This is a genomic window from Streptomyces sp. NBC_00377 (genome assembly GCF_036075115.1).
GTDB lineage: Bacteria > Actinomycetota > Actinomycetes > Streptomycetales > Streptomycetaceae > Streptomyces.
On the sequence record NZ_CP107958.1, the window covers coordinates 6,527,731 to 6,643,073 of the forward strand.

The following is a 115,343-nucleotide window of genomic DNA, read 5'->3' on the forward strand; positions in this document are numbered from 1 at the left end:
CGGGGTGCTTGAACCGCAGCGACCGTACGGCTGCCTCCAGCGCCGCGAAGCTCGGCCTGCCGCCCGCCGTACGGGGAGGCCGCCCGTTCCACGCGAGATTGGATCCGTCGATGACGAGCGGCGGCGCGACGGCATTGATACCGGCCGTATGGGGGCCGGAACGCGGCGGAGCGGGCTTTGCGGCGCCGTTGTTCCGGCTGCTGGCGCCTGCTTGCTGTGGATGGGTCGGGGCGGTCGCCGGGCGGGCGGTGGCCGGGGCGAGGGCGAGCAGCCGGTCGAGTTCCTTCTTCACCTCCGGCAACACGTTCCCGTCCCCGAACACCTTCACCTCGCCGTCGAGGACGACCTCACCGGTCTTCTGGAGGGTTGCCCTGACGGTCAGCAGACCTTCCTTGCTGTAGGTGTACTCCAGGTCGAAGACACCGTCCTCGGCCCTGCACCGCTCGGGGTAGGTCAGGACCAGGTCGGTCAGCTTGACGTTGTCCAGGTGGTCGACCTCACGATCGGGGTCGCCCTCCCACACCTCGACGGTCAGCTGGGAGATGTTGTCCTTCGTCGGCTCGTACGACTTCACGCGTTGCTGCGGCAGGCGCTGGTTGCGGTCGATGAGGGCGCTGAAGCTCCGCTTGCCCTCGCGGTCCTTGGTGATCGTGCCCAGGGCGTGCGTGTTGACCACCCGGATGATGCTCTTCAGCTCGCCGTCCATGGCGGCGGCACTGATCGCCGCTCCCTCTGCGACGGCGGTCATCGGGTCGCACAGGGAGGTGTCCACGAGTTCGCAGTCGAGTGCTTCGGAGACCGCGGCGCGCACCGCCGGAATCTGACTGCTGCCACCGATCATCAGCACCGCGGTGAGGTCCTGCGGGTCGATCCGAGCCTGCTCGAGGCATTCCTCCACCGGGTCGAGCGCACGGTTGATGAGATCCTGAATGGCCTCGGAGAACTCGTCCTGCCCGATCTCGACGGTGACGTCGTCGGGCGTCAGGACGCGGACCGACTCCTGATGGGAGAGCAGGATCTTGGCCCGCTCGATCTCCAGGGCGAACATCCGCTTCTCGGAATCGCTCCAACGGCCGCGCACCGGTGCCCGGTCGAGGACCATGCGGCGCAGCCGGGCGTCGATCTCCAGGCCGCCGAGCTGGTTGACGCCCCGACTCGCCTTCTCGTCGAAGAATCCGTCGTCGTGCAGCAGGAGGGTGGCGTCCATCGTGCCGCCGCCCCAGTCGAAGACCAGGAACTCGCCGTCGACCTCCATCTCGTGCGCGTAGGCGATCGCCGCCGCCGTCGGCTCGTTCAGCAGGGTGCGCACCGTGAGGCCCGCGGCGCGCGCGGCCTCACGGGTCCGGAAGCGGGCCGCCCCGGTCGCGTTGGCGGGCACGGTGATGACGGCCTCGCGGATCTCGGTCGCGGCCTCTTCCTCCGCCGCCCCCGCGATGGCGTGGAAGACACCGGCGGCGGCGGTGGTCGCAGCGAACCGCGCACCGCCCAGAGTGACGAAAGGTTCCTCGCGCAGCATCCGCTTGCACGCCTCGACGGCCTGCTCGGAGCGGAGTTTGGCCTCCCAGCCGAACAGGGTGCCCGGCCTCAGCGAACTCGTGCCGACGACCGAGGGGTAGAGCAGCTCGAAGCCCTCACGCCGCCAGTTGGCGTCCAGCCCCTGCCCGCCGATCTCCAGGACCTCGACGTACTCGCCGTTCCACTGGGCCGCGACCGAGTTGGTGGTCCCGAAGTCGATTCCGGCTGCCGTCATGCTTCCTCCCCCGCCTGCACACCCGCGGGTCCGGCGATGCGCCGCAGCTGTCCCGCGAGAATGACCTTTCCTGTCAACTCGTCCACATAGGCCGGACTCAGCAACTCGAAGACGTCTCCCTCGCCCTCGGTCACCACGAACCGGTCGCTCTCCTCGGGCTCCGTCACCCGTAGCAGCCGCAGCTCCCGCAAGTGCGCCGTCATCGCGCCCTCGACGGTCTCGCGGCGGTCTCCCGCACGGGACCAGAGCAGCGCGTCGATCTCGGCGACCCGCCCGGCGAACTGTGCGCGGGTGCGGAACTCGTCCAGGACCGCCCTGCGCACGGCCGCGGTGAGTGCGCCTGCGGGCGGCACATCGTCGGCCTTGGCAGCTTCCAATGCCTCCGGCACGCGGGCCGCGACCCCCTTGATGACCGTCATCGCGTCGATCGGATCGGGGGGTGAGGGAGCGTCGACGACGCCGGCCTCCGCGGCCGTCACCGGGGTGTCGGCCTGCCGTTCCCTGCGGCGCTTCAGACCTCCGGGCTTGTGCGGTGCTGACGAGCCCTGCGCGCCCGGTTGCGTCTGGCCGCACGCGGGACACGGGCGGTGTGCTCGCTCTCTCTTGGGCGTCTTTTTCTGGGAGGGCATCAGGCCTGCTCTGCTTCGTTCGGTCAGGGCGGTGGGGCGGTCGACGACGTCGGCTGGTTCAGTGGGTGGAAGTGTGGCGATCGACGCGCGGGACGGTGGTCCGGAATTCGTCGAGCAACTCGACGGCGGCACGGGCGCGGATGGCCTCCAGCTCGCCGCCGCTGGTGACTTGCGTCCGGCGAGGCAGCGCTTCCACGGGGGGCACCAACTGGCGCGGCACCTCGGAGGGCAGGTCGTATCGCGACCGGTCGAGCGGCAGCTGGTAGAAGACGCCCCAGCCCGCCTCGCCGCGCAGCGCGCCACGGATGCGTTCCTCGGCCATGTTCAGCTCCGACTGGGCCCTTGCGTCGCCCTCGCGTTCCCGGAATATGTCGCGGCAGCGCTCCTCCCACCCGCCGGCGCCGTGATCCAGGCCGATCTCCAGGAACGGATTGCTGAACGGACCGCGGTCGTTCCTCTTCGTCCCCCGCCAGGAACGAAGGAGCCGGACGTTGCGTTCGGCGACGGCCCCTCCCTGCGCGGCGGCCTTCTCGGCGTGCTCCTCGGCGGAGTCGAGCAGCCTGTCCCGTACCGCCGGCGAATCGAGCCGCTCGCTCTGACCGACGGCCGCGTACGCCGCGATGGCGTGGGCCTCCTGTACCAGGTCGGCGGGAACCTTGCGGTTGCCCACGCTGCTCCGGGTGAGGGAGTAGGCCTGCTGGGCCGCCGCGTCCAGGTCGCCGTCCTTCACGAGGTCGTAGGCGCGGTTCAGGGCGACGAGGGCGTAGAACGGACTCCGTCCGGCGTCGACGAGGTCCCTCGGGCGCCACAGGGCGGCCATCAGCGGCCAGAGCCCTCGGTCCTCGGTCATGCTCGGCGGCCACTGCCCTGACAGCGCGCCCGACTTGAGGTCGCGAAGCTCGATCTGCTGAGGCCGGGGCAGGGCGGCGTCGAGTGCGTCGATGGCCGTCACGTCGCCGGCCATGACGACGTCGTACAACAGGTCCCACACGTCGTCCGGTTCCTGGCGGACGAGGGTCTCACCGCGCAGGAAGGATCGTCGGCGGAGATAGGCCTCCCACGCGAGGCGCTCGGCCTGCTCGGCGGTCACCTTGGCGGGGGCGAGGCGTGCGCGCAGATAGAGGCCTTCCCGCTCGTCCCGGCTCGTCCAGGGAGCGTCCTCGGGCATGAGGCCACCGTGGTCGATCAGATCGTCGATGACGGACAGGGGCGCCCACGCGAGAAGCTCGTCGAGAAACCGGTTCGGCACCGGTATCGCGCCGCGTGTGGCCGCGGTCGCGAAGAGGCTGAAGGCGGGTCCGCCCGAGAGCGCGTGGGAGCGCTTGCTCATCAGGTCCAGGCTGGGCGCCGTCGAGCACAACACCCTGCACCGCTCCAGGCCCGCCTCGTTGAGCCATCGAACACCGCCGGCCCAGAGGCTCCGCAGATGGCCGAGGACCGACTCCGGCGGCAGGAGACGTAGTGCCGTTTGCACCGCGGGCAACAGGGTCTCGCGGTCAGGATCACCTTCGAGGGCCTGCGTGAGGACCGCCCGGTCCGCCTCGGGTACCCCGGCGGCGGCCACCGTCTCCGTGAGCATGGCAAGCACGGCTTCGACCGCCTCGCCGCCCCCGACGCCGAGCCAACGCCACTTGCGCTGGACGAAACCGCTCACGGCTGAGGAGCCTTGGCTCTCCCGGCGTTCACGCGCACGTCTCAAGCGCTCTTGTTCAGCGGCCTTCGCTGCCCGACGAGCGGCGGCCGGGTCCGTCATGTCGTACACGCCGACAGGTTATCCATGGGATCTGACAATCCATATGGCCTCATACATATCGTGACCATGGGCGATGCGCGGATCCAGGCCACGCGGTCCGGATCCTGGTGCCACGCGAGGAGACGTGAACGGCGGTCAATGGGCTCGTGGCCTACTCGGCATCCTGGGGCGTGGCCCCTGACCCACTCGGCTCCGTGGATCTCGTGTCAGTGCTCTCGTCTCTTCTGGCCCGCTTCGATGGGGACGTGGCCCCGCCGTTGAAGTTCGTCGCGTTCCACGTCAGGGATCGCCATCGACTCGGCGAGCACGGCGGCGAGCGCGTCCACTTGAGCGTTCTCGATGTCGGAGTGGAAGAGCCACCGGATGTTCTCGTCGCGCGTGATGAGGTCGATGGCCAAGCGCGCGTTCTTGTCCTGGGTCGTCGCCGCTCGGACGTATCGCACGTGGTCGATCGGGATGACCTGACGGATCTCGCCTTGCTCGAGGAACGTGTTCGTCCTGGCCGTGATGACGCGGCGATCCGTGACGGCCACCAGTGTCTTCGCCGCGGTCTTGTCCCTCGCCGCCGCCAGCTTCTCCTTCGCCCCGCCGAGGATCGCGGAAATCGGACCGAGGGCGTCGAGCTGGTCGGGGAAGCCGAGGACACGCAGGGTCTCGCCGTCATCGAGGAACCATTGCAGGATGCGCAGATACGGCCCGGAATCCAGCGATGTGGGTGCGCAGACGACGCCCGGCGCCCCGAGTGGAGGAGCCGGCGGCCTGAGAACGTCGGCGAGTGGCTCAATCGCTTCCAGGAGACGGGCGGAGATGTCGCGGGCCGCCTTCACGTCCTTCCGCTTCCCTGGCAGCGGCCAAGTGTCGGGTCCTGGGAGCTCGGCGATGATCCGCAGTTCTCGCGTCAGCGCGCCGACGAGGTTCGTCGTCTCGGTGAGAGCGGAGTCGAACTCCGCCCGGGTGTCGCGCGCGATGACGTCGACGAGCCGCGCCTCGTCGGCGTCATCGCGTCCAGCGGCTCTCGCCCTTCCGGCGCGCAGCGCCTGATATCCGGTCCATGCCTTGACGGAGGACAGGAGGGCGTTGGCGTCGAAGACGATCGCCTCGGCGTTCGTCTGGAGGTACTCACGGCGGCGACTCGGGTCGGCCCCCTCGATCTCTCCGACGTGACCACGGACGTTCAGCCGGTACAGCTCAAGCTGCTTGCGCAGCGAGGCCTCACTGCCCGCGACGTTGTCCCACAAGGAGGCGGGGACCGATTCGATCTCCCGCGCGTGGTCGACCGCGCGATCGATGGTGGTGACGAGCCCCGTCAGCTCGGTCCACTGCTCATTGCGGATGGCCGCGAGTACCTGGCTGGTCAGCGCGATGTTGGTCCTGACAAGACCCGTGACCTCGCTCAGCTGCATCTGAAGGCCGACCATGGCCAGCGCCGGCCCGATCGAGGCCGCGTTCTGTGCCGTGCTCACCGCAGCTACGGGGAGAAGGCGGGCCTGAGCGACTATTTTTCCGCCGAAGAAAACTGCTCCGAGGTTCGCGCCGTCCTTCACGGCAAGCGTTGCGCCGGCATTCAGCCAGGCCTGCGTCCCGGCGCCGAGCCTGTAGAGCCCCTGCACGCTGGCGAATGCGTTTCCGAGGTTGCCGGCCACGGTCGCCGTGTTTCCGATCGCGGCGAGGAGCGTGGATATCTGCTTGCGGTCGACAGCCGGCACGATTCCGAAGTCGAGCAGATCGGCCCTCAGTTCCGCGGGAACCTCACCGCAGACGACAGCAACCCCTGGAAGTACCTCCACCAGAACCGTCGATACCGTCGTCGAGTCGATGTCGGAGTCAGGTGTCGGATCGTCCGCAGCAGGTGAGTCGGCGGTATCGCTTTGGCCGTTCTCCTCAGGCTCGGCGATCTCCATCGAGTCCGAAAGGTCCTGCATGCGATTCCTCCCCCAAGAGCGCGCAACGGCCGGACGGCGTCGGCGTTCGCTGCCGAAGTCTACGGCTCGACATGCCGCGGCCTAGCTCGAATCCATCAAGCTGATCCCGGACCTGGCTGGTGCCGGGCGTGGGTGCACCGGCGGCGCGGGACCGCTTCCGCGCCGCCCGAAGCCGCCTGGGAATCCTTCCTGCGGACGGGGTCCTAATGCCCCGCAGTTCCTTCTAAGTGGGGGTGACGGGACGTCGAGGGGCAGCCGGGTGGCCTGTTGTCTTCCCAGCTCGGCACCGGGGCGCGGGAACCCGTGACACGGTGGCCCGTGATGTCCTTCAAAGCCCTTGGGGAAACTACCGACCCCACCAAACCCGGCCTGGGCGGGCGCGAGTTGGGGTGCCACCCGTTCGAGTGACGAGGCCGTCAGGTGGTCGCGCGGGTGGGGTACGGTCGCCGCACACAACCACAGACAGAGAACGGCCCCCGGCAGGACGGCAATCCCGGCGAGGGCCTGACCACACAGGAAGAATCCCGCTTCCCAATGGCTGACCCGCAGTCTAACGCGGCTGTGTCCGCGTACCCGTTGCCCGAGCGGCACTCTCCGCCCGCGCCTCCGGAGCTCCCGCCGGACGCGCCCCGCGCCGGAGTCCTCCACGTACGGCACCGCCACACCGAGCGCTACACCGTCGTCGGCAACCACTTGGCCCAGCACCCTCGCCTCTCCGCCACGGCGATCGGCATCGGCGTGCACATCCAGTCCCTGCCGGACGGCGCTTCCGTGACCATCAAGGCGCTGAGCCTGCGCTTTCCGGAGGGCGAGGTGACGATCGGCAAGGCGCTGCGGGAACTGGAGGCGGCCGGGTATCTGGTCCGTCGCCGGGTGCCGCTCGGGGGTGGGCGTATCGCCACGCGTACGTTCTTTCTCGATCACCCGGGGGTGGGGGTAGCACGAGCCTCGGTGCGGGGCGGCGGTTCGGGGGCGGCTGTTGCTGCTGTCCCGACCTATGCGGTGGCCGGGGATGAGCGTGAGGTTCTGTCTGCACCGGGGCCGGGAGCTGTTCCGGCGGCAGCGGAGGTCTCGCGGTCGGACTCGGCGCAGGCTTCTTCTGGACGTACGAGGCGTGCGGCACCCGAACCCGTCGCGGCGTCCACCGGCCCGGCGGCCGACCTGCTCGCGCGGCTGCGGCTCGCCGATCCCCGGCTGCTGCTGTCCGAACGGGACGTCCAGCGGCTCGTGCCCGCTGTAGAGACCTGGCTCGCCCGTGCCGCGACGTCGGACCAGATCACCCGCACGCTCACCGCCGGCCTGCCGTCCGAGGCCGACCCCATCCGCCACCCGGCAAGCCTCCTCGAATACCGGCTGACCACCCTTCTCCCACCGCCATTGCCAGCGGCGCCTTCCTCTACGGCGACGGTGATGTCCCCACTGCGACCAGTCCCGCTGGTCAGCTGCGACGGTTGTGAACGCGCGATCCGCACGCATGACCCGCACGCACTCTGCCGGGAGTGCCACGAACGCAAAGGCCGTCGCAAGGTCGAAGTGACCCGACGCTCGGTCGCCTGAGCACTTGTTCTGGTGAACTTTCGAGGTTCGGCGATGTGGTGACCGTGTGCTTTCTAGCGTGGGCATCGGTCGGTACGGGCGGTGGAGGTGAGCGGACGGGTGAGTGAACTGGTGCGGGAGCCGGACGAAACCGCGGCTGTGGACAGGGGCTCGGACGTCGAGACGGAGGCGACGGGGTCGTCGGAACCAGGGTCGGGCATCCTCCGTGTCTTCGGGCGCCAGCTGAAACGGTTCCGGCTGCGGGCGGGTCTGGAACGCACCGAGTTCGGGTCGCGGACCGGGTACTCGGCGTCCACGATCGCGGCGTTCGAGCAGGGGAGGCGGGTGCCGTCGCCCCGGTTCATCGACGTGGCGGATGGGTTGCTGGACGCGGGTGGCGTCTTGCAGGAGATGAAGGAGGAGGTCGCGCGGGCGCAGTACCCGGCGTTCTTCCGGGATGCGGCTCGGTTGGAGGCGGAGGCGGTTGAGCTGTGGGTGTACGGAACTCTTGCGATCCCTGGCCTCCTTCAGACCGAGGAGTACATGCAGGCAGTGTTCGAGATGTGGCGCCCCCTGTTGGATGAAGTGACGGTCCAACAGCGGGTTGCTGCACGACTGGCCCGACAGCAGGTTTTCCAGCGGAAGCCGCCTCCGTTGGTGAGCTTCGTTATCGATGAGTCGGTTCTGCGGCGGCCGCTGGGAGGTGCCGCCGTCATGCGTGGACAGCTGGAGCAGCTGCTGCTCGTTGGCACCTACCGCAACGTGGAGATCCAGATCATGCCTTTGGACAGGGAAGACAACGCAGGAGTCGATGGGCCGTTCGTCGTTCTGCACAGAGACGGTGCAGACCAAGTCGCTTACCTGGAAGCCCAGGGACGGAGCACAATCGTGAGCGAGCGAACAGAGGTTCGCGGCATCGTGTCCCGTTATGGAATTATCCGAGCGCAAGCCCTCACTCCGCGTGAGTCCATGGCTTTCATCGCAAAGTCGCTGGGAGACGTATGAGCCTCGAAGAGACCGCCAACAGCTCTGACCAGCTCAACTGGTTCAAGAGCAGCTACAGCGGCGGAGCCGGTGGTGAGTGTGTGGAGGTGGCCTCCTGCACACACGGGATCCACGTGCGGGATTCCAAGGACACTGTTCGTACGGGACTGGTCGTCGGACCGGGGGCCTGGGCGACGTTCGTCGGGTACGCCGTCGGGGAGACCGGCTGAGTCAGCGGCTGCACCCTGCCGTTCGGGTTCACACCATCCGAATTGCTGCCTTGAGGTCGTCCATGAAGGTTTGCCAGGACGGTAGTTGGGACACCGGGCCGTAGGGGTCGAGGCGTTCGAGCAACTTGTGGCGATGGTGGGGGAAACGCTTCTGGAAGCCTGCCAAGCGCCGTCCGGTACAGCCGCTTGCGGCGGCCAGGGTGTCCTTGAGGAGCTTCTTGGGGTCGACGACCTTCTCGGCTGCCACTCCGGTGGGGAGATTCAGTTTCATCCGGCCGTTCGGATTTTCGGCGACCTGCCGGATGCTCGCCTCGTCGAGGAGCAGCCATGCCTCCAGCATCCGTACGGGAACGACCGCGATGTGGGGATGGCCGGGCCATTCGGCGGCGACCGCCTTGGCGACCTCTTCCCTGCGGTCGTCGCCGGATGTCCCGTCCGCGTCCCGGTGGACGATGATCAAGTCGTAGTCGTCGCCGAACTTACGCACCTTGCGCAACTTCTCCGGGACCGCGTGGCAGGACGTGAAGCCCAGCCGACCGAAGTCCGGAGACGTGATCGAGACCGCCTTGCCGGAAGAAGCGGCGACCGCCTCGATATGCGGGACAAGCCCGTCATCGCTGGTGCCTTCGCCGGTGAACAGGATCCGCAGGGTCACGCGGCACCCCAGTCGATGAGTGTGGTCTGCGCTCCTGGCGGAGTGGTGAGGTACGGGAGGATGTCGGCTTTGGTCACGTAGTCGCGCCGTCCTTCGGTGACCCGCCAAGTGTCGTGAAGCGGGCGCAGCCGTAGCGCGCGAGCTGTCGAGCTGTCCTCTAGCCGGTGTACGGCTGTCTCCGCGAAGAGCAGGTCTTCGGGTGACACGAGCTGGACGACACCGGGGGAGTGGGTGTTGATGAGTACCTGCCGGAACGGGTTGTCCGGGCCGGGCTCGGCTGTGGGATCGACGGCGAGATCTCTGACGAGGTCGACCATGGGGATGAGGTTCGCCGGATGGATGCCGTTCTCCGGTTCCTCCATGCACACCATGCCTCGAACGGTCGGGTCCTCCAGCAGGACGCACAGTGCGAGAAAGCGCAGAGTGCCCTCGGAGAGGCTGCGGGCCGGGAGCATCATGCCGTCCGGCTCACGTACGTGGACGGTGAGTAGCTGACGTACCTCGTCCTGGTCCACTCCCAGGTCCCGGACCTGGACGCCGGTCATGTCGGACAGACGTCCGGCGACCCGTGCGTACACCTGCTCGGGATCTCCGCTGGGCGTGGTGTGCGCGACGCGGTACAGAGCGGCCGGCAGGTGTGATCCGTCGACCCCCATCACCTGTGCGTCGATGAATCGGTCGGCGCTCCGCAGAGCTGACGGCTCAAGAGCCAGTCGTCGCCAGGACTCCATCTCACGGCGAGCGGCGAGAATCGTCGGGTCGTCGCTGGAGGTGATGGTGGACACCACGGTGGCGGGAGCGCGTGAAGCGGCGGCGGGTTTCGGCTGACCCCGGCTGCCACCGTCCTGGTGGATCTTGACGATGGATTCGCCCGATGTGGCATCCGTGTCGGTCGAGATGAAGGGTGCGCCGCTGCGATGACCGGCGATGACCGCGTTGCGGAATTGGCCTGCACTGTGCGGGAAACGCAGATGCTGCTTGGCTTCACCCTTTGTGATGTGGCGCAGGTTCTCGCGGAGAAGCGTGAGCCGACCGAACCGGTCCAAGCCTGAGGGTTCCTGGTAACCGATCTCCAGCTCGTAGCGGAGGAAGGACGTCGTTGGCTTGGCGGCTCGTCCGAAGTCGTCTTCGATCGCCAGCGGCACGATCATCTCGGCCGCGAACCGCATGCGGTGATGGCCGGAGGCGAAACCCTTCCAGAAGAGGTCACGTGGATCACCGTGACGTTCTCCGTGTACGCCACGAACCTCCTGGGCGGCCTCCATCATCGACTTGTCGGCGAGCAGGGAAAGGAACTGGATCGCGTCGAACACGTTCGACTTGCCGGTGCCGTTCTCGCCCGCGATACAGGTGAAGGGGCCGAAATCGATGGACAGTTCCAGCAGGTTCTTGAACCCGTGGACTTCCAGTCGGGTGAGCATCAGGCATCCACCTCCAGCGAGTCGTGTGTCGCGTCGCTGCTCAGCGTAGGTGTGGAAGCGGGTGCGGGCGGGGACCAGCGACCAGCGGCGATCTCGGCGTCCAGGCGCGCTTGGAAGTGCGCGTGAGCACCCCGCATCTCGGCTTCGCGGTCCGCCTTGTAGAAGGGCGGTTGGTATCCCTCGGGGGGCGGTGTGGTGTCCGGGCTTTCGAGATGAGCGAGGAGGGCGGGGTAGATGTCTTTGGTCTGGCCATGGCCATAGGCGTATGAGTCGCGGGCCACCCTGCGCCCATGCGCGTCGAAGTACATCTCGGCTTCACGTTCCGCGAGTACGGGGAAGCGCCCCTTGTAGATTGCGACGATCTGATTGACGGTGATGCCGAGCCATACGGAGACAAGGGCGTCCAGCTCGACTAGGGCTGCGCGGCGCGCGTACTCGGTGCGGAGAGGCGTGGCGTGGGTCCAAGTGGACGTGAGATGCCCTGAAAGAGGTGCGAGACCAGGCCACTCCCTGGCCCAGCCTTCGTACCCGGGCCAGGTGGCGCTAAACAGTTCCTGCCAGAGGGAAGCATAGATGCCGGTCAAGCAGTTCAGGCGGAGGGTACGAAGAAGGAGAGGGTGCGCTAGGGGATGGTCGGATGTGGGGGCGGGCATGTCCGGTGCGCCCCCGGCCTGAAGATCTGCTCGCCCAGTGATGCGCAGGAGGTAGTCCAATGGCAGGGCTGCCCAGAAACCTGCGCTCAGGGCAGTCAGGCGATTATTATCCAAGGCCATGGAATGGACGGCATTGACGTGCGCGGGTCCGGGTGGGAGAAGAGCTGCGAATAGGCTGCGCTCGCTATTGAAAGGGATCATCCGTCGCCAGGATAGGCGAAAATATTCTGTATATCGGCGGCCGTCCCAGGAGTCCTGGGCTTCCCTGTATCGATCTTGGTCGCATGCGCGCACGTAGTTCGTCTTGGGGACGAAACCGGGTTCAAGATCCGATAGATTCAGGGGAATCCAGTCGTTATTGCTCCGACAGGGAATCTTGGGCTCCTTGGCGAATGGAAGTGCGCCACCGAAGTGAGGACCCTGAAGCACAACGTCTTCCAGGGAAGTTACAGTCTTACTAGACCAGCGGATATAGCCTTGTTCTTTTCCTGTCTTTTCGTTGTAGCCGGAGCTGATCCGGGGCCTCAAGGTGCCTACTCGGCTTTGTGTCCGACCCAGAGCGTCGATGGCGCCTTCCTCAAGTGCCGTGACTGGGAACAGAAGCCGAGTTTGCGCGAGGGGTAGTTCGGTGTCTCCAGTCAGTCGCCGCCAGCTTCTCAATCTGTCCCTGTTCACGGAAATCAGGCGCGCACGGTGCGGCCGTAGATCCCATGCACCTCTATGTCGCACACCCGGAACTGGCCCCGCCCCGTCGTGCCCGAAAGAATCGAGAAGTGTTTCTGGTGCAAAAAGCCAGCTCGCATGCCTGAAGGAAATCCGCTGGCGATTCCCGTAGATATGCAGACCAAATAGCGCGTTGTCGCTGATCTCGCTGAAGAGCTTCATCTTGTTCATGAACTGTGCGTGCAGGCGCAAGTGGGCGTATGCGGAAGCCCTGAACTGTCTTTCCTTTTCTCCGCCGAAATGAGTATCGGGATGGATTAGACCCGCTGCTCCGGACGCGCCCAGGTTGTCCCATGCTCGACACATGAATGCCCGGTAGAGGTCGGGCCGAGTGCCAGACATCAGTGGGTAAGTTGCCATACTCCCGAGCATTGCGACTGTTCCCGTGTTGGCTGTAAGCTCACCGAGAAGATATTTGGTAGCCGTCGAGTCGACATCGGCGAGTATTTCACCCTTCCGCAATCTCCATGCTGTCGTGCTCGGCTTCTCTTCAAGTTTGAACCACGGTTCCAGCTCCGCCAGTACGGCATCTTCCAGCCAATCCGGTCGAACCCAAGGCGGATTCCCCACCTGCAAGTCATAGCCACCCCGCGCGAACACCTGCGCAAAGTCCAGTTCCCAGTGGAAGAACCCCTGCGCTCGCGCCACATCCCCCGCAGCCCCCGCCCAAGGGAACCGCAGCTCCAGCTGCTGGAAGTGCTCCATCCCCATCAGGTCCGGCAGCGCATCCTCATAAGGCTCAAGCTCCGCCAGTGACCCGAACTCCGCCACTAGCGAGTCAGCCGGGACATCCTCCGTGCCGACCAGCGACTCCGCGAACTCCAGCCAGTCGTCAAGCCCTGCCAGCGGAACCACCGCTCGCTTCCGCGCACCCCCGATGGCCTCCTTGCGGCGACCCGCACGCCGACGCTCCACCGAGGCCGCCGTCAGCTCACCGGCCCCCGTGACCTCGCCGAAGAGGTCGGTCGTCTCCCAGGACATCAGGACGCCGGACTCGTCGGCCGCCCGCAGGCCCTCCGCCGCAGCCCCCGACGGGAGTTCGTCCGCCGCCCGCTCGTACACCGCCGCCGTACCGTCCAGCAGACCAGCCTCCTGGACCGGCCAGAACCACAGCGCGCACCACGCGTCCATCAGGGTTTTGAGGCGCCAGTAGGGGGTGTCCGGTGCCGTCAGGTCGGCGACGACCTTCTCCCGCTGGACCGCGACCTCCGGCGACCGCAGCCAGCCGTCCTCCGCGCCCCAGACGTCGATCCGGCGCGAGATGTCCCGCTCGGAGATTTCCAGGCGTCGTACGACCAGCTCCCACAGGAACTCCACCCGCCGGGCCGCCGCCTGAAGTCGCTCGGCCTGCTTGGTAGTTGGGGTCCGTGTGATCATCTTGCGCCAGTTGCCCAGCGTCCGCGCCGCCTCCGGGGCCAGCGCCTTCGCCTCCTTCTCGGCGGCGACCGCGCCCCACTCCTTCGCGGGGAGGAGGAAGTGGTGGACGGCGTTCTCCTCGACCCGCTGCACCGACCCGCTCCGAGTCGTGCGCTCGGTCACCGTCAAGGGGAGCCCCTGGCCCGCCTCCGTCAGAGGGAAGCGTTCCGGGGTCGTGCCGAGCCAGGCCGCCTTCTTCAGTTTCTCCGGCGGGTAGACCTCACGCCGGCCGCCGATCAGTGAGTTGCCGCGTCGCAGGTGCAGGCCGAACCACGGGGCCTCCATGCCGGGGTGCATGGTGTTGAGCCACAGCGACACCTCCGCCAGCTCCACAGCCGTCTCGTTCAAGTCCACGCCGTAGGAGTTGTGCAGGGCGACGTACGCCTTGGCCTTCTGGAGTTCGACCGCGTACTTCTCCGTGTCGATCGGTGTGCCCAGCTCCTCCTGGCGGCGGCGCAGGTACTCCGCCGCGACCTGGTTGATGGCCTCGTTGAGGAACGCGCCCGAGCCGAGTGCCGGCTCGCAGATCTTCCAGTCGAGCAGCTCGCGTGCCTCGGTCGTCGTGCCGTCCTGGTCCAGGCGGTGCTGGAGGGCCAGTTGGACGGTGACCTTGGTGAGCGACTCGGGGGTGTAGTACGAGGCGGAGGTCTGGCGGTCGCGGCCCGAGAGGCGGTAGACGAATGAGCCGGGGGTGTAGGTGACGCGGACGTCCTCTCCGGTCTCCTCGTCGCGGCGGTACACGAACACGTCGCGCGGATAGTCGTCGATCTTCGACTTCGGGATCAGCCAGGAACCGTCCTTCGGGTCGCCGCCCTTCGCGACCTCGTACAGATCCTCGTTGTCGGCGGCGATGAAGCCGCTGTACGACATCAGGCCCTCGTACACGGCCCCGAGCTGGTTGATGCCGAGCTGGGCGTACGAGATGAAGCCGCCGCGCTCGCCCTTCTTGCCGCGCGTGATCATCAGCAGGCGCAGCACCTTGTAGAGGGTGGCGTTCCGCAGCCGGGTGTCCAGAACACGAGCACCGATGCCGCCGCCGTCGGTGTCGTCCTCGTCCTCGTCGGTGTCGTCGTGCGGGTGCGGGATCGCGCCCAGGCCGATCAGCCGGATCGAGTCCGCCTCGAACAGCTTGGAGTGCAGCGGCTCGAAGCGCAGGCCCACGTCCTCGCTGGCCTTGGCGTCCGCTTCGACGCCGTCCGTCTCCAGGGCCGAGGGGCCGTGCGTGCGGCGGGAACGGTAGCCCTCCTGCACCTTGCGGAAGAGCAGGTCCAGTGACTCGTACAGATACGTGCCCTGCCGGGACTTCTCGTCGACGAGGTCGCGTTCGGCGATCAGTTCGCCGAGGCGGCCGAGGCCGTAGCCCTGCTGGTACTCGGGATAGTCGGCGGGCAGGATGCCCAGCTCGGGGCGGGCCTCCGCGTAGAGCAGGAACAGGACGCGGTAGAGGTAGCGGAGCGACTCGCGGGTCAACTGCTTGCCGAGGTCGCCCAGTTCGCCGATGTCCTCGGGGCGTACGTCCTGGTCGCGCAGCCGGGCCAGGACCTCGCTCGCGATCAGCTCGACGCTCAGCCGTAGACCGTCGCGGAGTTCGCTGGAGACGCCCACCGCATGCTTGGTGGACTTGCCGACGAGTTCGGCGAGGGGGTTCTCGCCGCCCTCCTCCGGAGTGCGCAACGAGTCCGCGCCGAACAGGGCGGCGATCGTGTCGAGTTCGCCGCCCGCCTTGGTGTCGTTGCGTTGCAGGGCCGCGTCCAGGGAGACGGCGAGATAGCGGCCCTCGCCCCACACCGTCCGGTCCGCCAGGACGACGACCCCGCCGACCAGCAGCAGCACGTAACGGGGCGCGTCCTCGCAGGCGAAGAGGAACGAGGCGAGCTTCGAGCCCGTCGGTACGGTGTTGCGGCCCTCCAGCGGCACGGGGTCCAGCAGGCGGCCGGGGCCCTCCGGGTCGAGGGCGGCGTCCGGTTCGGCGGCCCAGCCGCAGTCGACCGCGACCAGGCCCTTCTCGGCGTGCGCCACCCGCACCTCGTACGGCTGGTCGGCGCGGGTGACCGTCATAGTGCGGGGCTTGGCGTCGTAGCCGAGCGCTCGCAGGACCTCGGCGTTCAGGGCGCGAACCCGCTCGGCCCAGGCGGGGGAGTCGTATGTCGCCGAGTCGTCCTCGGTGTCCTGGGCGGCCGCCGTGCCGTCCTCGTCCTCGGGGAGCGCGAAGGAGGAACGGGCCCGGAAGTAGCGCCGGCGCAGGTCACGCAGGCCTACGCGAGGGGTGACGGGCAGGACGTCGTCGGAGTCCGGATCCCCCGACACCGTTTCCGACGTTCCTCCGGCCGCCGCCGCGGCCGCCCGTTCGGCCTCCGCCCTCGCCTCGTCCTCGCGCTGCTTCCAGGTGGCGAGCAGGCCCGACTTGAGGTCCTTGGGCAGCACCTCGGCGAGGTAGTGCGCCGAGAAGTAGTCTCCTCGGTTGACCAGGGAGTCGTACGTCATGTCCGGTCTCTTCTCAGGGAATCTCAGGTCGGGGGAGCTGGCGGGCGGGGTCCGGGCCGTGGGCGGGCATCGGCTCAGGCCGTGGACGGCGCCGGCGCGGACGCCTCCGGGTCGGGGACCAGGACGGCGAGGACCCGCAGCAGCGGGCGGCCGGTGGTCAGCAGCGAGTCAGCCAGTGAGGCGAGCGACTTCTTCGTCCGCTCCCCGGCGAGGGTGGGCTGCTCCCAGTCGCCCAGCCGGGCCTTGTAGTCGTCGATCGGTTTGCGCAGCGGCTCGTCCCAGGCGTCGCGGTGCCGGTCGAGGAAACGCTCGGCGGCGGCCAGGGCATCGGGGATGCCGGCCTCCAGCGCGGTCGCCGGCTCGCTGTGACGCATCGGGTTGGCCATGGTCGGTCCGACCCCGGAGCGGCGCAGCAGCCCCACCATGTCGTCCTCGACCGTGCCACCTCGCGTGACGCCCATCCACTTGACGACGGTCGGCCGTCCCAGCGCGTTGGAGTAGACGCCCTGCACGAGGTACGTCGGCTCGGGCACGTCGGCCGTGATGATCAGAGCCTCCTGGCGGCCGAGACGGACCAGGACCTTGTCCGTCAGCCACTCCACGACCGGATGCAGATCCGTGAGCAGAGAGATCTCCGGCCAGCTGGACGTGGACGACTCGCGGGCCCGCTTCAGGGAATGGTCGGCCAGCCGGCGGTTGAAGGTCACCAACAGCCGCTCGCGCAGCCGCTGTTCGCGCACGTAGTCCAGCGGAAGCGCCTTGAGGCGGTGCACCAGGTCGGTGGGCGGGCGGAAGGACAGCAGGCCCGACTCGGTGTCCCGGTGCAGGTCCAGGCTGGTGGTCGCGTCGGGGAACACCTCACGCAGCGCCTCGTCCAGGAACTCGGCGGTCGACGTGAACAACCGGGGCACCGCCGCATTGCCCGTGCTCGCACTCGCCTCGCCCGGCGCCGACGCTCCGGCACCGTTCCCGTAGGCGTCTGGCGGGTCCGTGTCCTCCGCGCCCGGTTCTGCGTCGCCCACCGACCCGAAGAAGTCTGCGAGGAAGTCGTCCATGGCCGCGTCCGCCTCGGCCTCCGCCCGGCGCGCGTCCAGCGACTCGTCCACCGTACGGCCGCGCAGCAGATCCTGGATGAGGGACTTCTCCTCGGCCTCCGCCCGGTACAGGCCCGTCACGGCCTCGGCCGTGCCCAGCGCCCGGTGCGCCTGGTCCTCCCGCTCCAGCAGCCGCTCCGCCACCACCGTGTCGTCCTTCGCCCCCTCCACCTCACTGGTGAGGATCAGCGCGCGGAACTGCGGCTGGTGCGCCTGCCCGTAACGGTCGATACGGCCGTTGCGCTGCTCGATGCGGATCAGCGACCACGGCACGTCGTAGTGGACCAGCTGGTGGCACTGGCGGTGCAGGTTGACGCCCTCGGACGCCACATCTCCGGTCAGCAGAATGCGTACGGGTGCGTCCGCCAGGCCGAAGTCCTCCACGCACTGCATCTGCTGCTCGTCCGACAGGCCGCCGTGCATCACCCGCGTCGACTCCTCGGCCGAGCGGCCCCGGAAACCGAGTGCCGCCGGCAGGACCGTACGCAGCCACTCCAGGGTCTGCACCCGTTCCGAGAAGACCACCACCCGTGCGTCCGACTTCGGGCCGACACCGATCGCCTTCAGCTGTTCGACCAGCGCCGTGAACTTCGCGGAGTCAGCCTCCGTGAGCGGTGTCACCAGCTCCTGGAGCGTGCGCAGCGCGGCCAGTTCGGCGCGGGTCGCCGTCGGCTCGTTCTTCTTCTCGAGCGTCTTGATGCGTGCGGATACCGTCGCCTTCAGAGCCGCGTGCGAGGACAGGAACGACTTCAGCAGCGTGTAGGGGAAGAGGGGCACACCGCTCACCGACGTGCCGTTCTCGCCTGGTAGCCAGACCGCCGCCAGCTCCTCGAAGATCTTCTCCTCGGCAGGTGTGGCCTCACACCGAACGGACTGAGAGGGGCCGCGGTCCGCCCACTGGCCCTTCATCTGCTCGCGGACCTCGGGGCTGACCTTCGTACGGCGGATGAAGAGGTGCTCGATGTCCTCCGCGCGGTAGTGCTCCGGATCCCGGATCGCCGCCGGGTCGAGGAGGCTGATCAACTCCGCGAACGACTTGGCGTCACCGTTGTGCGGGGTCGCCGAGGCCAGGATCAGGGCGTCGGTGCGCGGGGCGAGGATCTGCGCGAGCTGGTTGCGCAGGGAGCCGCGGTTGATCAGGTTGTGCGACTCGTCGATGACGACCGCGTCCCAGTTGATGCGCTCCAGGTGGTGCTTGTACTGGTCGGTGTTCTTCAGGGTGTCGATCGAGACGATGACCCGCTTGAAGTACGTGAACGGGTTCCGGCCCGCCGGGATCTCCCGCTGGATGCGCTCGATGCCGACCGAGTCGAGTCGTACGAGCGGGATCGCGAACCGGGTCCACAGCTCGTGCTGGAACTGCTCCAGGACGTGCTGCGGGGTGACCACCAGGATTCGCTCGCCACGCCCCCGCCGGATCAGCTCGGCCAGCGTCAGACCGATCTCCAGGGTCTTGCCCAGACCGACCACGTCGGCGATCAGCAGCCGCGGGCGCAGGTTGCGGCCCGACAGGGCCAGCTCTGCGGGGCGGCGCTGGTAGGGGAGGGAATCGAGGAGGAACGAGTCGGCGAGGGCCAGCCGGCGCTCCGACTGCGGCAGCGCGGTCTTGCGCAGGACCGCCTCCAGGAAGAGACGGGAGCGGCGGAAGTTCGACGACTCGTCCCGGACCAGCTTCGTACGGCGGGGGTCGATCAGCTCGATCGTGTCCAGGCCGGTGAAGAACACGGCCTCCTGGTCCCGCACGAAGTCGGACACGCCGACCACGTCGACCTTCGCGCCGTCGTGCTCGGTGCGCACGGAGTTCCGCACGAGCCACACCTCGTCGCGCACGAAGACCTGCGCGCCTGCCGGAAACTGGTCCTCCCCGGAACCCACCGGTGCGGTGCTGCTCTGCTGGGCGGTCACCCGCTGCCTCCCGTGTCCGTCGTGCTGTGCTGTTGTCGCGGTCGCCGCCCGGCGCGGACCGACGTACCGCTCACGCTGTTGTACCGCTCCACTGTGCCGTATCGGCGGCAAAGCGCGTGAACCACCCTCACCGGGGCAGACCCGCAGGTCAAGGCGTCGCGGTGCGGGGAGGCCGCAGGTCGGGATTCGGCGAGGCGTGAAGGGGCGTCTCGGTGGCGCGCCTGCGCGCCGAGAGGGTCAGAACGCGGCACCCGCCGCGTAGGCCTCGCGCAGCTGCTGGGCCGTGCGCTTGGCCTGTGCGGAGTGGCGCAGGGAGCGGGCGGGGGGCCGACCGGTGCCATGCGCACGCCGAGGCCCGGCCTGCGCGCCACCTAGGTCCATCTCATCCTGCATGTCCCGTTTGTCGTGTGCGCTTCCCGGCAACAGAACCGTCGGGTCGGACGGGGCGGGCGGCGCGGCTGGAGATGTCTCGTGCGGCGACGTCAGCAACAGGGTGGGCTCGGCCCCCGAGGTGGGCTCGTCCGGGAACGCGGGCCGTGGCTCGTCACGGGGCAGTGTCACCGGATCGGGCGGAGCGAGGGTCGAAGGTACGACGCTGCCCGATACCGCTGCCGGCAGCAGCGTGGGAAATTCCTGCGGGGGCGCGGCGGTGTAGGTCGTGAGCCGTCGGCGAGCCTGGGCGAGTTTCATGCCCTGCGCCTCGACCAGGGCGCGGCACTGCTGGACGACCTCGGTGACCGTGGGCCGGGCTTGCGCCTGGTGGGACAGCATGGACGTCAGCAGAGGTACCAGCTCGGGCGGTGCACCGGTCAGATCGGGAACCGTCGCGGGATCGGTCACCATGTGGAAGAGGACATGGATGTTGTTCGCCCGATACGGCAGGTGCCCCGTCGCGGCGAACAGCAGCACTGTCCCGAGTGCGTACACGTCGACGGCGCTCGTCAGCGGCTTCTCACCGTTGGCCTGCTCGGGCGGCATGCAGGACGGGGTGCCGACGACGGTGTTGGCGGCGGTGAGGGAGGCGCTCGACTCGGCGAAGACAGCGAGACCGAAGTCGATGATCTTGGGGCCGTTCGGTCCGAGAAGAATGTTCGCGGGCTTCAGGTCACGGTGCAGCAGACCCTGCTTGTGTACGTAGCCCAGGCCCTCGGCGATGGTCGCGCCGAGCGAGAGGACGAGCAGCGCGGGCAGCGGGCCGTGCGTCATCACGTGCTTGCCGAGGTCCGGTCCCTCCACGTACTCGGTCGCCAGCCACGGCTGCTCCGCGTCCGCGTCCGCATCGAGGAGCTGAGCGATCCGCGCGCCCCAGACCGTCTTCAGGATGTCGATCTCCTGCGCGAAACGCAGTCGGGACGTCGAGTCGACGACCGACGGCTTGATGACCTTCACCGCGGCGGGCTCGCCACCGGGCGACTCACCGAGATACACCTGCCCCATCCCGCCCTGCCCGATCCGGCCCAACAGCTCGAAGCCGCCGATCTGTGCGGGATCCTCGGGGCTGAGCGGCGTCGTCTGCACTTCTGTCCTCGGGTCGGGTCCGGCCGGTGGAAGGCGGCGAATCGGGTGGATGACAAGCTAGCCGATCAGGCCGACCGACAGGCCGGAAACCTCCTGGCCGAACCCGTGGAACGCCCACGTCACCTGTTGTCGAGCTCCAGCGTCACCGGGACTGCGAGCAGCTGGTCTGCCAGCGGCCAGATACTCAGAGCCAGCGATGCGAGATGGGCGCCTCGTGCGTTGATGCGATGCTCGTTCCAGGCAGAGGCCCAGCCGTTGATCTCGGCGGTCGGCGGCGGATTGAGCAGTGTCCCGTGGGTGAGTCTAAGGAGGCTGTGCTCGCCGAGCCACTTCCGTTTGTCGTCCCAGGCCATGTTGCCCAGCGCGGGATTCAGACGGGCTGTGACCAGGGTCAGGTTGCCGAGGGTGTGAACCAGTTCGTCGCGGTCGGCGCCCTCGGAGGGATCGTCTTCGAGGGGAGGCCAGTTGTCGCGCCAGCTCTGCGGCATGACGTGCTCAATGGTCAGCTTCGCCCCGAGCTGCTCGCCGACAGGGACGGTGAGCTGCTCGGTGTGGTCCGTACGCAGCTCGTCCTCCAGCGCTTCGAGGAGGATGCGGACGCGGTGGCGGTAGAGGCGGGTGTAGATCGGGTCTTGTTCCAGTGCGGTACGGAACTCCGTGTCCGTGGGCCACTGGCGGTGATGGCCCTGCATGGCTGAGAGCGCCTTGATGATCACCTCGTCCGCGTGCTCGGGCTGCCGGGACGCGGCTGTGACGAGGTCACGGAAGACGTTGTTGTAGTCGCGGCTGCTCAGGTTGAGGATCGCCCGGCGGACGAGGTAGCTGTCGATCGCCCGGATGGCACGGTGCCGCCGCTCCGCCGGCAGTACGGCGTCGTCGAGGCCGTACAGGAAAAGGAGCAGGGGCATCGGGGTGGAGGTCTGCATGACCTTCATTCGGTAAAGGAAACGGCCCTCGACGCCGTGCAGTGGGTGCTGGTCGATCAGGTCGTAGATCTCGGCGTACCGCGCGAGTTCGGCGAAGACGTCCTCGCTGGGAGCGCTGGCCGAGTTCAGCCAGTGCTCGAACTCCTTGAACAGGGAGGAAGCGGTGAACTCGCGCCCTGTGCGCATCGTGAGCCAGTAGGTCAGGAAGACGTCGAGGCGGCTGCGTGTGATGCGGCCGGTCGTCTGCTCGGTGCGCCACTCGTCCTGGTCGAAGGGAGCCCAGTAGGCCTTGTAGAGCCGGTCGACGTCCGCTCCGGAGTGTTCGGCGTTGCGAAAGAGCAGGTTCTTGATCAGATCCGCATGTTCCAGAGGCGTACCGCGGCTGTTGAGCGTTTCGAAGACGACCTGCGCGTCGTCGTGCTCCTCCAGGTCGATGATGACCAGACGCAGTTGCTCCCGCATCATCTGTACGAGCGTTCCGAGGCGTTCGTGCGGCTCAGGGCATTCCGACAGCCACGCGTCGATCTCCTGCTGGAAATAGGCGACAGCCCCAGCGAGACGGCCGTCTCCTCCTTCTCCGAGCATCACGGAGCGGAACTCGTCGCGGTCGGCGTTGGTGGGCCACACTTTGTAGCGGTGGTCCGGATGCCGGCCGCTGTCGAACAGGTCCTCGTCGTTCTCCAGGAACTTGCTCAGCAGTCGCACCGACCTCTCGTGGTCGAGTGCCGTCGCCGACAGCCGGGCCGCGAACAGAAACAGCTGAAGTGTCGTGAGCCGCTGCTGGCCGTCGATGACCTGCCGGGTCTCCAGGTTCGACGAAAGGTAGGGCGTCTCGTCGAAGACCACCGCGCCCAGAAAATGCGGCGCCACCGTGTCCCCGGTCTGCGCGGCCCGTTCGACCCGCTCGACGGTGCGGCGAATGTCCTCCCACAGGGCTGCCCAGTTGTCGTCCCTGGTCCATACGTACGGCCGCTGGAACAAGGGCACCGTGTACCGGATATCCCTACCGAAGATGCGCCGCAGATCGACGGTGTCCGCTCTCATGGCCCCCCACATCACTCGCGTTCACACCACGGTATAGATCTCCAGGCCCGGTCTCAGGCCGATCGGTGAACCCGCCTCCCGCGAGCGGAGTGCGGCCGAATTCCATCGAACGCGCGCGGGTTTCCCGCAGGCGCATCCTGCGGGACGGACCGGACCGTTGTCCGCCTGGACCAGACGTCGGCCCGGACCGACAACGGTCCGGGCCGTCCCGCCCGAAATCGTCAGGGCAGGGGAACCGTGTCCTGCGCCCTGTTCCTCCCCGACACCCGCCCCCGTACCACCGCGAAGGCCACCACGGCGAGGGCCACCGCCGTCGACAGCACCACCTGGTCGCGGCCGCCGCCGTCTGCCGTGTCGGTGAGCATGTAGCCGAGGACGAAGGTGATGAGGGCGATGGTCGCCCAGGTCAGGTAGGGGTAGAGCCACATCCGGACGACCAGTTTCTCCGGCGACTCCCGTTGGATGATCTTGCGCATCCGCAGCTGGGAGAAGCAGATCACCAGCCAGACGAAGAGGGCGATCGCGCCGGAGGCGTTGAGGAGGAACTGGAAGACCGTGTCGGGCCAGAGGTAGTTGAAGGCGACGGCGACGAAGCCGAAGACGACCGAGGCGAGGATGGCGGCGCGGGGGACGCCGCGCCCGGTGGTCCGGCCGAAGGCGGCCGGGGCGTCGCCTCGGCGGCCGAGCGAGAAGGCCATGCGCGAGGCGGTGTACAGGCCGGAGTTGAGGCAGGACAGCACCGAGGTCAGCACGATGGTGTTCATGATCTGGGCCGCGTGCGGGATGCCGATGGAGCTCAGGGCGGCGACGTACGAACCGTCCTTGAGGATCGCCGGGTCGTCCCAGCGCAGCAGCGACACCACGACCAGGATCGAGCCCAGGTAGAACACCGCGATCCGCCAGATCACGCTGTTGGTGGCCTTGGTGACGGCGGCCCGCGGGTCGGCGGTCTCGCCCGCAGCCAGGGTGACGATCTCGCTGCCCATGAAGGAGAAGACGACCATCAGGACGCCGGTGAGGATCGCGCCGGGTCCGTTGGGCAGGAAGCCGCCGTGCGCGGTGAGGTTGGAGAAGCCGCTCGCCGGGTGGTCGGAGCCGGGCAGCAGCCCGAAGAGGGCGAGGCCGCCCAGCACGATGAACGCGGCGATGGCGACGACCTTGATGCCGGCGAACCAGAACTCGAACTCGCCGTAGGAGCTGACCGAGGCCAGGTTGGTCGCGGTGAGGACGATCATGACGATCAGGGCCCAGCCCCACTGGGGCACGGCCGGGATCCAGCCGGCCAGGATCTTGGCGCCGGCGGTCGCCTCGACGGCGAGCACCACGACCCAGAAGAACCAGTACAGCCAGCCGATGGTGAAGCCGGCCCAGCGGCCGAGCGCGCGGTCCGCGTAGGCGGAGAACGAGCCGGAGGTGGGGTTGGCCGCGGCCATCTCGCCGAGCATGCGCATCACGAGGACGACGAGGACGCCGACGAGCGCGTACGAGACGAGGATGCCGGGGCCGGCGGCGGCGATGCCGGAGCCGGAGCCGACGAACAGGCCGGCGCCGATGACGCCGCCGATCGCGATCATCGACAGGTGGCGGTTCTTGAGTCCGGCCTGAAGGCCGCCGGACCCGCCGGGCTCGCCGGATCCGCCGGACCTGCCCGGCTCGGTGGGAGGGGTTCTGGGGACGGTTGTGGTCATCTCGACATCCAGGGGAAGTGCGGACAGGGAGTAAGGACCAGGGGGGCGTCTGGAAATTAGTTCAGTACGATCCAAAAGAACAAGACTTGTTTAACTGTTCACCTTGCTCTATTTTTCGTGCAGCGCGGAACCCTCTCTTCCGGGAGCCCTCTGTGGACCACACCGTGACCCCGCTCGCCAGGCCGTTAAGGTGGCGCCGTGGTGAATGCACCGGGCAAGTTCGGCCCCTACAGCGGCTGGGACACGCGTGTCCTGGCCGGCCGGGGCCCCACGGGAGCGGAACTCGTCCGGTCCCGGATCGCCCTGCGGGTGCGGCTGCGGTCCGTGTCGCCGGGAGACCGGCTGCCGGACGCGGGGGTCCTCGCCGAAGAACTCGGGATCAGTGAGATCACCGTGCGCCGCGCGCTGGAGGTCATGTGCCAGGACGGCCTGCTCGACCGCCGTCGGGGCCGGGCGGGCGGGACCTTCGTCGCGGCGGACTGGGACGAGGTCGTCGCCGCGATGTACGACGCCGACGAGGCGGCCGCACTGGACTCCTTCCACCTGCTGCTCGAGTGCGGGCTCGTCGCCCACACCGCGGGCGAACTGCCGGACGGCGGGCTCGACGGGCTGCGGGCCATGGTCGAGGAGATGGACCTGGCCGACGACCCGGCCCGGCTGCTCGAACTGGAGACCCGCTTCCACCTCGACCTCGCGGAGACGCTCGGCGGCGCCGGCATCAGGGAGTTCGCCGCCGACCTCCTCGGCAAGCAGTGCCTGCTGGGGCCCGCGCCGGACCCCGCCGTCGTCCGGGCCCGCAACCGCTGCCACGCCGACCTGCTCGACGAACTCGGCCGCGGCGCGATGGACCCGGCGGTACGAGCGGTGAAGGCACACCGGCACGCCGAACCGAACTGACCCCCCGGAAGGGAGCTGTCGCCATGTCTGACCCCGGACCCGCCGGACCGTCGCCGACGCCGGGCCCCGCCGGCGGCACCCCGCAGCGGCTGCGCGGCGGCGTCCTCGGCATGGCGGACATCGCCGCCGCCACGATGGCCAACGTCGGCCCGGCCATGAGCTTCTTCTTCGGCTTCGCCTTCCTGGCCACCACCGCGGGCGTCGCCTCCCCGCTGACCATCGTGGCGGCGGGGGTGGCGGTCGCGCTGTTCGGCAACACGCTGGCCGAGTTCTCCCGGGCGCACCCCTCGGCGGGCAGCTTCACCACCTTCGTGGGCAAGACCTTCGGGCCGGTCAGCGCGGTGACCACGGCCCTGCTCGCCGGACTCGGCTACATCATCGCCATGGCCTCCGTGATCGCGATCTCGGGCGGGTTCATGCAGATCACCCTGCACCACTACACCGGCGTCGACCTGCCGTGGATCCTCTGGACGCTGCTGCTGACCGGGCTGGCGGTGGTGCTGATGCTGCGCGGGATCGTGGTGTCCACCAAGTGGGCCGGCTACTTCTTCGGCGTGGAGATGCTCGTGCTGGTCGTGGTCTCGGTCGCGGCGATCGTCGAGCACCGGGGCGACCTCTCCCTCGCTCCGTTCCTGCCCTCCCACCTCACCCACGGCGTCAAGGGCCTCGCGGCGGGCTTCCCGCTGGCGGTGTACCTGTTCATCGGCTGGGAGAACTCGGCCGCACTGGCCGAGGAGACGGAGAACCCGCGGCGCAACGTCGGCCGCGCCGTCTTCTCCTCCGTCGCGATCATGACGGTGAGCTACATCCTCTTCTCCTACGCCACCGTGACAGGCTTCGGCTACGACGTGCAGCGACTCGGCGACTCCCGGATCCCCTTCATCGACGTCGCCCAGCACACGCTGGGGGCGCTGGCGCTCCTCGCCTACCTCGGCGGCCTGACCTCCACCCTCGGCGTGCTGATCGCGGGCATCAACTCCCAGGCGAGGCTGGTGTTCAACGCCGGACGCGAAGGGCTGCTCCCGTCCTTCTTCGGGTACGTCCATCCCACCCGCCGTACGCCGAACAACGCGATCGTCACCTTCACCGCCACCGCGCTGCTGATCATCGCGGGATGGGGCCTGGGGCATCTGTTCGGGGACGGAGGTCAGATGAACCCGGTGGTCTTCTTCGCCGAGTCCTCCAGTCTGGGCGCGATCCTGATCCTGCTGGTCTATCTCGCGTCCAACATCGCGCTGCCGCTGTACTACCGCAGATACCGCCCGCAGGAGTTCCGGATCCTGCGGCACCTGGTGCTGCCGGCGGTCGGGGCCCTCGCCGTCCTGGTCCCGCTGTACTACCTCGCCAAGCCCGGACAGCCCGCCCCGTACAGCTGGTTCCCGTACGCGGCCGCGGCCACCCTCCTCGCGGCCGTCTGCTACGCGACGCTCCTGGTCCGACGCGACCCGGGCCTGGCCGACCGGGTGGGATCGGTCGTCGCCGACGCGGAGTGAGGACGGCGGTGACGGCCGCGGGTCGTCCCGCCGAGAGGGCGGGCGCGCGGTTCCGCGGTCAGGAGACCGCCGCCTCCAGGTACTGGCCGAGGTAGCGGAACCTGCCGCCGGTCACCTGGTAGTCGAACATCGCGTCGTCGTTGAAGCCGTGTCCCTGCCGGTACTTGACGGTGCGGGTGATCCCGGTGTGCGCGACCTCGCGGAGCCTGCGGGCGATCGCGCCGCGCTCTCGCACCGCCGAGCCGTTCTTGTTGCAGGCATCGGCCAGGAACATCACGGCGTCGTAGGCCTCCGCTGCGTACCAGCCGGGGGCCGCGCCGAAGCGGGCGCGGTAGGCAGCGGTGAAAGCCCGGGTGGAAGGGCGGGCCGCGGGGTCCACGAACGAGGTGGCGAAGACCCAGCCGGTCGCGGCGGCGCCTGCGGCGGTGAGGAAAGCCGGACCGAAGGCCTGCTCCGTCGCCATGCCGGTTCCGGTGAATCCGGCGGCCTTGAGGGCGGATGCGAGACCGGCGGTCCGCGCCGCGTCCCCCGTGCAGATGACCGAGTCCGCTCCCGCGGACATCACCGCCGCGGCCAGCGAGGCGTAGTCGATCTTCCCGGCGGGGACGCTTTTCAGGGTGGTGTCCCGGCCGGACTTCCGCAGCCCCTGCTGGGCCAGGTCGCACAGGGTCCAGGCGGTGTCGCCCTGCGCCCGGTCGTCCACCAGGAACACGTTCCGCGCGTCGACGTGGTTGCCGAGGTAGCCGATGCAGGGGGCGGCGAGCAGACTCCTCTCGACATGCAGCGCCGCATGGGAGCGGAACTGGTTGTAGCCGAACGACCTGCCCTCGAGATTGACGTCCACCGAGACGGACACCACCGGCATCGTCGCCTTCGTGTACGAGGCCTCCGTGCTGAGGAAGCAGGCGTCGGTGGTGGGCCCCAGCACCGCGAGGACGGCGGCGTCCTTCGTCAGCCGTCCGGCCAGGCTCCCGGCCCGGGTCGGGTCGCCGCCGTCGTCGTAGGGGATCAGCTTCAGGCGGAAGGGACGGCCGCTCTTGGCGTTGACCTGCTCGACGGCCAGCCGGGCACCGTTGAGCTGGGCGTTCCCGCTCTCCTTGTGGGCCCCGGTCAGATCACCCTGGAACGCCACGACCAGTTCCGGGCGTGGGCTCGCGCCCGACGGAGGCGCCGTCGGCGTCCCGGAGCGGGTGCTCCACCACCAGGCACCGCCGCCGCCGGCCGCAAGCACCCCGGCGGTGGAGCCGAGGCGCAGGAAGCTGCGGCGGCGGATGCCCGGCACGGCGGGCGGGGCGGCCGCGACGGCCGTCAGCGTCGCGGCTTCCGGTGACACGGGTGCTACCGGTGACACGGGGTTCGCGGGCGCGGACACCTGCGTCGGCTCGATGGCGCCGAGGGTGAGCACGGCGGCGGACCGGTCGTTGATCAGCCGCATGACCGGCTCGGGCAGCCAGCCGGGCGGCCCGGCGGGGCGGGCGTCCGGCCCTTCCGAGCCTTTTCCACCGGCCTCCGTCTCCCCGAGGGCCTCGCGGAGACGGGCGAGGGTGGGACGGCGCGGCGGATCCTTGTCCAGACAGGCCCTCAGCAGCGGAGCCAGGTCGTCCGGCAGCGCGGCGGGGTCGGGATCCTCGTAGACCGTGCGCAGCAGCATGCCGGCCGCCCCGCCGCCACCGAACGGCCGTACCCCCGTCGCGGCGAACGCCAGCACGCACCCCAGCGAGAACACGTCGCTGGGCGGGCCGATCTCCCCGCCGCGCGCCCGCGCCTGCTCGGGCGAGAGGAAGCCGGGCGAGCCGACGATCATGCCGCTGGAGGTGAGCGCCGTCGCCTCCGGGGCGCGGGCGATGCCGAAGTCGATGAGCCGTGGCCCGTCCGGGGCCAGCAGGACGTTGCCGGGCTTCACGTCGCGGTGCACGAGACCGGCCGCGTGCACCGCGTCGAGCGCCTCGGCGAGCCGGACGCCGAGCACCCGCACCGAGGCCGGGGCGAGCGGTCCGAACGTGTCCACCGTTTCGGAGAGCGACGGTCCCGGCACGAACGAGGTCGCCAGCCATGGAGTGTCGGCATCGGCGTCGGCGTCCAGCAGCGGGACCACCCAGGGGCTGTCCACCCGCCGGGCGACCTCCACCTCGCGGCGGAACCGGGCCCGGAAGCCCGGCTCGTCGGCGTACGAGGCACGGACCGTCTTGACCGCGGCGATCGCTCCGCCCGGCGCCCGCGCCAGGAAGACGACGCCCATCCCGCCCGCGCCAAGGCGCCGCAGCAGACGGTAGCGTCCGAGCCGGGAGGGGTCGCCGGCGCGCAGCGGCTCCATCAGACGGTGAGCGGCGCGGGGCCGCCGTACACGAAGTCACCCTGTTCGACCTGCCAGAGGAAACCCCCGGTGCCGTCGATGACCATCAGGCCGGTCCCGGCCATCTCGCCGGTCTGCTCGAAGGCGAACGCCTTCGTGATGCCTTCGTACTTCCCCGTCTGCACGGTCTTGAGCAGGTTCTCCCGGGTGCGCTTCTTCGCCGGCAGCCCGGACAGGGCCTTCAGCAGCATCCCGGTCACGTCGTACGCCTCCGCCGCGTACCGGGGTGGAGCCTCCCTGAAGCGCGCACGGTAGGAGGCGGCGAACTTCGCGGCCTCGGGCTTGCGGGTCGGGTCGACGACCGGAGCCACCATCACCCAGCCCTCGGCTGCCTCCTGAGCACCCGTCAGGAATCGTCCGTCGAGCAGGGCCGGCCCGGACACGCGCGCGCCCCGGAAGGCGCGTTGCCTCAGCGTCGCGGCGATCAGCGCGCCCCGGTCGGGCAGCCCGGCGAAGAACACGGAGTCGGCGCCCGCGGAGAGCACCGCGTCCACCGCGGTGCCGAAGTCGTGACGCATCGCGCTGACCACCTCCGGCACCGCCGGCTGCTGTGCGTTGCTCAACTGAGTACTGAGGGAAGTGCCGAGATCCGTCCCGTAATTGCCTGCCGGACGGTCGACGACAAGCCCGACCTTGCGCGAACGGGCCGTGCCACGCAGGTAGTTGCTCATGTACAGGGCGAGCACTGAGTCGGGCAGCCGTCCGAGCAGGAACGAGCGGAAGCCCTGGATGACGAGGCTGACACTGCCGGGGGACACCGCGACGACCGGCACGAGTCCGGCGTCGTACTTGGCGAGCGCCGCCTGGGCGGTCGCGTCGGTGGTCGGGCCGACCACGGCGAGGACCGCCGGGTCGTCCGCGAGCTCCGCGGCGAGCCGGGTCGAGGCCGCCGGATCGCCCTTGTCGTCGACGGCCCTGACCTTCACGGTGAACGGGGCGTCACCACGCGCGTTGAACTCGGCGACGGCGAGCCGCAGTCCGCGTTCCTGAGCCCTTCCCGACTCGCGCTGCGGGCCACTGAGGTCGCCGTGCAGCGCGAGGGTGTGCACGGGCCGTCGCGCGGCCGCGGGCTTGTCGTCCTTCGCGTCGTCGTCGCGGGTCGCCGCCCACCAGGCCGTTCCCGCACCCGCCGCGACCGCCACCGCCCCGCCTGCGAGCAGCAGGAAACGGCGTCTGCCGGTCGGTCGCGCGTCCTGCGGCCCGGACGGCGAAGCCTGGTCGGCCGAGGCCGAGGCCGAGGCCGGGTCAGGGGGCGTGTCCTGCACGTCGGAGGCGGTTTCCGGGAGGCCCCCCGCTGCCGTGCCCGGTCCCGCCGAGGCGGTGGCCGGGACCTGGGTGTGCTCGATGTCCGGCAGCGCGAGCGCGGCCGCCGACCGCTCGGCGATCAGACGGGTCACCGCCTCGGGCAGCCACCCCACCGCCTGTTGGTCCTGTGGACCGCCGTCGGCCGCCCGCGGGTCCTGTGGACCGCCGTCGGCCGCCCGCGGGTCCTGTGGACCGCCGTCGGCCGCCCGCGGGTCCTGTGGACCGCCGTCGGCCGCCTGCCGGTCCTGTGAACTGCCCCCGGCTGCCTGCTGGTTCGGCAGGCTGCCCTCGGTCGTCAAACGCCGCACCAGCTCCGCCGCGTCCGGACGCCGGGCCGGATCCTTCTCCAGGCAGGCCTCCACCACCTCGCGCAGCTCCGCCGGCACCCCGTCGAGGTCCGCCGGATCGTGCACGGCCCGGTAGAGCAGGGCGTCGACCGCTCCGCCGCCGAACGGCGCCCGGCCGGTCGCCGCGAACGCCAGCACACAGCCGAGGGAGAACACGTCGCTCGCCGGCCCGATGTCGTCGCCACCGGGTCCCGTGGCCTGCTCGGGCGAGAGATAGCCGGGGGTGCCGACCACCATTCCGGTCGCGGTGAGCGCCGTGTCCTCCGGCGCCCGGGCGATGCCGAAGTCGATGAGCCGCGGACCGTCATGGGCGATCAGTACATTGCCCGGCTTCAGGTCCCGGTGGACCAGCCCGGCCCGGTGCACCTCGCCCAGGGCCTGGGCCAGCCGGGTCCCGAGCAGCCGCACCCCGGGCTCCATCAGAGGTCCGTACGCGGCCACGGCCTCGCCCAGCGACGGGCCGGGTACGTACGCCGTCGCCAGCCAGGGCGCCTCGGCGTCTGCGTCGGCGTCCACCAGCGGCACCGCCCACGGGCTGTGGACCTGCCGGGCCACCTCGACCTCGCGGCGGAACCGCTCCTTGAAGCCCGGCTCCTCGGCGTACTCGGCCAGCAGCACCTTCAGCGCCACCAGGGCGCCGTTCGGGGTGCGCGCCAGGTACACGACGCCCATGCCGCCGGCGCCGAGCCGGCCGAGCAGGCGGTGGTCCGCGATACGCGCGGGGTCGGAAGAACGCAGCGGCTCCATCAGTTCTTCCCTCCGAGCTGGTTCTTCACGCGGTCGAGCATCTTGGTGGCGGCGGCCGACGCGTACTGGCCCAACTCGTCGTTGGTATAACCCTTGGCGCCCATCACCGACACCCCCACGGTGACCGTGCCGAGCCGGGTGACGAACCAGCGGTACGTCTGTGCGCTCGTCCCGGAGAGGTACTGGCCTATCTCCACCACCTGATCGTCGGCGTAGGTGTTGCCGCCCTGGCCGTAGGGACTGGCGGCCGACATGAGCCCGGCTATCCGCTCGTCGGTGCGGACCTGCTGGACCCGGCAGCGCAGCGCCTCCTCCAGGGTGGTGGACAACTGCTGGTCGGCCGCGGTGACGTCGGCGTGCACGGTCACCGCCGCGGTCACCTTCAGCGTTCCCCTGCCGCCCGAGCCCGGCAGTTCGCTGTAGCGGGACAGCGAGGCGAGCACACTCGAGGGAAGGGGCCGGCGCTGCCAGCGGCACTGTTGGTCGAGCACGGCGACGGTGCCGGGGGCGCTCGCGGCCGGCTGCTGGGCACGGAAACCCGCACCCCAGTCCGCCGGCCGCAGCGCGACCGCCTGCGCCACCGTCTCGGCCCGCCGCCTCGTCCGGGGCACCTCGGCGGGGGCCGCCTCGAACGGCGACAGCGACGCGGTGCCGCCGCCCGGCGAGGAGGCGGGCGAGGAGGGCGAGCCGGACGCGGACGGCGCCGGGGTCCGGGCGGACGCCGAAGGGCTCGGCTCTGCCGCCTTGTCGTCCCCCGCGCCGCAGCCGCCCAGCAGCACGGCTGCCGCGGCCGCCGACGCCGCGGCCCTCAAGGGCCACGTCGCCCCCAAGGGCCAAGTCGTCCTGCGTCTGCCTGTGTTGTCGCCCATGCCCGCCCCTCCGCCTCAGCGCCCCCGCTTCGCGTGCGGTGATCGTACAGAGGTACGCGAGAAGTGGACGGACGGTTCCGTGAACGGAGTTCGGTCTTCAGTGCGGCACGGCCCCCGTGGACGCGGTGGACAACTGCCGTGCGTGGCGCCGCGTCTCGCGACCGGCTGTGCCGGGGGAACGACGATGCCGTCCTCGCGGCCGCGGCGGGGCTCCCGTCTCCTCGGCCTTCCCGAGGTCAGGGCGCTGGTTCTTGCGTCGGCCGATCGTCCGCGCTCGCCAGGGATCGCCGCGCCACCCGTGCCAGATGCCGCGCGAAGACCGCCTCCGCCTCCGGCGTCAGGGTCCGCAGCGCCACCAGTGCCGTGATGACCACGTCGCACAGTTCGCCCTGGACGTCCTCCCACGAGTGGGTGACGCCCTTGCGGGGGTTCTGGCCGGTCGCCCCGATCACGGCCTGCGCGACCTCACCGACCTCCTCCGACAGTTTCAGCAGCCGCAGCAGCAGGCCCTCCCGGCCGCCGTGCGCCCGGTCGGCGTCCAGCCAGCTCGACAGCGCGTCGACGGTGGCCCAGAGACCGGCGGGGCCCACAGGGGCGTGGGGTCCGGTGGGCACGGACTGCGGGGGCTGCGGCTCGGTGCTCATGGACGAAGCGTGTCAGGCCCACGGACCCGCAGTCCCGGCGTCCAGGGATCACGGGCCCGTGCCCGGAGACGGCGTCCCGCGCGGCAGGCCACCGTCCCGTGTCCGGAGGCGCCGTCCCGCGCGGCAGGCCACCGTCCCGTGTCCGGGCGGCACGGTCTGGCTTTGCGGACCGGGCCGGAATGCGGCGTCCGAGCGGCGCGGTCCCGCTCCGCAGGCCGCAGCCCCGTTCTCGGGGTCGCGCAGTCCCGTTCCGGCGTCGCACAGTCCCGTTTTCGGGGTCGCGCAGCTCCGCTTCCCGCGCCGGGCCGAAGGCCGAGGTGCTGCATCCGGGGGCCGCAATCCCGCGCCGGAGGGCTGGTCGGGCCGGGCCGATTCGGCGTCCGGGGCAGCGTGGGCCGGGGGGCTCTTGTCGGGCGTCCGGGGCCGCGCGGGTCCGGTTACTCCTCGAACAGCGCTTCCTGTTCCCCCTGTTCCCGTCGGCGCAGCCGTTTGGCGCGCATGCCGATGACCGCGGCCGTCGCCGCCGCCGTCGCGCCCAGCGCCGCCGGGACCATCCAGCCGCGGTCGACCAGGTGGCCGAGGGCGTGGTCGAGGGAGAGGCGGCCCGGGCCCGTGATGGCGAGGCCCGCGGCGGCCAGGCCCAGGGAGGCCGCGTGCTCGTAGCCGCCGTTCTGCGCGAAGAAGCCGTTGGGGAGGTGTACCGCGGAGGCGCCCGCCATCGCGCCGGCCGCGGCCGCGCCCGCCGCCGGGGTGGCCAGGCCCAGCGCCAGCAGTGTGCCGCCGCCGGCCTCCGCCAGGCCGGCCGCCGTCGCGCTGGCCTTGCCTGGTGCGTAGCCGACGGACTCCATGAACTGGCCGGTCCCTTCCAGACCGTGCCCGCCGAACCAGCCGAACAGTTTTTGCGCGCCGTGCGCCGCCAGCACTCCGCCGGTGCCCAGTCGGAGCAGCAGCAATCCCAGATCACGTCGGTCGTAGCAGGTCACGGTGACTCCCTGAGCAGAAAAGCGCGGACGTGGAAGAACGGGAACGGAACAGACAAGACAGGAGCAGCCCCCTCCGCGTTTCCACCGTCGCACCACTCACACCCGTCCGGCCCGTCCTGGACGCCGTTCGGGTGGCGGGGCCCGGACAGCGGTGTGAGTGTGGCCCGTATGGCGATCCAGACCGACAGACTCAGCGACCCGGCCGTCCGTGCCTTCGTCGCCGCCGTCAACGCCCATGACGAGGAGGCCTTCCGCAGCCTGCTCACCCCCGACGCGACCATGGCGGACGACGGCTCCGATCGTGACCTCGCCCAGTGGGCCGACCGGGAGATCTTCTCCTCGCGCGGCCACATGGACGTCACGAAGGAGTCGGACGGCGGCCGTGCCCTCCTCGCCGACTACCGCAACGACACCTGGGGCGAGATGCGCACGAGATGGAGCTTCGTCGTCGAGGACGACGGCCGGATCTCCCGTTTCGAGACCGGTCAGGCGTAGGGCCTGTCGGCGACCGGTACTCGACGGTGAAGGGCCGTTCACCGCCGGGAAGGCGGTCAACGGCCCTTCGGGTCGGGGTGGTTCACCAGGAGCGGGCGGTGGCCGCCTGTTCCGTCAGGGTGAGCTGCCCCGCCTTGATGGTGGCCAGGCGCGGGGCCCGGCGGGCGATCGACGAGTCGTGGGTGACCATGATGAACGTCAGCCCGTACTCGTGCCACAGCCCTTCGAGCACCTCCATGATCTCGTCGCGCATGCCCTCGTCGAGGTTGCCGGTGGGCTCGTCGGCGAGCAGCACCTTGGGCTTCTTGACGAGCGCGCGGGCGATCGCGACGCGCTGCTGCTGACCGCCGGAGAGTTCCGCCGGGGCGTGGGTGCGGCGCTCGCCCAGGCCGACGGAGCGCAGTGCCTCCGCGGCGCGCTCGCGCCGTTCCGCGCCCTTCACCCCGAGCGGGACGAGCGCCGTCTCGACGTTCTCCTGCGCGGTCAGGGTCGGGATGAGGTTGAACGACTGGAAGATGATGCCGATCTTCTCGGCGCGCAGCCGGGTCAGCTTCGCCTCGCTGACGCGCGCGAGGTCGACGCCGTCCAGCTCGACGCTGCCCGCGGACGGGCGGTCGAGGCCGCCGATCATCTGGAGCAGCGTGGACTTGCCGCCGCCCGTGGGGCCCTGGATGACGAGCTGGTCGCCGTCCGCGATCGTGAGGTCGATGCCGCGCAGCGCCTCGATCGTCTCCTTGCCGCGCGTGTAGCGCTTGGTGACGCCGGTGAGGTTGTACATGGGGTCTCCGGGTTCTCCGTGTTCTCCGTCCTCCGCGGGGGAGTGACGGAGGATGTGACGACTGGTCGGGGCGCGGGTCAGGAGACGCTGCGCAGGGCGTCCGCCGGGCGCATCCGGGAGGCGCGCCAGCCGCCCATCGCGCCGGCGATCAGTCCGCCGGCGACCGCCAGGCCCACCGCGAGCGCGATCGTGGTGACGGAGACGGGGGCCGAGAGGGCGATCTCCATCGTGTTCGCCGCGGACCGCTGACCGGGGCCGCCGCCGTCCGGGCCGCCGCCCATGCCGCCACCGCCGCCGGTGCTGCCGAGCTCGGCGGTCAGCTTCGGGCTGACCGCGGTCACCGTGTAGGCGGCCGCGAGGCCCAGGCCGATGCCCAGGGCGCCGCCCAGGAGGCCGTTGACCATGGACTCGCCGACGACCTGCCGGGTCACCCGGCGGCTGGGCCAGCCGAGCGCCTTCAGGGTGCCGAACTCGCGCACCCGGCGGGACACGGCCGAGGAGGTGAGCAGCGCGGCCACCAGGAACGCGGCGACGAGGACGGCGACCGACAGCCACTTGCCGACGCTGGTCGCCAGGTTCGAGGCGGTGGAGAGGGAACCGGAGACGGTCTCGGCCAGGTCGGCGGAGGTGGTGACCGTCGTACCGGAGATGTTCTTCTGGATCGTCGCCTTGACGGTGTCGATCTGCTGGGAGTCGGTCGCCTTGACGTAGATCGTGGTGACCTGGTCCGCCGCGTCGGCGAGGGTCTGCGCCTGCTTCAGCGGCAGGAAGACGTCCGTGGCGGAGTCGCTGCTGTCGGGCGTGGCGATGCCGATGACCTTGTACTTGGTGCCGGAGATCGTCAGTGTCGAACCGACCTTGTACGACTTCTCCTTGGCGTACGACTTGCTGACGACGGCGACCTTGGCGTTCGTCTGCGCCGACGTGAACGTCACACCCGAGGTGATCTTGGAGGTCGCCAGCGGGCCGAGGTCCTGGCCGGTGACGTCGACTCCGGCCACGGAGTACGAGTTGACGTCGAAGGAGGCGCCGCCGCCCTGGACCTGTGGGGCCGCGGTGGACCCGCCGCCGTTGCCGCCGCCGGGGCCGCCCTGACCGCCGTTGCCGCCGCTCGTGCCGGTGGAACTCTGCGCCTTGCCCTGGGTGAAGGAGCCGTCGACCTTGGTGACGTTCAGGGTGAGGGCGCCGACCGCGGCCGCCACGCCCTTCTGGCCGGCGACCTGCGTGACGAGCGCGGCCTTCAGGGCCTGCCCGCCCTGCGTCATCACCCGGTCGGAGCTCTGTTCCGCGTCGTCGTCCTCGGACGAGGCGTCGAACTCGAATCTGGGGCCCCCGGAACTGTTGGCCGTGGGGGCCGTGCGGGCTTTGGTGACGGTCATGTCGGTGCCGAGGCCGTACAGCGACTGCAGGACCTTGTCCTGTGCCTGCGTCATGCCGGCCGACACCGAGTTGACGGTGATGACCAGCGCGATTCCGAGCGCCAGACCCAGTGCGATGACCAGGGCGGCCTTCTTGCGCCGGCCCAGTTCACGCTTGAGATAGATGCCAAACATCCCGTTCCTCTGAGGTTCTTGGCGCCCGCTGTGGGCGCGGCCACAACCTAGGGAGGAACCTTTGAGCCGTCCTGAGTAAAGGATGTGTGAGAACTGAGAATGCGGACGGCCGTATCAGAATTCCTTGAGACAGCTGATTCCTAGGCTGTGGAGGGGCTTTTCCCAGGTGGCAGGGGTTGAGTGGGGATTTCCTTCTACCCCGGACTCCCTTGTACGGTCCCGCAGTGCTCGCATTCCGCCGCCCGTCCCCGGGCTCGTCGCCGTGCCTGTCCCGGCGCTCCCTGCTGGCCCTCGCGGCCGCCGTGCCTCTGACCGCCGCGCCGTTCGCCGCGGGCCCGGCCGCCGCCGTGTCCGGCGCGGCGGTCGGCGGCGCGCGGCTCGTCGCCGACGGCGTCCAGGTGAACGGGGGCACCGCCCTGCCGGGGAAGCTGACCGCCCGGGCCTGGCTGCTCGCCGACCACGACAGCGGCGAGGTGCTCGCCTCCTGCCGCGCGCATCTGCGGCTCGCGCCCGCCTCCACGCTTAAGATGCTGTTCGCGGACACGCTGCTGGACCGGTTCGGGCGCACCGAGCGCTACTCGGTGACCGAAGCGGACCTGGCCGGCATCCCGTCCGGCTCCAGCCTCGTCGGCGTGAAGGCCGGGATCACGTACACCGTCGAGCAGTTGTGGCAGGGCGTGTTCCTGCGCTCCGGGAACGACGCCGTGCAGGTGCTCGCCCGTCTGAACGGCGGGGTGGCGAGGACGGTCGCCGAGATGCAGGCGAGGGCGGCCGACCTCCAGGCGCTCGACACCCATGTCGTCAGCCCCGACGGTTACGACCACGAGGGCCAGCTGTCGTCCGCCTACGACCTGGCCCTGTTCGCCCGGCACGGGCTGCGCAACGCCGACTTCCGCGCCTACTGCGGGACCAGGGCCGCCCGCTTCCCGGCCGGGGGCGGCGGGACCTTCCGGATCGAGAACACCGACCGGCTGCTGTCGGGCACCCACGGGGTGACTCCGTACCCGGGACTGATCGGGGTGAAGAACGGGTTCACCAGCAACGCCGGGAACACCTTCACCGGGGCCGCGACCCGGGCGGGACGCACCCTGGTCGTCAGCGTGCTGCATCCGAGGAGCGGTCACAACGCCGTCTACGAGGAGACGGCGGCGCTGCTCGACTGGGGCTTCGCGCAGGGGAGTTCGGTGCGGGCGGTGGGAACGCTGGTCGAGGCGTTGAGCGAGGGCGGGGCCAGGGCGAGCGGGCCGGGCGGGTCCGCCGGAGAGGCGCCGCATGGCGGTGCCCGGGCGTCGTCGGCGGGCGGTGGCCCGGACGGCTGGGGCGTGCTCGGCGGGGCGGCGGGAGCGGTGGCGCTGATGGGGGGCGGGACGTACGCGCTGCGCCGGCGCCGTGACGGTGGGGTGCGGCCGGTCCCGGGTGCGGTTCCTCCGGCCGACCGGGAGACACCGTCGGCCGGTTGACGGTGGGGCAGGCGTCCCACGGCGCCGGTGCGTACCTCGCGGTCCCGGCGAGGTCCACCCCCACCCGGCGCCATGGGACGCCTGCCCCTACCCCCCTGGAGATGGCTCGAGGTCGTCCCGTGCGGAACTGTCGTGCTTCAAGTGTGAAGTTCTTGTGCAGAAGAGTTGAGCATAGATCCGTCATCGGCCGCAATGGCGCGGACGGTCAAACTCCGCTTGTGCAGGTTGAGGAGTTGACTATCCGTGGGCGACCGGCGCGCCGCACACTCGCCGGCCGTTCCCTCAGCCACGCCCCACGTAGGGCATCGCCGTCGCCAGCACGGTCACGAACTGCACGTTCGCCTCCAGGGGAAGCTCCGCCATGTGCCGCACCGTGCGCGCCACGTCGGCGACGTCCATCACCGGTTCCGCGGCGGTCTCCCCGTTGGCCTGCAACGCGCCCGTCTGCATCCGTGCCGTCATGTCGGTGGCCGCGTTGCCGACGTCGATCTGCCCGACCGCGATGCCGTGGGCCCGGCCGTCCAGCGACAGGGACTTGGTCAGACCGGTGAGGGCGTGTTTGGTCGCCGTGTAGGGCGCCGAGAGCGGGCGGGGCGTGTGCGCGGAGACGGACCCGTTGTTGATGATCCGGCCGCCCCGGGGAACCTGGTCCTTCATCTGCCGGTACGCCCCCTGCGCGCACAGGAACGCCCCGTTGAGGTTGGTGTCCACCACGTGCCGCCAGGCGTCGTAGGGGAGTTCCTCGAACGGCACGCCGCCCGGTCCGAACGTGCCCGCGTTGTTGAACAGCAGGTCCAGCCGCCCGAAGCGCTCGCGCACGGCCCGGAAGAGGGCTGCCACCTCCTCCGGGCGTGAGACGTCCGTCCGTACGGCGAGACTCGCGCCCCCGGGGACCAGTGCGGCCGTCGCCTCCAGGGTCTCCGGGCGCCGCCCGGCGAGCGCCACCGACCAGCCCGCGCGCAGCAGTTCCACGGACACCGCGCGCCCGATCCCGGACCCGGCGCCCGTCACGAGCGCGACCCCGGCCGGGCCGGCGTTCCGATCGGTGCCGTCACTGACCTCGGTGTCCGCGCCGGCCTCGGCGTCCGCGCTGACCTCGGTGACCTGGATGGTCGTGATGTTCCCGGTGTTCCCGGTGGGCTCGGCATTCATGGGCCCGCAGCGTACGTGAGCCCCACCGCGCGCAGCCGGTAGGCGGAACGCGCGCCTCCGCCATCCGACTGTTGTGTACGCGCCAATCCGATGACTCCCCGGGGCCGTCCGCGGCCACTCCAATGCGTGGTGCAGCCATTCCCCAGGGGAGGACCGGAATGACACCCGCAGCACACCAGTCCCCGTACACCCCCGAACTCCGCGCCGCAGCACGTCACTTGGGGCGCCGCCGGTTCCTGACCGGCACCGCGGCCGCCGCCGCGCTCGCCTTCACGGTGAACCTGCCCGCCGCCGGCACCGCGGCCGCCGCCGAACTCGACCCGGCACGGCTCACCGACGACCCCTTCACCCTCGGCGTCGCCTCCGGCGACCCCGGGCCCGGCTCCGTCCTCCTGTGGACCCGCCTCGCGCCCGCCCCCTACCTGGCGGACGGCGGACTGCCCGCCAAGCGCGTCACCGTCCGCTGGGAACTGGCCCGCGACGCCGGGTTCCGGCGGACCGTCAGACGCGGCACCACGCTCGCGCACCCGGAGTTCGGCCACAGCGTGCACGTGCAGGTCGACGGCCTCGACGACGACCGCGCGTACTACTACCGCTTCAGGGCGGGCACCTGGATCAGCCGTACCGGCCGCACCCGCACCGCCCCGGGCCACGGCGCCTCGCCCGCCGCCCTCACCCTCGGGGTGGTCTCCTGCCAGCGCTACGACCAGGGTTACTTCACCGCGTACAAACACCTCGCCGAGGACGACGTGGACGTCGTCCTGCACCTCGGCGACTACCTCTACGAGTACGCCGTCAGCGGTGTGGGAGGCGCCCGCGCCTACCCGGCCGGGACCGTGCCCGCCGTCTACGGCCACGAGATGGTGACCCTGGACGACTACCGGCTCAGGTACGCGCTGTACAAGTCCGACCCCGACCTGCTGGCCGCCCACGCCGCCCACCCCTTCGTCGTCACCTGGGACGACCACGAGACCGAGAACAACTACGCGGGCGCGGTGTCGGAGAACGACGATCCCGCCGAGGAGTTCCTGATCCGCCGGGCCGCCGCCTACCGCGCCTACTGGGAGAACCAGCCCCTGCGCCGCCCGCAGCTCCCCGACGGCCCCGACCTGCGCCTCTACCGGCGCCTGCACTGGGGCCGGCTCGCCCAGCTCGACGTCCTCGACACCCGCCAGTACCGCTCCGACCAGGCGTACGGCGACGGCTGGCAGTTCCCCGGACCCGACTCCGAGGACCCGGCCCGCACCCTCACCGGCGACGCCCAGGAGCGGTGGCTGATCGACGGCTGGCACCGCTCGCGCGCCCGGTGGAACATCGTCCCGCAGCAGGTCACCTTCGCCCGGCGGTACAACTCCACCGCCGTGCCCTCCCAGGTCTCCATGGACTCCTGGGACGGCTACCCGGCCTCCCGGACACGGGTCCTGGCGGGCGCGCAGGCCGCCGGCGTCGAGAACCTGATGGTCCTCACCGGTGACGTGCATGTGCACTACGGCTTCGACATCAAGCGCGACTTCGCGGACCAGGCGTCGAAGACGCTCGGCACGGAGATCGTCACCTCGTCGGTCTCCAGCGGCGGCAACGGCTCGCAGAAGCCCGCCAACTGGGCCACGTTCATGGCCGCCAACCCGCACCTGAAGTTCTACAACGGCCTGCGCGGCTACGCGACCGTCTCCCTCGGCCGCGACCTCGCCCGGGCCGACTTCAAGACCGTCCCGTACGTGACCCGGCAGGGCGCCCCCCTCACCACGGCCGCGTCCTTCGTGACGGAGGTCGGCGACCAGGGGCTCAAGCCGGCCTGACAACCGCGCGGCCCACCGCCTTCACGGGGCCGGCGGCCACACGTCGCCCCAGTCCGCGTCCCGGGCCGCCCGGTACAGGTCCCCGTGCTTCTTCGTCACCGTCGTACGGCTCAGCCGCTCCTCGGCCTCGCACAGGTCGAGGAGCACCTGGCCCTTGCGGATCTGCGGCCGCCTGACCACCCGGGACGAAGCGGGGGAGACGGGGAGGCGGGCGGCCGCGACATAGCTGAACTTCTCGTCCTCGTAGGGCAGCGAGCCGCCCTTGACCTGACGGTGCAGCGAGGAGCGGCTCACCCGGGCCGAGAAGTGGCACCAGTCCGTGCCCGGCACGATCGGACAGGCCGCGCTGTGCGGACAGGGCGCGGCCACCCGGAACCCCGCGGCGATCAGCCGGTCGCGGGCCTCGATCACCCGGGCGTAGCCGTCGGGGGTGCCCGGCTCGACGATCACCACGGCCTGCGCTGCCGACGCGGCGGTGTCCACGAGCGTGGCCCGGTCGGGGGCGGCCAGCTCGTTCAGGACGTACGACACGGTGACCAGGTCGACGGGGTCCAGGGTCAGCGCCGTGCCGATGCGGGCGCGCTGCCAGCGGGTGTCGCGCAGCGCCGGGTTCGCGGCGGCGACCTCGCGGCCGAGGGCCAGGGCGGGTTCCGCCCAGTCGAGCACGGTCACCGGGCGCATCCCGGCCCAGGTGGAGCTCACCGCCCAGGTCGCCGCGCCCGTCCCGCCGCCGACGTCCGTATGACTGCGCGGCGCCCACTGCGGCACGGCGTCCGCGAACGCCTCCAGCGCCGACCGCACCGCCTCGAACGTCGCCGGCATCCGGTAGGCGGCGTACGCGGCCACGTCCGCGCGGTCACGCAGGATCGGGGCGTCGGTCGGGGTGGCGCCCCGGTAGTTGGCGATGAGCCGATCGACGGCCTGCCCGGCCTGCTTCGGCGGCAGACCGTCGAGCAGGTCCGTCAGGGCACCGCGGAGGGCCTCGGAAACGGATACGGAGACGTTCACCCCCGGATTTTCTCAGGTACCGGCCACTGCCCTCACCCCGCCACCCGCGCGTGCCCGTGCCACGGCCCGCACGGCGTTCATCGCACCGCCATCGCCATCCGCGTCCCGACCAGGGCCCGCGGCCCGCTGTCCGGCGCCCGTCGCCTCGGATGCACCGTGTTCGCCAGCAGCACCACGAACGTGTCCGTCGCCGGATCGAGCACCAGCGAGGTCCCCGTGAAGCCCGTGTGCCCGGCCGCGCCCTCGCCCGCCAGCTCGCCCATGAACCACGGCTGGTCCACCGCGAAGCCCAGCCCCGGCGGGGTCAGCAGCAGTTCCACGAAGTCGGGGCCCAGGATGCGGGCGGGACCGTACGAACCGCCCGAGAGCAGGGTGCGGCAGAACACCGCGAGGTCGCCACCCGTCGAGAACAGCCCCGCGTGTCCGGCCACCCCGCCCAGCGACCAGGCGTTCTCGTCGTGCACGACGCCCCGGAGCATCCCCCGGTCCGCCTTCGCCCACGGGCGCCGCTGGTCCTCGGTCGCCGCCGCGCCGGGGCACGGCCCGAAGTCGGTCGAGGTCATGCCCAGCGGACGGGTGATCCCCTCCCGTACCAGGACGTCCAGCGTGCGACCGGTCAGCCGCTCCAGGAGCCGCTGGAGGAGCAGCATGTTCAGGTCCGAGTACAGGTACGAGCCCGGTGCGCCGACCGGCGTCTGCGCGCGTAGCAGGTCCCAGCGCCGGGCGTCGTCCGCGCAGTCGTACAGGGGCAGCTCGGGGCGCAGCCCGGAGGTGTGGGTGAGGAGCTGGCGCACGGTGATGCCGTGGGCGGCCGCCGCGTGGAAGTCGGGCAGATAGGCACCCACCCGCGCGTCGATGCCGAGGGTGCCGCGCTCGATCTGCTGCACCGCCGCGACCGAGGTGAACAGTTTCGTGAGGGACGCCAGGTCGAAGGGGGTGTCGACGGTCATCGGGATCCGCGCCCCCGCCGCGAGCTCCACCCCCGCGTCGGCCGCCGGGTCGTAGGCGGAGTACCGCACCGCCCAGCCCGCCGCCTCCCGCACGGCGATCACCGGGCCGCGCCCGGCGACCACGACGGCGCCCGCCGCCCAGGGCCGGTCGCCGGTGGTGAGGTCCACGACGTCGCGGACGAGGAGCCGCGTCTCCTCGGGGTCGAGCCCGGCCCGCTCCGGTGTGTCGACGCGCAGTCTCGGTGCGCTCAGCTCCCTGCTCCCTCCGGTCCCGCCTTCGTCCAGGGACGGCACATTCCCATGAAGCAGGCCGAAGCCACCAGTGCGGCAGCCAACTGGACGACGGCCATCGGGACGGCGGTGTGCTCGCCGGCGATCCCGACGAGCGGCGAGGCGATCGCGCCGATGAGGAAGGAGGAGGTGCCGAGGAGCGCGGAGGCGGAACCGGCCGAGTGCCGGACCCGCGACAGGGCGAGGGTCTGCGCGTTCGGCAGGACGACGCCCATCGCGGACATCAGCACGAACAGCGCGGCGGCCACCGGGGCCAGCCCGGCCTCGCCGAAGACGCCCGTCGTCATCAGCAGCAGGGCGGTCGAGGCCAGCGCGACCGTCACGAGGCCTGCGGCCAGGACCCGGTCGAGCCGGACCCGCCCCACCAGCAGCCTGCCGTTGACCTGGCCGACCAGCACCAGCCCGATGGAGTTCGCGCCGAACAGCAGGCCGAACGTCTGCGGGGAGGCGCCGTAGATCTCCTGGACGACGAAGGGCGAGGCGCTGATGTACGCGAACAGCGCGGCGAAGGCGAAACCGCCCGTGAGCATGTAGCCGGTGAAGGGCAGATCGCCGAGCAGCCGGCGCATCGCACGCAGGGCCTCGCCGACCCCGCCCCCATGACGCTCGGCGGCGGGCAGCGTCTCCGGGAGCCTGGTCCACACCACCACGGCCAGCAGCAGCCCCACCCCGGTGAGGAGCAGGAACACGCCCCGCCAGTCCGTCCCACGCAGGATCTGCGCACCGATCAGCGGCGCCACGACCGGGGCCACCCCGGAGATCAGCATCAGGGTGGAGAAGAACCGTGCCATCGCCAAGCCGTCGTACAGATCGCGTACGACCGCCCGCGCGATCACGATCCCGGCCGCGCCCGCGAGCCCCTGCACCAGCCGGCAGGCGACCAGCAGCTCGACGGTCGGCGCGAGGGCGCACAGGGCCGTCGCCACGACGTAGACGGCGAGCCCGGCGAGCAGCGGGCGCCTGCGCCCCCACCGGTCGCTCATCGGGCCGACCACCAGCTGCCCGAGCGCCATACCGGCCAGACACGCGGTCAGCGTGAGCTGGACGGTCGCGGCGGGCGCGTGCAGCGAGCGGGTCACCTCCGGCAGCGCCGGGAGGTACATGTCCATCGAGAGCGGGGGAGTGGCGGTCAGACCGCCGAGGACGAGGGTGACCAGCAGGCCCGCCCGGCGCCGGGCGGACAGGCTCGGCGCGGCCTCCCCGCCGGTGTCCCTGTCACGGTCCGTCGCCGCCCGCCGCGCCGCGCCGGGCACGGCCCCACCCTCCGGCATCCGGCCGCCCCTCCCTCTCCGACATCTGTGCGACCTATGCTCTCAGCTCGAACACACTGCTGGGACGGCATGAGGGCGGGGCAGGGTATGACGACGGACACGGTGCGGTGGGGGATCCTGGCGACCGGCGGGATCGCCGCCGCGTTCACGGCGGATCTGATCGACCTGCCCGAGGCGGAGGTCGTGGCGGTCGCCTCGCGCTCCGAGGTCTCGGCGAAGGCGTTCGCCGACCGGTTCGGCATACCCAGGGCCTACGGCGACTGGGCCGCGCTCGCCGCCGACGAGGACATCGATGTCGTCTACGTCGCCACCCCGCACGCCGCCCACCGCACCGCCGCCGGACTCTGTCTGGAGGCCGGGCGCAACGTGCTCTGCGAGAAGGCGTTCACGCTGAACCTGCGCGAGGCCGAGGAACTCGTGGCGCTGGCCCGGGAACACGACCGCTTCCTCATGGAAGCCATGTGGATGTACTGCAACCCGGTCGTCCGCCGCCTCAAGGCCCTCGTGGACGACGGCGCGATCGGCGAGGTCCGCACCGTGCAGGCCGACTTCGGCCTCGAAGGGCCCTTCCCGCCTTCGCACCGGCTGCGCGACCCCGCGCAGGGCGGCGGCGCGCTCCTCGACCTCGGCGTGTACCCGGTCTCCTTCGCCCACCTGCTGCTCGGCGCGCCCTCGGGCATCGCCGCCCAGGCCGTCCTCTCCGCCGAGGGCGTCGACCTCCAGACGGCCCTGGCCCTGTCCTGGGACTCCGGCGCGCTCGCCACCCTGCACTGCTCCCTGGTCGGCGGCACGGGCACCACCGCCTCCCTCACCGGCTCGCGCGGCCGGATCGACATCCCGTCCGGGTTCTTCCACCCCGAGCGCCTCGTCCTGCACCGCGCCGGACGCGACCCCGAGGAGTTCACGGCCGACCCGGCCGACGGTCCCCGGACGACGCTGCGGCACGAAGCCCGCGAGGTCATGCGCGCGCTGCGGGCCGGTGAGACCGAGTCCCCGCTGGTCCCGCTGGACGGCACCCTCGCGGTCATGCGGACCCTCGACGCGGTCCGCGAGCGGATCGGGGTGCGCTACCCCGGCGAGAACGCGTAACCGTTCACGAGACGTCCCGTCTCATCCGCTTGGTACCGTCGACACATGGCCACACAGTCCGGAAAGCCGGCCCCCGACACCACCCGCCGCAGCGAACGGTCCCGGCGCGCCATCTACGACGCCGCCCTCGCCCTCGTCGCGGAGACCGGCTATCCGAAGACCACGATCGAGGGCATCGCCGCCCGCGCCGGCGTCGGCAAGCAGACCATCTACCGGTGGTGGGGGTCGAAGGCCGACGTCCTGCTGGAGGCGTTCCTCGACCTCGGCGAACAGGCGGCGCGCGACGCCGGGGCGTCCGACCGGGGGCTCTACGCCATCCCCGACACCGGGGACCTGGCCGCCGACATCAAGGCCGTCCTGCGGGCCACCGTCGACCAGCTCACCGACCCCCGGTTCGAGGCGCCCTCCCGGGCCCTGGCCGCCGAGGGCGTGGTAGACGAACAGGTCGGCCGCGAGTTCACGGCCAAGCTGATGGAACCGTCCATCCAGCTGTACGTCGACCGGCTGCGCTCCGCCCAGGAGGCCGGCCAGGTCCGCGCCGACCTCGACCCGCGCATCGCCCTGGAGTTCTTCATCTCCCCGCTCGCGCAGCGCTGGCTCCAGTACACGGGCCCGATCTCCTACGAGTACACCGACACCCTCGTCGACTACGCCCTCCACGGCCTCGCGCCCCGCTGAACATGCCGCACATGGGTCACTCTGGCCCCACCGGTCCCACCTGCCCCGATTCACGGCTACGGCCCCCCGATGCCCAGGATGGTGGGACCATGAGGCATGCTGTCCGCACCACAGCTAGACGAGGGGACAGATGAGCGCGGAGTTCGGCGGCCGGACCGGCCTGTGGGGCAAACTCTCGGAATGGCTGCGCAGCGGCCCGGCCGAAGCCGCCGACGAGGGCGGCCGTGAGGCCCTGCTGCTGGCCGCCGCCGGTGCGGGACTCCCGCTGGCGCCCGCCGCGCACCCGGCCCCCGGCTACGGATGCTCCTGCGACCGGGTCGGCTGTCCGACCCCGGCCCGGCACCCGGTGTCCTTCGGCTGGCAGACGCAGTCCACCACCGACCGCGCGCAGATCGAACACTGGGCCCGCCAGCAGCCGGAGGCCAACTTCATCACCGCCACCGGCATGACGCACGACGTGCTCGACGTGCCGCTGGAGGCGGGCCGGCAGGCGCTGGAGCGGCTCCTCGACTCCGGCGTCGAGGTCGGCCCGGTCGCCGAGAGCGACGACGGCCGGATGCTCTTCTTCACCCTCACCCGCGGCACCCCCGAGGACGAGGACGAGTGGTGGCCGTGCGAGCTGGACTGCCACCCGGAGACCATGGACGAGCACCCCGGCCTGCGCTGGCACTGCCGCGGCTCCTACGTCCTGGTACCGCCCGCCCGGCTGCCCGGCGACGACGGCCGGACCGTGCACTGGTTCCGCGGCCCCGAGCACCCGCTGCCCGACCCGCTGACCCTCCTCGAAACCCTCACGGACGCCTGCGCCCGCCACGCGGACCAAGAGCCCGACCACACCAACACCCCCTGGCCCTCCCACCACTGACCAGCGGCGCGAAGCCCCGCGCGGCATCGCGCCCCGCCAGGGCCACGGGAAACGACGCGCCCAGCCCCCACCGGACCCGCGGCCGAGAACGGACCCCTGTGCTCGCACGTCGCAGGGGTGCGGCACCGCGCCCTGCCAGGGCCACGGGGAACGGCGCGCCCAGCCCCCACCGGGCCTGCGGCCGAGAACGGACCCTTGTGCTCGCACGTCGCAGGGGTGCGGCACCGCGCCCTGCCAGGGCCACGGGGAACGGCGCGATCAGCCCCCACCGGGCCTGCGGCCGAGAACGGACCCTTGTGCTCGCACGTCGCAGGGGTGCGGCATCGCGCCCTGCCAGGGGCGCGGGGAACGGCGCGATCAGCCCCCACCGGGCCCGCGGCCGAACACAACCCCCAGCGCCCCCGGCAAAACCCGCCACACCCAGCGGAGCGCTTACGCGCCTTTGGCCCCCGTCAAGCCCTCCAGCCGGCTGAGCATCGTCACCTTGCCGTTTCCCGAGCCCTTCGGCGGCGTCAGGGCGATCTCGTTGGCGACGAACTCCATCGTCAGGGACTGCTTGATCTCACCGGTCGTCAGCGCGGCCACGTTCTTGTTCGGGGCGGGCACGGTGGCGCCCACGGCGGCCGTCTGCTTCATGTAGTGGTGGGTGGTGAAGAACACCAGCGCCCCGCCGTCCGCGGTGCGCAGCGCCAGCGGCGCGTAGTCGCCGCTGGTGAGCGGCTCGTCGATGTACTGCGTGGCCAGGCCCGGCTTGGTGGCGTTCTTCGCGCGGGCGGCGCGCAGCGTGTTGGTGTACGCGCCGTCCGCGAACGCGCCCCGGCCGCTCTGCAAGTACGCCGTGTAGTCCTTGCTCAGGTCCTTCGGGGCGACGGCCAATCCGGCGGAGTCGGCCGGCACGGCCTGGGCGACGCCGTTCCTGCCCCCGTGCCCGAACGCCGGCACCGAGCCCGGTGCCACCAGCGTCAGATAGGTGGCCTGCCACGGCTGGGAGCGCCCGGCCCGGGTGAAGACCATCAGCCAGCGCGCGTCGCCGCCCTTGTTGCCCTTCGCGTCGGCGACGAACCAGCGCGGCCAGCCCGCCTTCTCGACGATCGTGTACTTCACGTCCGACAGAACCAGCGGGGTGTGCTCCGCATTGCCGTTCGGGCTGTTGGCGCGGCCCGCCTTCAGCCGCGCCTCGTCGATGGTCCCGAGCGCGCCGGTGGTGTACGCCGCGTCCAGTGAACTGTCGTACGCCGCGTCGGCCTTGTTGTAGGCGGACGTGAACTGCTCGACCGCCTTGACGGCTTCCGCCTTCGTGGCCGCCGGGAGCAGCTCGAGCTCCCCGTGGACCACCACGCAGCCGCTCGCGGTGAGCGAGACGGCGGTGAGCGAAGCCGCTACGAGTGCGTACCGGTCACGCCCGCGGAGCCTTCGACTGCGCGGAATCCCGGTCGTCAGCCCGCGTTCGCGTTCCGTGCTCATCAGGTGACTTCACCTTCCCCTTCCCGGAGGCGAACCCTACCGGGGCGAGGAACAGCGCGAGTGTCGGCACCAGGTAGAGCAGCCACACCGTGACCTGGAGGACGGTCGGATCGGGCTGGAAGTTGAACACGCCCTTCAGCAGCGTGCCGTACCAGCTGTCCGGGGGGATCGTGCCGGTGATGTCGAAGGCGAGACGGTTCAACCCCGGGATCAGATCGGCCTCCTGGAGGTCGTGGACGCCGTACGCCAGCACGCCGGCGGCCACCACGACGAGCATGCCGCCCGTCCAGGTGAAGAACTTCGCCAGGTTGATCCGCAGCGCTCCGCGGTAGAACAGCCAGCCCAGCAGGACGGCTGTCGCCAGGCCCAGGGCCACACCGATCAGCGGCCGCGGGGTGCCGTCGCCGGCCGCGTGCACCGACGCCCACACGAACAGGGCCGTCTCCAGGCCCTCCCGGCCGACGGCGAGGAACGCGGTGGCCACCAGCGCGCCGGTGCCCATCGCGAGCGCCGCGTCCAGCTTGCCGTGCAGCTCCGACTTCAGGTGCCGGGCGGTGCGCCGCATCCAGAACACCATCCAGGTGACCAGGCCGACCGCGAGGATGGACAGGGAGCCGCCGAGCGCCTCCTGCGCCTGGAACGTCAGTTCCTGGGAGCCGAATTCGAGGACGCAGCCGAAACCCATCGCGATGAGCACCGCGATGCCGATACCGGCCCAGACCGGCTTGAGCGCGTCCCTGCGGTCCGTCTTCACCAGGTAGGCGATGAGGATGCAGACGACGAGACTGGCCTCGAGGCCCTCGCGCAGTCCGATCAGGTAGTTGGAGAACACGGGCTACGCCTCCTTGGAGAACAGCGTCCGGCCCCACCAGTCGTCCTTGTCGCGGACGCCCGGCGGGACGGCGAAGACGGCCGAACCCACGTGCTGGATGTACTCGTTGAGCGCATCGGTCGCGAGGTTGCGCTGCACGCGGATGAATCCCTCGCGCACGTCACGCTGGTAGGCGAGGAAGAACAGGCCCGCCTCGAGCCGCCCCAGACCGTCGGTGCCGTCGGTGAAGGAGTAGCCGCGGCGCAGGATCGTCGACCCGTGGTTGGAGTCGGGGTGCGCGAGCCGTACGTGCGCGTCGGGCTTCATCGCCTTCAGGAAGGGCTCGTCGCGCTCCTTCGCCTTGCCCACCGGAGCGCCCTCGCCCTTGTCGCGGCCGAAGATGTCCTCCTGCTCCTGGAGCGAGGTGCGGTCCCAGGTCTCGATGTGCATGCGGATCCGGCGGGCGACGAGATAGGAGCCGCCGACCATCCAGTCGGGACCGTCCTTCTCGCCGACCCACACGAACTTCTTCAGCCGGTCCGTCTCCGTGCCCGCGATGTTGCGGGTGCCGTCCTTGAAGCCCATGAGGTTGCGCGGGGTCTGCGCGTCGGGCGTCGTGGAGGAGGTCTTGCCGAAGCCGAGCTGCGACCAGCGGATGACGACCTTGCCCATGCCGATGCGGGCCAGGTTGCGGATGGCGTGTACGGCGACCTGCGGATCGTCCGCGCAGGCCTGGACGCACAGGTCGCCGTTGCTGCGGGCCGCGTCGAGCGCGTCCCCGGCGAACGTGGGCAGGTCGACGAGGGCGTCGGGCCGCCGGTCGGCGAGGTCGAACTTCTTGAACAGGGACGGCCCGAAGCCGACCGTCAGGGTCAGCCGGGACGGCTTGAGCCCCAGTGCCTCGCCGGTGTCGTCCGGCGGCGCCTCGGGGAGACCGCCGAACGCGCCCTCGCCGACCGCCTTCCCGGCCGTCATCCGGCGGGCCGCCTCGGTCCAGTCCTTCAGCAGCTGCACCAACTCGGCCCGGTCCGTGGTCGTCACGTCGAAGGCGGCGAAGTGCAGCCGGTCCTGCACGGGCGTGGCGATGCCCGCCTGGTACGTGCCGTGGAAGCCGATCGCGGCGCCCGTGTCGGCGCCTGCCGGCTGGACGTCGTCGCCGGCACGGGTCATCGCGACCGCGCCGCCGGCCGCGGCGGCGCCGAGCGCGAGGCCGGCACCGCCCCAGCCGATCAGCGACCGGCGGGAGGGACTGCTGCCCTGGGTCTCGGTCATGTCCTGGCCCTCCGGTTACTTCGCGACGGCGGCGGCGAGCTTCGACAGCGGCTCGGCGAGCGCGTTGACCGCGTCGGACAGTTCCTTGCGGCCGGCGGCGCCGACCTTGTCGTACGAGGTGAACGCGTACGAGGTCGTGTTCGGCCGGTACTTGTCCAGCAGCGTGTTCAGTGCGGCGAACTGCTTGTCCAGCTCGGTGACCAGGGCCGCGTCGTTCTCCGCGGCGACCGGCTTGAGCAGCTCGTACGACTTCTGGGCGCCCTCGACGTTGGCCTTGAAGTCGACGAGGTCGGTGTGCGAGTAGCGCTCCTCCTCGCCGGTGACCTTGCCGGTCGCGACCTCGTCGAGGAGTTCCTTGGCGCCGTTGGCCATCGAGGTCGGGGTGATCTCGGCCTTGCCGACCCGCTTCTGCCAGTCGGTCAGGTCGGTGGTGAGCTGGTCGGCGAGGGTCTTCTCCGCGGCGGTGATCTTCTTGTCCTGCCAGAGGGCCTTCTCCAGCCGGTGCCAGCCGGTCCAGGTCTGCCCGGCCTCCAGGCCGTCGGCGCGGACGTCCACCTTCGGGTCGATGTCACCGAAGGACTCGGCGACCGGCTCGGTGCGCTCCCAGCCGATGCGGGAGGGCGCGTAGGCCGCCTTGGCCGCCTCGACGTCACCCGCCTTGACGGCCTTCACGAAGGTCGCGACGAGCGGCAGCGTGGCGTCGGCCTGCTCCTGCGCGTACTCGCGGTAGGCGGCGACGGCCTTGTCCAGTCGGGGGTCACGCTTGGCGACCGAGCCGCCGGTGACCTTGAGGTCCTGGCGGATGCCGGTGCCCTTCATGCCGGGCTTGCAGGCGATCCGGTAGTCCCCGGCCTTCACCTCGGCGGTGACCCGCTGCTTGGTGCCGGGGCCGATGTTCTCCCGCTCGCTGACGATCCGGTCGTCCGGGAAGAGGATGTAGACCTCGGTGACCTTGGAGCCCTTGTTCTCGATGGCGAGCTCGAGGTGTCCGGCGGAGATCTCCTTCTTGGAGGTCTCGCACTTGGCGTCGGTGGCGGTCACGTTGATGACACGGTCGCCGCCCTTCGCATCGCTCTTGGAGGTGCAGCCGGTGACGGCGGTCAGGGCGGTCACGGCGGTGACGGCGGTGACGACGGACAGTCTGGCGGCTCGCATTCGGGCTCCCAGCGATGGCTGATTATTGACGTGACCCGGCTCATAGGGTTGGTGAGCCTCGCCTAACTTATCCAAGGCTTACCTGCGTAATACCCGTCCGCGCAGTGATTCACCTCTCATGGACGCCGTAAGAGCACGAGGCGATCACGGTGACTCAAACCGGACCCCAAGGAATGGTCAAAGGAGATTCAAAGATTCCGTTTCGTGGCCACCGGGTGACGCTCCGGGCCGCGACGGAGAAGGAGGGAGGGGGCGCGGTCCGCCCACCAGGGGCGCGGGGAACTGTGCGACCGGCGTGCGCGACCCGGGGGCGCGCGCCCGCCACCCCGCCGACGCTGCGGCGCGCGCACTCCGCACGAACCGAAGCCGCGGGCCGGGGCGGGTGGGGGTCCGGCGCGGCGCCCCGGGCGACGAGCGGTGCTTCAATTCCCCGGTGACTGATTACGACGTGCTCCGCGTCTTCTGCGCGCCGAACGGCGGCTACGGCAACGAACTGGGCGTGGTCCGCGAAGGCTCGGTGCTGCCGGACCGCGAGGACCGCCAGGACCTCGCCGCGAAACTCGGCTTCGGCGAGACGGTGTTCGTCGACGACCCCGAGCGCGGAATCATCGACGTCTACACGCCCACCCGGCGTCTCCCCTTCGCCGACCACTCGTGCGTGGGCGTCGCCTGGCTGCTCGACGTGCCCGAACTCGTCACGCCGGCCGGCGCCGTGGGCACCCGCCTGGACGGCGAGTTCACCTGGATCGAGGCGCGCGCGGAGTGGGCCCCGCCGTGCGTGTTCCGCCAGTACGCCACCGCCGCCGAGGTGGACGACCTGCCCCTGCCGACGCCCGGCGCGGCAAGCGCGGCCGAGTTCCCGTCGGGCGAGGTTCCCGGGACCCTCTACGCCTGGGCCTGGGAGGACGAGCCGGCCGGCCGGATCCGCGCCCGCGGCTTCCCCTCGCGCGAGGGTGTCGACGAGGACGAGGCGACGGGCGCGGCGGCGCTCCTGCTCACCGAGCGGCTCGGCCGCGCCCTGAACATCACCCAGGGCGCGGGCTCCCAGATCCTGACGGCGCCGCAGCCGTTCGGGTGGGTGGAGATCGGCGGCAGGGTGTTCCTGGAGCGCTGAGCCCTCCGGGCCAGGGCCTTTCCCCGGATCAGGTCGCTCGGAGCCGCGGCGCCTCGCAGCGGCCCCGGGCGGGGTCCGGTGCGTGCGGCTGCAAGGCGGAGGAGGGCGTCGACGCGAAGCGCCGGCAGCAGACGACGAGGCGGCTGGGGGTCGCCCCTTCCGGGGGGAGTGGGTGCCAGGGCCCGTGAGCCCTCGGCAAGATCCCAAAGAAAGGCGAAGGCTTGCGTCCGTACGGGTGGTGTGGCGTGTGCGCGAGGAGATGAGCGGGGACCTCTGGGCGTGACCACTGAGTCCCGTGAGAGGAACGCCATGCGTATCCGTTCAGTTCTGGCCGCAACCGTCCTGGGTATCGCCCTCGCCGCCACCGGGGCGACGACCGCCACCGCCGACGAGGGCCCCCGCCAGCACCACCACTCCGGTGGGGACGAGGGCGTCTGTAGCCCGTACATCGGCGCGATCGACACGGTCTCGGCCGACATCTTCTGGGCCGGCAAGCACTGCGACCGGTTCTGATCCGACGCCGGGCCCCCTCGCGGTGAGCGAGGGGGCCCGGTCCGTCCGCCCGCGAAGCCGGCTCACGCCGAGAGCGGGAACTCCGCGCCGAGCGCTCGGAACACGGCCGTGTTCAACGCGAAGGCGCGCCCCCGGGCGAACGGAAAGCCCGCCCTCAGAGGGGAGAGCGGGCTGAAGGCGGGGCGCCGACCGTGCGGTCGCCGGGGCTACGGCAGGGTGAGGACCTCCGCGCCCGTGTCGGTCACCACCAGCGTGTGCTCGAACTGGGCCGTCCGCTTACGGTCCTTGGTCAGCACCGTCCAGCCGTCGTCCCACATGTCGTACTCGTGTGTGCCGAGCGTCAGCATCGGCTCGATCGTGAACGTCATCCCCGGCTGCATGACGGTCGTCGCGTGCGGGCTGTCGTAGTGCGGGACGATCAGCCCGGAGTGGAACGACGAGTTGATCCCGTGCCCCGTGAAGTCCCGCACCACGCCGTACCCGAACCGCTTCGCGTACGACTCGATGACCCGCCCGATGATGTTGATCTGCCGGCCCGGCCTGACCGCCTTGATCGCCCGGTCGAGGGACTCCCGGGTCCGCTCGACCAGCAGCCGCGACTCCTCGTCGACGTCCCCGACCAGGTACGTGGCGTTGTTGTCGCCGTGCACCCCGCCGATGTACGCCGTCACGTCGAGGTTGACGATGTCGCCGTCGCGCAGGACGGTCGAGTCGGGGATGCCGTGGCAGATGACCTCGTTGACGCTCGTGCACAGCGACTTCGGGAACCCCCGGTAGCCCAGGGTCGACGGGTAGGCGCCGTGGTCGCACATGTACTCGTGCGCCACCCTGTCCAGTTCGTCGGTGGTGACCCCCGGCGAGATCAGCTTCGCGGCCTCCGCCATCGCCTGAGCGGCGATGCGGCCGGCCCGGCGCATCGCCTCGATCGTCTCGGGCGTCTGCACCTCCGGACCGGTGTACGGCGTCGGCGCGGGCTTGCCGACGTACTCGGGGCGGCGGATGTTTCCGGGCACCGGACGGAGGGGGGACAGCTCCCCCGGGACGAGCAGCGACTGGCCAGACATGCCAGTGAGTCTAACGAGCGGCCATGGGGGAACATGACGATGGCGAGAGGAGCCGTCATGCCCCTGTTCAAGAAGCGGACCGCCGGCAAAGCCGGCGAGTGGTACTACTGCCTGGAGCACAAGAAGGTCGAAGAGGGGCCGGAGTGTCCGGCCAAGGACCGGTTCGGCCCCTACACCACCCGGGCGGAGGCCGAGCACGCGATGGAGATCGCCCGCGAGCGCAACCTCCAATGGGAGAACGACCCCAAGTGGCACGACGCCCCGGCGGCAGGAACCACCGACGACTGACCCCGGACCGGTTTCCGAGTCCGACCCCGGGCCGGTCCCGACCCCGGGCCGGTCCCGATCCCGGGCCGGTTCCGGGTCCGGTTCGGGCTCCGGGTGTCGGCCCCACTGAGCAGCGCAGCAGCCCGATCCGGCGAGCCGGCCGCGCAGCTCGTCCGGGACCGTCCGGTTCCGCATCACCCCGCGGAAGATGCCGCCGACCCTGTCGAAGGCGCCCGCGAGGGCGGGGCGGAGCAGCACCGGCCGGATGTTCCCGGCCGGCCCGGCGACGGTGATCTCCCCGCCCCACGGCGCGGCCGACAGCACCACCGGCACCGCCCGTGCCGGTGCACCCGCGAGGTCACCACGGAGGAGGGGGCGGTGCGGTGAGGCGTTCCGCGAGGTGGGCCAGGCGGTCGCCGAGGCGGCGGCGCCCGCGCGGCGGCGGCAGTGTCTCCCCGGCGGCCGCGCTCACCAGGTGCTGCACGGTGTCCAGGTCCAGCTCGGAGCCGTCCGGCACGGCCAGCGTCTCGTGGGACAGGGCCGTCAGCTCCCCCTCGCCGGGACCGAGGCTCAGGATCAGGACGCCGGCCCGGCGGGCGGCCGACACCCGCTCAAGGAGCGGCGCGTCCCCCGACGGCGACGCCACCAGCAGCGTCTCGCCCCGCCGGGCAGCCTCGATCCGGCCCAGGCCGACCGCCAGATGCGCCGGGTCGCAAGGACGCGCGTCATGCCGTACGAGGGTGGGCGCCAGCTCCGGCGTACCCGACCACGCGGCCTCGTCCACCAGATGCGCCGCGAGATGCCAGGGCTCGTAGACAGCCGTCCCCACCAGCAGCAGCCCGCCGCCGTGCGACACGACCGACCCGCGCAGCACCCCGGCGAACCTTCGTGTCGCCCCCAGCCACTCGGTCCCGGCGAGCACCTCACGCAGCAGCGCGACCCGTACGGCGTCCATGCGGCCGCATCGTGCCGCAACCGGCCACCGCCCGCCCGGGGTTCGCCCCTCGTTCACCCGACATGACGAAGGGCCGCTCCGCACGCCGACGTAAAGTCGGCCCATGACCTCTACCGACAGTGCACAGAACGCCCCCTCGGCCACCCCGGCGAAGGCTCCCACCAAGGACCCGTGGGACCTCCCCGACGTCTCCGGACTGGTCGTCGGCGTGCTCGGCGGGACCGGCCCGCAGGGCAAGGGGCTCGCCTACCGGCTCGCCAAGGCCGGCCAGAAGGTGATCATCGGTTCGCGTGCCGCCGACCGCGCCCAGGCTGCCGCCGACGAGCTCGGGCACGGTGTCGAGGGCGCCGACAACGCCGAGACCGCCCGCCGCAGCGACATCGTGATCGTCGCCGTGCCGTGGGACGGCCACGGCAAGACCCTGGAGTCCCTGCGCGAGGAACTGGCCGGCAAGCTGGTCGTCGACTGCGTCAACCCGCTCGGCTTCGACAAGAAGGGCGCCTACGCGCTGAAGCCGGAGGAGGGCAGCGCCGCCGAGCAGGCCGCCGCCCTGCTGCCGGACTCGCGCGTCGCCGCCGCCTTCCACCACCTCTCGGCCGTCCTCCTCCAGGACCCGGAGATCGAGGAGATCGACACCGACGTGATGGTGCTGGGCGAGGAGCGGGCCGACGTCGAGATCGTGCAGGCGCTGGCCGGCCGGATCCCCGGCATGCGCGGCGTCTTCGCCGGCCGGCTGCGCAACGCCCACCAGGTGGAGTCGCTGGTCGCCAACCTGATCTCCGTCAACCGCCGCTACAAGGCCCACGCGGGGCTGCGCGTCACGGACGTATGAGCGCATGGGGGACACTGGTCGTAGCCGGCCCACGGAGCCGGCCCAGCAGTGTCCCCCCGACAGGAGAACCGGACCCATGTCCCCCGTGCCCCCGCCCAGCCAGAGCCGGCGACTCGCCCTCTACACCCTCGTCGTCTGCGTCCTCGCCGTGGCCGCGGCGGTCGTCTCCTTCGCCCGGGGCAGCTTCCTGGGCGTCGTATGGGTGCTGCTCGCGGGCCTGTCGTCCAACATGACCTGGTACTACGTGAAGCGGGACAAGCTGCGCAGGACGGCCGGGGCCGACGTCAGCGGCTGACCGCGCAGAAGTCGTTCGTGCCCTCCCAGAAGCGGTACAGCGACTGACCGCAGTACGTCTCGAAGTCGCCGATCCCGAGGCCGCGCAGCACGGCGTCGATCATGTCGAAGAACACGCCGTTGACCGCCGGCACCCACAGCAGCGCGAACACGAACAGCAGGCCGAACGGCGCGAACGGCTCCACCTGCCGCTTGACCCCGTACGACAGCCAGGGCTCGATGACCCCGTAGCCGTCCAGACCGGGCACCGGAAGGAAGTTCAGGATCGCCGCCGTGACCTGGAGCAGGGCGAGGAAGGCGAGCGCGAACCGGAAGTCGGCCGGCACTCCGTCCAGCGCGTCCAGCCAGAACGGCGCGGTGCACACCACCGCGAACAGCACGTTCGTCAGCGGACCGGCCGCCGAGATCAGACTGTGCCGCCACCGGCCCCTGATCCGCCCTCGCTCGATGAAGACGGCGCCGCCCGGCAGACCGATCCCGCCCATGATCACGAACAGCACCGGCAGCACGACGCTGAGCAGGGCGTGGGTGTACGCGAGAGGATTGAGGCTCAGGTAGCCCTTGGCTCCGACGGTGATGTCCCCCGAGTGCAGCGCGGTACGGGCGTGTGCGTACTCGTGCAGGCACAGGGACACGATCCAGGCGGCCGTCACGAACAGGAACACCGCCACGCCCGGCTGCTCGGCGAAGCCCGTCCAGGTCGCCCAGCCGGTGACCGCGGTCACGGCCAGGATGCCGAGGAAGACCGGACTGATCCTCCGCTCGGCACTGCGGGTGGTGGCGGTGGTCATGGGCCCCCCTGAGTTCGTACGCGCGTGTGGAGGCCCGACCGTACCCGGCCCGGGCGTACCGGGAAAACGTCTCGCGGCCTGCCCTCGGTTCCTGGAAGGTGGGGTTCCCCCGGAAACCCGGCCGAGCGACGACCACGGGAGGGGCCGGGGGACGGCCGAGCGGCGGTCGGGGAACGGACGGGGGACAGGCCAGGGACGGCCCATGGCCGGCCCGGGGACGGCCGGGACAGCCCGCCGGCCGACGGGGGCGGCCCAGGACGGACGGCAGTCCGCGGAGCGGGAGGACAACGGGCTCGCGCCACCCCGGAAGAACCCCGTGACCGCTCACGATCCCACCGGAGAGAATGGACCCCGTGCGCTACCGCATCCTCGGCACCACCCAGGCACTCCGTCCGGACGGCAACCCCGTCGCCGTCGGCGGAGCACGGCTGCGTGCCCTGCTGGCCGTGCTGGCGCTGCGGGCCGGCCGGAGCGTTCCCGCGGGGCTGCTGGTGGAGGAGGTGTGGGCGGGGGAACCGCCCGCCGACGCTCAGGGCGCGCTCCAGGCACTGGTCGGACGGCTGCGCCGGGCCCTCGGGGCCGACGCGATCGACTCCGCCGAGGGCGGCTACCGGCTGGCCGCGGCCCCGGACGACGTCGACCTGCACCGCTTCGAGCGGCTGACCGCCGACGGCATCCGCGCGCTCGCCGACGGCGACTCCGCCAAGGCGGCCGTCGTCCTCGACGACGCCCTCGCCCTGTGGCAGGGCCCGGCCCTCGCCGACCTGCCCGACGGGGCCGCCGAGGCGGCCCGCTGGGAGGCACGCCGCCTCGACGCGGTGCGCGCCCGGCACACCGCGGCGATCGCCCTGGGCCAGGCCGAGCGGTCGCTGCCCGAACTCACCGCGCTGTGCGACGCCCACCCGCTGGACGAGCCCCTCCAGGCCCTGCGGCTGCGCGCCCTGCGGGAAGCGGGCCGCACCGCTCAGGCGCTGGCCGCCTACGACGGGGTGCGCCGGATGCTGGCGGACCGCCTGGGCACCGACCCCGGGCCCGAACTGCGGACCCTGCACGCGGAGCTGCTCGGCCACGCCGACCGGGGTGACGCCGGGATGCCGCCCCGTCCCGTCCCGCCCGAGGCCCCGAGCGGGGCGCCCGCACCGGCTGCTCCCGCTCCGCCGCCCCCGCCCCTCGGCAACCTCCGGGCCCGCCTGACCTCCTTCGTCGGCCGGGAGAACGACATCGCGGCCATCCGGGCGGACCTCGAGACCGCCCGGCTCGTCACCCTGCTCGGGCCCGGCGGGGCGGGCAAGACCCGCCTCTCCCAGGAGGCGGCCGAGGCGGTCCGGGACGCGTCACGCGACGGCGGTCGGTACGCGTCCGGCGACGGCCGCCGGTACGCGGCGCGCGACGGTGCCGGGGGTGCCGTGGACGGCGGCGGCCGGCACGGGACACGCGGCGGTGTCGGGGACGCGTCCGGCGACGGCGGTCGGGACACGGCGCGCGACGGTTTCGGCGGCGCCGTGCCCGACGGCGGCCGGCACGGGACACGCGACCGTGCGGGGAGCGCCGCGCCGGACCGCGTCAGGGAGACGGCCGGCGACGGTGTCCCGGACACCGCGCGCGACGGCGTCTGGCTGGCCGAGCTGGCGCCCGTCGCCGACCCGGACGCCGTGCCGCAGGCCGTCCTCACCGCCGTGGGAGCCCGGGAGACCGTGCTGTACGGTGCCGGCGCCGAGGAGATACGGGTCGCGGCCGAGCGTCACGACGACCCCCTGGAGCGTTTGATCGAGCACTGCGCCCGACGCCGCATGCTGATCGTCCTCGACAACTGCGAGCACGTGGTCGGGGCAGCCGCCCGACTCGTCGAGGAGCTGCTCGCGCGGTGCCCGGAGGTGACCGTGCTCGCCACCAGCCGTGAGCCGCTCGGCGTGCCCGGGGAGGTGCTGCGCCCGCTGGATCCGCTGCCGGAGCCCGTCGCGCTGCGGCTGCTCGCCGACCGGGGCGCGGCAGCCCGCCCCGGCTTCCGGACCGACGCCGACGGCGAGACGGCGGCGGCCTGCGCGGAGATCTGCCGTCGTCTCGACGGCCTGCCCCTCGCCATCGAGCTGGCCGCCGCCCGGCTACGGATGCTGACCCCTCGCCAGATCGCCGACCGGCTCGACGACCGGTTCCGGCTCCTGACCTCGGGCAGCCGCACGGTCCTGCCCCGCCAGCAGACCCTGCGGGCCGTCGTGGACTGGTCCTGGGACCTGCTCGACGAGGACGAACGCGACGTCCTGGCCCGGCTGTCGGTCTTCGCCCGCGGCTGCGACCTCGACGCCGTCGAAGCGGTGTGCGGCCCGGCCGCCCCCGACTCCCGAGCGGGCCGCGACCCCCTCGCGCCGCTCGACCTGCTCGCCTCGCTCGTCGACAAGTCGCTCGTCGTCGCCGCCCCGGACCACCGTGGCGACATGCGCTACCGGCTGCTGGAGACCGTCGCCGAGTACGCGGGCGAGCGGCTGGACGAGTCCGGGAGGCGGGCGGCGGCCGAGCGTGCGCATCTGACGTACTACCGCGAACTCGCCCGCACCACCGAGCCGTTGCTGCGCGGCCCCGGCCAGCGGGACGCCATCGACCGCTTCCAGCTGGAGTACGAGAACCTGCGCACCGCGCTGGGCCGCGCCGTCGCGGCACGTGACGAGCAGGAGGCGCTCTGCCTGGCCCTGTCCCTCGTCTGGTACTGGCAGATGCGCGACCTGCGGATCGAGGCTCGCGGCTGGTGCCTCGAGGTGATGGCGCTGGGCCCCGACCCGTTCGCCGAACCCCTGCGCCCGGCCGCCCCGGTGTGGAAATCGTGCATCGACGCCCCGCCACCGATGGCGGGCGAGATCCTCGCGGAGGCCCGGCGCGGCGTCCACCTGGCCCATCTGGCCTGCATGGACACCGAGATGGAGGCCTGGCAGACCGCGACATCGCAGAACAAGCTCCGCCGGATCGCCGAAACCTACGAGCCCGGCCAGCCGCAGACCTGCCGCGCGCCCGGCCTGCTCTGGTTCTTCGCCGTGATGATGACGGGTGCCCCCGACCGTATCCGCGCCATCATCGACGCCAGCGTCGACACCTGCCGCAGGACCCCGGGCTACGAGTGGGAGCTCGCCTCCTGCCTTCAGATGCGCGCCAACATCCTCGCCAACCGGGCCGACTGGGCCGGGAGCGCGTTCCGCGACGCGGCGGAGGCCCTGGAGATCTTCCGGCGCCTGGGCGACGCGTGGGGCACGGCCGAGGCCCTCTCCGCCCGCGCCGAGGCCCATGAACGCCTGGGCGCCTACCGCGAGGCCGCCGCCGACTACGAGGGCGCCATCGAGCAGGCCGAACGGCTCGGCGCCCGCTCCCAGTCGGCGGTCCTCGCCGCCCGGCTGGGCAGCGCGCTGCTGGAGGGAGGCGAGGAGGAGCGGGGCGAGCGCGTGCTGCGCGAGGTGATCAGCGGCGAGGAACGCGCGGTCAACGAGGCCATGCACATCGCCCGGCTCTTCCTCGCCGGCTGGCTGGGCGCCACCGGACGTCACGCCGAGTCCCGCGAGCAACTGCGTCTGCTGCGCGAGGAGTTCACGTTCGGTCACTTCGCGGTCTTCGACTGCTTCATCCTCGGGGCGGAAGCATGGCTGGACGCGGTCGACGGCCGGTACACGCAGTCCCTGACGGGCATCCGGTCCGCCCTGGAACGGGCCACGGACCCACTGGCCATGGCCATGGCCCCGCAGATGCGCTCCTTCTATCTCTTCATCGCGGCGACGTCCCTGTCCCGTGTGGACGGCAGTGTCCGCGCAGCCGACGCCGCCCGCTGCCTGGGCGCCGCCGAGACCCTGCTGCCGCAGTGCCATGTGCCCCAGCGGGTGGAACGCGAGGCCCGCGACCTGGCCACGGTCTGGACGCGCGCCGCGCTCGGCGACAAGGAGTTCGAGCGCGCGTACGCCGAGGGCGGTGGCCTCTCCTACGAAGAGGCCACCGCCCTGGTATGACGCGCCCGGTCACTGTCCGTCGAGCCGCGCCTCGTCCGGCGCGCCGGCTCAGGTCTTCGTGCGGAACTTGTGGATCGCGACCGGCGCCATCACCGCGGTGAGCCCTATCGACCAGGCCAGCGTCACCCACAGGCCGTGGGCGACCGGGCCGCCCACCATCAGTCCGCGTGCCGCGTCCGCGAGCGAGGACAACGGGTTGTACTCGGTGAAGTTCTGGAGCCAGCCGGGCATCGACCGGGTCGGTGCGAAGATCGACGAGCCGAACTGGAGCGGCATCAGCACCAGGAAGCCCATCGCCTGCACGGACTGCGCGCTCTTCATCATCACGCCGAGGGTGAGGAACACCCACATCAGCGCCGAGCCGAACACCGTGGCCAGCCCGACGGCGGCGAAGAGGCCGGGCCAGTGGGTGATGTCGAAGCCCACCAGCACGGCCACCACCACGAGGATCACGCAGGCGACCAGCATGCGCATCAGCTCGACGACGATCTTGGCGAAGAGCACCGAGCCGCGTCCGATGGGCAGCGACCGGAAGCGGTCCATGACCCCGGAGTTGAAGTCCGTGTTGAAGCCGGTGCCCACGCCCTGCGCCATGTTCATCCCCATCATGGCCAGCAGCCCGGGGATGACGTACTGCACGTACGCCTCCTGCCCGCCGCCCAGCGACTGCCCGATCGAGCCGCCGAAGACGTACACGAACAGCAGGGTGAAGATCACCGGGAAGAGGACCGCGTCGAACATCGACTCCGGGTCCTGCCGGATCCACAGCAGGTTGCGGCGGATCAGCGCGCCGGTGTGCCGGAGATGGGCGCGCACCGGGATACGCGCGTCGGCGGCCGTGCTGATCTCGATCGTGGCCGCGCTCATACGGCGACCTCCTCGCGGGTCTCGGTGGGGCGGGCGTCCTGCGGGGCACTCGCGCGGTGGCCGGTGAGGGACAGGAACACCTCGTCCAGGCTGGGCAGTTCGGTGGTGATGGAGGCCAGCGTGATGCCACGCGCGGTGACCGCGCCGACCACGGCGGTCAGCTGCTCGTCGCTGAGGACCGGCACGAGGACGGAGCCGCGCTCGGCGTCCACGCTGGTGGTGGCGAGTCCGGTGATGCCCAGCTCGTCGATCCATCCGGCGAGCGAGCGCAGGTGCGCCGGATCGGCCGGGCGGACCCGCAGCGCACGGCCGCCGACCCTCGCCTTCAGCTCCTCGATGGCGCCGTTCGCGATGACCTTGCCACGGTCCACGACCGTCAGCTCGGAGGCGAGCTGCTCGGCCTCCTCCATGTACTGCGTGGTGAGCAGCACGGTGACGCCGTCCCCGACCATCGCCTTGACCTCGGCCCACACCTCGTTGCGGGTGCGCGGGTCGAGGCCGGTGGTCGGCTCGTCGAGGAACAGCACCTGCGGACGGCCGATCATCGACGCGGCGAGGTCGAGCCGCCGGCGCATGCCACCGGAGTAGGTGCTCGCGGGGCGCTTGGCGGCGTCCGTCAGCGAGAACCGCTCCAGCAGCTCGTCGGCCCGGGCCCGGGCGTCCTTGCGGGGGAGGTCGAGCAGCCGCCCGATGAGGTAGAGGTTCTCCCACCCGGGGAGCTTCTCGTCCACCGAGGCGTACTGCCCGGTGAGCCCGATCACCCGGCGCAGCTGCCGGGGCTGGCGCAGGACGTCGTAGCCGACGACGGTGGCCCGTCCGCTGTCGGGGGCGAGCAGGGTGGACAGGATCCGTACGAGGGTGGTCTTCCCGGCGCCGTTCGGCCCGAGCACCCCCATGACGGTGCCCTCCCGTACGTCCAGGTCGACTCCGTCCAGTGCCTTGGTCTCGCCGTAGTGCTTGACCAACCCCCGAACGGTCACGGCGCTTCCCGCGCCGCTGGGGTTCTTGTCGATTCGCGTCATGCCGGAACAGTCGCAACCCCCACCGACAAACCACCGACAGCCCGCCGACAGCAACCGTCTCCGCCCACAGCCCGCCTACAGCCCGCCTACAAGGTGCCTACAGCTCGCCGCCGGTGGGTCGGCGGCGGGTCTCGGGCCCACTGCACGGCGGCCCGCGACCCGGACGCGCGGCAGCCCGCCGACGGGGGAAGATCGGCGGGCTGCTCCGGTGCGGTGTCGGCTCTGTGTGTCTAGTGGACGGAGTGCTCGTCCAGCGGGAACGTGCCGCCCACGACGTCCTCGGCGAACGCCTTCGCCGCGTTGCCCATGACCTCACGCAGGTTCGCGTACTGCTTGACGAACTTCGGCACCCGGCCCCCGGTCAGCCCGAGCATGTCGGTCCACACCAGTACCTGGGCGTCCGTCTCGGGTCCGGCGCCGATGCCGACGGTCGGGATGTGGAGCACCCGGGTGACCTCGGCCGCCAGCTCCGCCGGGACCAGCTCGAGCACCACGGCGAACGCGCCCGCGTCCTGCACGGACTTCGCGTCCCGCAGCAGCTGCTGGGCGGCCTCCTCGCCGCGCCCCTGCACGCGGTATCCCATCGCGTTCACGGACTGCGGGGTGAGACCGATGTGGGCCATCACCGGGATGCCGGACTCCACCAGGAGCTCGATCTGCCGGTGCGAGCGCTCGCCGCCCTCCAGCTTCACGGCGCCGACGCCGGCCTCCTTCACCAGACGGGTCGCCGAGCGCAGTGCCTGCACCGGCCCTTCCTGGTAGGAGCCGAAGGGCAGGTCGCCGACGATCAGCGCACGGCTGGTGCCCCGAACGACCGCCGCCGACAGCATGGTCATCTCGTCGAGGGTGACGGGTACGGTCGTCTCGTACCCGAGGTGGCAGTTGCCCGCCGAGTCGCCCACGAGCATGACCGGGATCCCGGCCTCGTCGAAGACGGACGCGGTCATCGCGTCGTAGGCGGTGAGCATGGGCCACTTCTCGCCGCGCTCCTTGGCGAGGGCGAGGTCGCGGACGGTGATACGGCGTGTGCCCTTGCCTCCGTACAGCGCCTTGCTGCCGTCGGAGGTCTTGGAGTGGGCAGCCGAAAGCTGCGTCATTGCACCGGCTCCTTACGTCATCTCGAGGCGCCCTCACGGCGTCCCCGGACCACCACCCATGGTGGCACTTCGTGCCGGGGAGAGCCAGAGCGCCCCCTGTGGGCAAAGCCTCAGTCCGCCCGGCCACCCCGGCCCGCCCTGCGGATCCGGCAGTTTCAGACCCGGAAGACCCGGTGGACCCGGTCGGCCGCGCGGGTGAAGTCCGCGCGGCCTCCTCGCGCCTGCGGGTAAAGGCTCAGTAAGAAAAGCGGCGCCGGAATCGATACGAGACGGTCTCGTATCGAAAATGTCCTAGGCTCGTCGCCATGACTACTCCTGCCGTCCCCGCGGCTCCGCGCATACCGGAAGCGGTGCACCGGCGTCGATGGGCGATCCTCGGTGTGCTGATGCTGAGCCTGCTGATCGTGGTGCTCGACAACTCGATCCTGAACGTCGCGATCAAGACGATCTCGACGCCCGCCCCGACCGGCCTCGGCGCCACCCAGAGCGAGCTGGAGTGGGCGATCAACTCCTACACGCTCGTCTTCGCGGGACTGCTGTTCTCCGCCGGTCTCCTCGGTGACCGGATCGGCCGCAAGAAGGTCCTGCTCGGCGGTCTCGCCGTCTTCGGCATCGGCTCCGCGCTCGCCGCGGAATCCGGCTCGCCCGCCCAGCTCATCGCCTTCCGTGCGCTGATGGCCCTCGGCGCCGCCTTCGTGATGCCCGCGACCCTCGCCGTCCTGATGAACGTCTTCGAGCGCGAGGAGCAGCCCAAGGCGATCGGCATCTGGGCGGGCGGCGTCGGACTCGCCATCGCCATCGGCCCCATCACCGGCGGTCTGCTCCTCGACCACTTCTGGTGGGGCTCCGTCTTCCTCATCAACGTGCCGATCGTGCTGCTCGCGTTCGGACTGATGCTGTGGCTGGTGCCCGAGTCCCGCGACCCGAACCCCGGCCGCATCGACCTCGTGGGCGTCGTCCTGTCGGTCATCGGACTGGTCCTGCTGGTCTACGGCATCATCAAGGGCGGCGAACTGGCCGACTTCACGGCCCCGACCGTGCTGGCGCCCATCGCGGGCGGCCTGGTCGTCCTCGTCGCGTTCGTGCTGTTCGAGAAGCGCAGCGACCATCCGTCCGTCGACATGAACTACTTCAAGAACAAGGTGTTCTCGGCCGCGATCGCCGTCATCGCGCTGGTCTTCTTCGCGCTGATGGGCGTCACCTTCTTCTCGGTCTTCTACACCCAGAGCGTGCGCGGGTACTCGCCGCTCCAGACCGGTCTGCTGATGCTGCCGCTGGCCGCCGCGCAGCTGATCTTCGCGCCCCGGGCCCGGCTGGTCGTCGACCGCATAGGGATCAGGGCCACGACCACGGCGGCGATGGCCGTCCTCGCGGCGACGCTCGCCGCGTTCGCCACGCTCGACGCGGACACCCCGATCTGGCTGCTCGAGGTCGTGTTCTTCTTCATGGGCGCCGGGATGGCCCACATCATGACCCCGACGAGCGTCGTCATCATGCAGGCCCTGCCCCGGGAGAAGGCCGGTTCCGCATCGGCGCTGAGCAACACCTTCCGTCAGCTCGGTGGCGCGCTCGGCATCGCCGTCCTCGGCTCCGTGCTGTCCACGTCCTACCGCGACGGCATCGAGGGTCACCTCGGCACGCTGCCGGTGGGCCTGCGCGACACGGCGGGCGAGTCCATCGAGGCGACGCTCGGGGTCGCCGCGAAACTCGGTGAGCGGGGCAAGGTGCTGGTCGCACCCGCCAACGACGCCTTCCTGCACGCCATGCACGTCACCGCCCTGTGCGGGGCCGTCGTGGCGGTCGCGGGCGCCGTCGTGGTGGCCGTCTTCCTGCCGGGCCGGCCGAAGCCCGTGCAGGAGGACGCGGCGGAGGAGGAGTTGGCGCGGGCGAAGCCGTGACGGCCCCGGGCGGGCGGGGGGCGGCACTGCCCCCCCCCGCCCGCCCGGGCCGCCGGCGGACGCCGTCGGACGACAATGTCCCCAGCGCGACGAAAGGACCGAGCAACGTGAGCCTCGCCGACAGGGGGACCACCGAAGGGCGGGCCGCCGACCGCGGAACCGCCGGCCGGGTGCCTGCGGGCAGGGGGGCCGCCGGTACCGGGACCGCCGTGGAGCAGCCCCTCCGGGGACGGCCGCGCAGCGAGGCCGTGGAACGGGCCATCATCGAGGGCACCATGAAGCTGCTGGAGGAGGGCGTCCCGCTCGCCGAGATCTCCATCGAGCGCATCGCCCGTACCGCCGGCGTCGGCAAGGCCGCCATCTACCGTCGCTGGAGCGGCAAGGAAGCACTCTTCGTCGACGTGCTGCGCGCCGCCGAACCCCAGGATCCCGAACTCCCGGGCACCTCCATGCGCGACGACCTGATCGTGCTCCTGGAGGCACTGCGGCGAAGGGGCCTCGCCAACCGGTCCTCGGCGATCCTGCACAACGTGCACGCCCAGATGAAGAGCAGCCCGAAGATCTGGGCGGCGTACCACAACACGGCGATAGAACCCCGGCGCCGGATGGGCGTCGAGGTCCTGCGCCGGGGGCAGCAGAACGGCGAACTGCGGGCCGACCTGGACGTGGAACTGGTGAACGACATCTTCGTCGGCCCCATGCTCGTCCGCGCGGTACTGCGCCCCGACACCGACCTCCCGGAGGAACTCCCGGAGCGCATCGTCGACACGCTGCTGGCCGGGCTACGGCCCGTCAGTTCCCCCACCGGGTAGCCCGAATGTGCGCGTTTCGTCACAGACCGGGTCACCCGCCCCAGGTCCGGAACCCCTGAGACCGCCCCGGTCGTCCTCGTGCCCGTACGGCCGTCACGGGACGGCGAGATCAAAGCCGATCATCCCCTAGGTTGGTACCCGGGGGACGGACGGTGTGCAAGGCAGGCAGTGAGGCGACGGTATGGCGCAGCAGGCGTACATGACGGAGACGGACGGCAACGGAGGCTCGGGTCACGAGCCTCGGGGAGTCCGGCTTCGACGCCTGATCGGCACTCTGTTCGGCCGCGTCCTCGCGGGCTGGCGCGGCGATCCGCGCATCTGGCGGCGCGGCCTGGTGCTCACCGGCTTCGCCCTGGCGTTCTCCCTGGTGATGCTGGTGCACTCGCGCATCCCCAACCGCTACGGCAACCTCGGCAGTCTCACCGAGACCTTCCTGCCCTGGATCGGCGTGTTCGTGCCGGTGCTGCTGGTGCTGGCGCTGGTGCGCAGGTCGGCGACCGCGCTGATCGCCGTCGTCCTCCCGGCCGTGGTCTGGACGAACCTCTTCGGCGGGCTGCTCAGTGACAAGACGGGCAGCGGCGGCGACCTGACCGTCGTCACCCACAACGTCAACGCCGACAACCCGGACCCCGCCGGCACCGCCCGTGACGTGGCCGCGTCCGAGGCCGACGTGCTGGCGCTGGAGGAGCTGACGGCCGCGGCGGTGCCGGTGTACGAGAAGGCGCTGGCGGCGACGTACAAGTACCACTCGGTGCAGGGCACGGTCGGCCTGTGGAGCAGGTACCCGCTCAGCGGTGTGAAGCCCGTGGACATCAAGCTGGGATGGACCCGCGCGATGCGGGCGGCGGTCGCGACGCCCGAGGGCGAGGTCGCCGTCTACGTCGCCCATCTCCCCTCGGTGCGGGTGAAGCTCCAGGCCGGTTTCACCGCCCGGCAGCGCGACAAGAGCGCGGACGCCCTCGGTGAGGCGATCGCCGACGAGAAGCTGACACGGGTGGTCCTGCTCGGGGATCTCAACGGCACCATGAACGACCGCTCGCTCAACGCCGTCACCTCCCAGATGCGCTCCACGCAGGGCGCGGCGGGCAGCGGCTTCGGCTTCAGCTGGCCCGCGTCGTTCCCGATGGCCCGGATCGACCAGATCATGGTGAGGGATGTGGAGCCGGTCACCTCGTGGACGCTGCCGCAGACGGGCAGCGACCATCTGCCGGTGGCGGCGCGTGTGAAGGTCACCACACCTTAACCAGGGGGTCACCCGCTGGAATAGCGGGCCGAGGAGACTTTGTTCCGTACTTGAACATACGAACCGTATGATGAACGGAACCCACTCTCCCTGAAAGGCAAGTTCTCCATGCCCCTGGCCCTGCTCGCCCTGGCCGTGGGTGCCTTCGGAATCGGCACCACGGAGTTCGTGATGATGGGCCTGCTGCCCGACGTCGCGGACGACCTGCATGTCTCGATCCCGACAGCCGGACACCTGGTCTCGGCGTACGCGCTCGGCGTCGTCATCGGCGCGCCCCTGCTGGCCGCGGTGACGGCACGGATGTCCCGCCGGACCGTCCTGATCTCCCTGATGGGCCTGTTCGTCGCGGGCAACGCCCTGTCGGCCTTCGCGCCCGGCTACGACTCCCTGCTGGCCGCCCGCTTCGTCAGCGGTCTCCCGCACGGCGCCTTCTTCGGTGTGGGCGCGGTGGTGGCCACCAACATGGTCGCCCCGGAGCGCAAGGCCCGCTCGGTGTCGCTGATGTTCCTCGGGCTGACCGTCGCCAACATCGCGGGCGTCCCCGTCGCCACCCTCGTGGGCCAGCACCTCGGCTGGCGGGCGACCTTCCTCGGCGTCAGCGTCATCGGCCTCGCGGCGATAGCCTCCCTGGCCCTGCTGATCCCGCGCGACCACGATCAGGCGCCCGCCGTCGGACTGCGGCGTGAACTGGCCGCCCTGCGCTCGCTGCCGGTCTGGCTGGCGCTCGGCACCACGGTGGCCGGCTTCGGCGCCCTGTTCTCCGCGTACAGCTACATCACCCCCATGCTCACGGACTCCGCCGGCTACGCCGACTCCAGCGTGACGCTGCTGCTCGCCCTGTTCGGCGTCGGCGCGACCATCGGCAACCTGGTCGGCGGCCGCCTCGCCGACCACGCGATGCGCCCGACCCTGTTCGCCGGTCTGACGTCACTGGCCGTGGTCCTGGCCCTGTTCCCGCTGCTGATGACGACGGCGTGGGGCGGAGCGCTGGCCGTGGTCCTGCTGGGAGTGGCGGCGTTCGTGACGGGTTCGCCGCTGAACCTGATGGTGATGGAGAAGGCGGCCGGGGGCCCCTCCCTCGCCTCCTCCGCCAACCAGGCGGCCTTCAACATGGCCAATGCCGGCGGCGCCTGGATCGGCGGCCTGGCCCTCGCGGCCGGGTTCGGCGCCACCTCGCCCGCGCTGGCGGGTGCGGTCCTGGCGGCCCTGGGTCTGATCGTCGCGGGCATCGCCTACGCCCTCGACCGCCGCCGGGCCCCGCAGCCGGCCTCCCGCGACCGTATCGTCGCGACCCATGTGCCGCGGGCCGCCGCCGAGGCGGGCGCCCGTCACTGACGTGGTCCTGTCGGCGGACGCCGACGCGACCCCTCCGCCGGGAGCTGCGCTCCCACGGCGGGGGCGTCGTCCTTCTGAGCGGAGGACGGCGGGCGTGCCACTGGCCGACGATTGGCTCTCGACCCGGAACGGCCCTGCCTGAAGACTGGCGATTCGCCGCCGTGTCCGAGGAGTTGCGATGCAGGTAGCCGTGGTCACCTTCGACGGGTTCAACGAACTCGACAGCTTCGTCGCGTCAGCGCTGATCAACCGGTGCCGCAAGGACGGCCTGGAGGCGTTCGTCACGACGCCGACACCGGTGGTCACGTCGATGAACGGCGTGGAGGTCACCGGGCAGCGACCGATGGAGTTCGCGGCCGAAGCCGACGTCGTGCTGATCGGCAGCGGGGTCAGGACGCGGGACGTGGTCGCCGACGACCGGCTGATCTCCAGGCTGCCGCTCGACCCCGCGCGCCAGCTGATCGGCGCCCAGTGCTCCGGTGCGCTGGTACTCGCCCGGCTCGGCCTGCTGGACGGCATGCCCGTCTGCACGGACCTGAAGACCCGCCCCTTCGTCGAGGCCGCCGGTTTCACCGTGCTGGACGCGCCGTTCCACGCCGAGGGCGACATCGCCACGGCGGGCGGCTGTCTCGCCTCGCAGTACCTCGCCACGTGGGTGATCACCCGGACGCTCGGGGAGGACGCGGCGCGCGGCGTGCTCGACTACGTGGCGCCGGTCGGCGAGAACCAGGAAACCGTCGAGCGCGCCCTGCGTGCCGTCCACGCGGGCGAGACCGCTTCCCGCGCCGGCGTCCGACGCTGACGGGCCGCCGGCCTCCCGCGCCGACCTCCGGCGCTGGCGTCCCGCGCCGACCTCCGGCGCTGGCGTCCCGCGCCGACCTCCGGCGCTGGCGTCCCGCGCCGACCTCCGGCGCTGGCGTCCCGCGCCGACCTCCGGCGCTGGCGTCCCGCGCCGACCTCCGGCGCTGGCGTCCCGCGCCGACCTCCGGCGCTGGCGTCCCGCGCCGACCTCCGGCGCTGGCGTCCCGCGCCGACCTCCGGCGCTGACGTCCCGCGCCGACCTCCGGCGCTGACGTCCCGCGCCGGTGTCCGGCGTCCGGGTCCCGCGTCGGCGCCCGGCGATCAGACGCCGACGTCCGACGCGGTCGGCCTCGCCGGGCGGGCCGGTCCGGCTCCCTTGCCGAAAGGGCTGACCGGGCCGCGGTCAGGTAACTGTAAAGAACCTTGACAGTTAACTGGTCTAGTCCAAACATGGTCACTGCTCACCCCGCGGTGCAGCCCTTCCGCTGTCCCCGCATGCCCTTTTCCCCATGGGAGCGTCAGTGAGACGACCTGGTCACCTTCGCGCACTGCTGTCCTGTCTGAGCGTCGGCGCTCTGTCCACCGGGCTCCTCGCGCTCGGGGGAGGAAGCGCGCTCGCCGCGCCGCACCCGATCCCGGCCGCCCCCGGCAAGCCGATGCCGAACCATGTGGTGGCCCCCTACTTCGAGGCGTGGACCGGTGAGAGCCCGGCCGCCCTGGCCGCCGCCTCCGGCAACAAGTACCTCACCCTGGCCTTCCTCCAGACCGCCGCCGCGGGCTCGTGCACCGCGTACTGGAACGGCGCGGCCGACCAGCCGGTCTCCAAGGCGGCCTTCGGCCGCGACATCGCCGCGATGCAGGCACGCGGCGGCAACGTCGTCCCGTCCTTCGGCGGCTGGTCCGCGGACACCACCGGGACCGAACTGGCGGACAGCTGCACCAGCGTCGACGCCATCGCCAAGGTGTACGAGAGCCTCGTCACGACCTACGGCGTCACCCGGATCGACCTCGACGTCGAGGGCGACTCCATCGACAACGCGGCCGGGATCGACCGCCGCAACAAGGCCATGGCCCAGGTCCAGCGCTGGGCCGGACGCACCGGCCGCGAGGTGCAGTTCTCCTACACCCTGCCGACCTCCACCACCGGCCTCGAGGCCAATGGCCTGGCCCTGCTGAAGAACGCCGTCGCCAACGGCGCGCGCGTGGACGTCGTCAACCTCATGACCTTCGACTACTACGACGGCGCAGGCCACGACATGGCGGCTGACACCGGGACGGCCGCGCAGGGGCTGCACGACCAACTGGCCGCGCTCCACCCGAAGACGAGTTCCGCGAAGCTGTGGAGCATGATCGGCGTCATCGAGATGCCCGGCATCGACGACTACGGCCCCGAGGAGACCTTCACCACGAAGGACGCGGTCACGGTGGAGAAGTGGGCCGAGACCAAGAAGATCAACACGCTCTCCTTCTGGGCGCTCCAGCGCGACAACGGCGGCTGCCCCGGCACCGGCGGCTCCGACTCGTGCTCGGGCATCACCCAGGACACCTGGGCCTTCAGCCACGCCTTCGCACCGTTCGCGCGACGAGGCCGGCAGTAGGCACACCGCGGACACCGGGGCCCGGTCGCACCACGCGACCGGGCCCGACGGCGCCATGGGGGCCAGGGGCTGTCAGACCGACTCGCGCCAGGCGTTCGTGATGGGCAGGCGGCGGTCCTTGCCGAAGCCCTTCGCCGAGATCTTCGTGCCCGGCGGGTACTGACGGCGCTTGTACTCGGCGGTGTCCACCATGCGCAGCGTCTTGACGACGAGCTCACGGTCGTAGCCCGCCGCGACGATCGCGTCCGCGCCCTGGTCCCGGTCCACGTACAGCTCGAGGATCGCGTCCAGGACCGGATAATCCGGGAGCGAGTCGGTGTCCACCTGGCCGGGGCGCAGTTCCGCGCTCGGCGGCTTGGTGATCGAGTTCTCGGGGATCGGCGGGGTCTGGCCGCGCTCCGCCGCCGCGCGGTTGCGCCACTCCGCGAGCCGGAAGATCCACGTCTTGTAGACGTCCTTGATGGGTCCGTACGCGCCCACCGAGTCGCCGTACAGCGTCGAGTAACCGACCGCCAGCTCCGACTTGTTGCCCGGGGCGAGGACGATGTGGCCCTCCTGGTTGGAGAGGGCCATCAGCAGGGTTCCGCGCAGCCGGGACTGGAGGTTCTCCTCCGCCAGACCCGTCAGACCCAGCGAGCTCATGTACGCGTCGAACATCGGCTCGATCGGCACCGTGCGGAGGTTCAGGCCCGTCCGGCGCGCCAGTTCCGCCGCGTCGCCCTTGGAGTGCTCGGAGGAGTACTTCGACGGCATCGAGACGCCGTACACGTTCTCCGCGCCCAGCGCGTCGCACGCGATCGCCGCGACGAGCGCCGAGTCGATACCGCCCGACAGCCCGATCAGCACCGACCGGAAGCCGTTCTTCGCCACGTACGCGCGCAGGCCCACGACCAGCGCCGAGTAGACCTCCTCGGCGTCGTCCAGGCGCTCCGCGTAGCCGCCGCTCAGCTCGGGCTCGTAGGCCGGGAGCGGCTCCTCGGACAGCACCACCCGGTCGATGCGCAGACCGTCGTCCACGACCCCCGTCGGCGCGTCGGCCGAGGCGGCGGGCAGGTCGAGGTCCAGGACCATGCACCCTTCCGAGAACTGCGGCGCCCGCGCCACGACCTCGCCGTCGCGGTCGACGACGATCGAGTCGCCGTCGAAGACCAGCTCGTCCTGCCCGCCGATCATCGCGAGGTAGGCGGTGGTGCAGCCGGCCTCCTGGGCCCGCTTGCGGACCAGCTCCAGCCGGGTGTCGTCCTTGTCGCGCTCGTAGGGGGAGGCGTTGACGGAGAGCAGCAGCCCGGCCCCGGCGGAGCGGGCCGCGGGCACCCGGCCGCCGTCCTGCCAGAGGTCCTCGCAGATGGCGAGGGCCACGTCGACGCCGTGCACCCGCAGCACCGGCATGGTGTCGCCCGGCACGAAGTAGCGGAACTCGTCGAAGACGCCGTAGTTGGGCAGGTGGTGCTTGGCGAAGGAGAGGACCACCTCGCCGCCGTACAGCACGGCCGCCGCGTTGCGCGGCGAGCCCGCGGGGCGGCCGAACTTCGGCCGGCCGCCCTCGGACCGGTCGAGGTAGCCGACGACCACCGGCAGTTCACCGTGGCCCTCGTCGGCGAGGCGGACGGCGAGCTCGCGCAGGGCCGTGCGGGAGGCCTCCACGAAGGAGGAGCGCAGGGCGAGGTCCTCGACGGGATACCCGGTCAGCGCCATCTCCGGGAACGCCACGAGATGCGCTCCCTGCTCGGCGGAGTGCCGGGTCCAGCGGAGGATCGTTTCGGTGTTGCCGACGAGGTCGCCGACGCGCGAGTCGATCTGGTTCAGAGCGAGACGAAGTTGAGGCACGTCCACCAGTGTAATCGTCAAAACGACGCGATGGGGGGCGTGGGGTGTCGGACACCCCACGCCCCCCACGCCCCTCCGCGTACGACATGCCCACGACGCGCGGACGAGCCGCGCGGGACAGGCGTACGACGGGCTCAGCGCCGGCGGTACGACTCCACGTAGCCGTTCGTGGGCGAGCCCACCCCGGTGACGTCGTCGTAGCCCTTCACGGCGGACAGCGAGCTGTCCTTGCCGAGGCTGCGGACGGAGGTCAGCAGCCCGGCCGTCGCGTCGTAGCTGTTGGCGAAGTCGACGCGCGCGACCGCGAGCCCGGACCCGGTCGGGTTGTCCGTGACGTCGTGGTAGACCCGCGAGCCGTACTTGGAGTAGATCGACGGGTTGGCGAAGCCGATCGCGCCGCCGCCGCGCGCCTCCTGGGCCAGCGCCTGCACGGCCGCGATGACCGGCGCGGCCAGCGAGGTCCCGCCGATGCGGTACTCGCTGTACTGCTCGGTCCCGTCCGGGAAGGTCTGGGTCTGGCCCACCCGGAAGCCGGTGTTGGGGTCGGCGATCGCCGAGATGTCCGGCACCACGCGGTTGCCCGCGGCGTTGTTGGCCGTGGCGAGCGCCTTCGGGACGACGCTCTTCTGGTAGTACGGCTCGGCCACGGTCTTGCTGGTGCCGCCGCCCGCACCCGAGGTGTAGGCGCCCGGGAAGCCGGTCCAGCTCTTGCCGTCGGCGGACAGCGCGGCCTTCTCCGTGCCCCAGCCGGTCTCCCACAGGTACGTGTCGCCCTTGCCGACCGCCAGCGAGGTGCCGCCGACCGCCGTCACCCACGCCGAGTTGGCCGGGGTGTCGACCTGCTTCGTACCGGTGTTCGCGACCTCGTCGCCGTTGTCGCCGGAGGAGAAGTAGAAGCCGATGCCCTCGACCGCGCCGAACTGGAAGACCTGGTCGTAGGCGGCCGCGAGGTCCGGCGTCTGGTTGGCCTCGATGTCGCCCCAGGAGTTGGAGACGATGTCGGCCAGGTGGTTGTCGACGACCTTGCTGAGCGAGTCGAGGAGGTCGTCGTCGTAGCAGGACGCGGCGCCCACATACGTGACGTCCGCCGCCGGCGCGACCGCGTGCACGGCCTCGACGTCGAGGGTCTCCTCGCCGTACCAGCCGGCCGCCCCGCACTCCTCGGTCCTGGTGTAGTCCGAGGGCAGCACCTGGGTCAGCTGGCCCGTCTTCCAGAACTTGTCGCCGTGCGCCTTCGCGTAGGTGGCCGCGTCGAGGGCGATCGTCGGCGAGGCGTACGCGTCGGTGATGGCGACGCGGACATGCTTGCCGGTGTACCTGCCGGCCCCGTACGCGGCACGCAGCTGCTTGCCGGTGTACCCCTGCACGGCGTACGGGATCTTCTTGCCGTAGGCCGACGGGAGGGTGCTCGCGGTGTTGGAGCCGTAGTACGTGGAGAACGGCCCGGAGTTCTTGAACACCGCGTCCGGCGGCGGAAGCTGGTCCTTGGACGCGGCCTTGTGCGGCGCGTTGTCCAGGCCGGTGACGGTCAGGACGGCGCCGTCCAGGCCCGCCGGAGCCGAGGCGGCCTTCGACGGAGCGCGGTAAGTACGGCTGCCCTTGGCATAGTTGTGCAGCTGGGTGCCGAACGCCTTCTCGACGGCGGCGACGTCACCGCTGACGGACACGTAGTGCCGGGTCGTGCCTGTCACCTTCAGACCGGCCGCCGTCAGCCACGACTTGACCGCGGCCACCTGGGCCTTGGTCGCGCCGAAGCGGGCGTCGGCCTGCTGGGCGGAGAGGTACTTGCCGTAGGCGGGCGAGGCGGGGTCGGACACGGCCTTCGCGTACGCGGCGAGGCCGGCGGCGTCCCGCCCGGCGAGATAGACCCGGGCGGAGACCTGGGCGCTGTCCGCGGTCGAGCCCTTGTCCGCCTTGGGCGTGGCCCACGCGGGCTTGGTCCCGGCCAGCGTGTCACGGGCCGGCCCGTCCGCGGCGTGCGCGGCGGGTATGCCGAGCGCCAGCGCGCCGGCGATCATGGGCAGTGTCGCTGCCATGCTCGCTCCGGCGCGCAGCGCGGCGCGGTTGGATCTCATAGGACCCCCTGTATGTGGTTCGACGCGAGTAGATCACTCGACGTGCGGGCCACTCTTGCGACGAACGCTTCATGCCAGGGGAATGCGAAAACCAAGAAGCGCCCAAGTGACCGCTTGCTGGGCGGATTTGACGGAAACGTCCGTGAAATCGAGGGAAAACCCTATGGGTTGCTCCGGCGGGTGCGCCACGGGGCGCGCCGGAGCCCGCGCCGTCGGCGTTACGGCTTGGCGCCCCGTGCCTTCAGCATGTCCGTCATCAGGTCGATCTCCGACTGCTGGGCCTCGACCATGCCCTGCGCGAGCCGCTTCTCCACCCCGACCGTGCACTTGGCGACGCACCCCTCGGCCATGTGGATGCCGCCCTTGTGGTGGTCCGTCATCAGCTGGAGGTAGAGGACCTCGGCCTGCTTGCCGTTGAGGGTGCCGAGCTTCTTCAGCTCGGTGTCGGTGGCCATGCCGGGCATGAGCGCGCCGTCCTCGCCGTCGCTCATCGCACCCATGCCCATCCAGGACATGGGCGCGTCGGACGACACCTTCGGCAGCCCCCAGAGGTCCAGCCAGCCGAGCAGCATGCCGCGCTGGTTGGCCTGCGTCTGCGCGATGTCGTAGGCGAGCCGCCGGACGTCCTCGTCGGTCGTCCGGTCCCGCACGATGTACGACATCTCGACGGCCTGCTGGTGATGCACCGCCATGTCCCGGGCGAATCCCGCGTCGGCGGAGCCGGCGGTGGGCGGCGCGTCGCCCGCTCCGCCGTCCTCGGCGACGGAGTACGTGATGGCTCCGGCGGCGACGAGCACTCCCGCCACGGCGACCGCCACTCCCGCGTACCTCACTTCGGCAGACCGCCCGAGCAGGCCGCGCCCGGCTCGGGCGTCTGCTCGCCCTGCACGAACTTCTCGAAGAACTTGTCCAGGTTCGGGTCGCTCGCGCTCGTCACCGTGCGCTGGTGCGCCCACGCGGTGAGCACGATCGGGTCGGCCTGGTCGTCGTCCGGGCTCATGAGCGTGTACGGCGTCTTCTTGACCCTGGCGGCGAGGGCGGCGACGTCCGCCTTGCTCGCCTTGCTGTTGTACGTCACCCAGACCGCGCCGTGCTCGAGCGAGTGCACGGCGTTCATGTTGTTCAGCTTCCTGGTGTAGACGTCGCCGTTGCAGTTCATCCAGACCTGGTTGTGGTCCCCGCCGACGGGAGGCTCGGTCGGGTACTTCACGGTCTTGCTCACATGGGTGCGCCCGAGCGTCCCCTTCCACGTCTTGACCCCGTCCGAACCGGTGACGAAGTGCCCCGAGGTCGCCTTGCCGTCGGCGGTGGTGTCCTTGTCGTCGTCCGACTGTGACTTCACGACGAACACGCCACCGGCGACCAGCGCGACCACGGCGACGACGGTGCCGCCGATCACGAGCACCCGGTTGCGCCGCTCACGGGCCTGATCGGCCCGCCGCATCTCCTCTATGCGCGCTTTGCGCGCCGGACTGCTGGTCTTGTCGGCGGAACCCATGAGGCCTGTCCTTCTGGGGAAAAGGGGCGGGACGATCGGGGCGTGCGAGTCCGCTGATCGTAATGGGGGAGGCGCGCAAAGTCGTAGACGGGTCACGGCCAAGAGGCGGCTGAGGACGGCCGAGAGCGTACGAGGGGCACGGCGGGAGTGGGCGGAGCCGCCGGGCGGGCGTCGTGGGTGGCCGCCGTGCCCGGACCCCGTGCCCGGTCGCCGTGCCCGGACGGCGTGCCCGGACCCCGTGCCCGGTCGCCGTGCCCGGTCGCCGTGCCCGGACCCCGTGCACGGACGCCGTGCCCGGACGGCGTGCACGGTCGGGGTGTCCACGGCAGGGAGGATGTCAAGGCAGGGAAGTCCGAGATCGGGAGTCCATGATCGGCAGACGATAATTTGTAGCGGAGATGCGCATTATCTACGCTTCCTTCCATGCGGCTGTTGCGATCCACCGACCTGGCACTACGCGTCCTCATGCGTCTCGCGGTGGCGGGCGACACCCCCGAGGCCACCCCCACCACCCGCGCCGTGGCGGCCGCGATGGAGGTCCCCTACACCCATGCGGCGAAGGTCGTGGCCGAGCTTCAGCACCTGGGTCTGCTGGAGGCGCGCCGGGGCAGGGGCGGCGGCCTGGCCCTCACCGACCGGGGCCGCACGGCCTCCGTCGGCTCGGTCGTCCGCGCCTTCGAGGGTGACGGCGACGTCGTCGACTGCGAGGGCGCCACTCCGTGCCCGCTCAGGTCGGCCTGCCGTCTGCGCGGCGCCCTGCGCCGGGCCCAGGAGGCGTTCTTCGCCTCCCTCGACCCGATCACGGTCGCGGACATCGTGGCGGAACCGACGGGGCCGTTGCTGCTGGGCATCCCCGGGTTCGCCTGACCCGGCCGCCGTGCGAGGACCGCCGACGCGCAACGGCCGGCCGCGGGGCGCCGGGAGCCGCCTTCACGTTTCCCCCATGCAATGCGGTTGAAGGCGCATCGCCGGGCCGGATTGGATGGCCCGATGGAACGCATCGAAGCAGAGCTGTTCACCGCCGGCGGCAACAACGCCGTAGTCCGCCTGCCCGGCCGGCGGTTCCCCGGAGTGCTGGTGCAGGGCGACTCCCTGCACATCCTGCGCACCGACGTGGCCGAGCTGGTGGAGGCCTGCGAGCGCGGTGACCTGGGCGACGCCCGCGACGCCGCCGGGCTCCTCCTGGCCGGCCTCGACACCCTGCTGGAGCGCTACGCGACCGCGCTCGACGAGCACGAGATCCCCCGGCCGTACTGAGCCGGGCGGCCCGCGACGGCCCGTGTACCGCGCTCGTGCGGCCCCCGCGCCCACGCGCCCCCTCCGGGCGCCCCCTCCGCGCCCGGAGGGGGCGGGCCGCCGCGCCGGCTCAGGCGCGCGCCAGCCACAGGTCGGGGCCGAACACCTCGTAGTGCACGTCCGCGGGGGCGACGCCCTTCTCGATCAGCTGCGCCCGGACCGCCCGCATGAACGGCAGTGGCCCGCACAGGTACGCGCGCGTACCCGGCGCGACGGACACGTCCGTGAGGTCGGCGAGGCCCGTCCGGGCGTGGGCCGGGGCCTCCCGTTCGTACCAGAGGTGCACGGAGGCGTCCGGCAGCTTCGCCGCGTACGCCTCGTGGTCGGTGCGCAGGGCGTGGTCCGCGGGGGAGCGGTCGGCGTGGACGACCGTCACCGGCGCGTCGTGGCCGGTGGCTGCGAGATGGGCCAGCATCGAGACGATCGGGGTGACGCCGATTCCCGCGGAGGCGAGCAGCAGGGGGGTGCCTCCCGCCTCGTCGAGGACCAGGTCGCCGTACGGCTCGGAGAGCTCGAGCACGCTGCCCGCCTCCACGTGCGCGTGGAGGTGGTTGGAGACCTCGCCCTCAGGGGTCGCCGGGCCGCCGGTCACGCGCTTGACGCTGATCCGGCGTTCGTCCGACCCCGGTGCGCCGCAGAGGCTGTACTGCCGGATCTGGCGGGCGCCGTCGGGGAGCCGCGTGCGGACGGAGACGTACTGGCCCGCGCGGAAGTCCCGCACCGGGGCGCCGTCGCGCGGACGCAGGGAGAACGTGACGACGTCCGCGGTCTCCGGGACGCGTTCCACGATCTCCCACTCACGCCAGGTCCCGGGGGTCTCCCCGCTCTCCTCGTACAGGCGGCGCTCGATGGCGATCAGGGCGTTCGCCATCAGCCAGTAGACCTCGTCCCAGGCCGCGGCGACCTCGGGCGTGACCGCCTCGCCGAGGACGTCGGCGATGGCGGCGAAGAGGTGCTCGTGGACCACCGCGTACTGCTCGGGTGCGATGCCGAGCGAGGCGTGCTTGTGCGCGATCCGGGTGAGCATCGCGTCGGGGCGGTCCTGCGGAAGGCCAGGCGCCTGCGGACGCTCGGGCGTGTGCTCGACGAGCCGCGTGGCGAAGGCGGCGATGGACCCGGCCAGGGCCTGGCGCTGGGTGCCCGCCGCCTGGTTGCCGCGGTTGAACACATCGCGCAGGAGGTCCGGATGCGCCGCGAAGAGGCCGGCGTAGAAGCGCTCGGTGATCTCGCCGATGGCCGCGCCGACGGCGGGGAGCGTGGCGCGGACGGTGGCTGCGGACTGCTCGGACAGCATCGGGGCTCCTCAAAGCTGACTCGGTGTTCTGCTGCCCGGCAACCTAGTTAAAGTCGCATCTGAGATGCAAATTAAGTGAGCCGAGTGAGACGGGGGAGGTCGGGCATTACGGATGTCGGCCCGAGCAGGCAAGATGGGCGACAGAGCAGTGCATCTGCCGGACGTGAGGTAATACATCTGCCGGACGGAAGGCGTTCAGGCCCCGGTCGCCGAGACGATCATGGTCGGCAACGCGCACGAAATGGTGTTGTGGTGTGATGCTCGGGTGCCCGACCGCCTCTGCCCGGGACGGGGTACAGGCGGCCTGACCAGCAAGGATGGGGAAGCGGAAGATGGACAAGCAGCAGGAGTTCGTGCTCCGGACGTTGGAGGAGCGCGACATCCGGTTCGTACGGCTGTGGTTCACGGACGTGCTGGGCTTCCTCAAGTCCGTCGCCGTGGCCCCGGCCGAGCTCGAACAGGCCTTCGACGAAGGCATCGGTTTCGACGGCTCCGCCATCGAGGGCTTCGCCCGGGTCTACGAGTCGGACATGATCGCGAAGCCGGACCCGTCCACCTTCCAGGTCCTTCCCTGGCGCGCGGAGGCCCCCGGTACCGCACGCATGTTCTGCGACATCCTCATGCCGGACGGTTCCCCGTCCTTCGCCGACCCCAGGTACGTGCTGAAGCGCGCCCTCGCGCGCGCCTCCGACCTGGGCTTCACCTTCTACACCCACCCCGAGATCGAGTTCTTCCTGCTGAAGAACAAGCCGACCGACGGCTCCCGCCCCACCCCGGCCGACAACTCCGGCTACTTCGACCACACCCCGCAGAACGTGGGCATGGACTTCCGCCGCCAGGCGATCACCATGCTCGAGTCGATGGGCATCTCGGTCGAGTTCTCCCACCACGAGGGAGCCCCCGGCCAGCAGGAGATCGACCTGCGCTACGCCGACGCCCTCTCCACGGCCGACAACATCATGACGTTCCGCCTGGTCATGAAGCAGGTCGCACTGGAGCAGGGAGTCCAGGCGACCTTCATGCCGAAGCCGTTCTCCGAGCACCCGGGCAGCGGCATGCACACCCACCTCTCGCTCTTCGAGGGCGACCGCAACGCCTTCTACGAGTCGGGTGCGGAGTACCAGCTCTCCAAGGTCGGCCGGTCCTTCATCGCGGGACTGCTGAAGCACGCGGCCGAGATCGCCGCCGTCACCAACCAGTGGGTCAACTCCTACAAGCGCATCTGGGGCGGCTCCGAGCGCACGGCCGGTGCGGGCGGCGAGGCCCCCTCGTACATCTGCTGGGGCCACAACAACCGCTCCGCGCTGGTGCGCGTGCCGATGTACAAGCCCGGCAAGACGGGTTCCGCCCGCATCGAGGTCCGCTCCCTCGACTCCGGCACCAACCCGTACCTGTCGTACGCCATGCTGCTCGCCGCCGGCCTCAAGGGCGTCGAGGAGGGCTACGAGCTTCCGCCGGGCGCCGAGGACGACGTCTGGGCGCTGTCCGACGCCGAACGCCGCGCCATGGGCATCGAGCCGCTCCCGCAGAACCTCGGCGAGGCGCTGGGCCTGATGGAGCGCAGCGACCTCGTCGCCGAGACCCTCGGCGAGCACGTCTTCGACTTCTTCCTGCGCAACAAGAAGGCGGAGTGGGAGGAGTACCGCTCCGAGGTCACCGCGTTCGAGCTGCGGAAGAACCTGCCGGTGCTGTAAGCGCAGCTCAGGGCGGGTTTCCCGCTGGGACGGCACGTGGGGCCGACGGTCGTGGACCGTCGGCCCCTCGGTGTCCCGCCCGGTCGCCGGCCGTCCGTGCCGGCCGGGTTCGGGCCGTCCTTGAGCCGGCGGCTTCCGGACGACCCCCGTGGTCCCGCGCCGCGGCCGGAGTCCTACCGGGCCTTCAGCTGTGCCAGCACCTGGTGCAGCGGCTCCGTCTCCCGGCGGCGGTACTCCTGGATCGCCCAGCCGTTGCCGTCGGGGTCCTTGAAATACATGAAGGTCGCTCCGTCCTGGGGCGAGAACCGCTGGGGTTCGGTGACGTCCAGGCCACGGCCCGTCAGTTCCTCGTACGCCGCCTTCGCGTCCGTCACACAGAGCTGCATGCCGTGGTACGTGCCCGGCTGCGGTGTCCCCGTGGGGACCTGGAGGCCGTCCACCAGGGCGATCGAACATCCCGAGCCGGGCGGGGTGAGCTGGACGATGCGTACGCCCTCCATGACCTCGCCGTCGAGGTCGACGTGGAAGCCGACCTTGTCGCGGTAGAACTCCTTGGCCCGGTCCACGTCGGACACCGGCAGCAGGATCACCTCTAGGGTCATGTCCATGGCTTGACTCCCTTGTCACGGCCGTCGCTGTTCGGAGAACCCGAGTCTCACAGAACCTCCGGCCCCGCAGCGTCCGAAGTTCCACAGAAGCGGAAACCGGTCCGGGGCGCCACCGAAGGGTGCGGGTTACGCTCAGGTGCGTACGACCTTGATCCGAGGGAGGGCCGGGGATGATGGCGCCGGGGCGCAGGAGCAGCACCTTCACACGGCTGCTGCGGCACGGCTTCACCGACCCCTCCGCCGCCGAGCGGTTGCTGGACGGGCCCGAGCTGTCCCCCGTGCGCAACGACCCCTTCCTGCTGGAGGCACTCGGCGGCACCGCCGATCCCGATCTCGCCCTGCACGGACTCGTCCGGCTGCTGGAGGCGCAGCCCGGGCTCACCGCCCGCCGGGAGCTGCTCGACACGCTGATAGCGGCCAAGCCGCTGCGCGACCGGCTGCTGGGGGTGCTGGGGGCGTCCGCCGCCCTCGCCGACCACCTCGCCCGGCATCCGCGGGACTGGGAGGTGCTGGTCACCTACGAGCCGCGGGACCTCCACCCCGGGGTGGAGGAGTTCGTACGGGAGCTGGCCGGGGCCACCGACCCCGTGTCGCTGCGCGTCGCCTACCGGCGGTGCCTGCTGTCCATCGCGGCGCGGGACGTGTGCGGGACGACCGATCTCGCCGAGACCGCCGCCGAGCTGGCCGATCTCGCCACCGCCACGCTGCGGGCGGCCCTGGGTCTCGCCCGGGCCGCCGCGCCCGACGACGCCGCGCTGTGCCGGCTCGCCGTCATCGCCATGGGCAAATGCGGCGGACACGAACTGAACTACGTCTCCGACGTCGACGTGATCTTCGTGGGCGAGGCAGCCGACGGGGCCGACGAGGGCAAGGCGCTGCGGGCCGCCACGAAGCTGGCCTCGCACCTGATGCGGATCTGTTCCGAGACCACCGTGGAAGGGTCCATCTGGCCCGTCGACGCCAATCTGCGGCCCGAGGGGCGCAACGGGCCGCTGGTGCGGACGCTGTCCAGTCACCTCGCCTACTACCAGCGGTGGGCCAAGACCTGGGAGTTCCAGGCGCTGTTGAAGGCGCGGCCGGTGGCCGGCGATCTGACGCTCGGCGCCGAGTACGTCGCCGCGGTCGCGCCCATGGTCTGGCAGGCCGCAGAGCGGGAGAACTTCGTCGCCGACGTGCAGAAGATGCGGCGACGGGTCGTCGAGAACATCCCGGTCGCCGAGGTGGAGCGGGAACTGAAGCTCGGGCCGGGCGGGTTGCGGGACGTCGAGTTCGCCGTACAGCTGTTGCAGCTGGTGCACGGGCGGGCCGACGCGTCGTTGCGCAGCGGCACCACGCTCGACGCCCTCCAGGCGCTCGCCGCGGGCGGCTACGTCGGACGCGCCGACGCCGAGCAACTGGACGCCGCCTACCGGTTCCTGCGGTCCATGGAGCACCGGATCCAGCTCTACCGGCTGCGGCGCACCCATCTCGTGCCCGAGGCCGAGGACGACCTGCGGCGACTGGGCCGCTCCCTCGGACTGCGCACCGACCCGGTCGTGGAGCTGGGCCAGGAATGGAAGCGGCACGCCGCCGTGGTGCGCAGGCTGCACGAGAAGCTGTTCTACCGGCCGCTGCTCGACGCCGTCGCCCAACTCGCGCCCGGTGAGACCCGGTTGAGCCCGAAGGCGGCCCGGGAACGGCTGGTCGCACTGGGCTACGCCGATCCCGCGTCCGCACTGCGCCACCTGGAGGCACTGGCCTCCGGCGTCTCGCGCAAGGCGGCCATCCAGCGCACCCTGCTGCCCGTGCTGCTGGGCTGGTTCGCGGACTCCGCCGACCCGGACGCGGGTCTGCTCAACTTCCGCAAGGTGTCGGACGCGCTCGGCAAGACGCCCTGGTACCTGCGGCTGCTGCGGGACGAGGGCGCCGCGGCGGAGAACCTCGCGCGCGTGCTGTCCGCCGGGCGGCTCGCCCCCGACCTGCTGATGCGGGCCCCGGAGGCGGTGGCGCTGCTCGGCGACGGGGACGGCGGGGGCCTCGAGCCGCGCGGGCGGGCGCACCTGGAGCAGGAGATACTCGCCGCGGTGCGCCGGGCCGACGGGGTGGTGCAGGCCGTCACCGCGGCCCGCGGGGTCCGCCGGCGTGAGCTGTTCCGGACGTCCGCTGCGGACATCGTCGCCTCCTACGGGACGGAGGCGCAGCCCGTCGAGGCCGACCAGGGCGCCCTCGTGGACCTGGTGGGCGCGGCCGTGTCCGACCTGACGGCCGCCACGCTGGCCGGTACGCTCCGCGCGGTCGTGCGGGACGGCTGGGGCGACTCGCTCCCCACCCGTTTCGCCGTCATCGGCATGGGCCGCTTCGGCGGTCATGAACTCGGCTACGGATCCGACGCCGACGTCCTGTTCGTGCACGAGCCGCGGGACGGCGTCGACGAGCGCGAGGCGGCGCAGGCCGCGAACAAGGTCGTCTCCGAGATGCGCCGCCTCCTCCAGATCCCCAGTGCCGATCCGCCGCTGCTCATCGACGCCGACCTGCGTCCGGAGGGCAAGTCGGGCCCTCTCGTACGTACCTTGAAGTCGTACGAGGCCTACTACCGCCGCTGGTCGCTCGGTTGGGAGTCGCAGGCTCTGCTGCGGGCCCAGGTCGTGGCCGGGGACGAGGAGTTGGGGCGGCGGTTCATCGAGCTGATCGACCCCCTGCGGTATCCGGCGCACGGGCTGGGCGAGGAGGCCGTGCGGGAGATCCGGCGGCTGAAGGCACGTATGGAGTCGGAGCGGCTGCCCCGGGGCGCCGATCCGAAGCTGCACACCAAACTCGGCCCGGGCGGGCTGTCCGACGTCGAGTGGACGGTGCAGCTGGTCCAGATGCGGCACGGCGCGACGGATCCGGGGCTGCGGACCACACGCACCCGTGAGGCCCTCGCCGCCGCGCGTGAGGCCGGACTCGTCCCGGAGGAGGACGCGGCGATCCTGGACGAGGCGTGGGTGCTGGCGACCCGGGTGCGCAACGCGGTGATGCTGGTGCGCGGGCGCGCCGGGGACACCTTCCCGTCCGACGCGCGGGAACTGGTCGCCGTGGGGCGGTACTTGGGGTACGGGACCGGGCTGGTGGGCGACATGCTCGACGACTACCGGCGTACCGCGCGCCGGGCCCGGAGCGTGGTGGACGAGCTGTTCTACGGCGGCTAGACGGGCAGCGGGAAGACGGGCAGGCAGGCCGGCCGGCGCGGGTCAGCGGGCAGACGTGCACCGGTCAGGGGGCAGGCCGGCACGGGTCGGCGGGCAGACGGGTACAGGTGAGCGGGTGGCCGGTGGGCCGTCCGGTGAAAGCCGTGCGGGAGTCGGCCGGAGCGCGGGCGGGCAGCGGGCGGGAGGTACCGGGGGCGAGGTGTGCGAGGGCTAGGCGACGCGCTGCGTCGGGCCGTCGGCAGGCGTTCCCGCCGATCCTCGCGCGCGTGACGACGCCCTGCTCCTGCGGGTCAGTCCCACACCCAGCAGGACCACCGCCATGCCGGCGAGCACGCGCGCGCCGATGTGCTCGTCCAGTACCACCGCGCCCAGCGCGACCGACACGACCGGGAGCAGATAGCCGACCGTCGCCGCCGCCGTGGGGCCCTCGTCCGCTATCAGGCGGTAGTTGAGGTAGAAGGTCAGGCCCGTGCCGAGGACGCCCAGCGCGGTGACGGCGAGCAGGGCCGTGACGTCCGGGTGGAGGGGGCCGGCCGCCGGGAGGGCCAGGGTGCTCCAGGCCGTGGCGGTCAGCAGCTGGGCCGCCGACATGGCCATGGGCGAGTCCGAGGCCGTCAGGTGGCGGGCCATGTAGGCGAAGGCCACGGCGTAGCTCGCCGCGGCGGCCAGCAGGTACAGGGCGGGCCGGCCGAGGAGGCCCTCGTGCTGCCAGGGGGCGAAGATCACCACGGTGCCGGCGAAGCCCAGGACGAGGCCGGTCAGCCGTACCGGGTGCAGCCCGCGGTCCGTGCCCAGGCCGACGCCGATGAGGAGGGACCAGAGCGGGGTCGTGGCGTTGAGGACGCCCGCGATGCCCGAGTCGACGTGCCGCTCCCCGAGGGCGAAGAGCGCGAAGGGCAGCGCGTTGCAGAACAGGGCGGCCACGGCGAGGTGGCGCCAGGTGGTCCGGGACCTGGGGAGGCGCTGGCCCGCCCGGCGGGCCAGGAGCAGCAGGACGGCCGTGCCCAGGGCGCACCGGGCGATGGTGATCTGGGCGGGGGTCAGCCCATGGGTCAGGGCCATTTTGATCCAGAGGAAGCCGGAGCCCCAGAAGAGGGCGAGCGCGGCCATGCGGAGTGTGGAGGCGAGGGGCATGCTCCCTACCGTCGCCCGCACCACCTGTGAGGACAAGTGAAATGTTCTGGATGGTTCGTTAAGCTGGACTGCATGATCGATGTGCGGCGAATGCAGGTGTTGCGGGCGGTCGTGGGCAGCGGCTCGGTGACGGGGGCCGCGGCCGTGCTGGGGTACACGCCGTCCGCCATCAGTCAGCAGATCGCCGCGCTGGAGAAGGAGGCGGGAGCCGCCCTTCTGGAGCGGGTCGGCCGGGGCGTGCGGCCCACGGCCGCCGGACTGCTGCTCACCGAGTACGCGGACGCCATCGGGCGGCAGGTCGCCGAGGCCGAGACGGCGCTCGCCGACCTGCTCGCCGGGCGGACGGGGCGGCTCGCGGTGCGGTACTTCGCCACCGCCGGGGCCGGGCTGGTGGCGCCGGCCGTGGCGCGGCTGCGCGCGGCACATCCCGGCGTCCGGATCGATCTGAAGCTGACGGTGGACTCCGTCGACCCGGTGGCGGAGGTGCGGGAGGGGCGCGCCGACCTGGCGTTGCTGGTGTGGGGCGAGGGGCGGCAGCAGAGCGGCGTACGGCTGACGCATCTGCTCGACGATCCCTACCTCGCCGTCCTGCCGCGCGGTCACCGGCTGGCCGGACGGCGGAGCGTGCGGCTGGCGGAGCTGGCCGAGGAGGGGTTCGTGGGGAGCGAGTGGCCGGGCCCCTGTCTCGACGCCCAGCTCGACGCGTGCGCGGCGGCCGGGTTCCGGCCCCGGTTCGCGGTGCAGAGCGAGGACTACGTGACCGCTCAGGGGTTCGTGGCCGCCGGGCTGGGCGTGAGTCTGGTGCCCCGGCTCGGGCTGGGGAGCCGGCATCCCGGGGTCGTCGTACGGGAGGTGCGCGATCCCGTGCCGCTGCGGACCATCCAGGCGGTGGTCAGGGAGACGGCGCCGACTCAGCCGGCGCTGGACGCGTTCATCGACGCGCTCAAGGGCGCCGCAGAAGAGAAGTGACATCCTGTGCCCCGCCGGACCTGGCGGAGCCTGTCCCGCGGCGCCGAGCGGTTGTCCGCGGGCCGCGAGTGCAGGGCTCGCTGAGCGTGTGAGGCCCTGCGGCGCCGGGCGTCGGGCGAGGACATCGAACGTCGAGCCGTGGTGCCCGACGTCGTGCCGTGACGCCCGGCGTCGAGCCGTTGGGCCGCGCTTCCTGTTCCGGCGGAGGTCATACCCTGGTGGGGAGCGGAGGGCTGTTCCGGCCTCTCGCCGGCACCCGCCTGGGCAGGGCGTACGGCAGGGCTCCGTACCAGATGCGGGCCACCGTGAAGCCGAAGGCCAGGCAGAGGATGCCGCCCACCGCGTCCAGCCAGAAGTGGTTGGCCGTCGCGACGATGACCACCAGGGTCGCCGCCGGGTAGAGCAGGCCGAGGATGCGGACCCAGGGCAGCTTGGCCAGCGCGAAGACCGTCAGGCCGCACCACACGGACCAGCCGATGTGCATGGACGGCATCGCCGCGTACTGGTTGGACATGTGTTTGAGGTCGCCGGACGCCATCGAGCCCCACGTCTGGTGGACCATCACCGTGTCGACGAAGTCGCCGCCCGGCATCAGCCGCGGGGGCGCCAGGGGATACAGGTAGTAACCGACGAGGGCCACCGCCGTGGTGGCGAATAGCACCAGGCGCGCCGCCGCGTACCGGCCGGGGTGACTGCGGTAGAGCCAGACCAGGACGGTGAGCGTGACGACGAAGTGCAGGGTCGCGTAGTAGTAGTTCATGCCCACGATGAGCCAGGTCACCGAGTTCACCGCGTGGTTGACGGACTCCTCCATGGCGAGGCCGAGGCCGTGCTCCACGCGCCAGATCCAGTCCGTGTTGCGCAGCGCCTCGGAACGCTGTTCCGGAACCGCGTTGCGCACGAGCGAGTAGATCCAGTAACTCACCGCGATGAGGAGGATCTCGAACCGGAGGCGGGGGCGACGGGGGGTGCGCAGCCGGTCGAGGCGGCGCTGTCGGGGTGCGGCCGTGACGGGGTTCGGAAGGGCCTGGTCACGGCCTTCCAATGGCGTCACAGTCGATTCACCCATGGACATAAAGTCTGCCAGAAAAGACCTCTTCGACCGATCATCCCCCGGCCGGGTCCGGCCCGCACTTCCTACGGCGGGTGGACCACTTCGTCTACTGCCGGCGTACCGGCGGGAACCCGGACGTCTCCGTCCTACGGACGATTCCGGTCCCCGGGAGCCGAAGCGGTCGAACCGCGCACCACCAGCTCCGGCATGAACACGAACTCGCTGTGGGGCGCCGGAGTCCCGCCGATCTCCTCGAGGAGCGTGCGGACCGCGGCCTGTCCCATCGCGGGGACCGGCTTGCGGACGGTCGTGAGCGGCGGGTCGGTGAAGGCGATCAGGGGGGAGTCGTCGAAGCCGACCACCGACACGTCCCGCGGAACGGCGAGATCCCGCTGCCGGGCCGCCCGTATCGCGCCGAGCGCCATCATGTCGCTGGCGCAGACGATCGCCGTGCAACCCCGGTCGATCAGGGCGTTGGTGGCCGCCTGGCCGCCCTCCAGGGTGTACAGGGAGTGCTGGACGAGGTCGGTCTCGATCGTGTCCGGGCTGAGGCGCAGCTGTTCCTGGACCGCCCGGACGAAGCCCTCGATCTTGCGCTGGACCGGCACGAACCGTTTCGGTCCGAGGGCCAGGCCCACCCGGGTGTGGCCGAGCGAGACGAGATGGGTGACCGCCAGGGTCATGGCCGCCCGGTCGTCGGGCGAGATGAACGGCGCCTGGACCTTCGGCGAGAAACCGTCCACCAGCACGAAGGGGACGCCCTGGGCGCGCAGCTGCTCGTAGCGCTCCATGTCGGCCGTGGTGTCCGCGTGCAGCCCCGAGACGTAGATGATGCCGGCGACGCCTCGGTCGACCAGCATCTCGGTCAGCTCGTCCTCCGTGGAGCCGCCCGGGGTCTGGGTGGCGAGGACGGGGGTGTAGCCCTGGCGGGTCAGCGCCTGGCCGATGACCTGGGCCAGGGCCGGGAATATCGGGTTCTCCAGCTCCGGCGTGATGAGGCCGACCAGACCCGCGCTGCGCTGGCGCAGCCGGACCGGGCGCTCGTAGCCCAGGACGTCCAGAGCGGCGAGCACGGACTGACGGGTGGTGGCGGCGACACCGGGCTTGCCGTTGAGAACGCGGCTGACGGTCGCTTCGCTCACCCCCGCCTGCGCAGCGATGTCGGCAAGCCGTGTGGTCACAGGGGTGGACTGTACCGGTCGAGTGCTGCCTTGCACACCGACCGGACGCCGTGGGCGACCTGGTGAACGGCCCGCGGGCTGCTGCGTCATCGCGCTCCTCATGAAAGTGATGGCAAGAGCTTGCAGAGTCTTGCACAGTGCCCCTGTGTCCCGCTATGAGGCCTCTGGGCCATGACAACTACGGTCTCGCGGCGGTCGAGGGGAGGTCACGCACGGGTCACGCGCGGATAACTTCGGAGATCTCTTGCGCTTTTTTGCTGCAAGCTCTTTCGTGCCGCTTACAACGCTGTTACGTTCACGTCGCCCGACGGCAGCAACGGCGCGGTCGGAGTCGGCAGGACAGCGGACGGGACCGCTTCCTGTAGCTAAACGGGCTCTCACCCTCAAGGAGAAACTCATGCGGCGTGGCATAGCGGCCACCGCGCTGGTGGCGTCCTTCGCCCTCGCGGCGACGGCCTGCGGCGGAGACGACAGCGGCAGCGACAAAGCGTCCGGGCCGGTCACCATCACCTGGTGGGACACCTCCAACGCCACCAATGAGGCGCCGACGTACCAGGCCCTGGTCAAGCAGTTCGAGGCCGCCAACAAGGACGTCAAGGTCAAGTACGTCAACGTGCCCTTCGACCAGGCGCAGAACAAGTTCGACACGGCCGCCGGTGCCTCCGGCGCCCCGGACGTGCTGCGCTCCGAGGTCGGCTGGACCCCCGCCTTCGCCAAGAAGGGCTACTTCCTGCCGCTGGACGGCACCGAGGCCCTCAAGGACCAGGACAAGTTCAAGTCCAACCTGATCGAGCAGGCCAAGTACGAGGGCAAGACGTACGGCGTGCCGATCGTCACCGACACCCTCGCGCTGGTCTACAACAAGGCCCTCTTCTCCAAGGCCGGCATCACCGAGGCCCCCAAGACCTGGGACGACCTGAAGACCGCCGCCGCCACCGTCAAGGCGAAGACCGGCGTCGACGGCTACTGGGGCTCCACCCAGGCCTACTACGCCCAGTCCTTCCTCTACGGCGAGGGCACCGACACCGTCGACGCCGACGCCAAGAAGATCACCGTCGACTCGGCGGCCGCGAAGAAGGCGTACGGCACGTGGCTGGGTCTGTTCGACGGCAAGGGCCTGCACAAGGCCGACACGACCGCCGACGCGTACGCCCACATCCAGGACGCGTTCGTCAACGGCAAGGTCGCCGCGATCGTCCAGGGGCCCTGGGAGATCACGAACTTCTACAAGGGCAGCGCCTTCGCGGACAAGGCCAACCTCGGCATCGCCACCGTCCCGGCCGGTTCCACCGGCAAGGCGGGCGCGCCGACCGGCGGCCACAACCTCTCGGTCTACGCGGGCTCGGACAAGGCCCACCAGGCCGCGGCGCTGAAGTTCCTCAACTTCATGACCTCCGCCACGAGCCAGGCGACGGTCGCGCAGAAGAACTCCACGCTGCCGACGCGTGACGACGCCTACACCGCCGCCGTCAAGGCCGACCCGGGCATCGCCGGCTACCAGACGGTCCTGTCCGCCGCCCAGCCGCGCCCGGCGCTGCCGGAGTACAGCTCCCTGTGGGGTCCGCTCGACACCGAACTGCCCAAGATCGCGGGTGGCAAGGAGACCCTCGACAAGGGCCTGAGCAACGCTGAACTCGCCATCGCCAAGCTGGTGCCGGACTTCAGCAAGTGAGCCGGTGTGGCCGCCGGATCTTCCACATCCTGGAGGGGGGAGATCCGGCGGCCACCGGTCTGTGAGCCTTGAGCCGTACCCCCGTCGACGATCCAGCGTGAAGATCCAGAAGGTGTCGAACCATGACAGTCGCCATCGACCGCGCGACCGGCAAGCGCCGCGGTGACCGTGAGCCGAGGCCCGGGCCGGCCGGGCGCCTGAGGCGCGGCTACCAGAAGCACTGGTACGCGTACGCCATGATCGCCCCGGTGGCGGTCGTCCTCGGCGTCCTCGTGCTGTACCCCCTGGTGTACGGCCTGTACCTGACGTTGACGGACGCCAACAGCCTGAACACGGCCCGCACGATCGGCGTCAACCACATCGACGCCACCTACAAGTTCATCGGCCTCGACAACTACGCCGACATCCTGTGGGGCCCGACGGCCTACGACCGCTTCTGGTCGCACTTCATCTGGACGATCGTGTGGACGGCCGCCTGTGTCGCCCTGCACTACGGCATCGGCCTCGGCCTCGCCCTGCTCCTCAACCAGAAGCTGCGCGGACGCACCCTGTACCGGCTGATCCTGGTGCTGCCCTGGGCGGTGCCCACCTTCGTCACCGTCTTCGGCTGGCGGTTCATGCTCGCCGACGGCGGCATCATCAACTCCGCGCTCGACGCCCTGCACCTGCCCTCGCCGCAGTGGCTCGAGGACACCTTCTGGCAGCGCTTCGCCGCGATCATGGTCAACACCTGGTGCGGTGTGCCGTTCATGATGATCTCGCTGCTCGGTGGCCTCCAGGCCATCGACGCCTCCCTCTACGAGGCCGCCGAGATGGACGGCGCGAGTGCCTGGCAGCGGTTCCGGTTCGTCACCCTGCCGGGGCTGCGGTCCGTGAGCTCCACCGTCGTCCTGCTGGGCATCATCTGGACCTTCAACCAGTTCGCCGTCATCTTCCTGCTGTTCGGCACCACCGCCCCCGACGCGCAGATCCTCGTCACCTGGGCGTACTACCTCGGCTTCGGACAGCAGCCACGTGACTTCGCCCAGTCCGCCGCCTACGGCATCCTGCTGCTGGCCATCCTGATCGTCTTCACCTCGTTCTACCGCCGCTGGCTGAACCGCAACGAGCAGCAGCTCGCGATCTGAGGCAGGAGTTCCCATGAGCAGCACCACAGCAGAGACCTCCGCCGCCGTACCCGAGCAGCGCTCCGCGAAGTCCCCCCGCCGCACCCGCCGCCGCGGCGAGAACAGCCTCGCCGGCTCCCTCGCCTCCCACGGCATCCTGCTCGTCGCGAGCGTGATCGCGCTCTTCCCGATCGCGTGGCTGGTCTACCTGTCCCTCGGCCCGGACAAGGACGACTACCTGCACCCGGGCGGCATCTGGGACAAGATGTCGTTCCGCAACTACACGTTCGTCCTCGAACACACCCAGTTCTTCGAGTGGCTGAAGAGTTCGCTCATCGTCACGCTCGGCACGACGGCCGTCGGCGTGCTCATCGCCGCCACCACCGGCTACGCCGTCTCCCGCATGCGCTTCCCCGGCTACAAGAAGTTCATGTGGGTGCTGCTGGTCACCCAGATGTTCCCCGTCGCGGTGCTGATGGTGCCGATGTACCAGATCCTCTCGGACCTGAAGCTCATCGACAACTACTTCGGCCTGATCCTCGTCTACTGCACGACGGTCATCCCGTACAGCGCCTGGCTGCTCAAGGGGTACTTCGACACCATCCCCTTCGAGATCGACGAGGCGGGGCGGGTGGACGGGCTCACCCCGTTCGGCACCTTCTTCCGGCTGATCCTGCCGCTGGCCAAGCCCGGTCTCGCGGTGGCCGCCTTCTACAACTTCCTCACCGCGTTCAGCGAGGTCGCCTTCGCGTCGACGTTCATGCTCAGCGACGACAAGTACACCCTCGCCGTGGGCCTGCAGTCCTTCGTCAGCGAGCACGACGCCCAGCGCAACCTGATGGCCGCCACCGCGGTGCTGATCGCGATACCCGCCGCCGTGTTCTTCTACCTCGTGCAGAAGAACCTGGTGACCGGCCTCACGGCGGGCGGCACCAAGGGCTGAGCCCCTGCGAGACTCCCGCGCGCCGAATGACGCGCGGGTGGCGGCCGCGGTGTCCATCCGACCCCGCCGGCACCGCGGCCGCCTCATCCACCCGCCTCGTCGACCCGTCTCGCGACCACTCGCCCTCGACCACGAAGCCGAGCCCCAACTCCATGTCAACAGCCCCTCCCCCACTCTCGAACGCGCTCGAGCGGGAGGGACCCCCATCGCCCCAAGGACGCCATGAGCCAGCAGCCCGCAGCCCCGGCCCCCACTACCACCTCGGCTGTCACCACCGTCGCCAAGCGCCGTGACTGGTGGCGGGACGCGGTGATCTACCAGGTGTACCCGCGCAGCTTCGCCGACAGCAACGGCGACGGCATGGGCGACCTGGAAGGCGTACGCTCCCGCCTCCCCTACCTGCGCGACCTCGGCGTGGACGCCGTGTGGCTCAGCCCCTTCTACGCCTCCCCCCAGGCCGACGCCGGCTACGACGTCGCCGACTACCGCGCGGTCGACCCCATGTTCGGCAACCTCCTGGACGCCGACGCGCTGATCCGCGACGCCCGCCGGCTGGGCCTGCGGATCATCGTCGACCTGGTCCCCAACCACTCCTCCGACCAGCACGAGTGGTTCAAGCGGGCGCTGCGGGAAGGGCCCGGATCGTCGCTGCGTGACCGCTACCACTTCCGGCCCGGCAAGGGCGCGAGCGGCGAACTCCCGCCCAACGACTGGGAGTCCATCTTCGGCGGCCCGGCCTGGACGCGCGTCACCGAGCCGGACGGCACCCCCGGCGAGTGGTACCTCCACCTCTTCGCGCCCGAGCAGCCCGACTTCAACTGGGACCACCCGGCGGTGGGGGACGAGTTCCGCTCCGTCCTGCGCTTCTGGCTGGACATGGGCGTCGACGGCTTCCGCATCGACGTGGCCCACGGCCTGGTCAAGGCGGCGGGTCTGCCGGACCTCGGCGCCCACGACCAACTCAAGCTGCTGGGCAACGATGTCATGCCGTTCTTCGACCAGGACGGCGTCCACGAGATCTACCGCCAGTGGCGGCTCATCCTCGACGAGTACTCCGGCGAGCGCATCTTCGTCGCCGAGGCGTGGACCCCGACCGTCGAGCGCACCGCGAACTACGTCCGCCCCGACGAACTCCACCAGGCCTTCAACTTCCAGTACCTGGCCACCGAGTGGGACGCGGCGGAGCTGCGCGAGGTCGTCGACCGCACCCTGGAGGCGATGCGCCCGGTCGGCGCCCCCGCCACCTGGGTGCTGTCCAACCACGACGTGACGCGGCACGCCACCCGCTTCGCCAACCCGCCCGGCCTCGGCACCCAGATCCGCACGGCGGGCGACCGCGAGGTCGGCCTGCGGCGCGCGCGGGCGGCCACGCTGCTGATGCTGGCGCTCCCCGGCTCGGCGTACGTCTACCAGGGCGAGGAACTCGGCCTCCCGGACGTCGTCGACCTCTCCGACGAGGTGCGCCAGGACCCGGCGTACTTCCGTGGCGCCGGGCAGGACGGCTTCCGTGACGGCTGCCGCGTCCCGATCCCGTGGACGCGTGAAGGCTCGTCGTACGGCTTCGGCGACGGCGGCAGCTGGCTGCCCCAGCCGTCCGGCTGGGGCGAGTTGAGCGTCGAGGCGCAGGAAGGGGTGCCCGGTTCGACGCTGGAGCTGTACCGCTCGGCCTTCGCAGTCCGCCGCTCGCGGCCCGACCTGGGCGCGGGCGACTCGGTGGAGTGGCTGAAGGCGCCGGAGGGCGTACTCGCTTTCCGGCGCGGGGAGTTCGTCTGCGTGACGAACACGACCGGGGAGTCGGTGACGACGCCCGCGTACGGACGGGTGCTGCTCGCGAGCGGTGAGGTGAGCGAGACGGACGGCGGCGAGGCGAAGCTGCCGGCGGACACGACGGCCTGGTTCAGCACGGTCTGACAGCCCCTCGGGGGGAGTCCGGAAGTTCTTGCATCAACTTCGCACGGCCCGCTGCCTTTTCAGGCGGCGGGCCTTTAACATCTCCGTCACCGCAAGATTGCTGAAATGTTTCAGCAAGCGCCTTCAACGGAGAAGGACATCCCCACATGGCAAGCAGCAGACCGCTTTCGGGCGCCCTCGCCCTGGCCGCCGCGGCCGCCGTCATGGCCCCCACCGCCGCGTCCGCCACCCCGCCCGGCACCAAGGACGTCACCGCCGTCCTCTTCGAATGGAACTTCGCCTCGGTCGCCAGGGAGTGCACGAACACCCTCGGCCCCGCCGGCTACGGCTACGTGCAGGTCTCCCCGCCCGCCGAGCACATACAGGGCTCGCAGTGGTGGACGTCGTACCAGCCGGTGAGCTACCGGATCGCGGGCCGCCTGGGCGACCGCACGGCGTTCCAGAACATGGTGAACACCTGCCACGCGGCGGGTGTGAAGGTCGTCGTGGACAGCGTCGTCAACCACATGTCCGCGGGCAGCGGCACCGGCACCGGCGGCTCGTCGTACACGAAGTACGACTACCCGGGCCTGTACTCGTCCTACGACTTCGACGACTGCACGTCCCGCATCAGCAACTACGGCGACCGCTGGAACGTGCAGCACTGCGAACTGGTCGGACTCGCCGACCTGGACACCGGCGAGGACTACGTCCGCAAGACGGTCGCCGGGTACCTGAACGACCTCCTCACCCTCGGGGTCGACGGCTTCCGCATCGACGCGGCCAAGCACATCGACACCGCCGACCTGGCCGACATCAAGTCACGGCTGACGAAGCCGGGTGTGTACTGGAAACAGGAGGTCATCTACGGCAGCGGGGAGGCCGTCCAGCCGACCGAGTACACCGGCAACGGGGACGTCCAGGAGTTCCGCTACGCCTACGACCTCAAGCGGGTCTTCAACAACGAGAACCTCGCCTATCTGAAGAACTACGGCGAGGGCTGGGGCTACCTGAACAGCTCGGTCGCGGGCGTCTTCGTGGACAACCACGACACCGAGCGCAACGGATCGACCCTCACCTACAAGGACGGCGCGAACTACACGCTCGCCAACGTCTTCATGCTCGCGTACCCGTACGGCGCCCCGGACATCAACTCCGGTTACGAGTGGTCGAACGCGGACGCGGGACCGCCCGACGGCGGTGCGGTGAGCGCCTGCTGGCAGAACGGCTGGAAGTGCCAGCACGCCTGGCCGGAGATCATGCGCATGGTCGCCTTCCGCAACGCCACGCGGGGCGAGCCGGTCGGCAACTGGTGGGACAACGGCGGTGACGCGATCGCCTTCGGGCGGGGCGCGAAGGGCTACGTGGCCATCAACCACGAGAGCGGCTCCCTGAACCGCACCTTCCAGACCGGGTTGTCCGCGGGCACCTACTGCAACGTACAGAACAACACGACCGTCACCGTGAACTCCTCGGGACAGTTCACGGCGACGCTGGGCGCCAACACGGCGCTGGCGCTCTACGCGGGCAAGTCCAGCTGCTGAGCCGGTCGGTGAGGCAAGGGTCGTGAAAGTTCTTTCTCGTTCTTTCACGACCCTTGCTGTAAAGCTTGCGTCGGCGATACCGTCGCGCGGGCGCCCGGCGACGAAGCCGTCCCGCGGCGTCGGGGTCGGACCCAAGAGAGCCGCATTCGCAAGGAGTTCCCGCCTGTGACACCGAGATGGCCGGCGCCCCCGACGCGCCGCACCACGCCGAACGCCCGACGGGTCGCGGCCGTCACCGTGGCCGCGCTGGCCGCGGCCCTCGTGCAGCCCCTCGCGGCGCACGCGGACAGCCCGCCCCCACCGCCGTCCGACGCGAAGCTGGCGGCCGCACCCGCCCGCCACGACGACACCCGTGAGCAGTTCTACTTCGTCATGCCGGACCGCTTCGCCAACGGGGACCCCTCCAACGACAGGGGCGGGCTCACCGGCTCGCGGCTGTCCACCGGTTACGACCCCACCGACAAGGGCTTCTACCAGGGCGGCGACCTCAAGGGCCTGACACAGCGCCTCGACTACATCAAGGGCCTCGGCACCACCTCCATATGGATGTCGCCGATCTTCAAGAACGAGCCCGTGCAGGGCGCCGGCAAGGGGGGAGCATCGGCCGGCTACCACGGCTACTGGATCACCGACTTCACCCGGGTCGACCCGCACTTCGGCACCGACAAGGACCTGGAGACCCTCATCTCCAAGGCGCACGCCAAGGGCATGAAGGTCTTCTTCGACGTCATCACCAACCACACCGCCGACGTCGTCGACTACGACGAGAAGTCCTACTCCTACCTCTCCAAGGGCGCCTTCCCCTACCTGACGAAGGACGGCGAGCCCTTCGACGACGCGGACCACGCCGACGGCGCCGAGCCGTTCCCCCCGGTGGACGCCGACTCATTCCCCCGCACGCCGACGGTGCCCGCCGCGAAGAAGAACACCAAGGTGCCGTCCTGGCTCAACGACCCGACGATGTACCACAACCGCGGCGACTCCACCTACGCCGGCGAGTCCACCACGTACGGCGACTTCTCCGGCCTCGACGACCTGTGGACCGAACGTCCCGAGGTCGTCAGCGGGATGGAGAAGATCTACCAGCGGTGGGTGCGCGACTTCGGCATCGACGGCTTCCGGATCGACACCGTCAAGCACGTGAACATGGAGTTCTGGACCCAGTGGGCGACGGCCCTGGACACCTACGCGGCCGAGCACGGACGCGACCACTTCTTCATGTTCGGCGAGGTCTACTCCGCCGACACGTCGATCACCTCTCCCTACGTCACCCAGGGCCGCCTGGACGCCACCCTCGACTTCCCCTTCCAGGAGGCGGCCCGCCAGTACGTCTCCCAGGGCGGCAGCGCCCGCAAGCTCGCCTCGGTCTTCGCCGACGACTACAAGTACACGACCGACAAGGCCAACGCCTACGAACAGGTCACCTTCCTCGGCAACCACGACATGGGCCGCATCGGGTACTTCCTGAACCAGGACAACCCGAAGGCCGACGACGCCGGACTCCTCGCCAAGGACCGGCTCGCCAACGAGCTGATGTTCCTCAGCCGCGGCAACCCGGTCGTCTACTACGGCGACGAGCAGGGCTTCACCGGCGCCGGCGGCGACAAGGACGCCCGCCAGACCATGTTCGCCTCCCTTACGGCCGACTACCTCGACGACGACGAGATCGGCACCGACCGCACCCACGCGAGCGACGCCTACGACACCCGCGGCCCGCTGTACCGGCAGATCAGCGCCCTCTCCCAGCTGCGCCGGGCGAACCCCGCCCTCACCGACGGCGTCCAGACCGAGCGCTACGCGGCCGACGGCGCCGGCGTCTACGCCTTCTCCCGCAACGGCACCGGCAAGGACACCACCGAGTACGTGGTCGCCTTCAACAACGCCGACGGGGCACGGGCCGCGACCTTCGCGACCGGCACCGCGAACACCGGGTTCCGGGGGATCTACGGCACCACGAAGACGGTCGCCGCCGGCGCCGACAAGAAGATCACCGTGACCGTCCCGGCGGGCTCGGCCGTCGTCCTCAAGGCCACCCGCAGGCCGCCCGCCCCGGCCACCGCGCCGACCGTGTCCCTGCACGCGCCCGCTCCCGGCGCGATCGGGACCGTCACACTCGATGCCGATGTCGACGGGGGCCGGCTCAACAGGGTCGTCTTCGCCGCCCAGACGGGCAACGGGAAGTGGCGGACCCTGGGCTCCGCCGACCACGCCCCCTACCGGGTCACCCAGACCGTTCCCGCGGACGTGCCCGCGGGAACGGCCCTGCGCTACAAGGCGGTCGTGATCGACTCGGCCGGACGCACCGCCGGTGCCACCGCGGCCTCCGTCACCGGCGCCCCGCCCGTCGAGGAGCCCCCCACCGCCTCCTCCCGTGACTACGCGATCGTCCACTACAAGCGCACCGACGGCGACTACACCGACTGGGGCCTGTACGCCTGGGGCGACCTCGCCGACGGCGAGTCGACGACCTGGCCGGACAGCCACCCCTTCACCGGCCGTGACGCCTACGGGGCCTTCGCCTACGTCAGGCTGAAGCCGGGCGCCTCGTCCGTCAGCTTCCTCGTCATCGACAAGGACGGCGACAAGGACGTCTCCGCCGACCGCACGATCGACGTCACCCGGACCGGCGAGGTCTGGATCGAGCAGGGCAAGGACGGCGTCGTCACGGAACGGCCCGGCCTCCCCGCCCAGGACACCGCCAAGGCCGTCCTGCACTACCACCGCGCCGACGGGAACTACGACGGCTGGGGTCTGCACACCTGGACGGGCGCCGCGGCCCCGACCGAGTGGTCCGCCCCGCTGAAGCCCACCAGGACCGACGCCTACGGCGCGGTCTTCGAGGTGCCGCTCACCGCCGGTGCCACCGGCCTGAGCTACATCCTCCACAAGGGCGACGAGAAGGACCTCCCCACTGACCAGTCGCTGGACCTGACCGCGAACGGCCATGAGGTGTGGCTGCTGAACGGGCAGGAGAAGTATCTGCTCCCGCAGCCGGCCGGTTCGGCCGCGGCCCTCGACCTGACGACGTCCAAAGCGGTCTGGATCGACCGGAACACCGTCGCCTGGAACGGCTCCGAGGCCGCCGCCTCGACCCAGTTGCTGTACAGCCGGGACGGTTCGATCGCGGTCCGCAACGGCACGCTCACCGGGTCGGCCAAGTGGCTCCGTCTGACGAAGACCGCCCTCACCGACGCCCAGAAGGCGAAGTACCCGCACCTCAAGGGGTACACCGCCTGGGCCGTCGACCCGCGCGACCGGGACCGGGTACGTGAGGCGCTGAGCGGTCAGGTCGTCGCCTCCCAGCGCGCCGTCGGGGGCACCTCCCAGGCTTCCGGCTCCGGGGGAGGGGCGGTACTGGCGGCGACCGGCGTGCAGATCGCCGGCGTGCTGGACGACCTGTACGCCGGTGCGACCGGGGCGCGCCTCGGGCCGGTCTTCCACGACGGCCGCCCCACCCTGGCCGTCTGGGCGCCGACGGCGCAGCAGGTGTCGCTGGAGCTCGACGGCTCCACCGTGAGAATGAAACGCGACGACGCCACGGGTGTCTGGTCCGTGACCGGCCCCAGGTCCTGGAAGAACAAGCCCTACCGGTACGCCGTGACGGTGTGGGCGCCCGGTGTCGGCAAGATCGTCACCAACAAGGTCACCGACCCCTACTCGGTCGCCCTCACCACCGACTCCGAGCGCAGTCTCGTCGTCGACCTGGACGACAGGTCCCTCGCCCCCGGCGGCTGGTCGACGCTCACCAAACCCAAGGCCGTCCCGCTGAAGGACGCCCAGATCCAGGAGCTGCACGTCCGGGACTTCTCCGTCGCGGACACCACTGTCCCGGCCGAAGACCGCGGCACCTACCGGGCCTTCACGGACCGGGAGAGCGACGGCTCGAAGCACCTGCGGGAGCTGGCCGCGGCCGGCACCTCGTACGTCCACCTGCTCCCCGTCTTCGACATCGCCACCATCGCCGAGAACAAGGCCGCGCAGGCGACCACCGACTGCGACCTCGCCTCCTACCCCGCCGCCTCCGACAAGCAGCAGGCGTGCGTGACCGCCGTCGCCCCGAAGGACGCCTACAACTGGGGGTACGACCCGTACCACTACACGGTCCCCGAGGGTTCGTACGCCACCGACCCGGACGGCACCGGGCGGACCGTCGAGTTCCGCGAGATGGTCAAGGCGCTGAACCAGGACGGCCTCAGGGTCGTCATGGACGTGGTCTACAACCACACGGCGGCGAGCGGCCAGGCGGCGACCAGCGTCCTCGACCGAATCGTGCCCGGCTACTACCAGCGGCTGCTCGCCGACGGTTCCGTCGCGAACAGCACCTGCTGCGCCAACACCGCGACGGAGAACGCGATGATGGGCAAACTGGTCGTCGACTCCATCGTCACCTGGGCCAAGGAGTACAAGGTCGACGGCTTCCGCTTCGACCTCATGGGGCACCACCCGAAGGCCAACATCCTGGCGGTGCGCAAGGCGCTCGACGCGCTCACCACCGCCAAGGACGGCGTCGACGGAAAGAAGATCATCCTCTACGGCGAGGGCTGGAACTTCGGCGAGGTCGCCGACGACGCCCGGTTCGTGCAGGCCACCCAGAAGAACATGGCGGGCACGGGCGTCGCGACCTTCTCCGACCGGGCACGTGACGCCGTGCGCGGCGGCGGCCCCTTCGACGAGGACCCCGGCGTCCAGGGCTTCGCGTCCGGGCTCTACACCGACCCCAACTCCTCGACCGGCAACGGTACTCCGGCCGAGCAGAAGGCCCGGCTGCTGCACTACCAGGACCTCATCAAGGTCGGGCTGTCCGGCAACCTCGCCGCGTACCGCTTCACCGGCACCGACGGCAAGGAGGTCACCGGCGCCCAGGTCGACTACAACGGCGCCCCGGCCGGCTACGCGGACGCACCCGGCGACGCCCTCGCCTACGTCGACGCGCACGACAACGAGTCACTGTTCGACGCGCTGACGTACAGGCTGCCCGCGGACACCCCGGCGGCCGACCGCTTCCGTATGCAGGTCCTCGCCATGGCCACCGCCGCGCTCTCCCAGGGCCCGGCCCTGTCCCAGGCCGGCACCGACCTGCTGCGCTCCAAGTCCCTGGACCGCAACTCCTACGACAGCGGCGACTGGTTCAACGCGATCCACTGGAACTGCGCCGCAGGCAACGGCTTCGGGCGCGGGCTGCCGCCGGCCGTCGACAACGCCTCCAAGTGGCCTTACGCCGAACCACTGTTGAAGTCGGTCGCAGTCGCCTGCCCGCAGATCACCGCGACCTCCGCCGCCTACCGGGATCTGCTGCGCATCCGTACCACGGAGAAGGCGTTCTCCCTCGGCGCGGCCGCACAGGTGCAGTCGGCGCTGTCCTTCCCCCTGTCGGGGAAGAACGAGACACCCGGGGTGATCACCATGCAACTCGGTGACCTCGTCGTCGTGTTCAACGCGACACCGGCGCCGGCGAAGCAGACGGTCGACGCGCTCGCCGGGACGGGATACCGCCTGCACCCGGTACAGGCCGGGGGCGCCGACCCCACCGTCCGCGCCGCGTCGTACCTGACGGGATCCGGCACGTTCACCGTGCCGGGACGCACCGTGGCGGTCTTCTCCCGCACCGCGTCCTAGCCGGACGCGGCGCAGCCCCCTGGAGACGCCCTGGACAGGGGCATTACCTTGGTGGGGCAGACCTTGAATCCGGTCTGCTCCACCGGGGGAGTCCGAGGGTTGACAGATGAACGTCAACGGCAGGCGGACCGATACGACCGTGCTGGTCGTGGACCGTACGGCGGCCGGGCGGTTCGCCCTGGGTGTCGTGCTGCGCCGCGCCGGCCACCAGGTCGTCGCGGTCGGCACCGGCCACGAGGCCCTCACCGAACTCGACGTACGGCTGCGCAAGGGCACCCTGCCGGACGTGGCCCTCGTCGACGTGGAACTGCCGGACATGAGCGGCTTCGAGCTGTGCCGCCGGCTCAAGGCGCGCCCGCACATGGCGGGGCTGCCCGTCGTGCACTTCTCGGCCGGCGACGTGGCCCCCGGCGCCCGCGGACAGGGACTGGAGGCGGGCGCCGAGGCACACCTGGCGATGCCGGCCGAGCCCGAGGAGATCGACGCGGTGGTCCGGGCGGCGGTGCGGGCCGCACGGCTGCGGGCCGACGACCAGGCGGCCGCACGGCGGCTGTCGCAGCTGTCGGAGGCGATCGTCGGCATCCAGGCGGCGCGCTCCCCGCAGGAACTCGCCGACGCCGCCGCCGAGGGAACCGCGCGGCTCACCGGTTCTCCCGCCGCCGTCTTCGTCCTCGGCCCGGACGACGTGCTGCACCGGGGCACCTCGAGGAACCGCACCTCGCTCGCACTGCCGGACCAGGACGCCCACCGGGCCGTCGTCGCCCTGCTGCGACGGCTCACCCACGGACAGGCCGGAGTGCGGATCACCTCGGTGCCCGCACCGCTGTGGCCCGCCGGGTTCTTCCGGCCCGGAGTGCCGCACGACGCCCGGCTGGTGCTGACCCCCACCCAGGACGGCAGGTCCTCGGTGTGCCTGGCCACGCCCACCCGCGAGGTCCGCCGGGTGGACCCCGAGACCGAGTCCCTGCTGGCCCGGCTCGCCCAGGCCACCGTGCTCGCCGCCGAGCCGCTGCTGATGTACCAGGCCGAGCGGCACGTCGCGCTCACCCTCCAGCACAGCTTCCTGCCCCGCCCGCACCGGCTTCCCGAGCTGCCGGGCGTCGACGTCGCCGTCCGCTATGTGCCAGCCTCCCGGGAGACCGAGATCGGCGGTGACTTCTACGCCGCCCTGCGCACGGGGGAAGGGGTACTGGTCGCGGTCGGCGACGTCGTCGGGCACTCGCTGGAGGCGGCCACCGTCATGGTCGAGATCCGGCACGCGCTGCGCGCCTACTGCGTCGACGAGAGCGACCCGGCCGTGCTCGCCGAGCGCCTCGACCGGATGCTGCGGCTCTACCACCCCGGGGTCACCACGACCGTCTGCCTGGCCCTGATCGACCCCGGCACCGGGCGCACCCGCATCGCCAACGCCGGTCACATCCCGCCGCTGATCGTCCGGGACAACCGCAGCGCCGACTACGTCAAGGCGGCCGGCCCGCTGCTCGGCCCGGGCGTCCCCCACCCGCCGCCCACCGAGCTGTTCCTCGAACCCGCCGACCGGCTCCTCATGGTCACCGACGGTCTGATCGAGACCCGGGGCACCGACCTCGCCGTCTCGATGGAACACCTCCGCGCGGCGGCCATCGGCGCCATGCCGGGCCTGGACGCCCTGTGCGACACCCTCCTCACCAGCTTCGGCCACGACCGGCAGGACGACATCGCCATGCTGGCCCTACGGCTGACGGCACTAGGCTGAGCCTTGTTGCCGCCCCAGAACAGGAGTGCCCATGCCGCAGATCACCATCGAACGCTCCCCAGGACTCGACCACGTCGACTGGAACGCGTTCGCGCTCGCGCTGCACCCGGTGGTCGTGGAGACAGCGGCCGCGCGGCTCGAAGCCTGCAAGACGCGGGTCCTTCGGACGGAGGACGAGGTGGTGGGAGACGTGGCGATCGGGCCGGCGGGCGGGCCGGCCATCGTGCACGTCACGCTCGCCCTGCTCGCCGGCCGCTCCGACGCGACCAAGGCCGAGCTCACCGAAGCCGTACTGGAACTGCTGCGCAAGCACATCGAGCCGGCCGACGGGGTCTCGGCGGTGCACGCCTCCGCCGAGGTGCGCGACCTCGACCCCTCGTACCGCAAGTACGAGGAGCAGTACGGATCCTGAGCCGTTTCGGGACTCAGGACGCGAGGGCGATGAGCCGGGTGACCAGGCTGCCGAAGGGGCCGTCGGCCGGCTCGCCGCCGAGCACGGGGCGCAGCAGGGCCCGCAGCTCGTCGTCGTAGGCCGCGCTGACCGCCGTCAGCGCGGCGAAGTCGTGCACGAGCTGGACCTCCAGCTCCTCGCGTGGGATGCGCCGGCCGTCCAGCCAGATCAGCGCGGTCGACTCGGCGAGCGAGATCCAGGAACGGACGGTCAGCTCCAGACGCGGGGGCGCGTCGGTGATCCCCAGATGCGACAGGATCTGTTCGTAGGCGTTCTGGCGTACGGAGTCGATCAGCGCGTTCGTCGTCGACGACCCGACCGCCGGACCGCCGCGCATCAGGGCGGAGAACCCCGGGCCGTGCGCGTCGACGAAGTCGAAGTAGCGGCGCATCACGCGCAGCAGCCGGGCGCCGAGCGGCCCTTCGTGCGGCTCGGCGAACCGGCCCGCCAGATCCTCCGAGGCCCGCTTCAACGCCGCTTCGTACAGGCTGAGTTTGCCGGGGAAGTAGTGGTAGACGAGGGGGCGCGAGATGCCCGCGGCCGCGGCTATCTCGTCGATGGAGACCTCGTCGGGCGAGCGCTGGGCGAACAGTTCGAGGGCGACGCCGATCAACTGCTGCCGCCGCTCCTCGACTCCCATTCTGCGACGAACCCCGGTAGTCATGCGAACACCTTACCGATCGGATCCGGCCCCGAACGGACCGGACCGGCGCAGATGTTCACCCCATCCGTCACCTATCCGGCCACTTGTCCGGTCGCATGTCAGTCACCTTCGGGCCGACCGCCGACCGCCGACCGCCGACCGCCGACCGGTCACAGCAGCCCGGTCAGCGCAGCCCGTTGATCGACCGCCCGTTCTTGAGAGTGCCCTCCAGGCCGGCCTGCGCGCCCCGCTTCGTCGGGACCGCCAGCAGGTTGCCCCGCCCGGACCCGGTCACCCCGCCCGTCGCCCGGACGGACGTCGTCGCCCGGTCGCCGGCCGCGAGGAGGTACCAGCCGCCGCCCTTCGACTTCCACAGCACCCCGGCCAGCACATGCGGATCGCGCGGCCCGCACGCCGGTACGTCCCCGGCCTTCGCCACGGCCGCCCCGAACAGACCGCCCGGCGTGTGGAACTGGGCCAGCACCTGGCTCCCGTCACCCCGCCAGGTCTCGGCCCTGGTGCACACCCAGGCCGCCGTTCCGCTCCCGTCGGGCAGCTGCTGCCGGGTGTAGCCCCAGGCGTTGACCGTCCGTACGCCCTGTCCGCGCGCGTCGGCCAGCGAGCAGGCGAACGGCGCCCAGGTCCGCAGCGCCTGCGCGCCGCTCGCCTCCTCGGGAGCGGCCGGACGCCCCGCGGTGAGGCGGGCGGGGACGAGTTCGCCGAGGTCGCTGAGCAGATGGGTGCCCGAGGCGTCGGTCAGCTGGAGCACGTTCCACGTCGTGCACGTGCCGGTGTGGGTGGCCGGGCTGGCCAGCGGCGAGGTGATCCCGTCGGTCAGCGTCAGGTCCATCACCCCGGCGCCCGGCTTCGACAGGTCCCGCTCGCCGGCCTTGGTGACCCAGGGGGCCGTCAGATAGCGGACATTGCCGTCAGCCCGGCCCAGCACCAGCGCACTCGCCTCGGCGCCGGTCGCGCCGTCGACCCGCGCGAAGTCGAGGGCCGCCCCGGCGGTGCCGTCCTTGGGCTCCGCATAGCGGGCGATGCGCAGACCGTCGTGGAGGATCACCACGCGCGCGTTGTCGACCTCGCCCGCGTAGAGGAGCTGCGGCGGTCCGGCGGGGCCGCCGAAGGGGGTCTCCGGGGTGGCGGAGACCCGCACGCTCTGCCCGGGACGGGCCCAGACGGCGAGGGCGCGGCGCAGGAGCGCGGTGTCGCCGGTGAGGGGACCGCGCGCGGGCCAGACCGAGAAGTCGGTGCGCGCGGAGGTCTTCCAGGCGGCGGGGGTCACCTTCACCAGCCGCCCGGGGTCGAGGGCCGCCTCGGCGGCCGGGTTCTGCGCGTACACCGGGGCGGCCGCGCCGTCGGGTCCCCAGCCACCGCCGGGCAGCACGACCAGGGCGCCGCACACGGCAAGCGCGGCCGCGGCGGCGAGCGCGGCCCTGGTGTGCTGGCGGCGGCGCATCAGATCGGTGGGCCGGACCTGGAGCGAGCAGGCGTCGAACTCGGGGGAGTCGAGCAGGGCGTACTGCGCGGCGGGGACCCCGGCGGCCTCGCGCAGGGCCGCTGTCGCAGCGGTGTCCTGAACGCCGCACCCGGTGAGCACCTCGCGGACCTCGCCGTCGGTGAGTTTCTCCAGGCCGCGCAGCACATAGGCGGCCCGGGCCGGGCCGGACAGGGCGGCCAGGCGCTGGTCCAGAGCGAGTTCCTCGGCGCCGCCGGAGCGGGGGAAGAGGCGCAGGCCCCACACCTGGGGGAGCAGCGGCGGGAGCTGCCCGCGCCGGGGCAGGGCCCGCAGCCGCAGCGGCTGTGCGGCCTCCAGCGCCGTACGCACCACGTGAAGGCGGATGTACGCGTACCCGGCGTCGCCCTCCCCGCCGGTGGACTGGGCCGGGATGACGGGGGCCGAGGCGCGGCGGCGGGGCAGCGCACGCTGGGCGAGGGCGTGGGCGGTCAGAACGCGCCGGCCGCGGCCGAGACCGGGCGGAAGCACCAGGTAGGCGAGCCGGACGAGCCGCGGATAGTGCTCGACGAGCGCGGCCTCGGCCTGCTCGACATCGACGGTCCGGTCGGCGGAGGATCCGGGTGCGGGGCGCGGGGCGACATCCTGTGACTGCACGTCCAGAGGAACGAGCGAAACGGGCGATGGTCACCCCGGGTGGTCCCGTCCTCCCGGAGCGCCGTCGCCGGGTCGGCCCCGGCCGCTGGTATCGCGGGGGCGGGGGCTCCGGCCCCCGGGCACCGGTATTTTGAGCGCACCGCGCGCGAGAGCCGTATCCAGGACGAGGCTCTTGCCAGGGAGGAAACAGATGATGGTGACCCGACCGATGCTCGCGGCGGCCGCCGCCGCGGCGGCGCTGGTGCTGACGGGATGCGGATCCGGAGGCTCCGGGAAGGCCGAGGTGACCGTCCCGGTGACGGCGACCGGCAGCCTGGAGCACCTGGCCGCCGAGGTGAAGTGCACCCCCGACATGCAGACCGACGCCGACGAACTCCGCCAGGCACTCTGCAAGAACGCCGACGGCAAGTTCATCCTGCTGACCTTCGCCACCGACCGAGGTCAGCGCGAGTGGATCAACGGGGCCAAGGACTACGGCGGTCACTACCTGGTCGGCCGCAAGTGGGTGGCCGTGGGGGAGGAGACCAGCACCGTGACGGCGCTGCGCAAGACCCTCGGCGGCGACATCGAGGAGGGCACGGACCACTCCGCGCACGTGTCGGGCGACCCCTCCGGCAGCGCGACGCACTCCGGTCACTGACCGGGCCCCGGCACACCGGCCGGGGCCCCGTCCACCGGCCCCGGCACACCAGAAGGCCGGCGGTGAGGATTCCTCACCGCCGGCCTTCTCAGTCGGCTGTCAGACGGACCCGCTCAGCGGGTCACTTGCACTTCTGGCCGGTGTTGATGCAGTTGACCATCTTGTTCATCAGGTTCTTCGAGAAGAAGTTGATGAAGTCGTTGTGGTCGGTGATCGGCTTGTGCAGGTTCTCCGGGAAGCTGTCGACCGCGTACGGGTTCACGACCGTCCCGTTCTGCAGCTTCGGGGCCGGGACGTTGTAGACCAGCCGGACCTGGAGCTGGGGGATCGCCTTGAAGCCGTTGGCGCAGGTGCCGTTCGCCTGGACGAACGCCACGTGCGTGCGGTGGTTGGCGCTGTCGATGTTCTTGCCGTCCCAGCAGCTCTGGAAGTTGGTCGTCCGCACGACCTGGCTGCCCTGCGGGCAGATCGGGTACTGGGTCTCCAGCTGCACCTTGTTCTCGAAGCCGGTGCAGCTCCAGTTCACGTTGGCGTTGGCGTTGCCGTTGACGAAGGCCTTGGCGTCACCGGTGATGATGCGCAGGGCCGACGGCATCGCGACGACCTTGCCCTTCTTGTTGCCGACGAACTTGATCTGCGCCTGGGCGGGCTGAAGGATCTTGCCGACGTTGCCTTCCTTGCCGCCGCCGTCGTTGTTCTGGTCGAAGTCCTGGCTGCCGTCCTGGACGCGCAGCACCGGCCAGAAGTACGAGGACTTGTCACCCTGGTTCTGGCAGCTGGTGCCGGCCCCCAGCAGTTCCTGGTCGCTCGCGAAGGCGTCGTTGTTCTGGTTGCCGACGTAGTCGTGCAGGTGGTGGGCGCCGTTGGCGACACCGGGGGCCACGATCACGTTGTCCGTGTTGTGGTTGTCGTTCCCGTTGGTGCCGCAGTTCGAGGTGAACGTGCCGCGCGAGCCGCCGTTGCCGTTCGCGGCGAGACCGTTCGCGCCCACGCCCAGCTGTGCGTTCGCCTGGACCTTCGTGATGTCCACGAAGTCCGCGGCGGTCGGGCCGTTGCCGCCCTGGCCGTTCTGCCCCTGGCCGGCGTTGCCGCCGTTGTTCTGGCCGCCGTTCTGCTGACCGCCGTTGTTCTGCTGGCCGCCGTTCTGCTGCTGGCCGCCGTTGTTCTGGCCGCCGTTCTGCTGCTGGCCGCCGTTGTTCTGCTGCCCGTTGCCCGCCTGGCCGGCGTTGGTGTTGTTGGTGCCCTGCGTGGTGCAGGCCGCCAACTGGCTCAGGGAGTTGTCGAACTGGCCACCGGAACGCTGGATGTTGATGCGGATCCGGTCGATCGTGGCGGCCCTCTTCTCCTTGAGAGGCCCGGTGATCGCGTTCTGGACGAAGCTGGCGTCGCCCGCCTGGGCCTGGCGCGTGGAAGCGAGCCGGGCGTAGGCCTCGGTGATCTGCTTGTCCAGGTTGGCCAGTTCGGTCGCGACGCCCTGCTTCGCCCCGTTGGGCACGTTCGTCAGCTTCTGCCCCACATCCGGGCAGGAGATGGTGGCGACCTGTGCGGCCGCGTTGGCGGCCTTGGTCTGATTCTGGCCCGAGTTCGACTCGTGCGCCGAAGCGTAGAAGTTCGCCCAGATCAGCCCGCCCCCGCCGAGCGCTAGGGCCGCCGATGCTGCCACGGCCTTCGTGGCCATCGACGAACGGCGTTTACGTATGTTGCGTCCCATGGAACTCCTCTGACTTCCTTGCGGGGCAGCATCGAGGCGCCCGACAGGAGTGAAGCTGAAGCTGCCCCCTCCTTTACGCACGACGCCCCACAGGTGTTCAGCCCGCTCAGAAATTGATGAGAGCTCCATGCGGCGAAACAACCCCAAAACCCTCACACTGCACAGCAGTTGGCGGCCTCAGCGATCACGGTCCAGATAGGCGAGAACGGCCAGTACCCTGCGGTTGTCGTCGTCCGAGACCTCCAGACCGAGCTTCACGAAAATGTTCGCGGTGTGTTTGGCGACGGCCCTCTCGGTGACGACCAGTTTGCCCGCGATCGCCGCGTTCGACCGGCCCTGCGCCATCAGTTCCATCACGTCACGTTCGCGCGGGGTGAGCCGGTCCACGGGCCCCCGGCCGTCCCCCGAACGCCGGGCCAGCAGCTGCTGGATCACCTGCGGGTCCATCGCCGTACCGCCGGCCGCGACCCGCCGTACGGCGTCCACGAACTGCTCCGCGTCGAACACCCGGTCCTTCAGCAGATAGCCGATCCCACCGGTGCCGTCGGCGAGCAGCTCACGCGCGTACAGCTGCTCGACGTGCTGGGAGAGGACGAGGACCGGCAGCCCGGGCCTCCTGCCGCGGGCCCTGAGCGCGCACTGGAGACCCTCATCGGTGTGCGTGGGCGGGAGCCGGACGTCCACCACGGCGACGTCCGGCTCCAGTTCGGTGAGCGCCCGCTCCAGTTCGGGCCCGGTCTCGACGGCGGCGGCGATCTCGAAGTCGTAGGCCTCCAGCAGTCGGACGAGACCGTCCCGCAGCAGGAAGAGGTCCTCGGCTAGGACAACACGCAAGGGATCTCCATGGTCACCATGGTGGGACCGCCGGCGGGGGAGCTGACGGCCAGGACGCCGTCGAATGTACCCAGTCGCCGCTCGACCCCGGCCAGGCCCGAGCCCCCCTCCACGGCCGCGCCACCCCCGCCGTTGTCGGTGACCGAGATCCGCAGCTGACCCGCCCCGTGGTGGAGGTCCACCCAGATCCGGTCGGCGCCCGAGTGCTTGACCGCGTTGGTGAGCAGCTCGCTCACCGCGAAATAGGCCGCCGACTCCACCGGGGCGTCCGGGCGCCCACCGCCGAGCTCGACGTCCACCTCGGTGCTGACGGGCAGCCGCAGCGCCAACGCCCGTACCGCGTCACCGAGTCCGCGCTCGGCCAGCACCGGCGGATGGATGCCGTGCACCAGGTCGCGCAGTTCGGCGAGCGCCTCGGCGGACGACCGACGGGCCTGCGCCAGAAGCTCCTTCGCCTTCTCCGGGTTCTTGTCGACGAGCAACTCGACGGTGCCGAGGTCCATGCCCATCGCCACCAGCCGCGCCTGGGCGCCGTCGTGCAGATCCCGCTCGATGCGCCGCAGCTCGGCGGCGGAGGTGTCGACGGCGTCCCGTCGGGTTTCCGTCAACACCCGTACTCGCTCGGCCAGTTCGGCCTGGCTTGGGGCGAGCACCGCCTTGGTGAGGCGGAAGTGGACCTGGAAGGCGCTCACGGCGTACCGGTGCGCGACGACGAGGACGACGGCGCCCAGCGCGGCCGCGGCGAACGCCGTCGTCCAACCGCTGACCGGTACGAAGCCGTACCAGTACGGTCCGTACGCGCCGTAGGGCCCGCCCGTCATCGTCCGCCACAGCCCCAGCGCCAGCGCGAACCCCTCCAGCGGATAGAGGACCAGCACGGCCGGCAGCAGCGCGGTCACGAACCCCGCCGTCATGTCCACCTGGAGCCAGCGCAGGTCCCGCCAGGTCGCCGGGTCGCGCAGCAGCGCGTAGGTCCGCTTCCACGGGTTGGCGGTCTCCGGGAGCGGCCGGTACGCCGACGGAATGCGCACCCCGCCCCAGCGTTCGGCGAGCGCCCGCCGCCGGTCGGCGTAGGCACGCACCCCCTTCACCACGTAGGGCGTGGTGAAGGCGCCGACCCCGATCGGTATCAGGACCAGGGACACGAGGGAGAGGCAGAAGCCGAGGACGGCCGCCGGCAGCGACACGACGGCCAGCGCGAGCCCCCGCCCGGCGGCGAGCACCATCCCCCGGGCCCTCGAACCGCCGTCGCCGCTGTTCGTGTTGGTGTTCATGGCGTCAGTCTGGCCGAGCCGGGACCGGCGGTCACTGGGCCGACGCCCCCGGTCAGGGGGTGGTGCCAGGTACACCCCGGACCTCGGGCCCGCCGCCGTCGTCCGCCGCGAGGACCTTCGCCTCGACCTCCGGGTCCAGGCCCTTGCGGGTGCGGTCGGGGCGCTGGGGAGCCGTACCGCCGATCGAGCGCAGCCAGTCCCAGGTGTCGGCGACGGTCTCCTCGACCGGACGGCAGGACAGCCCCGACGCGACCGCCCGCGAGATGTCGGCCGCGTGCAGGGCGTCGTGCATGTCGCTGCCCGGCGGCACCCACACGGGCAGCTCGGTCCACGGCTCGATGCCCGCGTCGAGAATGATCTCCGGCGCGGTCCAGCGCAGTTCGGCGTCGGAGCCGGTGGTCCGCACGCACGCTTCGAGCAGCCCGCCCATCGTCGCGTGTCCCTGCGGGCTCATCAGGTTGTACGGCCCGCTCAGCTCCCGTTCGACCGCGCCGAGGATCCACCTGGCGAGGTCGCGGGCGTCCACGTACTGAAGGGGCAGCTCGCGCGGCCCGGGCGCGAGGACCGGGCCGCCGCGGGCGATCCGGGTCAGCCACCAGGGCAGTCGGCCGACGTTCTCGTACGGGCCGAGGATCAGTCCGGCCCGTACCAGGACCGAGTCCTTCGCGCCGAAGGCGTCCAGGACGGCCAGCTCACCGCCGCGCTTGTCCCGGGCGTAGTCGGTCTGTCCGGCGTCGGGTGCGGCCCCCTCCACGACGGGCGCGTCCTCGCCGTACCCGGCGGGCGGGGCCCAGGTGTACACCGAGCAGCTCGACACGTACACGTACCGGCCGGCGCGGCCCCGCAGCAGCCGCGCCGCCTCGTGCACCGCGCGGGGCGCCGCCGACCAGGTGTCCACCACGGCGTCCCAGTCACCCTCGGCCAGGGCCCCTAGCCCTCCGGGCGCGGTGCGGTCACCGGTCAGCAGCCGGGTACCGGGGGCGGGTGCCTGCCGCCCGCGGTTGAACACCGTCACGTCCCAGCCGCGCCCGAGGGCCGTCTCGACGACGGCCCGTCCCACGAACTCCGTACCGCCCAGCACCAGAAGTCTCATACCGGTGACTGTGCCCGCTCCGGACGCGGCGGGGAACAGCGCTCTGCCCTCGGCAGAGAAAGGGGCCGGTGGAGCGGTCAGTGGCCGGTCGGCGGCGTGTACTTGTAGCCGACCCGGCGCACCGTCTGGATCGACTGGCGGTGCTGTGCGCCCAGCTTGCGGCGCAGCCGGGCGATGTGGACGTCGACCGTGCGGCCGTCGCCCACATGGCCGTAACCCCACACCGTGGTGACGAGCTGGTCGCGCGTGTGCACCCGGTTCGGGTGCGCGACGAGATGCGCGAGCAGCTCGAACTCCAGGTAGGTGAGGTCGAGTTCCTGCCCGTCCACCGCGGCGGTGCGCTGCACGGGGTCGATGCGCACGAGCGGGCGCCCCGCGCCCTCGGCCACCTGGCCGGCCGCGGGCCGGTCCGTCACCGGCACCGGCAGGAACGGCGGCTGCTGGTCGGCCGGGACGAGCACCAGATAGCCGATCATCGGCGGCTGGCCCGGCAGGGCGGGCAGGGTGTGCGGGGGAGCGGGCAGCCAGGTCGCGCCCGGCGGCAGGAAGTCGGCGACGTCGACCACCTCGTCCCGGTCCACGGCACGCAGACGGTGCCTGGCCGGAGCGGACGAGGGGCTGAGGCTGGGGGCGGAGGAGAGAGTACGAGTGGTCGCCATGAGAGGTCAGCTCTTTCGCGCGAGAAGTTCGTCGGGGAGGACGACGGCCGCGATTCGTGGTCGGGCTCGTCGAGGACGTACGTCGTGCGCGCTGGCCGAAGGCCGGGGTGTACGGCTTTAGAGGGCCGGCGCGTTCATCGCGCGGCAACACACCCGGTCGAAGTCATGGTGCTGACGGGAAGGCCAGAAGGGCTCGAGGTCGTGACGACCCGTCGCGGTGCACTTCTGGAAGGTGGCCATGGGCCCATTGAAGCAGACACCCGCCCGTTACAGGAGTCTCCTCTCACAGCTTGGACGCTTCCTGGCGTGAAGTCGACGTCGTCCCGCGCCCCGGACGCCCGGGAGGGCGCGGACACACGTAAGGGGCGCCCGCCGAAAAACGGCGGGCGCCCCTCACGGGAGTGACCGGGGATCAGACCTGGCCGGCCTTCTCCAGCGCCGAGCAGCAGGTGTCGACGATCAGTCGCGTCACCAGGTACGGGTCGACGTTGGCGTTCGGGCGGCGGTCCTCGATGTAGCCCTTGCCGTCCTTCTCGACCTGCCACGGGATACGGACCGAGGCGCCGCGGTTGGAGACGCCGTAGGAGTACTCGTTCCACGGGGCGGTCTCGTGCAGGCCGGTCAGACGGTCGTCGATGCCGGCGCCGTAGTGCTTGACGTGGTCGAGCGGCTTCGAGCCCTCACCGAGCGACTCGCACGCGGTGATGATGGCGTCGTAGCCCTCGCGCATCGCCTTGGTGGAGAAGTTGGTGTGGGCGCCGGCGCCGTTCCAGTCGCCCTTGACCGGCTTGGGGTCGAGGGTGGCGGAGACGCCGAAGTCCTCGGCGGTGCGGTAGAGCAGCCAGCGGGCCACCCACAGGTGGTCGGAGACCTCCAGCGGGGAGACCGGGCCGACCTGGAACTCCCACTGGCCGGGCATGACCTCGGCGTTGATGCCGGAGATCGCGAGGCCGGCGGCCAGACAGTTCTCGAGGTGCGCCTCGACGACCTCGCGGCCGAAGATCTCGTCCGCGCCGACACCGCAGTAGTAGCCGCCCTGCGGGGCCGGGAAACCGCCCTTGGGGAAGCCGAGCGGG

General features: G+C 71.1%; 86 protein-coding genes (2 of these 86 only partly in view). 37 read left to right on the forward strand and 49 right to left on the reverse strand.

Annotated features, from left to right (window positions below; genetic code table 11):
- The 4 genes from OHS71_RS29005 to OHS71_RS29020 form a co-directional block, all read right to left on the reverse strand.
- Positions 1 to 1,750 carry the 5' portion of an Hsp70 family protein gene (locus tag OHS71_RS29005; protein WP_328482263.1) on the reverse strand. It extends 323 nt beyond the left edge of the window, so the window shows 1,750 of its 2,073 coding nt (coding positions 1-1,750); the start codon lies at positions 1,748 to 1,750; the stop codon falls past the left edge of the window.
- On the reverse strand, positions 1,747 to 2,379 hold the full coding sequence (locus tag OHS71_RS29010; protein WP_328482264.1) for a hypothetical protein: 633 nt from the start codon (positions 2,377 to 2,379) through the stop codon (positions 1,747 to 1,749). The genes OHS71_RS29005 and OHS71_RS29010 overlap by 4 nt, the downstream gene beginning before the upstream one ends.
- Before the next feature lie 58 nt (positions 2,380 to 2,437).
- Positions 2,438 to 4,033: a hypothetical protein gene (locus OHS71_RS29015; protein WP_328482265.1), complete on the reverse strand. Its 1,596-nt coding sequence runs from the start codon at positions 4,031 to 4,033 to the stop codon at positions 2,438 to 2,440.
- Between the two features lie 305 nt (positions 4,034 to 4,338).
- Positions 4,339 to 6,054 (reverse strand): hypothetical protein, encoded by a 1,716-nt coding sequence (locus tag OHS71_RS29020; RefSeq protein ID WP_328482266.1) that lies wholly within the window; start codon positions 6,052 to 6,054, stop codon positions 4,339 to 4,341.
- Between the two features lie 534 nt (positions 6,055 to 6,588).
- On the opposite strand from OHS71_RS29020, the gene OHS71_RS29025 reads away from it, so the two are divergent.
- The 3 genes from OHS71_RS29025 (at position 6,589) to OHS71_RS29035 (ending at position 8,804) form a co-directional block, all read left to right on the forward strand.
- Positions 6,589 to 7,611 carry a hypothetical protein gene (locus OHS71_RS29025; RefSeq protein ID WP_328482267.1) on the forward strand — a complete coding sequence of 341 codons (1,023 nt, stop codon included), beginning with the start codon at positions 6,589 to 6,591 and terminating at the stop codon, positions 7,609 to 7,611.
- A 108-nt stretch (positions 7,612 to 7,719) separates the two neighbouring features.
- Complete coding sequence (locus OHS71_RS29030; protein WP_443047176.1) at positions 7,720 to 8,595, forward strand: helix-turn-helix domain-containing protein; 876 nt, start codon at positions 7,720 to 7,722, stop codon at positions 8,593 to 8,595.
- Positions 8,592 to 8,804: a DUF397 domain-containing protein gene (locus tag OHS71_RS29035; protein WP_328482268.1), complete on the forward strand. Its 213-nt coding sequence runs from the start codon at positions 8,592 to 8,594 to the stop codon at positions 8,802 to 8,804. The genes OHS71_RS29030 and OHS71_RS29035 overlap by 4 nt, the downstream gene beginning before the upstream one ends.
- 28 nt (positions 8,805 to 8,832) lie before the next feature.
- Here the strand turns inward: OHS71_RS29035 and OHS71_RS29040 are convergent, their stop codons facing one another.
- From OHS71_RS29040 to OHS71_RS29070, 7 genes are all read right to left on the reverse strand, one after another.
- The gene (locus OHS71_RS29040) at positions 8,833 to 9,459 is read right to left on the reverse strand and encodes a DUF4276 family protein (protein ID WP_328482269.1); all 627 of its coding nucleotides are present in this window, start codon (positions 9,457 to 9,459) and stop codon (positions 8,833 to 8,835) included.
- Entirely contained in the window at positions 9,456 to 10,880 is a 1,425-nt protein-coding gene (locus OHS71_RS29045; RefSeq protein ID WP_328482270.1) for an AAA family ATPase, read from the reverse strand. Before OHS71_RS29045 ends, OHS71_RS29040 begins: the two co-directional genes overlap by 4 nt.
- Complete coding sequence (locus tag OHS71_RS29050; RefSeq protein ID WP_328482271.1) at positions 10,880 to 16,156, reverse strand: class I SAM-dependent DNA methyltransferase; 5,277 nt, start codon at positions 16,154 to 16,156, stop codon at positions 10,880 to 10,882. Before OHS71_RS29050 ends, OHS71_RS29045 begins: the two co-directional genes overlap by 1 nt.
- A gap of 74 nt (positions 16,157 to 16,230) precedes the next feature.
- Positions 16,231 to 19,155: a DEAD/DEAH box helicase gene (locus tag OHS71_RS29055; protein WP_328482272.1), complete on the reverse strand. Its 2,925-nt coding sequence runs from the start codon at positions 19,153 to 19,155 to the stop codon at positions 16,231 to 16,233.
- 237 nt (positions 19,156 to 19,392) lie between these two features.
- The gene (locus OHS71_RS29060; RefSeq protein WP_328482273.1) at positions 19,393 to 20,673 is read right to left on the reverse strand and encodes a serine/threonine protein kinase; all 1,281 of its coding nucleotides are present in this window, start codon (positions 20,671 to 20,673) and stop codon (positions 19,393 to 19,395) included.
- A gap of 119 nt (positions 20,674 to 20,792) precedes the next feature.
- Complete coding sequence (locus tag OHS71_RS29065; RefSeq protein WP_328482274.1) at positions 20,793 to 22,643, reverse strand: DUF262 domain-containing protein; 1,851 nt, start codon at positions 22,641 to 22,643, stop codon at positions 20,793 to 20,795.
- Positions 22,644 to 22,864: 221 nt separating this feature from the next.
- Positions 22,865 to 24,331 (reverse strand): amino acid permease, encoded by a 1,467-nt coding sequence (locus OHS71_RS29070; RefSeq protein ID WP_328482275.1) that lies wholly within the window; start codon positions 24,329 to 24,331, stop codon positions 22,865 to 22,867.
- Between the two features lie 198 nt (positions 24,332 to 24,529).
- On the opposite strand from OHS71_RS29070, the gene OHS71_RS29075 reads away from it, so the two are divergent.
- Entirely contained in the window at positions 24,530 to 25,228 is a 699-nt protein-coding gene (locus OHS71_RS29075; protein ID WP_443047084.1) for a FadR/GntR family transcriptional regulator, read from the forward strand.
- Between the two features lie 23 nt (positions 25,229 to 25,251).
- Positions 25,252 to 26,721: an APC family permease gene (locus OHS71_RS29080; RefSeq protein WP_328482276.1), complete on the forward strand. Its 1,470-nt coding sequence runs from the start codon at positions 25,252 to 25,254 to the stop codon at positions 26,719 to 26,721.
- A gap of 58 nt (positions 26,722 to 26,779) precedes the next feature.
- On the opposite strand, the gene OHS71_RS29085 is transcribed toward OHS71_RS29080, so the two are convergent.
- The 5 genes from OHS71_RS29085 to OHS71_RS29105 form a co-directional block, all read right to left on the reverse strand.
- A complete protein-coding gene (locus OHS71_RS29085) occupies positions 26,780 to 29,035 on the reverse strand; it encodes a bifunctional serine/threonine-protein kinase/ABC transporter substrate-binding protein (RefSeq protein WP_328482277.1) in 2,256 nt (751 codons plus the stop codon).
- Positions 29,035 to 31,473 carry a bifunctional serine/threonine-protein kinase/ABC transporter substrate-binding protein gene (locus OHS71_RS29090; protein WP_328482278.1) on the reverse strand — a complete coding sequence of 813 codons (2,439 nt, stop codon included), beginning with the start codon at positions 31,471 to 31,473 and terminating at the stop codon, positions 29,035 to 29,037. Before OHS71_RS29090 ends, OHS71_RS29085 begins: the two co-directional genes overlap by 1 nt.
- Complete coding sequence (locus OHS71_RS29095) at positions 31,473 to 32,342, reverse strand: hypothetical protein (RefSeq protein WP_328482279.1); 870 nt, start codon at positions 32,340 to 32,342, stop codon at positions 31,473 to 31,475. Before OHS71_RS29095 ends, OHS71_RS29090 begins: the two co-directional genes overlap by 1 nt.
- Before the next feature lie 236 nt (positions 32,343 to 32,578).
- Complete coding sequence (locus OHS71_RS29100; RefSeq protein ID WP_328482280.1) at positions 32,579 to 32,986, reverse strand: MazG-like family protein; 408 nt, start codon at positions 32,984 to 32,986, stop codon at positions 32,579 to 32,581.
- A 437-nt stretch (positions 32,987 to 33,423) separates the two neighbouring features.
- Positions 33,424 to 33,969 (reverse strand): DoxX family membrane protein, encoded by a 546-nt coding sequence (locus tag OHS71_RS29105; RefSeq protein ID WP_328482281.1) that lies wholly within the window; start codon positions 33,967 to 33,969, stop codon positions 33,424 to 33,426.
- Between the two features lie 168 nt (positions 33,970 to 34,137).
- Between OHS71_RS29105 and OHS71_RS29110 the strand changes: the two genes are divergently transcribed.
- Positions 34,138 to 34,464, forward strand: coding sequence for a nuclear transport factor 2 family protein (locus tag OHS71_RS29110; RefSeq protein ID WP_328482282.1), 327 nt, complete (start codon positions 34,138 to 34,140; stop codon positions 34,462 to 34,464).
- 82 nt (positions 34,465 to 34,546) lie between these two features.
- Here the strand turns inward: OHS71_RS29110 and OHS71_RS29115 are convergent, their stop codons facing one another.
- Both OHS71_RS29115 and OHS71_RS29120 read right to left on the reverse strand, forming a co-directional pair.
- Positions 34,547 to 35,242 (reverse strand): ABC transporter ATP-binding protein, encoded by a 696-nt coding sequence (locus OHS71_RS29115; RefSeq protein ID WP_328482283.1) that lies wholly within the window; start codon positions 35,240 to 35,242, stop codon positions 34,547 to 34,549.
- Positions 35,243 to 35,319: 77 nt separating this feature from the next.
- Positions 35,320 to 36,795, reverse strand: coding sequence for an ABC transporter permease (locus tag OHS71_RS29120; protein ID WP_328482284.1), 1,476 nt, complete (start codon positions 36,793 to 36,795; stop codon positions 35,320 to 35,322).
- Positions 36,796 to 37,019: 224 nt separating this feature from the next.
- Here OHS71_RS29120 and OHS71_RS29125 point away from each other — a divergent pair, with 224 nt between their 5' ends.
- Positions 37,020 to 38,255, forward strand: a complete 1,236-nt coding sequence (locus OHS71_RS29125; protein WP_328482285.1) for a D-alanyl-D-alanine carboxypeptidase family protein — start codon at positions 37,020 to 37,022, stop codon at positions 38,253 to 38,255.
- Between the two features lie 282 nt (positions 38,256 to 38,537).
- Here OHS71_RS29125 and OHS71_RS29130 read toward each other — a convergent pair whose 3' ends face one another.
- Positions 38,538 to 39,407, reverse strand: a complete 870-nt coding sequence (locus OHS71_RS29130) for an SDR family oxidoreductase (protein WP_328482286.1) — start codon at positions 39,405 to 39,407, stop codon at positions 38,538 to 38,540.
- 158 nt (positions 39,408 to 39,565) lie between these two features.
- Here OHS71_RS29130 and OHS71_RS29135 point away from each other — a divergent pair, with 158 nt between their 5' ends.
- The gene (locus OHS71_RS29135; RefSeq protein ID WP_328482287.1) at positions 39,566 to 41,206 is read left to right on the forward strand and encodes an alkaline phosphatase D family protein; all 1,641 of its coding nucleotides are present in this window, start codon (positions 39,566 to 39,568) and stop codon (positions 41,204 to 41,206) included.
- 21 nt (positions 41,207 to 41,227) lie between these two features.
- Here OHS71_RS29135 and OHS71_RS29140 read toward each other — a convergent pair whose 3' ends face one another.
- From OHS71_RS29140 to OHS71_RS29150, 3 genes are all read right to left on the reverse strand, one after another.
- Positions 41,228 to 42,214: a small ribosomal subunit Rsm22 family protein gene (locus tag OHS71_RS29140; RefSeq protein ID WP_328482288.1), complete on the reverse strand. Its 987-nt coding sequence runs from the start codon at positions 42,212 to 42,214 to the stop codon at positions 41,228 to 41,230.
- A 77-nt stretch (positions 42,215 to 42,291) separates the two neighbouring features.
- Entirely contained in the window at positions 42,292 to 43,458 is a 1,167-nt protein-coding gene (locus tag OHS71_RS29145; protein ID WP_328482289.1) for a serine hydrolase domain-containing protein, read from the reverse strand.
- Positions 43,413 to 44,726, reverse strand: a complete 1,314-nt coding sequence (locus tag OHS71_RS29150; protein WP_328482290.1) for a multidrug effflux MFS transporter — start codon at positions 44,724 to 44,726, stop codon at positions 43,413 to 43,415. Before OHS71_RS29150 ends, OHS71_RS29145 begins: the two co-directional genes overlap by 46 nt.
- Positions 44,727 to 44,813: 87 nt before the next feature.
- Here OHS71_RS29150 and OHS71_RS29155 point away from each other — a divergent pair, with 87 nt between their 5' ends.
- The 3 genes from OHS71_RS29155 to OHS71_RS29165 all read left to right on the forward strand — a co-directional run bounded on the left by OHS71_RS29155 (position 44,814) and on the right by OHS71_RS29165 (position 47,358).
- Entirely contained in the window at positions 44,814 to 45,815 is a 1,002-nt protein-coding gene (locus OHS71_RS29155) for a Gfo/Idh/MocA family protein (protein WP_328482291.1), read from the forward strand.
- Positions 45,816 to 45,860: 45 nt separating this feature from the next.
- Positions 45,861 to 46,493: a TetR/AcrR family transcriptional regulator gene (locus tag OHS71_RS29160; protein WP_328482292.1), complete on the forward strand. Its 633-nt coding sequence runs from the start codon at positions 45,861 to 45,863 to the stop codon at positions 46,491 to 46,493.
- A 130-nt stretch (positions 46,494 to 46,623) separates the two neighbouring features.
- Positions 46,624 to 47,358 carry a bifunctional DNA primase/polymerase gene (locus OHS71_RS29165; RefSeq protein WP_328482293.1) on the forward strand — a complete coding sequence of 245 codons (735 nt, stop codon included), beginning with the start codon at positions 46,624 to 46,626 and terminating at the stop codon, positions 47,356 to 47,358.
- 432 nt (positions 47,359 to 47,790) lie between these two features.
- On the opposite strand, the gene OHS71_RS29170 is transcribed toward OHS71_RS29165, so the two are convergent.
- The 4 genes from OHS71_RS29170 to efeO are packed head-to-tail and all read right to left on the reverse strand — an operon-like array spanning position 47,791 to position 52,060.
- On the reverse strand, positions 47,791 to 48,822 hold the full coding sequence (locus OHS71_RS29170) for a hypothetical protein (protein WP_328482294.1): 1,032 nt from the start codon (positions 48,820 to 48,822) through the stop codon (positions 47,791 to 47,793).
- The gene (efeU, locus tag OHS71_RS29175) at positions 48,755 to 49,654 is read right to left on the reverse strand and encodes an iron uptake transporter permease EfeU (RefSeq protein WP_328482295.1); all 900 of its coding nucleotides are present in this window, start codon (positions 49,652 to 49,654) and stop codon (positions 48,755 to 48,757) included. The genes OHS71_RS29170 and efeU overlap by 68 nt, the downstream gene beginning before the upstream one ends.
- Before the next feature lie 3 nt (positions 49,655 to 49,657).
- Positions 49,658 to 50,905: an iron uptake transporter deferrochelatase/peroxidase subunit gene (gene efeB, locus OHS71_RS29180; protein ID WP_328482296.1), complete on the reverse strand. Its 1,248-nt coding sequence runs from the start codon at positions 50,903 to 50,905 to the stop codon at positions 49,658 to 49,660.
- 15 nt (positions 50,906 to 50,920) lie between these two features.
- Positions 50,921 to 52,060, reverse strand: coding sequence for an iron uptake system protein EfeO (efeO, locus tag OHS71_RS29185; protein ID WP_328482297.1), 1,140 nt, complete (start codon positions 52,058 to 52,060; stop codon positions 50,921 to 50,923).
- A gap of 433 nt (positions 52,061 to 52,493) precedes the next feature.
- Here efeO and OHS71_RS29190 point away from each other — a divergent pair, with 433 nt between their 5' ends.
- Both OHS71_RS29190 and OHS71_RS29195 read left to right on the forward strand, forming a co-directional pair.
- Positions 52,494 to 53,174 carry a PhzF family phenazine biosynthesis protein gene (locus tag OHS71_RS29190; RefSeq protein ID WP_328482298.1) on the forward strand — a complete coding sequence of 227 codons (681 nt, stop codon included), beginning with the start codon at positions 52,494 to 52,496 and terminating at the stop codon, positions 53,172 to 53,174.
- 309 nt (positions 53,175 to 53,483) lie between these two features.
- Positions 53,484 to 53,687, forward strand: coding sequence for a hypothetical protein (locus OHS71_RS29195; protein ID WP_328482299.1), 204 nt, complete (start codon positions 53,484 to 53,486; stop codon positions 53,685 to 53,687).
- Between the two features lie 206 nt (positions 53,688 to 53,893).
- On the opposite strand, the gene map is transcribed toward OHS71_RS29195, so the two are convergent.
- Positions 53,894 to 54,751, reverse strand: a complete 858-nt coding sequence (gene map / locus OHS71_RS29200; RefSeq protein WP_328482300.1) for a type I methionyl aminopeptidase — start codon at positions 54,749 to 54,751, stop codon at positions 53,894 to 53,896.
- Between the two features lie 57 nt (positions 54,752 to 54,808).
- Here map and OHS71_RS29205 point away from each other — a divergent pair, with 57 nt between their 5' ends.
- Positions 54,809 to 55,039, forward strand: coding sequence for a hypothetical protein (locus tag OHS71_RS29205; protein ID WP_328482301.1), 231 nt, complete (start codon positions 54,809 to 54,811; stop codon positions 55,037 to 55,039).
- 337 nt (positions 55,040 to 55,376) lie between these two features.
- On the opposite strand, the gene OHS71_RS29210 is transcribed toward OHS71_RS29205, so the two are convergent.
- On the reverse strand, positions 55,377 to 55,973 hold the full coding sequence (locus OHS71_RS29210; protein WP_328482302.1) for a hypothetical protein: 597 nt from the start codon (positions 55,971 to 55,973) through the stop codon (positions 55,377 to 55,379).
- A gap of 103 nt (positions 55,974 to 56,076) precedes the next feature.
- Between OHS71_RS29210 and npdG the strand changes: the two genes are divergently transcribed.
- Entirely contained in the window at positions 56,077 to 56,805 is a 729-nt protein-coding gene (gene npdG, locus OHS71_RS29215) for an NADPH-dependent F420 reductase (protein ID WP_328482303.1), read from the forward strand.
- 76 nt (positions 56,806 to 56,881) lie between these two features.
- Positions 56,882 to 57,100 (forward strand): hypothetical protein, encoded by a 219-nt coding sequence (locus tag OHS71_RS29220; RefSeq protein WP_328482304.1) that lies wholly within the window; start codon positions 56,882 to 56,884, stop codon positions 57,098 to 57,100.
- Here OHS71_RS29220 and OHS71_RS29225 read toward each other — a convergent pair.
- A complete protein-coding gene (locus OHS71_RS29225; protein ID WP_328482305.1) occupies positions 57,090 to 57,890 on the reverse strand; it encodes a site-2 protease family protein in 801 nt (266 codons plus the stop codon). The genes OHS71_RS29220 and OHS71_RS29225 overlap by 11 nt on opposite strands.
- A gap of 344 nt (positions 57,891 to 58,234) precedes the next feature.
- On the opposite strand from OHS71_RS29225, the gene OHS71_RS29230 reads away from it, so the two are divergent.
- Entirely contained in the window at positions 58,235 to 61,870 is a 3,636-nt protein-coding gene (locus OHS71_RS29230; RefSeq protein ID WP_328482306.1) for an AfsR/SARP family transcriptional regulator, read from the forward strand.
- 48 nt (positions 61,871 to 61,918) lie between these two features.
- Here the strand turns inward: OHS71_RS29230 and OHS71_RS29235 are convergent, their stop codons facing one another.
- From OHS71_RS29235 to panB, 3 genes are all read right to left on the reverse strand, one after another.
- A complete protein-coding gene (locus tag OHS71_RS29235; RefSeq protein ID WP_328482307.1) occupies positions 61,919 to 62,737 on the reverse strand; it encodes an ABC transporter permease in 819 nt (272 codons plus the stop codon).
- Complete coding sequence (locus OHS71_RS29240; protein ID WP_328482308.1) at positions 62,734 to 63,759, reverse strand: ATP-binding cassette domain-containing protein; 1,026 nt, start codon at positions 63,757 to 63,759, stop codon at positions 62,734 to 62,736. Before OHS71_RS29240 ends, OHS71_RS29235 begins: the two co-directional genes overlap by 4 nt.
- A gap of 230 nt (positions 63,760 to 63,989) precedes the next feature.
- Entirely contained in the window at positions 63,990 to 64,856 is an 867-nt protein-coding gene (gene panB, locus OHS71_RS29245) for a 3-methyl-2-oxobutanoate hydroxymethyltransferase (protein WP_328482309.1), read from the reverse strand.
- 305 nt (positions 64,857 to 65,161) lie between these two features.
- On the opposite strand from panB, the gene OHS71_RS29250 reads away from it, so the two are divergent.
- The 6 genes from OHS71_RS29250 (at position 65,162) to OHS71_RS29275 (ending at position 72,543) form a co-directional block, all read left to right on the forward strand.
- Positions 65,162 to 66,754 (forward strand): DHA2 family efflux MFS transporter permease subunit, encoded by a 1,593-nt coding sequence (locus OHS71_RS29250; protein ID WP_328482310.1) that lies wholly within the window; start codon positions 65,162 to 65,164, stop codon positions 66,752 to 66,754.
- Positions 66,755 to 66,924: 170 nt separating this feature from the next.
- Positions 66,925 to 67,566, forward strand: a complete 642-nt coding sequence (locus OHS71_RS29255) for a TetR/AcrR family transcriptional regulator (RefSeq protein ID WP_443047177.1) — start codon at positions 66,925 to 66,927, stop codon at positions 67,564 to 67,566.
- Between the two features lie 181 nt (positions 67,567 to 67,747).
- Positions 67,748 to 68,809 carry an endonuclease/exonuclease/phosphatase family protein gene (locus OHS71_RS29260; RefSeq protein WP_328482311.1) on the forward strand — a complete coding sequence of 354 codons (1,062 nt, stop codon included), beginning with the start codon at positions 67,748 to 67,750 and terminating at the stop codon, positions 68,807 to 68,809.
- 108 nt (positions 68,810 to 68,917) lie between these two features.
- Positions 68,918 to 70,144 carry an MFS transporter gene (locus OHS71_RS29265; RefSeq protein ID WP_328482312.1) on the forward strand — a complete coding sequence of 409 codons (1,227 nt, stop codon included), beginning with the start codon at positions 68,918 to 68,920 and terminating at the stop codon, positions 70,142 to 70,144.
- 178 nt (positions 70,145 to 70,322) lie between these two features.
- On the forward strand, positions 70,323 to 70,946 hold the full coding sequence (locus tag OHS71_RS29270; protein WP_328482313.1) for a DJ-1/PfpI family protein: 624 nt from the start codon (positions 70,323 to 70,325) through the stop codon (positions 70,944 to 70,946).
- Between the two features lie 520 nt (positions 70,947 to 71,466).
- Positions 71,467 to 72,543: a chitinase gene (locus tag OHS71_RS29275; RefSeq protein WP_328482314.1), complete on the forward strand. Its 1,077-nt coding sequence runs from the start codon at positions 71,467 to 71,469 to the stop codon at positions 72,541 to 72,543.
- Between the two features lie 72 nt (positions 72,544 to 72,615).
- Here the strand turns inward: OHS71_RS29275 and OHS71_RS29280 are convergent, their stop codons facing one another.
- From OHS71_RS29280 to OHS71_RS29295, 4 genes are all read right to left on the reverse strand, one after another.
- Positions 72,616 to 74,370 carry an NAD+ synthase gene (locus OHS71_RS29280; RefSeq protein ID WP_328482315.1) on the reverse strand — a complete coding sequence of 585 codons (1,755 nt, stop codon included), beginning with the start codon at positions 74,368 to 74,370 and terminating at the stop codon, positions 72,616 to 72,618.
- 134 nt (positions 74,371 to 74,504) lie between these two features.
- On the reverse strand, positions 74,505 to 76,445 hold the full coding sequence (locus OHS71_RS29285; protein WP_328482316.1) for a S53 family peptidase: 1,941 nt from the start codon (positions 76,443 to 76,445) through the stop codon (positions 74,505 to 74,507).
- Positions 76,446 to 76,663: 218 nt separating this feature from the next.
- Positions 76,664 to 77,263 (reverse strand): DUF305 domain-containing protein, encoded by a 600-nt coding sequence (locus tag OHS71_RS29290; RefSeq protein ID WP_328482317.1) that lies wholly within the window; start codon positions 77,261 to 77,263, stop codon positions 76,664 to 76,666.
- 11 nt (positions 77,264 to 77,274) lie between these two features.
- Positions 77,275 to 77,943 carry a DUF3105 domain-containing protein gene (locus OHS71_RS29295; protein ID WP_328482318.1) on the reverse strand — a complete coding sequence of 223 codons (669 nt, stop codon included), beginning with the start codon at positions 77,941 to 77,943 and terminating at the stop codon, positions 77,275 to 77,277.
- A gap of 423 nt (positions 77,944 to 78,366) precedes the next feature.
- On the opposite strand from OHS71_RS29295, the gene OHS71_RS29300 reads away from it, so the two are divergent.
- Positions 78,367 to 78,810: an RrF2 family transcriptional regulator gene (locus OHS71_RS29300; protein ID WP_328482319.1), complete on the forward strand. Its 444-nt coding sequence runs from the start codon at positions 78,367 to 78,369 to the stop codon at positions 78,808 to 78,810.
- Positions 78,811 to 78,933: 123 nt separating this feature from the next.
- Positions 78,934 to 79,200, forward strand: a complete 267-nt coding sequence (locus OHS71_RS29305; RefSeq protein ID WP_328482320.1) for a DUF6959 family protein — start codon at positions 78,934 to 78,936, stop codon at positions 79,198 to 79,200.
- 109 nt (positions 79,201 to 79,309) lie between these two features.
- Here the strand turns inward: OHS71_RS29305 and OHS71_RS29310 are convergent, their stop codons facing one another.
- Positions 79,310 to 80,533 carry a globin domain-containing protein gene (locus OHS71_RS29310; protein WP_328482321.1) on the reverse strand — a complete coding sequence of 408 codons (1,224 nt, stop codon included), beginning with the start codon at positions 80,531 to 80,533 and terminating at the stop codon, positions 79,310 to 79,312.
- Between the two features lie 332 nt (positions 80,534 to 80,865).
- Here OHS71_RS29310 and OHS71_RS29315 point away from each other — a divergent pair, with 332 nt between their 5' ends.
- Entirely contained in the window at positions 80,866 to 82,227 is a 1,362-nt protein-coding gene (locus OHS71_RS29315) for a glutamine synthetase family protein (protein ID WP_328482322.1), read from the forward strand.
- Positions 82,228 to 82,400: 173 nt separating this feature from the next.
- Here the strand turns inward: OHS71_RS29315 and OHS71_RS29320 are convergent, their stop codons facing one another.
- Positions 82,401 to 82,835, reverse strand: a complete 435-nt coding sequence (locus OHS71_RS29320) for a VOC family protein (RefSeq protein WP_328482323.1) — start codon at positions 82,833 to 82,835, stop codon at positions 82,401 to 82,403.
- Positions 82,836 to 83,005: 170 nt separating this feature from the next.
- On the opposite strand from OHS71_RS29320, the gene OHS71_RS29325 reads away from it, so the two are divergent.
- A complete protein-coding gene (locus OHS71_RS29325) occupies positions 83,006 to 86,002 on the forward strand; it encodes a bifunctional [glutamine synthetase] adenylyltransferase/[glutamine synthetase]-adenylyl-L-tyrosine phosphorylase (RefSeq protein WP_328482324.1) in 2,997 nt (998 codons plus the stop codon).
- A 210-nt stretch (positions 86,003 to 86,212) separates the two neighbouring features.
- Here the strand turns inward: OHS71_RS29325 and OHS71_RS29330 are convergent, their stop codons facing one another.
- Complete coding sequence (locus OHS71_RS29330; protein ID WP_328482325.1) at positions 86,213 to 87,136, reverse strand: DMT family transporter; 924 nt, start codon at positions 87,134 to 87,136, stop codon at positions 86,213 to 86,215.
- Between the two features lie 72 nt (positions 87,137 to 87,208).
- Here OHS71_RS29330 and OHS71_RS29335 point away from each other — a divergent pair, with 72 nt between their 5' ends.
- The gene (locus OHS71_RS29335; RefSeq protein ID WP_328482326.1) at positions 87,209 to 88,105 is read left to right on the forward strand and encodes a LysR family transcriptional regulator; all 897 of its coding nucleotides are present in this window, start codon (positions 87,209 to 87,211) and stop codon (positions 88,103 to 88,105) included.
- A 208-nt stretch (positions 88,106 to 88,313) separates the two neighbouring features.
- On the opposite strand, the gene OHS71_RS29340 is transcribed toward OHS71_RS29335, so the two are convergent.
- Together OHS71_RS29340 and OHS71_RS29345 are read right to left on the reverse strand one after the other, a co-directional pair.
- A complete protein-coding gene (locus tag OHS71_RS29340) occupies positions 88,314 to 89,174 on the reverse strand; it encodes a phosphatase PAP2 family protein (protein ID WP_328482327.1) in 861 nt (286 codons plus the stop codon).
- A gap of 131 nt (positions 89,175 to 89,305) precedes the next feature.
- Positions 89,306 to 90,340 carry a LacI family DNA-binding transcriptional regulator gene (locus OHS71_RS29345; RefSeq protein ID WP_328482328.1) on the reverse strand — a complete coding sequence of 345 codons (1,035 nt, stop codon included), beginning with the start codon at positions 90,338 to 90,340 and terminating at the stop codon, positions 89,306 to 89,308.
- 397 nt (positions 90,341 to 90,737) lie between these two features.
- Between OHS71_RS29345 and OHS71_RS29350 the strand changes: the two genes are divergently transcribed.
- The 8 genes from OHS71_RS29350 (at position 90,738) to OHS71_RS29385 (ending at position 105,258) form a co-directional block, all read left to right on the forward strand.
- Positions 90,738 to 92,012, forward strand: a complete 1,275-nt coding sequence (locus tag OHS71_RS29350; RefSeq protein WP_328482329.1) for an extracellular solute-binding protein — start codon at positions 90,738 to 90,740, stop codon at positions 92,010 to 92,012.
- A 122-nt stretch (positions 92,013 to 92,134) separates the two neighbouring features.
- Positions 92,135 to 93,139 carry a carbohydrate ABC transporter permease gene (locus OHS71_RS29355; RefSeq protein ID WP_328482330.1) on the forward strand — a complete coding sequence of 335 codons (1,005 nt, stop codon included), beginning with the start codon at positions 92,135 to 92,137 and terminating at the stop codon, positions 93,137 to 93,139.
- A 13-nt stretch (positions 93,140 to 93,152) separates the two neighbouring features.
- Positions 93,153 to 94,061 (forward strand): sugar ABC transporter permease, encoded by a 909-nt coding sequence (locus tag OHS71_RS29360; protein WP_328482331.1) that lies wholly within the window; start codon positions 93,153 to 93,155, stop codon positions 94,059 to 94,061.
- Between the two features lie 222 nt (positions 94,062 to 94,283).
- Positions 94,284 to 95,972: a glycoside hydrolase family 13 protein gene (locus OHS71_RS29365; RefSeq protein ID WP_328482332.1), complete on the forward strand. Its 1,689-nt coding sequence runs from the start codon at positions 94,284 to 94,286 to the stop codon at positions 95,970 to 95,972.
- A gap of 146 nt (positions 95,973 to 96,118) precedes the next feature.
- A complete protein-coding gene (locus OHS71_RS29370) occupies positions 96,119 to 97,495 on the forward strand; it encodes an alpha-amylase (protein WP_328482333.1) in 1,377 nt (458 codons plus the stop codon).
- Between the two features lie 165 nt (positions 97,496 to 97,660).
- Positions 97,661 to 103,111 carry a pullulanase-type alpha-1,6-glucosidase gene (gene pulA / locus OHS71_RS29375; RefSeq protein ID WP_328482334.1) on the forward strand — a complete coding sequence of 1,817 codons (5,451 nt, stop codon included), beginning with the start codon at positions 97,661 to 97,663 and terminating at the stop codon, positions 103,109 to 103,111.
- Between the two features lie 106 nt (positions 103,112 to 103,217).
- Positions 103,218 to 104,846 (forward strand): fused response regulator/phosphatase, encoded by a 1,629-nt coding sequence (locus OHS71_RS29380; protein WP_328482335.1) that lies wholly within the window; start codon positions 103,218 to 103,220, stop codon positions 104,844 to 104,846.
- A 31-nt stretch (positions 104,847 to 104,877) separates the two neighbouring features.
- Positions 104,878 to 105,258: a 5-carboxymethyl-2-hydroxymuconate Delta-isomerase gene (locus tag OHS71_RS29385; RefSeq protein WP_328482336.1), complete on the forward strand. Its 381-nt coding sequence runs from the start codon at positions 104,878 to 104,880 to the stop codon at positions 105,256 to 105,258.
- A gap of 13 nt (positions 105,259 to 105,271) precedes the next feature.
- Here the strand turns inward: OHS71_RS29385 and OHS71_RS29390 are convergent, their stop codons facing one another.
- Positions 105,272 to 105,961 carry a TetR/AcrR family transcriptional regulator gene (locus OHS71_RS29390; protein WP_328482337.1) on the reverse strand — a complete coding sequence of 230 codons (690 nt, stop codon included), beginning with the start codon at positions 105,959 to 105,961 and terminating at the stop codon, positions 105,272 to 105,274.
- 163 nt (positions 105,962 to 106,124) lie between these two features.
- Positions 106,125 to 108,056 (reverse strand): hypothetical protein, encoded by a 1,932-nt coding sequence (locus tag OHS71_RS29395; RefSeq protein WP_328482338.1) that lies wholly within the window; start codon positions 108,054 to 108,056, stop codon positions 106,125 to 106,127.
- Between the two features lie 190 nt (positions 108,057 to 108,246).
- Here OHS71_RS29395 and OHS71_RS29400 point away from each other — a divergent pair, with 190 nt between their 5' ends.
- Positions 108,247 to 108,696 (forward strand): hypothetical protein, encoded by a 450-nt coding sequence (locus OHS71_RS29400; RefSeq protein ID WP_328482339.1) that lies wholly within the window; start codon positions 108,247 to 108,249, stop codon positions 108,694 to 108,696.
- A gap of 121 nt (positions 108,697 to 108,817) precedes the next feature.
- Here the strand turns inward: OHS71_RS29400 and OHS71_RS29405 are convergent, their stop codons facing one another.
- From OHS71_RS29405 to glnII, 6 genes are all read right to left on the reverse strand, one after another.
- Positions 108,818 to 110,407 (reverse strand): DUF1996 domain-containing protein, encoded by a 1,590-nt coding sequence (locus OHS71_RS29405; RefSeq protein WP_328482340.1) that lies wholly within the window; start codon positions 110,405 to 110,407, stop codon positions 108,818 to 108,820.
- 177 nt (positions 110,408 to 110,584) lie between these two features.
- Positions 110,585 to 111,241: a response regulator transcription factor gene (locus OHS71_RS29410; protein WP_328482341.1), complete on the reverse strand. Its 657-nt coding sequence runs from the start codon at positions 111,239 to 111,241 to the stop codon at positions 110,585 to 110,587.
- A complete protein-coding gene (locus tag OHS71_RS29415) occupies positions 111,226 to 112,515 on the reverse strand; it encodes a sensor histidine kinase (RefSeq protein ID WP_328482342.1) in 1,290 nt (429 codons plus the stop codon). Before OHS71_RS29415 ends, OHS71_RS29410 begins: the two co-directional genes overlap by 16 nt.
- Positions 112,516 to 112,567: 52 nt before the next feature.
- Positions 112,568 to 113,608, reverse strand: a complete 1,041-nt coding sequence (locus OHS71_RS29420; RefSeq protein WP_328482343.1) for an NAD-dependent epimerase/dehydratase family protein — start codon at positions 113,606 to 113,608, stop codon at positions 112,568 to 112,570.
- Positions 113,609 to 113,685: 77 nt separating this feature from the next.
- On the reverse strand, positions 113,686 to 114,267 hold the full coding sequence (locus tag OHS71_RS29425) for a winged helix-turn-helix domain-containing protein (RefSeq protein ID WP_328482344.1): 582 nt from the start codon (positions 114,265 to 114,267) through the stop codon (positions 113,686 to 113,688).
- A gap of 412 nt (positions 114,268 to 114,679) precedes the next feature.
- On the reverse strand, positions 114,680 to 115,343 hold the 3' portion of the coding sequence (gene glnII, locus OHS71_RS29430) for a glutamine synthetase (RefSeq protein ID WP_328482345.1). 368 nt of this gene lie beyond the right edge of the window; only the last 664 of its 1,032 coding nucleotides appear in the window; its start codon lies off the right edge, out of view — the gene reads right to left on this strand; its stop codon occupies positions 114,680 to 114,682.

Bases quoted from the DNA above. Each gene is read 5' to 3' on its own strand.
- OHS71_RS29305 (WP_328482320.1), top strand. From the start codon at position 78,934: ATGGAACGCATCGAAGCAGAGCTGTTCACCGCCGGCGGCAACAACGCC.
- efeO (WP_328482297.1), bottom strand. From the start codon at position 52,060: ATGCGAGCCGCCAGACTGTCCGTCGTCACCGCCGTCACCGCCGTGACC.
- OHS71_RS29390 (WP_328482337.1), bottom strand. From the start codon at position 105,961: ATGACTACCGGGGTTCGTCGCAGAATGGGAGTCGAGGAGCGGCGGCAG.
- OHS71_RS29025 (WP_328482267.1), top strand. From the start codon at position 6,589: ATGGCTGACCCGCAGTCTAACGCGGCTGTGTCCGCGTACCCGTTGCCC.
- OHS71_RS29350 (WP_328482329.1), top strand. From the start codon at position 90,738: ATGCGGCGTGGCATAGCGGCCACCGCGCTGGTGGCGTCCTTCGCCCTC.
- OHS71_RS29380 (WP_328482335.1), top strand. From the start codon at position 103,218: ATGAACGTCAACGGCAGGCGGACCGATACGACCGTGCTGGTCGTGGAC.
- OHS71_RS29010 (WP_328482264.1), bottom strand. From the start codon at position 2,379: ATGCCCTCCCAGAAAAAGACGCCCAAGAGAGAGCGAGCACACCGCCCG.
- OHS71_RS29130 (WP_328482286.1), bottom strand. From the start codon at position 39,407: ATGAATGCCGAGCCCACCGGGAACACCGGGAACATCACGACCATCCAG.
- OHS71_RS29160 (WP_328482292.1), top strand. From the start codon at position 45,861: ATGGCCACACAGTCCGGAAAGCCGGCCCCCGACACCACCCGCCGCAGC.
- OHS71_RS29230 (WP_328482306.1), top strand. From the start codon at position 58,235: ATGGACCCCGTGCGCTACCGCATCCTCGGCACCACCCAGGCACTCCGT.
- OHS71_RS29090 (WP_328482278.1), bottom strand. From the start codon at position 31,473: ATGGAGCCGCTGCGTTCTTCCGACCCCGCGCGTATCGCGGACCACCGC.
- OHS71_RS29235 (WP_328482307.1), bottom strand. From the start codon at position 62,737: ATGAGCGCGGCCACGATCGAGATCAGCACGGCCGCCGACGCGCGTATC.
- OHS71_RS29065 (WP_328482274.1), bottom strand. From the start codon at position 22,643: ATGAGAGCGGACACCGTCGATCTGCGGCGCATCTTCGGTAGGGATATC.
- OHS71_RS29115 (WP_328482283.1), bottom strand. From the start codon at position 35,242: ATGTACAACCTCACCGGCGTCACCAAGCGCTACACGCGCGGCAAGGAG.
- OHS71_RS29250 (WP_328482310.1), top strand. From the start codon at position 65,162: ATGACTACTCCTGCCGTCCCCGCGGCTCCGCGCATACCGGAAGCGGTG.
- OHS71_RS29135 (WP_328482287.1), top strand. From the start codon at position 39,566: ATGACACCCGCAGCACACCAGTCCCCGTACACCCCCGAACTCCGCGCC.
- OHS71_RS29355 (WP_328482330.1), top strand. From the start codon at position 92,135: ATGACAGTCGCCATCGACCGCGCGACCGGCAAGCGCCGCGGTGACCGT.
- OHS71_RS29325 (WP_328482324.1), top strand. From the start codon at position 83,006: ATGATGGCGCCGGGGCGCAGGAGCAGCACCTTCACACGGCTGCTGCGG.
- OHS71_RS29110 (WP_328482282.1), top strand. From the start codon at position 34,138: ATGGCGATCCAGACCGACAGACTCAGCGACCCGGCCGTCCGTGCCTTC.
- OHS71_RS29260 (WP_328482311.1), top strand. From the start codon at position 67,748: ATGGCGCAGCAGGCGTACATGACGGAGACGGACGGCAACGGAGGCTCG.
- OHS71_RS29335 (WP_328482326.1), top strand. From the start codon at position 87,209: ATGATCGATGTGCGGCGAATGCAGGTGTTGCGGGCGGTCGTGGGCAGC.
- OHS71_RS29210 (WP_328482302.1), bottom strand. From the start codon at position 55,973: ATGGACGCCGTACGGGTCGCGCTGCTGCGTGAGGTGCTCGCCGGGACC.
- OHS71_RS29170 (WP_328482294.1), bottom strand. From the start codon at position 48,822: ATGAGCACGGAACGCGAACGCGGGCTGACGACCGGGATTCCGCGCAGT.
- OHS71_RS29045 (WP_328482270.1), bottom strand. From the start codon at position 10,880: ATGCTCACCCGACTGGAAGTCCACGGGTTCAAGAACCTGCTGGAACTG.
- efeB (WP_328482296.1), bottom strand. From the start codon at position 50,905: ATGACCGAGACCCAGGGCAGCAGTCCCTCCCGCCGGTCGCTGATCGGC.
- OHS71_RS29150 (WP_328482290.1), bottom strand. From the start codon at position 44,726: ATGCCGGAGGGTGGGGCCGTGCCCGGCGCGGCGCGGCGGGCGGCGACG.
- OHS71_RS29050 (WP_328482271.1), bottom strand. From the start codon at position 16,156: ATGACGTACGACTCCCTGGTCAACCGAGGAGACTACTTCTCGGCGCAC.
- OHS71_RS29035 (WP_328482268.1), top strand. From the start codon at position 8,592: ATGAGCCTCGAAGAGACCGCCAACAGCTCTGACCAGCTCAACTGGTTC.
- OHS71_RS29270 (WP_328482313.1), top strand. From the start codon at position 70,323: ATGCAGGTAGCCGTGGTCACCTTCGACGGGTTCAACGAACTCGACAGC.
- OHS71_RS29425 (WP_328482344.1), bottom strand. From the start codon at position 114,267: ATGGCGACCACTCGTACTCTCTCCTCCGCCCCCAGCCTCAGCCCCTCG.
- OHS71_RS29330 (WP_328482325.1), bottom strand. From the start codon at position 87,136: ATGCCCCTCGCCTCCACACTCCGCATGGCCGCGCTCGCCCTCTTCTGG.
- OHS71_RS29400 (WP_328482339.1), top strand. From the start codon at position 108,247: ATGATGGTGACCCGACCGATGCTCGCGGCGGCCGCCGCCGCGGCGGCG.
- OHS71_RS29225 (WP_328482305.1), bottom strand. From the start codon at position 57,890: ATGACCACCGCCACCACCCGCAGTGCCGAGCGGAGGATCAGTCCGGTC.
- OHS71_RS29315 (WP_328482322.1), top strand. From the start codon at position 80,866: ATGGACAAGCAGCAGGAGTTCGTGCTCCGGACGTTGGAGGAGCGCGAC.
- OHS71_RS29320 (WP_328482323.1), bottom strand. From the start codon at position 82,835: ATGGACATGACCCTAGAGGTGATCCTGCTGCCGGTGTCCGACGTGGAC.
- OHS71_RS29310 (WP_328482321.1), bottom strand. From the start codon at position 80,533: ATGCTGTCCGAGCAGTCCGCAGCCACCGTCCGCGCCACGCTCCCCGCC.
- OHS71_RS29340 (WP_328482327.1), bottom strand. From the start codon at position 89,174: ATGGGTGAATCGACTGTGACGCCATTGGAAGGCCGTGACCAGGCCCTT.
- OHS71_RS29370 (WP_328482333.1), top strand. From the start codon at position 96,119: ATGGCAAGCAGCAGACCGCTTTCGGGCGCCCTCGCCCTGGCCGCCGCG.
- OHS71_RS29295 (WP_328482318.1), bottom strand. From the start codon at position 77,943: ATGGGTTCCGCCGACAAGACCAGCAGTCCGGCGCGCAAAGCGCGCATA.
- OHS71_RS29220 (WP_328482304.1), top strand. From the start codon at position 56,882: ATGTCCCCCGTGCCCCCGCCCAGCCAGAGCCGGCGACTCGCCCTCTAC.
- OHS71_RS29405 (WP_328482340.1), bottom strand. From the start codon at position 110,407: ATGGGACGCAACATACGTAAACGCCGTTCGTCGATGGCCACGAAGGCC.
- panB (WP_328482309.1), bottom strand. From the start codon at position 64,856: ATGACGCAGCTTTCGGCTGCCCACTCCAAGACCTCCGACGGCAGCAAG.
- OHS71_RS29120 (WP_328482284.1), bottom strand. From the start codon at position 36,795: ATGTTTGGCATCTATCTCAAGCGTGAACTGGGCCGGCGCAAGAAGGCC.
- OHS71_RS29300 (WP_328482319.1), top strand. From the start codon at position 78,367: ATGCGGCTGTTGCGATCCACCGACCTGGCACTACGCGTCCTCATGCGT.
- OHS71_RS29195 (WP_328482299.1), top strand. From the start codon at position 53,484: ATGCGTATCCGTTCAGTTCTGGCCGCAACCGTCCTGGGTATCGCCCTC.
- OHS71_RS29415 (WP_328482342.1), bottom strand. From the start codon at position 112,515: ATGAACACCAACACGAACAGCGGCGACGGCGGTTCGAGGGCCCGGGGG.
- OHS71_RS29265 (WP_328482312.1), top strand. From the start codon at position 68,918: ATGCCCCTGGCCCTGCTCGCCCTGGCCGTGGGTGCCTTCGGAATCGGC.
- OHS71_RS29365 (WP_328482332.1), top strand. From the start codon at position 94,284: ATGAGCCAGCAGCCCGCAGCCCCGGCCCCCACTACCACCTCGGCTGTC.
- OHS71_RS29095 (WP_328482279.1), bottom strand. From the start codon at position 32,342: ATGGGCGACAACACAGGCAGACGCAGGACGACTTGGCCCTTGGGGGCG.
- OHS71_RS29385 (WP_328482336.1), top strand. From the start codon at position 104,878: ATGCCGCAGATCACCATCGAACGCTCCCCAGGACTCGACCACGTCGAC.
- OHS71_RS29070 (WP_328482275.1), bottom strand. From the start codon at position 24,331: ATGACCACAACCGTCCCCAGAACCCCTCCCACCGAGCCGGGCAGGTCC.
- map (WP_328482300.1), bottom strand. From the start codon at position 54,751: ATGTCTGGCCAGTCGCTGCTCGTCCCGGGGGAGCTGTCCCCCCTCCGT.
- OHS71_RS29205 (WP_328482301.1), top strand. From the start codon at position 54,809: ATGCCCCTGTTCAAGAAGCGGACCGCCGGCAAAGCCGGCGAGTGGTAC.
- OHS71_RS29020 (WP_328482266.1), bottom strand. From the start codon at position 6,054: ATGCAGGACCTTTCGGACTCGATGGAGATCGCCGAGCCTGAGGAGAAC.
- OHS71_RS29100 (WP_328482280.1), bottom strand. From the start codon at position 32,986: ATGAGCACCGAGCCGCAGCCCCCGCAGTCCGTGCCCACCGGACCCCAC.
- OHS71_RS29080 (WP_328482276.1), top strand. From the start codon at position 25,252: ATGTCTGACCCCGGACCCGCCGGACCGTCGCCGACGCCGGGCCCCGCC.
- OHS71_RS29360 (WP_328482331.1), top strand. From the start codon at position 93,153: ATGAGCAGCACCACAGCAGAGACCTCCGCCGCCGTACCCGAGCAGCGC.
- OHS71_RS29285 (WP_328482316.1), bottom strand. From the start codon at position 76,445: ATGAGATCCAACCGCGCCGCGCTGCGCGCCGGAGCGAGCATGGCAGCG.
- OHS71_RS29085 (WP_328482277.1), bottom strand. From the start codon at position 29,035: ATGGAGCCGCTGCGCGCCGGCGACCCCTCCCGGCTCGGACGCTACCGT.
- OHS71_RS29420 (WP_328482343.1), bottom strand. From the start codon at position 113,608: ATGAGACTTCTGGTGCTGGGCGGTACGGAGTTCGTGGGACGGGCCGTC.
- OHS71_RS29240 (WP_328482308.1), bottom strand. From the start codon at position 63,759: ATGACGCGAATCGACAAGAACCCCAGCGGCGCGGGAAGCGCCGTGACC.
- npdG (WP_328482303.1), top strand. From the start codon at position 56,077: ATGACCTCTACCGACAGTGCACAGAACGCCCCCTCGGCCACCCCGGCG.
- OHS71_RS29155 (WP_328482291.1), top strand. From the start codon at position 44,814: ATGACGACGGACACGGTGCGGTGGGGGATCCTGGCGACCGGCGGGATC.
- OHS71_RS29165 (WP_328482293.1), top strand. From the start codon at position 46,624: ATGAGCGCGGAGTTCGGCGGCCGGACCGGCCTGTGGGGCAAACTCTCG.